Below are 115,010 nucleotides of genomic sequence, written 5' to 3'. Positions count from 1 at the left end.
ATCCACCTGTACCCATGCCGAACACAGAAGTTAAGCCTTGCATCGCCGAAGGTACTCGGAGGGCGACCTCCCGGGAGATTAGGACGAAGCCGCACTATAATAACTAAAGAGAAAATTCTATGTAATTTTCTCTTTAATTATTAAGTACTATATTTTATGTCTGCAATTAAGTGTGGCTTGAAAAACAGACAAGTATGCAAATAATGAGCAATGCTTGTGTAGCTCAATGGTAGAGCAATCGGCTGTTAACCGATAGGCTATAGGTTCGAGCCCTATCACAAGCGCCACTTTAATGCCGGGGTGGCGAAACTGGCAGACGCACAGGACTTAAAATCCTGCGGTGGTAACACACCGTACCGGTTCGATTCCGGTCCTCGGCACCATTTTCTCTTTATCGCGGGGTGGAGCAGTTGGCAGCTCGTCGGGCTCATAACCCGAAGGTCGGAGGTTCAAATCCTTCCCCCGCAACCATTTTGTAAATGGCCCTATGGTCAAGCGGTTAAGACATCGCCCTTTCACGGCGGTATCCCGAGTTCGAATCTCGGTAGGGTCACCATTTTCCTGGACGATTAGCTCAGCTGGGAGAGCATCTGCCTTACAAGCAGGGGGTCACAGGTTCGAGCCCTGTATCGTCCACCATTTATGAAGTGTTTTTAATCACTAGATGGCCCGGTAGTTCAGTTGGTTAGAATGCCAGCCTGTCACGCTGGAGGTCGACGGTTCGAATCCGTTCCGGGTCGCCATCATGGATGAGTACCCAAGTTGGCCAAAGGGGACGGACTGTAAATCCGTTAGCTTTGCTTTCAGTGGTTCAAATCCACTCTCATCCACCATATGCGGAAGTAGCTCAGTGGCTAGAGCACCGCCTTGCCAAGGCGGGGGTCGCGAGTTCGAATCTCGTTTTCCGCTCCATCTTTTTTTGCGGGTGTAGCTCAGTGGTAGAGCCCCAGCCTTCCAAGCTGGTTGCGAGGGTTCGACTCCCTTCACCCGCTCCATATTTTTTGCAGCTATAGCTCAGTTGGATAGAGCAACGGACTTCTAATCCGTGTGCCGGGGGTTCGAATCCTCCTAGCTGCGCCAATGCGGCACTAGCTCAGCTGGATAGAGTGTTTGGCTACGAACCAAAAGGTCGGGGGTTCGACTCCTCCGTGCCGCGCCAACATTTGTGAGCTGTCACCGCTAAGGTGACTTTTTTATTTTGAGCTAGTGCATTTTTTATTATTTATATTGAATAATTTTTAATTATGTGGTATAATTGTTTAAGTTGTTATGTTGGAGGTGATATTATGGCAAATATAAAATCAGCACAAAAGAAGATTCGCGTTATCAATAAAAAAACTTTGGTAAACAAGATGAGAAAAAATGAAATAAAGACATATATCAAAAAGTTCGAAAAAGCTATTGCTGAAGAAAATTTTGATTTAGCAAGAGATTTAATTAAGGTTATTGATAAGAAGTTATCTAAAGCTGCTCATAAGCATCTTTTGCATAAAAATAATGCAGCTAGAAAGATGAGTAGACTTCAAAAGATGCTCAATAAGACTGCTTAGTTAAATGATTAAGACACACTTTAAAGTGTGTTTTTCTTTTTATAGAGGAGATTTATATGGATACGACCGTTTGTTATATAAAAAGAAAAGACAGTTCGCCTGAAGAATTTCTTTTTATATATAGAAATAAAAAGAAGCATGATATAAATCATGGAAAGAATATAGGTATAGGAGGACATATTGAGAAATATGAGACTCCATATATGTGTAATAATCGAGAAGTTTTCGAAGAGACAGGATTAAAATTAAATTCAAGCACTTATTTAGGACTTGTTATTTTTTCTGATATTTCAATTAGCGAACAAAGGTTTCTTATGCATGTTTATTACTCAGATAGCTATGAGGGTTCGGAAATTCTTCCGGATTGCACAGAAGGAGAACTTAATTGGTTAACGGTTGATCAATTTTTAATGGGGCCTCATTTTGAAGGCGATGAATATTTTCTAGAATATGCTTTTCGTGGAGAATTTTTCGGTGTTGTCGAGTTAGTATACAATAGTAATTGTTTAACAAAGATTATTCATAATGGAAGGCTGGCAAAGTTATAAACTTTGCTTTTTTTATGTTTTTTTGTTATAATTTTCTTATGAATATAAAAGAAGGTGTGTTATGAAAGAATTAGATGCAAAATATAATCCTCATGATTTTGAGGACAATATATATCAAAAATGGGTTGATAATAATTTATTTTCTCCTGAAGTTAATAATGATGGAAAACCATATACTATTATGATGCCCCCACCAAATGTTACAGGCAATCTACACATTGGGCACTCCATGTATACTTTGCAAGATGTGTATATTAGATTAAAAAGAATGCAAGGATATAAGGCACTTTGGCTTCCAGGAACAGACCATGCAAGTATAGCAACAGAGTCACGTGTTGTAAATAAAATTCGTGCAAATGGAAAGTCTAAAGAGGAACTTGGAAGGGAAGGTTTTCTTAAGGAAGCTTGGGATTGGACTCATGAACATGGCGGAAATATTGTAAATCAACTTAAGAAGATGGGATTTAGCTGTGATTGGGATAGAATTAAATTCACATTGGATGATAAGCTTTCGCAAGCAGTCTATACAGCTTTTAAACGTATGTATGATGACGGTCTTATTTATAAGGGGAATAGGATAATAAATTGGTGCCCTGATTGTAAGACTGCTATTTCAGATGCTGAAGTTGATCACGTTGATACAGATAGTAAGATTTGGGAGATTAGGTATCCGTTCGCTGAAGGTGAAGGAAGCGTTGTTATTGCAACAACAAGACCAGAAACAATGCTTGGAGACTTGGCTGTTGCTGTAAATCCTGAAGATGAAAGATATAAAGATATTGTAGGCAAAAAAGTTGTTCTTCCATTGACAGATAGAGAGATTCCAGTCATTGAGGACAGTTATGTTGATATGGAATTTGGAACAGGTGTTGTTAAGATAACTCCGTCTCATGACCCTAATGATTTTGGGGTAGGAGAACGTCATAATCTTGGGCAATTTGTTGTTCTTGATGAAGATGCTAAGATGAATGAAAACGCCGGGAAATACTGCGGAATGGATAGATATGAGGCTAGAAAAGCAATTTTATCCGATTTAAAGGATTTAGGTCTTCTTGTTAGTGAAAAGAAACATGAAAATGCTGTTGGGCATTGTAGTAGATGCAAGACAGTTATTGAACCTCTTCTTAGCAAACAGTGGTTTGTTCGCATGAAAGAACTTGCTGACAAAACTTTAGAAGCTTTTGAAAAAGGCGAGCCAAAATTTTATCCTGACAGATACGGTAAAATTTATAGAAATTGGCTTTCTAATTTAAATGATTGGTGTATTTCACGTCAATTATGGTGGGGACATCAAATTCCGGCATATTATTGCGAAGAATGTGGCCATATTCATGTAAGCGATAAGGAAGTTACGAAATGCGAAAAGTGTGGTAGCACTCATTTGCATCGTGATCCGGATACTCTTGATACATGGTTTTCATCAGCATTATGGCCATTTGCAACTTTAGGATGGCCTGATGAAAATAGTGCTGACTTTAAGGAGTTTTTCCCAACAGATTTACTTGTAACAGGATTTGATATTATTTTGTTCTGGGTTATAAGAATGTGTTTTACTTCTGAATATTTCCTGGATACAATTCCTTTTAAAGATGTTTTGATTACAGGTCTTGTTCGTGACAATCAAGGACGTAAGATGAGTAAGTCACTTGATAATGGGATAGATCCGCTCGAAATTATTGATAAATATGGAGCTGATGCACTTAGGTTTAATATGGTTACAGGAAATAGTCCTGGGAACGATATGAGGTTTGACGAAAAAAGGGTTGAAGCCTCTAGGAATTTCGCAAATAAAGTTTGGAATGCATCGAGATATGTGTTGATGAATTTGGATGATAAAGATGACTGTAATTTTTCTTTAGAGGAATTAGAAGACAAGGACATTTGGATTCTTCAAAAGTTAAATTCAGCTATAGAAGATGTAAATAAGAATATGGACAAGTATGAAGTCGGCTTGGCATGTGATAGAATCAACAGTTTCATATGGGAAGATTTTTGTGACTATTATATTGAGTTTTCAAAACCTGCACTTTATGGCGATGATGAAAATCTTAAATTTAATACAAAGAAAGTTTTACTTTATGTTCTTATTAACTCTCTTAAGATTTTACATCCGATTATGCCTTTCATTACTGAAGAGATTTATTCGTCAATTCCAAATAAAGAGGACGAGTATCTCATTACAGCAAAATGGCCAGAAGTTTATGATTTGGGTGCAAATTTAGAAGCAGTTGATACGGTTGAAAGCATAAAAGATTTAATCAAAGTTATAAGGAATGCAAAGAGTATAAGAAATATTGAACCATCAAGAAAGAGTGAATTGATTTTAGTTGGATCTGATTCTCTTGCAACAAATATAAAGAACAATGAAGCTATTATAGGTTCTTTAATAAAGATTTCTGAAATTAAGATAGAAGGCAGAGAATTAGACGCTTCAAAATATTTGAAAGTATCTATTCCCGAGCTTGATGCTTATTTACCTTTAAGCGAACTTATAGATTATGAAAAAGAAGTAGTTTCACTTAAAGCAAAAATAAAAAATTATACAGAAGAGATTGAAAGACTTGATAAGAAGTTATCAAATGAAGGGTTTGTTAAAAACGCTCCAGAAACTGTTGTAAATAATGAAAGGGAAAAACTTTCAAATTACAAGAGCTTACTCGATTCAGCGAAAACAACCTTAAAGGACATTGAGAGTGCAAAATGAGAAAAACTGTATTATTTGATGAAAAGACAATATTAAATAGGGTAAGAGAAGTTGCAGATGAAATTAATGATGAATATGGAGATAAGCCTATAGTTGCAATTCCGTTATTAAGAGGTGGCATAATGTTTGCCACCGACTTAATACGAAATTTAAAATGTCCTGTTGAACTGGATTTTTTAACTACCAGCAGTTATGGTTTTAGTGAAACTTCATCCGGTAATGTTAATATTCTTTCGGATTTAAGGACTGATATTGAAGGTAAAGATGTCATAATTATTGATGACATTATTGATACTGGAAAGACTTTATATAAAGTTAGAGATTTTTTAAAAACAAAGAATCCAAATTCTATTAAAATTTGTACAATGCTTGATAAACCTTCAAGAAGGGATGCAGATATAAGTGTTGATTTTTGCGGATTTGAAGTAGATGATTTATTTATTGTCGGATATGGGTTAGACTATCAAAATTTCTATAGAAATATACCATATATATTTGTATTTGAAAAGGATGATGACAATGAGTGATGAAAATAAAATGGATAATGAATTGTATGATGAAAGAAAAGATGGATTTGAGTCTGAATATACAATAGGAACATCATACGAAAATAAAGAAGCTAATATTACGAGAAAGTTTATTAATTATGGCGTTCCTAGTGTTATTGAAGGAAGTTTAATTTATATTTGTTTGACATTTTTATTTTTGACGCTTGGTTATGTTACACAAAGTATTAATATATATTTCGGCATTATTTTTACTGAGGTTGTAATTCTTGGAGTTGTTTCATATTTTATTGCAAAATATAAAAAATATGATATGAATCTGACTTTTTCGTTAAATCGACCTAAACGTGGAACTATTTTGAGAAGCATTGGAACAATGATTCTTCTTTATCCAATAGCGGTTTTTATTAATGGATTGTTTTTATCGTTAATTACTAAGTTTATTCCATTACCTGATAATTTTAATGCAATCCCTGTTCCGAAAAGTTTTTTATCATTTTTAGTTTCAATATTGCTATTTGCTTGTTTGCCGGGGATTTTTGAAGAATTAATTTTTAGAGGTATATTGTTCAGGGCATTTGATAAAATGAAACCATGGAAAAGAATTGTCTTGACTGCTTTTCTATTTGGATTATTCCATTACAATCCTTTTAATTTTATCGGACCTTTTATTTTAGGAATTATTTTAGGTTTTATAAGATATAGATCAAATTCAATTGTGCCATCAATGTTTGCTCACGCAACAAATAACTCAATTGCAATGTTTTTATCATATACTCTTAGTGATAAGGCCGCAGAACTTGAAACGGCTAATGAAATAGATTTAGCTTCGAATTTATCTACTTTTACAATTATTTTTGTCGTTGTAATATATATTCTTATGATTTATGCAATATACAAACTCTTAAAGAATTATCCAGATTATAAAGAAAATGTTAGTGTAGTATCGAAAATGCATATAAAGGAATATGTAATGATAGCAGTTATTATATTTATTTCTTTAGTTATAATGTCATATATGGTGTATGTTTTAATGCATTCACCTCTATTAAAAAGCTGATTTTTTATTTGTTAATAATTCACTAATAGAATACACATATTAATTAAAAAAAATAAATTATTTGTTATTTATTAAATAAAACACTTGACATACAAGCATTTTTCTGATAAACTATTTAATTAGTGGGATGTGCTCCGATAGCTCAGTCGGTAGAGCAGTAGACTGAAAATCTACGTGTCGCTGGTTCGATTCCGGCTCGGAGCACCACTAAATGGCGGCATAGCCAAGCGGTAAGGCATGGGTCTGCAAAACCTTGATTCGCCAGTTCAAATCTGGCTGCCGCCTCCATTATCTGATAACTCAGATTTTAAATTAATATGAGTATTGAGACGATTTCAAATATATACAGAAAGATTTTGTTTGATGAGAAAAATCATTTTGAAAGCACCGGCGTCTTTTACAGGCAGGAGAAATCTTGTACCGTCACCATTACGTTAATGGTTTGAGAAGTAATTAGGGTGGAACCACGAATAAAGACCAATCGTCCCTTTGGGGGTTGGTCTATTTTTGTATATAAATTTAAGAAAGGAAAAAATAATATGAGAAAATTAATTTTACCTGACAAAAGTGAAAGAGAATTTGATGAAAAACTTACAGTATATGACATCATCGGAGAGATATCAAAAGGACTTCAAAGAGAAGCAGTAGGGGCATTGCTTAATGGCAAGACACTCGGAATGCAAGATGTTCCAGGGGAAGATGGAGAGTTCAAAATTTTAAAGTTTGAAGATAAAGAAGGAAAGCAAATTTTCTGGCACACATCTGCACACTTGATGGCACTTGCGATTGAAAGAATGTTCCCGGGTGTAAAATTTGCAATAGGTCCTTCAATAGATCAAGGTTTTTATTATGACTTTGATACACCGCATAGATTTACACCTGAAGATCTTTTGAATATCGAAGAGGAAATGAAAAAGATTGTAAAAGAAGGATATGAAATGGAACGTTACGAAATGGACCGTGACGAAGCTATTAAACACTTTAAGGAAATGGATGAAAAATATAAAGTTGATTTGATTGAACATTTCCCTGAAGGAGAAGTTATATCTTTCTACAAACTTGGTGAATTTGTCGATTTGTGCAGAGGACCACATCTTAAAGATGTTTCAAAAATAAAAGCTGTTAAACTTCTTTCTATCGCCGGAGCTTATTGGCGTGGAGATGAAAATAATGAAATGCTTCAAAGAATTTACGGAATTACATTCCCTAAGAAGAGTGAACTTGACAGTTATTTAAATATGATTGAAGAAGCAAAATTGAGAGACCACAGAAAGATTGGTAAGGAATTGGATTTGTTCTCATTCCATGAAGAAGGTCCTGGATTCCCGTTCTTCCATCCAAATGGAATGATTGTTAGAAATGAACTTCTTAATTGGTGGAGAGGTGTTCTACAAGAAAGAGGATACGGAGAAATTTTAACTCCAATGATTCTGAATGAAGAATTGTGGCATAAATCCGGACACTGGGATCACTATAAAGAAAATATGTACTTTACAAAAATTGATGATGCTGATTATGCAATTAAGCCAATGAATTGCCCGGGATCAACGATTGTTTATAGAACAAATTTACATTCATACAAAGAATTCCCGCTTAGACTCTCTGAATTCGGTCTAGTTCATAGACATGAACTTTCAGGTGCATTACACGGACTCTTTAGAGTTAGAAGTTTCACACAAGACGATGCTCACATTTTCTGTTTACCTGAACAAATTGAAGATGAAGTATTTAAAATGATTGACCTTGCTGATTATCTTTACAGCACGTTCGGATTTAAATATACACTTGAACTTTCAACAAGACCTGACGATTATATGGGAGACCTCGAAACTTGGGAAATGGCTGAAGGAGCATTAAAAGCAGCACTTGAAAAGAAAAATATGCCATATAAAATAAATCCGGGAGACGGTGCATTCTATGGACCAAAGATTGACTTCCACTTACAAGACGCTATCGGAAGAGATTGGCAATGTGGAACAATTCAACTTGATATGCAAATGCCGGTCAACTTTGATTTGACATATATTGATGCCAACAATGAAAGAAAGAGACCAGTTATGCTTCATAGGGCAATGTTTGGAAGCATTGAAAGATTCCTTGGTATTCTTATAGAACACTTTGCAGGAAAATTCCCTCTATGGATGGCTCCGGTGCAAGTAGAAGTAATTCCTGTTTCTGAAAAGACGAATGAGTATGCACAAAAAGTATATGAAGAATTGAAAAACAAGGGATTCAGAGTTGAAATTGATACTAGAAATTCACAAATGGGTGCAAAAATCAGAGACGCTCAAATGAGAAAGATTAACTATATGTTAATTTTGGGAGAAAAAGAAAGAGACAACGGTTCAATTTCAGTCAGAACAAGAAACAATGAAAACATAAATGATATTAAGTTGGATAAATTTATGGAAGATTTAAGTGAAGAAATTAAAGAAAAAAGGATGGATTTATAATGAAGGAAATTTTAAAATGGATAGATGATCATAAAGATCAAATGATTTCAGATTTAGAAGAATTGATTAATATAAATTCTGTAGAAGCTGAAGCTTTACCTGATGCACCTTTTGGTCAAGGACCGAAGGATGCACTGTTAAAGTTTTTAGACTTTGGAAAAAGAGATGGCTTTTCTACTGAAAACTTGCAAAATTATGCTGGGGATATAGAATTTGGAAAAGGCGAAGAATCAATCGGCATAATCGCACACGTTGATGTCGTTCCTGCGGGTTCAGGTTGGGACAGCGATCCATTTAAAATGGAAAATGATGGCGTTTATCTAACAGGACGCGGAACGCAAGACGATAAAGGCCCTGGAATTGCAGCTTATTATGCAATGCGCGCAATAAAAGAAACAGGCGTTCCGATAAAGAGAGTGATTCGTTTGATTCTAGGAACAAATGAGGAAACAAATTGGGGCGGTATCAATTATTATGTAAAAAATAAAAAAATGCCGACAATGGGCTTTACTCCGGATGCAGAATTTCCTGTAATTTTTGGAGAAAAAGGAATTGTTACAGGAACTTTGTCACTTTCGGTCGATCTTAAAAACTCTGCTGTTAAGACATTCAAAGCAGGTAATGCACCAAATATGGTTCCGGATTATGCGGAAATTGTTTTGGATAAATCAAAAATTAATTTAAACGCACTATCAAATTTGGTTGGTGCTATTTCATACAAAGAAAACGGCTCTGAAGTTGTTATTTCTGCAAACGGAAAGAGTGCCCATGGATCAACACCTGAAGCCGGAGAAAACGCTATATCTATACTCTTAAAGAGCATTGAAGGCGTTTTTATGGCAGGGGATGAATTTATTAAATTCTTGGAATTTTATAATACAAAACTTGGTTTCACATTCCATGGCGAAGGTCTTGGCGTTGATTTTGAGGATGAAAAATCTGGAAAATTAAACTTTAACATTGGTATGATTGAAAAGTTTGAAGATAAGATTAATCTTGTATTGAATATGAGATTCCCATTAACAGGAGTTACTAAGGAAGATATTAAAACTCAAATCGAAAAGAGTACAATCGATTTTAACGGTTCATTTAAACAAACCGGCGGAGAAAACCCTCTTTATATTGACCCTGAAAGCAAGCTCATAAAAATCTTGATGGATGCATATCAAAATCAATCCGGCGATATGGAATCCAAACCAATGGTTATTGGTGGCGGCACATATGCAAAGGCTATGGATAACTGTGTAGCTTTTGGTGCAATGTTTAAAGATGACGAAGATAGAATGCATCAAAAGAATGAAAGAATCAAGATTAACAGATTGATGGATTCAGCAAAAATTTATGCAGAAGCACTATACACTCTTGCAACTGAAGAAAAAGTATTATAAATAAAAATATTTATAAAAACACTTGACATAATCGAATAATGATGATATAATTCTATTGTTGAATATAGAAAGCAGAAGGTGCTCTTCTCACCCAATCACATTAAGTGCATTGGTGTTAATAATTCATTTGATTTGTTATTTGAGAGCCCTTTTGGGCTCTTTTATTATGTTGTATATTTATTTAAGGAGGTTTTAAGATTAAGGAATTAGAAATTAATGGCGAAATTAGAGATCAGCAAGTTAGATTAATAGATGCGGAAGGCAATCAGTTGGGTATTGTTGAAACTGAAAAAGCAATGGAAATTGCAGAAAATTCAAATTTGGATCTTGTTAAAGTAGCTCCACAGGCAAAACCACCTGTGTGTAAAATAATGGATTATGGTAAATACCGTTATGAACTTCAAAAGAAGGATAAAGAAGCAAAAAAGAATCAAAAAACAATTAGAGTAAAAGAAATCAAGATGTCACCGACGATTGAAGAACACGATTTAAAAGTTAAGACAAGCCAAGCTGTCAAATTTTTAGAAGGCGGAGATAAGGTTAAAGTTTCTGTGAGATTTAGAGGTCGCCAAATGGGACATGTTGAACAAGGTAAGGAAGTGCTTAATTGGTTTTTCGATGAAATAAAGGATTATGCACAAATTGACAAACCAGCTAAATTAGAGGGTAGAAATATGGTAATGTATGTTCTGCCAAAATCAGAGTAAGGAGGATACTATGCCTAAAATTAAAACACATAGAGCTAGTGCTAAGAGATTTAAAAGAACCGCTAGCGGTCAATTAAAGAGATTCAAAGCATATAAGAGTCATATTACTGGTAAGAAATCACAAAAGAGAATCAGACGCTTAAGAAAGTCAACTTTGGTAAGTGCATCTGATATGAAGAGAATCGGTCAAATGATTCCATAGAGGGGGATAAGAAATGGCTAGAGTTAAAAGAAGTGTCTCAGGACGTAAAAAAACAAAGAAAATTTTAAAACAAGCTAAAGGATATTATGGTTCAAAATCAACGCTTTACAGAACAGCTATGGAAGCTGTTATGAAGAGCTTGAACTATGCATATATCGGACGTAAACAAAGAAAAAGAGATTTCAGAAGTTTATGGATTGCACGTATAAATGCAGCAGTTCGTCCATACGGATTTAGCTATTCAAGATTTATTAATGCTCTTAAAAAGAACAATATAGAAATCAATAGAAAAGTTCTTTCAGAAATGGCAATAAACGATCCTAACGGTTTCAAACAATTGGTTGAATCAGTTAAATAAGCTATTACGCACTCGTAAGAGTGCTTTTTTCTTGCACAAAAATGTATTTTATAGTATAATATAATGAGTTAAAGGAGCGATTTTATGGAAAATAATAAGGATTTAAAAGAAATTTTTAAAACAATTTCAGATTCTGCACTTTTAAATTTTTCTAGTTATATTAAAGAGGATAAATTAAATATAGTACGTGAAATTCTCAAATTTGATATAGATTCTTATTTAGAGTCAATGTCTATGCTTTTGTATGATGTTAAAAATGGATATTATAAAAATGTTGACAATAAGACAGTTTGGTCGATTGCTTTATTTTTTATTTATATTATTTGTCCGGAAGATTTACTAGAACCTTTCATAGGTAAAAAGAATTTTATAAAATCGTTTATTTTATTTTCATTCTCATTTATTAACATAAAAAAAGAACTAGATAAATATAGAGAGTTTTTGGATAAGCACAAAGTTGAAACTTCAAATGAGTTTGGAAAGATTATATACTATAACCACAGAGAAGAATATTGATTTATGGAGGAACTATGAAGATTAAATTTTCAGTAGCTTTACTTTCACTGTTGCTTCTTTTTTCAGTTCTAATAAATGCGTCGGTTGATTACAAACCAATAAATGTAAAAGGAGAGATTAATATAAATGATCCGAATTTTATTTTAGTTGAGTGGGAAAACCCGGAGAACGTTTTAAATGATGAAAAAAGCGGCATTATTTCTAAAGTACAATTGAATATTGACTATAAAATCGATGATAATAAATTTGTTTCAGAAAATAATGGAAAAATATTTAGCTTTGATTATAATCAAAAAAAAGCTACTATAAATCCTTTTGCTGAAAACGAATTAATAAATGCATTTAACAGTAGGATCACTTTAAAACTATACTATAGTTATTTAAAAGACGGAAAGGAAATAAAAAGCGTTTCGTTCGATACGATTGAACTAGGGCACAATTCATTTATAAAAGGTGGAAGGTCATGGAGCAAGAAAGATGTAAATACGGCTTCAGATCTTGGTCTTATTGTTGATAGTATGAAAGAGGATATAAGCAAAGAAATTTCTAGATATGAATTTATAAAAATGCTTATGAGGCTTGATGAGCATATTGGAAAACATGAGTTTAGTTCAACTTATAAATTTAGTGATACTGATGATGTTGATGTAAATAATGCTCTAAATTTAGGAGTTGTAAAAGGTGGTTGGAACAATAGATTCAATGGTCAAAGTTTTCTTACCAAAGAAGCGATGTCTACAATTATCTATCGATATCTTAAAATAAATGATAAACTCAGTGGAAATGAAACTTTAAATTCTAATTTTGTCGATTTATCAGATGTTTCATCTTGGGCCAAGGAAGCAGTTACATCTCTAGCATCTAGAGGGATAATTAAAGGTGATGACAAAGGGCTTATTCTTCCGAAATTTAACGTTACGAGAGAACAAGCAATTGTAATGGTTGTGAGATTATTGACTATAAATTAAAAAAGATATGAATATGTAAAACATATTCATATCTTTTTTAGTTCGGACCATTAGGATTTTTATATTTTATTATTCTTTTTTGCTTTCTAAGTCTAATTACTCTTGCTACTGACGTTGAAACTAAAATCGAAACACCGATTGCAATTGCGATAAATGCTGCCTCAAGCAATAGGCTAACTCCTGGGAAAATGTTACCTTCAATGAGTTTTAGCATTCCTTGATAAACTTTTAAACCTGGAACAAGTGGAATTATTCCTATGATTATGTAGTTTATAGCGGGGCATTTTTTTATTTTTGCAAAAATTTCTGTCATAAATCCAATTACAAGGCCGCTTATTAAAGTACTGAAAACCGAATTTATCCCAATACTCATTAAAAATTGAAACAATGTCCAACTTGTTGACGAACAAACAGCGGCTAGAAAAAGATGTCTTTTTTCAACTTGAAAAATAAAACTGAATCCTAAACCGGCAATGAAACTTAGTGAAATTATTAGAATCCAATTATTCATTATAGACCTCCAATTGCATTAAAAATCGTCATACATACACCAACACCAAAAGCAATGGCAATACCAATCATTATAGCTTCTATGCAACGTGCAGTGCCTGATAATAAATCTCCTGTAATAAAATCTCTGACACCGCCGGTGAACGCAACACCTGGAACAAGTGGAAGAACAGAGCCGACGATTGTACTTTCAAGGCTACTGCCGAGCCCGATTTTACTAAAAAGTATTGCGACAACAGAAACTATAAGGCTTGCTACAAAATTTCCTAAGAAGACCGTGTTGCTTGCGGCGTTAATTATTTCGTTTAAATGAAGCGCAAGAATACTTGTTATTAAAGTTGCTATAAAGTCGGTATAGTTTCCGCCGATAAGAATCGCAAAAGCTGCACAGCTTACTCCACATCCAAGACACATAAGCCAATAGGGGTATGGACTTTCATTTTCTATAATTTTTAATTTTTCCATAGCTTCGTCTGTGGAAAGTTTTCCTTCTACAAATGATCTTGAAACTTCATTTACATTTTCTATTCTAGCTAGATTTGAACTTCTTTTTGGAATATTTTTAATATAACAATAGCCGTCTTTTATATTGTCTCCAAGTATAATAACAGTAGGGGAGACAAATGTAGATATATTTAAAAAACCTTTAGAGGCAAGCATTCTTTTAATAGTATCTTCCGCACGATAGGTTTCAGAACCACTTTTGACCATAATTTCCCCTGCATAAAGAGCGGTTCTGAATAATTTTACTTCTTCATTAACATCCATAGACTGACCTCCTTAAATATTATTATAAATGGATTAATCTTTTTTTTCAAGATTATACTTTTAATTTATTCTATTTTGAGTTATTATAGTATTAAAGAAGTTTTAAGGAGAGTAAAATTGGGTCTTTTATTATCGAGTGCAATTGCAATTTTAATGACTAGATATTTGTATTTAGCATTCTTAATTCCATTTTTATTGATATATCTTTTAAGAAATTATAAATCTAATAAGTCTAAATATTTAATTATGATTTTTCTATTTTTATTCTTTTTTATATATTCAGGTGCTAGATATGATTTTTTAAATAGCTCTAATACTGGTTCGGGCATTGTCTATAACAAAACAACAACTGAATTTGGCGCAAGATATTATATTAGAAATTCATTATTAAATAAGACTTTGTTATACAGTGAAGATGATTCAATTGAAGAAGGTGATATAGTAAGATATAAAGGCGAAGTTTCTGATTTTTCCGAAAATACTATGCCGCTTCTTTTTAATGAAAAAATTTATTATAATTCAATTGGCATAAATAATAAAATTAAAAAATGTGAATTAAATTATGTGAGAGATTCATTTTTTAAACCGCTCTTTAATTTAAAAAAACGATTTAGGAATGAATATGAAAAGTCTTTAAACGAAAATGCGTATTATTTGTCGAGCGGCGCTATTCTTAGAAAAACTGAGGATAATATTATTTATGATAAGATGGAATTTGCCGGACTTTCTCATATTTTGAGTACGTCAGGCTTACACGTCGCAATAATTTATGGATTTTTATTTTTTCTGATAGGCTTAATCATACCAAATCTTAAACCTAGAGTATTTATTTCACTACTAATTATATGGATCTACGGTTTTATGCTTGTGTTTCCACCGTCATTATTAAGGGCGCTTATAATGATTACTATTCTTGAAATCTCAAGGATATATTTTCCGAATATCACAAATAAGAAAGCACTTTTAATTGCGTTTGAAATCAGTTTGTTTATAAATCCGTACTATTTATTCAATATAAGTTTCATATTGAGCTATCTTTGTATGTTTGGCATTATTTTTATAAGACCTCATATTAGAAATAGTTTTAAAAATCGCGGAAATTATATTGTCGAATATTTTGCTTTAAACATTTCAATAATATTAGCGACATTTCCGGTTGTAATATATTTTTTCAACAGATACAATATATTTTCAATTATATGGAATTTTATTTTTATACCGATTTTCTCGATCTATATAAATCTTTCATTTTTATTTTTGTTCATTTCTAAAATTTTTATTTTAAATAATATAGTATCTGCGATTTTAAATATTATGGCAAACGGAATAGATTATTTGCTTACTATTACGTCGTTTAACTTTTCGAGAATTGTTCTTCCAAGCCCGAATATATTTACGATTCTAATTTATTATTTTGCGATTTATATATATTTAAACAGAACATTTTTGGCTAATCGTTTCTATTGTGAAGTGAAAAGACTTATGCCGATTTTAATTGGGTTTACAATTATGTTTATTGTATTTAATCGCGACTATGATTTCGTGCAGTTTTTAGATGTTGGGCAAGGAGATTCTGCACTGATTCATGTGGACCATAAAAACTATTTGATTGATTCAGGTGGAGATTTAACAAGAAAAGGTTTTGTCGGAAAAAACATACTCGAGCCTTATTTAATAAAAAATGGGTTCAGAAATATAGAAGCAGGATTTATAACTCATTTTGACTATGATCATTATGGTGGATATACTGAACTTTCGAGGGATGTAAATATAAAATTTTTGGTATCAGATCATTTGCCGATAAAAAATTATGAAGATATTGAAATTGATGAATTTGTAAATAGATTAATTAAAATGAATAAAAGAAATATTGAACTTGGTCAACGATTCAAATTTGTAGATATGATATACGACAAATCTACAGATTTTGAAAATAATGCATCGCTTGTATTAAAATTGATGAAGGATGATATAAATATTGCTTTATTTACAGGAGATATCGAAAAAGAAGCAGAAGAGAAATTGCTGGACTCCGATTTACATTCATTTATTTTAAAAGTTCCACACCACGGAAGTAAAACTTCTACCACTACGGAATTTTTAAAACGTGTTAGTCCAAAATATGCTATAATAAGCGTAGGAAGAAATAATAAATACGGACATCCGAACGGAGATGTTGTAAAAAGATTAAATGAAATTTGTGAAGTTTACAGAACTGATATGGACGGTCTTGTAACTTTTGATCTAGAAAACTATAGAATATACACATTCTTAAATAATGAAAATTATTATGAATATATATATTATTTAATTTTACTTGTTGCATCATTTTACACTATTGAGAAAGTGGGGAAGAGGGATGAATTATACAAACTTTTTAAAAAAGACCAAATCTAATGAAGTATCCGGCATATACTGCTTCCAAGGAACAGAAGATTATCTAGCAAAAAATACTTTGAACTTTTTAAAAAGAGAGTTAATTGATGAATCGGTTTTAGAATTTAATTCATTTGAAAAAGATGCGGCCGATATGACTTATAATAATCTATATGAAGAAATTGTTAGGCTTCCATTTATGGCAAAAAAAAGAGTTATAGTTCTATATAATTGGACAGATTTATCAAAGGATTTGGCGAAGAATTATGAGGAAATAGAAAAAATAAAAGATTCTTATGTATTAATTTTAATGTCGAGTCCTGAAAGCCCAAAGAAAAATTTATCGATTGTTAAAACATTGATGAAGTATGACAGACTTGTTGATTTTGATATGGTAAATCCCATAGCTTTAAAAAATTGGATTTTGAAAAAATTTGAAGAAGAAAATAAAAAAATTAACGATGCTGCTTTAGCAAAATTCATGGAGTATTTGAACTATTCTAAAGATTCTGAATTTAATTCACTTTATAAAATTGAAAATGAAATAAAAAAACTTTCTTCAATAAGTTCGGAATTAATAGATGTAAAAACAGTTGATTTAATGGTTAACAAAAGTATAAGTTCAAATATATTCAACTTAACTGATGCAATCTCACAAAAAAACAGAAAAAAAGCAATTCAAGAATTAAATAAACTTTTGAATAATGGGGAAGAGCCTGTAAAAATATTATATATGCTATCGAGACATATGATAAACGTTTTAAAAATTATAAATTATAAAAATCAGGGCTACAAGGATTATGACATAATGAGACTTGTCGCAATTTCAAAGTTTGAATTTAATAAGATTTACTCTTCTTTAAAAAATTTTAGTGAAGATAAAGCTAGATTTAGTTTAGAAAAATGCATGGATGCAGACTACATTTTAAAGACCAAAAAAAATGAGCCCAATGTATTATTGTTTGAGCTCGTTGTCAGTCTTAACTGATTTTAATTCGGCAATTGATTTGCCGGATTTTTTTATGTCTATTATATTTATTATTTGAATTGCAAAAGATAAAAGAAGGAGTCCGATTGAAGCACTGAAAAAATTTAGAGAAGGACTTTTGTGTGCAACAGCAAGGGTGATTCCATATATAATAAATCTTTTTATATAATTAGCTGTTGCCAAAACTTTTGCAGTGGTTTTTGTTTTTGTTATGATATTGTCCAGTTCAATTGCGGAGAGCTTGAAAAGCAAGACTCTTATTGTATTTGAAAACAAAATTCCTAATATTAAACTTTTCCAATCTTTAAAAAATAAAAAGACAATTATAAATGGTATGGTTAAAATATAACTTGCGATTATATAGCGCCTAATAAAACTATTCATGACTCTTATCCTCTTTATTTTTCTTTTTTTCAATCATTCTTGAAAGACGTCTGTAAGCAATATTTAAACCGCTGAAAATTCCAATAATCAAAAGAATCAAAGTAAAAATTGAATTTGTTTTAAATAGTTTATCAAGTAGCATTCCGATAACCAGGCCGGCTGCTATACCGCTTATAATATCAATGCCGACTTGTGTTATTAATACTAAATATTTAATATTTTTCATCATCATTCTCCTTAATATAGTCGATTTCAATTGTATTTTTAAATTCACGTGGGGTTATATTTTTTATTTTTATAAAATTTCTGTAAAAAGTTTTTACTGTGTTGTATCCAACTTCAAAAGCAATATTGGTTATACTTTCATCAGTTGATAGAATTAATTTTGATGCCTTATTAATTCTAACATAATTTAGAAACTCATTAAAGGTTTTTCCGATTAGAATTTTCAAATTTTTATTTATTTGAATAGGGCTTGTGTTAAACATATCTGAAATTTCGTTTAAAGTGATATTTGAGCCACTATTTTTATAAATATAATTTATAATTGAGGAATAGATATTATTGCTGAAATTATTATTTTCTTTGTAACGCTTTCTATATTCGTTAGGATTTTCGTTGATAATATTTTTAAAATTCTTTATAAAGTGACTCTTGTCAAAATATCCTAAAAATGAAGCTATCTCTGACGTGGTAATATCTGTGTGAATTAAAAGTTCGACTGCTTTTTTTACTCGAATTTCATTTAAAAGCTCAAAAAAAGTGAGATTAGTTTCAGAGTTTATATATCTCGAAATGTTACTATTTGACATAAAAAATATTTTGGATAGCTCGTCTAGAGTAATTTTTTTATCTGAGTGATTGTAAATATAAGATAAAATATTTTTCTTATCAGTAGTTTCGTATACAGTATTAGATTCAAAATATAGTGCATGAGATGCTCCAATCTCAAGAATATATGAAAAAAACAGTGAATTTATAATATTTTTTGGAATAGTTTCTTGTGATCTTGTAAGTTCAAAGGCTTTTTTAAAAGTATTTATAAGGGAAACTTGTTCATAGCTTATAGATTGATTTAAAACTGTTTTTGAAATTAAAACTGTACGAGATTCATTATTATTTATATTAAAAAGATTTCTGTTAAATAAATCAAAAGAGTATTTTAATACATAAATTTTAAGTGGTTTTATAACTTCTGTAATTTCTGTAATTTCCCATGGAACAATAGAGATAAGACAATTTTTCTTTATTTCAAATACATTGTTGTCAATTTTTATCTTGCCAATTCCATCAATTACATAAATAAATCTGGAACTTTGATGAAGAATTGGCGAAGTCGTTAAAGAAATTTTTTCATAATCTATATCTGCTATAATGGTTGGATCAATAGGGTTTTGTTCATTTGATTGAAGGCTAGCTTTATTCTCTTTTATCATTTTGGTTTTAAATACACTCCTTTTAGTTCAATATGTCCTATATTTAATTATACCATTTATTAGAATAAATATAAACAGGGCTTAGGCTTTAGTTAATAAATTAAAAGGAGATTTATTATGGGTGTTAACTTAAGAGGCAGATCATTTTTGAAGCTTTTGGATTATACTCCACAAGAAATAAGATATTTACTTGATTTAAGTAAAGATTTTAAACACATGAAGAGGGCTGGAATTCCTCACAAATTCCTAGAAGGAAAGAATATGGTTCTTTTATTTGAAAAAACTTCAACAAGAACACGTTGTTCATTCGAAGTTGCAGGATATGATTTAGGAATGGGAGTTACTTATCTTGATCCAGGTTCATCGCAAATGGGCAAAAAAGAATCAATCGAAGACACAGCAAGAGTTCTTGGAAGACTTTATGATTGTATCGAATATAGAGGATTCTCTCAAGAATTAGTAACAACATTGTCTGATTACAGTGGAGTTCCTGTTTATAACGGACTAACAGACCTTTTCCACCCAACACAAATGTTGGCCGACCTTTTAACAATTGAAGAAAACTTCGGAACATTAAAAGGATTAAACTTCACATACATGGGAGATGCTAGAAACAACGTTGCAAACTCATTAATGATTGCATGTGCAAAAATGGGTGTAAACTTTACCGCTTGTGCACCAAGCCACTTATTCCCAACTGAAGAACTAGTTGAAGAAGCAAAGAAAATTGCAAAAGAAAGTGGTTCAACGATTACTTTAACTGAAAATGTTAAAGAAGGCACAAAGGGAGCACACGTTCTCTATACAGACATTTGGGTATCAATGGGTGAACCTGATGAAGTTTGGGAAGAAAGAATTAATCTTCTTAAGAAATATCAAGTTAATAAAGAAGCATTGGCAAATTGTGATGAAAATGCTATTTTCATGCACTGTCTACCAAGTTTCCACGATCTAAAGACAACAATCGGTAAAGATATCAATGAAAAGTTCGGTCTTCCGGAAATGGAAGTTACAAATGAAGTATTTGAAGGACCGAGAAGTAAGGTATTCGACGAAGCTGAAAACAGAATGCACACAATTAAAGCTGTTATTTATGCAACAATGAAATAAATTTTAAGCCTCGATTTTATCGGGGCTTTTTTGTTATAAAGAATTTTAATAATTTTGTTAGATATATTTAATAAATGCTTGTATTTACAAAATGGTTATTGTATAATATATGCATGACAATGAGTTTTTGTCGAATATTAAGAAAGGGGGCTCTAAGTGGAAAAAGGTATATATTTTACTTTGGCAGGCAAAGATTATTTTTTGCATGATTCGGTATTCCAAGGAATGGTAATTGCTTTTATTTTATCAATATGTGCAATTGTTATAAATTCTAAGATAAAAAAAGCCGATTACAGAAAAAAATCTACAGGAATTATTAATTTGCTTGAAATTTATGTTGAAGCTTTCCAAAGTCTAGTTGACCAAACAATGGGAAAGGGTCATAGAAAATTTGTATCGTATGTGTGCACGTTGATGTTATATCTAGTTTTTGCTAACTTATGGGGATTATTAGGATTTACAACACCAACAAGTGATTATAACGTTACAGTTTCACTAGCTATTATGACTTTTGTTCTTGTACAGGCAACTTCGATTGTATCAAATGGAATTGGCGGTTATTTAAAGGGATTCCTGGAACCATTTCCTTTATTTTTGCCGATGAATATCATTGGTGAAATCGCAAACCCTATATCGCTTTCTTTCCGTCTTTTCGGAAACATTTTAAGCGGTGTAATTATTATGGAATTAGTACACTCGGCACTTCAATCTATAAGCGTTTTCTTGGTGCCCGCAAGTGCAGTTTTGCACATTTATTTTGACGTATTTTCGGGATTATTACAGGCGTTCATATTTACGATGCTTACTATGGCATTTATTGGACAAACATTCCCGGAAGAGTAAGACATTTGAAAGGAGATTTTTATGAACATTTCTAATGAAGCATTTGTATTGGGTTGCTCAGCAATCGGAATTGGAATTGCAATGACTGCAGGTATTGGACCTGCTATTGGACAAGGTTTCGCTGCAGGTAAAGCAACTGAAGCAGTTGGAAGACAACCTGAAGCTAAATCAGATATCATGCAAGTTATGCTTTTGGGTCAAGCTGTTTCAGAAACTACAGGTATTTACTCACTTGTTGTATCATTAATTATGCTATTCCTTAGACCACTATTAGCAGGTCTATAGACTATATAGGAGAAGTAAATGAACATTACAGTTAATGTTTTGCCTGATCTTCTCAACTTTACGGTTTCTGTTGTTACAACAATTGTTTTATATTTTATTTTAAGACATTTTCTTTTTAAACCGATACAAGAACTTCTCCAAAAGAGAAAAGATTATATAGATGGAAATTTACGTGAAGCAGAAAATAATTTAGCAGAATCTAACAAAATCAAAGATGAATACCAAAAGAAATTACTTTCATCTAAAGAAGAAGCAAGAGACATTTTAAAAGATGCACGTAAAAACTATGAAAGTATTGTATCTGAGGCTAAACAAGATGCATTAAGCGAAAAAGAAAAAATCCTACAATCGGCTGAAAATGAAGCGAAATCAATGAAGCAAAAGGCTCTTTCCAGTTTAAAGGATGAAATCATTGAGATTGCGGTGAACGCTGCAAAGGATTTATCCGGTGAAAATGTTAATTCAAAGAAAGCTGCAGAATTTACAGAAAAAAGATTGAACTCTTTAAAGGATTCAAAATGGCAAGAATAGGATTAACATACGCAGAAAGTCTTTTTTTATTGTCTGAAGAGAAAAAAGAGACTGAAAAAGTTTTTGAAAACTTCAAAAGTTTTATTAAAACAATGAAAGAAACTGAAGATATCAGAAAGTTTCTATACAGTCCAATCTTTTCAAAAGATGATAAAAAAGATTTGATTGAAAAGATTTTAAAAGATGAGTCTGTAACTTTCAAAAATTTTATTAAAGTTATTATAGACAAAGGAAGAGAGAGATATCTAGACGAATCTTTTGGAGAATTTAAAAAACTTTATCTTGAAAAGTCAAAAAAAGTCACTGCAAGTGTTGAAACAGCATTTGATTTGACTGATGATCAGGTTGTAAAAATAAAGCAATTTATCTTTAATAAGACAGGGAAAGAAGCAATTGTTGAACAAAAGATAAACAAGGATCTCATAATGGGGGTTAGAATTTTTGTTTTAGGACAAGAAATCGACCTTTCACTAAAGGGTTCTTTTGATAGATTAGAGCAAAATTTAAAAAATAGAATTGAGGTGAGTGGATAGTGAATCTTAGACCGGAAGAAATTACTTCCGTTATTAAACAAATGATTGACAAATACGACGATGATATTTCCACCTCTGAAGTTGGTACTATAATTGAAGTAGGGGACGGAATCGCAAGATTATATGGTTTAGATAACTGTATGGCGGGCGAACTCCTTGAATTTGAAAATGGAGTTTATGCTATGGCTCAAAACCTAGAAGAAGACAATGTAGGTTGCGTTCTTCTCGGAAGCGATGCTGAGCTTAAAGAAGGTACTAAAGTAAGAAGAACCGGTAGAATTGTTGAAGTGCCGGTTGGAGATGAATTAATCGGTCGTGTTGTGAATGCCTTAGGACAACCTATTGACGGTAAGGGTGAAATAAAAACTAAGAAATTCAGACCAATTGAACAAAAAGCACCGGGTGTAATAGAAAGAAAGAGCGTCAGTGTTCCTCTTCAAACAGGAATAAAGGCAATAGATTCAATTATTCCTATAGGCCGCGGTCAACGTGAACTTATAATCGGTGATAGACAAACCGGTAAAACAGCAATTGCCGTTGATACTATTATCAATCAAAAGGGCAAAGATGTCATTTGTATTTATGTTGCAATTGGACAAAAAATGTCTACAGTTGCAGGTATTGTAGATACTTTAAATAAATATGGTGCGATGGATTACTCGATTGTCGTTAATGCGAGTGCAAGTGAACTTGCTCCTTTACAATATATTGCACCTTATTCAGGAGTTGCAATGGCAGAAGAATTTATGCACCAAGGAAAAGATGTTTTGATTGTTTATGATGACTTATCAAAACACGCTGTTGCATACAGATCCATGTCGTTGCTTTTGAGACGTCCGCCGGGAAGAGAAGCATACCCTGGAGATATTTTCTATCAACACTCAAAACTTCTTGAAAGAGCTGCCAGACTTGATGACAAATACGGTGGAGGTTCCATTACCGCACTTCCTATTATTGAAACACAAGCAGGAGATATTTCAGCATATATTCCTACAAACGTTATTTCTATTACGGATGGACAAATTTTCCTTGAAACAGAATTATTCTTCTCAGGTCAACGTCCTGCTGTAAACTCCGGACTTTCAGTATCTCGTGTCGGTGGTAGTGCACAAATTAAAGCTATGAAGAAAGTTTCAGGTGGTATTAAGCTTGAACTTGCCCAATACAGAGAGTTAAAGTCATTTGCACAATTTGGTTCAGAACTTGATCAAGATACACAAAATAGACTTAACCATGGTCAAAAAATATTGGCAGTTTTAAATCAACCGCAATATTCACCAATGGATGTAAGTGATCAAATATTGATTCTTTTTGCCGTTACAAAAGGTTATCTAGCTGATGTGCCGGTAGAAAGTGTAAATGAATTTGAAAAAGAATTTATAAACTATATCCATGAAAAACACAGAGCTCTTCTTGAAAAAATAGATGACAAGAAAGAGTTAACCGATGACATTTTAGATGAACTTGTAGAAGCTATTAATACATTTAAAAGTAATTATAAATTTTAGAGGTGTATAATGGCTGAACAGATGAAAGATATAAAAAGAAGGATAAATTCAGTTTCAAGTATTAGGCAAATAACAAACGCTATGGAACTTGTCAGTACTTCTAAGATGAGAAGAGCTCGTCTTAGGCTTGAATCTACCAGGCCTTATTATACCACTGTTATTGAGAATATAAGAGAATTATTATCGGTGACCAAGGGTACAAAAACTCCTTTAACAGTTACAAGGGAGGTTAAAAATCGTTTGTATGTTATAATTACAGGTGATAGAGGACTTGCCGGGGGTTACAATAGTAATTTATTGAGATATGCGGAAAATAATATAGTTTCTAAAGAAGATAGAATTATAACTGTTGGTGTTAAAACCTACGATTATTTTAATAAAAGAGGCTATAATATTTATGACAAATTTTTTGGAGTTAGTGAGGATTTTACTTTTAGAGACGCAAAACATGTTGCAGACATTGTTCTAGAATTATATAAAAAGAAAGAAATTGATGAAGTTTATTTAATTTATACAATTTTCAACAGTGCACTTAGTCAAAATCCAACATCTCTAAGAATTTTACCGGCAGAGTTCACCGAAATTGAAAAACAAGAAAAGCTTTCATATGACGGGTACAATGATTTAATTGTTTTTGAGCCGTCTCCTGAAGCTATGCTTGATTATTTAGTTGAGGAATTTGCTGCAATATCTATCTACGGGGCACTCATAGAAAGTTCGTCAAGTGAACAGGCTGCGAGAATGCAAGCAATGAAGAGCGCCACGGATAATGCTAATGAGATGATAGATGATTTAAGTCTCAGATATAACAGAGCAAGACAAGCTAATATCACTCAAGAGTTAACTGAAATTGTCAGTGGTGCAGAGGCTTTAAAGTAAGGAGGGCATATGACAGAGAATATCGGGCATTTAAGTCAGGTTATTGGACCTGTTATCGACATAAAATTTGCAGATAAGATGCCAAATCTTTTAAATGCTATAAAGATAAAAAATAATGATGAAACCATAATTGCTGAAGTCACACAACACATTGGAGATGATGTAGCAAGATGTATTGCAATGAGCTCTACAGATGGTTTAATTAGAGGAATGGAAGCTATTGACACTGGGGCCCCTATAACTGTTCCTGTTGGAGATAAAACTCTAGGGAGACTTTTTAATGTTTTGGGTGAAACAATCGATAACGAAGCTCCGATTAAAAAGACACCGATGCTTCCAATTCACAGAGAACCGCCGGCTTTTGAGGACCAAATACCTGCAAAAGAAATTTTTGAAACAGGTATAAAGGTTATAGACCTTATAGCACCTTATTCAAAGGGTGGAAAGATTGGTCTGTTCGGTGGTGCCGGTGTTGGTAAAACAGTTCTTATTCAAGAGCTTATAAATAATATTGCAACCGAACACGGTGGATTATCAGTATTTGCCGGAGTTGGTGAAAGAACGAGAGAAGGTAACGACCTTTATTATGAAATGAAGGAATCGGGTGTTATTGATAAAACAGCTCTAATTTTCGGCCAAATGAACGAACCGCCGGGAGCACGTATGAGAGTTGCTCTATCTGGTCTAACAATGGCTGAATATTTCAGAGATGAAAAGAAACAAGATGTTTTGTTATTTATCGATAATATATTTAGATTTACACAAGCGGGTTCTGAAGTTTCAGCTCTACTTGGACGTATTCCTTCAGCAGTTGGTTATCAACCTACACTTGCAACGGAAATGGGGCAATTACAAGAAAGAATTACATCTACAAAGCAAGGATCTATAACATCTGTACAAGCTGTTTACGTTCCTGCGGATGACTTGACTGACCCTGCTCCAGCAACTACGTTCGCTCACCTTGATGCTACAACAGTTTTGTCAAGATCTATTTCAGAACTTGGAATCTATCCTGCAGTTGATCCGCTTGATTCGACATCAAGAATTCTTGATCCTAATATTGTTGGTGAAAGACACTATAATGTTGCAAGAAGAGTTCAAGAAATACTACAAAGATATAAAGAATTGCAAGATATTATTGCTATCTTAGGTATGGACGAGCTTTCTGATGAAGATAAGATTACAGTTGCAAGAGCTCGTAGAATTCAAAGATTCTTATCTCAACCGTTCAGCGTTGCAGAACAATTTACGGGTATAAATGGTAAATATGTTCCACTTCAAGAAACAATTAAGGGATTTGAAGAAATTTTGGACGGTAAACACGATGATTTACCTGAAAGTGCATTTTTATTTGTTGGTACTATAGAAGAAGCCGTAGAAAAAGCTGAAAGTATGAAAGGTTAGAGTATAGCTATGCAATTTTATTTAAAGATTGTATCTCCTGACAGACTATTTTTCGATGGTTATGTTGATAGTATTGTTGTGAAAGGAACTGAAGGGGACTTTGCAGTTTTACCTAACATGGCTCCTTTTGTAACTAAAGTCGCTATTGGAAAATTAAAAATAACAGTGGACAAGAATGATAAATATGCAGCTATAAGCGGTGGTTATATAGACATTAGAAACAATAAAGTCACAATGGTAGCTAATGCTTGTGAATGGCCTGAAGAAATTGATACTGAAAGGGCGGAAAAAGCAAAAGCTAGGGCATTAAAGAGACTTCAAAATAAAGAAGGCGATGTTTTCAGAGCAGAAATCGCATTGAAGAAAGCAATAAATCGTCTAAGTATTTCAAAATAGACTCGTGAATCGAGTCTTTTTTGATTTATTTTTATAATTACATCTTTAAATACAAAGAAAATATAAAGTATATATAAGCTAAAATAAAAATAAAAAATTTCATAATTATTAAATTTAAGTCTAAAACGAAATAATAAAATTAAATATTCTTAACAAATGCTCAATCATACTTTAGGCAATGCTTACAGAAATTATTAATTCTTTTTAACATTCTTACGGTCATTTTATCCATATTTTTCATTTATAATTTGGTATAATAGTACTAGTCGATAAATTGGAGGGCATTATGAACATCGGAGAATATGGACTACAAATTAATAATATTATTCATAATAAACCTATTCTTAAGGCGTCCGGAAGGAAAGTTGAAGCCTGTGTTGATTTATTTGATGTAGGAACGACCGTCATGTGCTGCACGGTTGAATATAACATTTATAGACACTTTATTAAGGATTTTGCTAATGTTTTGAAAAATTATGGTATTGGTGAAATGAGCGCTACTAATATTTCGCATTATCTACATGAAGACATTAACCGGTTTGATTTTTTAATAAATTTTTATGGATTTAAAAAGGGATCGTTTGACATAGATGCCATAAACGATCTTGAGCAAATTGCATTAGATGAAGACAAATTAAGTGATTTACATTATAAAAAATACTTATATGAGTTTGATATTAGTGATATAAGAGTAAAAGAATTAAAAAAACATTTATTTTTAAAAATAATGCAAAATGACATTATATCAAAAGATAAAAAGCAAATGTTAGAGGATTTTTTTAGAAAGACATTTAAACCTGCTATCATGGATATTAACAATAAGTTAGCAACACAATTTGTAATTGTAGGCGATAAAATTATTCCTGAAGAAGACTATCTAACAAATAACCAAATGTTTAATATATATTTGGATATGAAGAAGTTGTTTCTAAAATATGTTGATAATCAGTATTTTGATTCGTATTTTAAAGCTATCAATAAGATGGTTTTAAATAGATACAAATAATTTTAGGAGGTTTTTCTATGAATAAGAAAAATTCAGAAAACAGGATAAAAGCGTTTACTCTTTTAGAAGTCTTAATTGTGCTTGTAGTAATTTCTATCTTACTACTGGTTGGTCTTCCAAGTTTGACAAAATTTACAAAGTCAGCAAAGAAAAGAGCAGATGAACTCAATATGCTTACTATTAAAGAAGCAGCGGCACTTTATTTAGTAGAAAATACTGCAGATAAAGTTGATACGAAAACATTAATAGAGAAGGGATATCTTGATGTTAAAAAATTAAGCAAGGGTTCTACTACTAACCCTGGACAAGAATTAATTAGTCCTCTCACAAATAAGGCATATACAATAACTGTAAATCCGCCTACTAATAACAGTGATGATAAAGCATATATTGTTGTATCTAACGGTGAAGAAACTACAAGTACAGGAGCACAAGGTAATTAGTAAAACTATGTATTTGGTTTCAAAAGTTATAATAGCAATTTTGTTATTAGTTTCTTCATTTGAAGATTTTAAAAACAGTTCTATAAGATTGAAATTACTTGTCGGAATTTTATTTTGGCAAGTCGTTTCTTTTTTTATAAATTTTATTAATGGTTACAAAATTTTAATATTTGAAAGATTAATATTAGCTTCTGCTGTCATTTTTGTTTATTTTTTATTTATAAGAAAAAGAGAATTATTAGGAGAAGCGGACGTAATATTTGTTTCGATGCAACTTATATCTTTAAGAGTCCAAGATTTTTTAGTATTTTGGTTCTCACACTTAATTTTGGCACTTGTATTCAGTTTGTTATTTTATAAAAGATTTAAAGGCAGAACACCAATGTATCCCATATACTTCGTATCAGAAGTAATTCTGATTATAAGGAGACTAATATGAATAAAGAGGAAATAATTTTATTAACCAATAACTTTATATCTTATTATGAAGATGGAATGAAGATTTATAACCCGCCATTTTCTTTTGTTGACTCAAAGGGAAGTTTTATATATGATAAACTAAGTATATTGATAAATAAGGTTATAAAAAAATTAAATAAGAAAAAGGTGTTTTTATATTACATAGACCCTAGTATGAAAGTGTTATTTCCGACAAGTTATGATGAAGTTAAAGAAATTTCAGGCATAAATAATAAAACAGATTTAGATAATTACTTATATAAAAAGGTAGACACTGAGGAATATGAGGGTAGGATTCTAAGCCAAAATGATTACAAAGCTATAGTCTGCCGCAAAAAAAGAAACAACAGTATACTGTCTAAAGTTTCAAAAGAAATGTCGGCAGATGTTTTATTGTGTGAATTGTTAGAGGTTTGTGCATCTTCTGCACAGAAAAATAATGCAACAGATGTCTACATGTTTTTTGGAGATCAAGTTTATTTTTATTATCTTTTCAGAGCAGGTGAGTTTTCGAATTTCTCCTATAAAAATCGCATTTTAAATAATAACGAAGACTCATATGATTATGAGGAACAAAAGTCGGTTGAAATGGGCGATTTGGGAACACTTCTTTCGACGGTGGGCCATATAAAATCGGAGCTTAAATCTACGGAAAATGCAAATTTTAATTTTTTGACTTTTGAGAAAAGAGCAGAAAATATCGAAGAGTATTTGCAAACTCTGGTATTTAAAAAAATTAATATTTCGAATGATATTTTTGAATTTATTTCAAGGGAATCATCAAAGACTCCTTTAATAATTTTTAATGAAGAGAATGAAAGAATTGGGAAAAAACTTGATTATTTTCTTGTTTTGTACTATTTAATTCCGCTTGTAATACTGATTTTTACAGCATTTAAAGCAGTTACTATCAGTGAAAGATGCGAGGATATTAAAAACGAATATATTACGCTTTCAAATAAATACGAAGAAGATTTTTCTAAGATTAATGCTATAAAAAGCGAAAATGAAGAAGTTCAGAAATTGAATGATTCATACAATGGATTTGTAGCACAATATGATTTTGCTGATATAAACAATATTAAATCTACTTTAAATCAACTTGTTTCAAAATACTCTATCAAAGATTTAAGTGTCGAAGGGAAGATAATACAATTTACTATTATTGCAGATGATGGACTAAAAATAGATAATTTTGAAATTGTTAAGAAAACGCCATATAAAGATGGATTTTTGTATAAAATGAGGTCGAAAAATGATTAATTTTAATGAAGATTTAAGTTTAAAGCAAATCATAAAAATTATCATACCGATATTATTTCTGTTATCTGCAATTGTTATTTATTCACTTGTTATTAAACCCAGTTTAAATGAGATTGAAGCTATGGAAGAAGGCATAAAAGAAAAAAATGAAGCAATATCTGAGCTAGCTGAAGATAGCACAGAAAGTGATGAATTGGAATACAATACAGCAACGGAAATAAAAGAATATGATAATTATATAGATTTCTTTACTGAAAAGCTTATCAATAAAAAGTTTAAATATGGGAATATTATGCCTAAACAACTTGATAACGATGAAGTTATTTATCCGTACGAAGTTGAAACAAAGTTAATCTTTGAGGATATAAAAGCTTTTTATGATATATTGGATAATGCTTCACATAATCTCACAAGTTTAAATATTTCTAAAAAGGATTACGGTTGGGAAGCTGATATCAAAAACATATTTCTTATGGATCAGTATTATGGATTAAGAAATATTGTTATAGACAATATTGGAATAGAGTCTTCTGATGACGTTTCAGATGATGAAGAAGAAAAAGACGGAGAAGGCAAAGAAAAAGACGAGGAGAAGAACGACGAGCAAAAAAAAGAAAGTTTTAGCTCTTCTCACAACGGTGCTGTAGAAATTAATGAAAAAAAGACGCAGTTAGTCGATTTTGAATTCGTTGATTTTAAAAATGAAAATTTTTTATTCTCTCCTATAAATCAAGGGGTAACATACGACTTTATCAAAAGGGAAGATAATTCAAATGAAACTGTGATTTTAAATGCATACAATTCAGCAGAAGAAGTAGGAGAGCTGGAGATGGAATTTAATAAATTTAACAGAATTGTTTGGGTGACAGATTCAGTTATTTCATTTGATTTTGACTCACTTGCCGGAAGCTTGCCGAATTTAAAGTTGGAAGTTATTGATTCGCACTCAAAAATTCAAAAGATAAATCCGAGTTTTAAAGATGGCAAAGTATTTTACGATTTAATTAATTTAGAATTTCCTGTTTTTATAAAAGGATTTTCTTTAAAGCTTGAGAGCGATTCCAGAAAGCATTTCTCTATTTCAAATGGTATTATATCAATCAAAGATGATATTTTAAATAATAAACCATGGGTGAATCAAATATACTCTGTTTCAACGTTCGACGCAAAAACAATTGATTCTTTGATGAAAATTTATAACAATAAAAATAAGGAAGAATTTATGAGATTAAATAAGATTAATACAGATTTTTATATATATAATCCATCATATTTTATGAAAACGGATAATCCATATGAAATTTTCAAAAAAGATTAAAGCATTTTCTCTTATAGAGGTTTTGATTTTTCTGTTTATTATTTCAATTATAGTCGGGATATTCTCTTTTGGATTCAATTCCTACAGGAATTATCGTGAAAAAGCAGCTCTTAGAAATGTAGTGAATAAGTTAAACTTTGCTAGAAAGACAGCAATAGCTGAATTTACAACTGTAAGAGTATATATTTCAAAGGACGAGACAGAATTTTTTATGTCATATAAAAATAAAAATGGGAGAGTAAAAAAATGTATTGCAACTTTGCCGCATCCTTTAATTGCAAGGTGTAAAGACAGCATTCAATTTACAAAAACGGGAGCCACCTCTATAGCAGGGACTATATATTTATATGGAATGAATAAAAACGAATATTATATTACTGTTGAGCCGGTAACAGGAAAGGTAAATTTGTATGATAGAAAATGAAAAAGAAAAAGAAAAATAAAAATAAAATTAAAGTTAAAGTTAAAGGTTTTGCAATAATTGAAATAATAATAAGTATTGCTATAATATCAATTTTTATAGCATATTTTGGGGTCTATTCAAATTTTTCAAACAATAATATACGTGAAACAAAACATAGAAGTGAGCTAATGGCTGTTGCAAGAGAAATTATTGAGAAATCGTCTTCGAATGGGCAACTTATTGATTTTGAGAAGATTAAAAATGATAATAACATTGAGATAAGTGTTGATAAAATAGAGGAAAAAAGCAGATATATAAAGTATGAAATGACTTTGAAAGATGTCAAAGGAAAAGAGTATAAGTATGTGTTTTCAATCGATAAAAGGACAAAAAAAGAAAGTAAAGGCATTTAGTGTTTTGGAAATTATAATTGCACTTATTGTAATTTCAATTTTAATATATACTTTTTATTCATCTGGAAACAATATTTTCAGAAATTTATTTAGAATGGATGAAAATGTGTCGAGAGGTGTAAGGCTGTCTTCAGTTGGAATGTATATCAAAAAATTTTCAGAGAATGCCGATTTAATTTTTAAAAATAAAGAGCTCGGAGATGTTATTATGTTTTGTAATATAAAAAGAAATAACAAATACGACTATTTTTATTTTAGATTTGATAATAATTCTGTTTATTACAAAGCTAAAAATGACTATGGCTTAAGACCTGACGAACTTAAAAACTTCTTCATAAAAATACTCAATAAAGACACAAACAAAATTGATTCAGATATTTCTGATTTTAAACTCACTATTGAAGATAATACTCTTAAAATCTACCTAAAAAATGAGACCGATGAATATATTGACTATATGAGGATTTTTAACTATGAAGAATTTTAGAGGTTTTATTTTGTATGGAGTTATACTATTTTTGTTAATAATATCAACTCTTATAGTGTATATAATTGAAAATACAAGCTTAAATAGATTAATTACAGAAAATTATGATAGGGAATATCAAAACTATCTAGATTGTTATTCCATTCTTTTAGAAAATCTTGAATCTAAGGATAAAGCAGCAGAACGGTTTTATTATTACAAACACAAGAATAAAACTTCAATTATCTTTTCAAATGATAATTTAAGATTCATTGCATCGAAAAGATTTAATAATTCGATATCTCTAAGTGTATATGATGGCAATAGAAATACATACACATCAGTAATATATCTTATACCAGAAATCTTTTATACATCTAGATCATATTTACTTTTAGATGAATTTGATAAATATAATATTCCAAATGAATTTAAAGAAGAACTCTTCGGAGGTGAGAAATTAAAGCTCATATATACAGATTTTATGTCTTTCTATTCTTTTATAGATAAAAATCTTACAATCAAATATGACAGTGATTATCTTTATATTTTAGATGACGATACAAATAAACAGGTATTGAAACCTGTTAATACAGATTTAGTATATATCCATTTTAAGGGATGTAAAATAAAAATTATACCGAGTAACAATACATCTTTAAAGCCTCTAATAGTTTCAGATGGAGATGTTGAAATTGAAAAAAATGGTGACGCTGTTACGTTACAGTGCCTTTTATTAACTACAGGAAATATTGAAAATAATGGTGTTAATTTAAATGGTAAGATTATTGCAAATTCAATTACAAACTTGGATGTCATAGAAGAAAATCAAAACTCAAATCTTTATTTTAGAATGCTCGAAAACATTAGAAGTCTTTATTCGTTTGATATTAAATCATTTCACTAAAAAATTTAATGAAATATTGAAAATTTTTAAAATTTAGTGTATAATATATTTAGAATTGACTGCTTAATAGGTGAATGACATCTGTTGAGCATTATCGTATATAGGCTCAAATTCTAAATTTACTATTGAGTCTTAATTTGAGGAGGTAAATATGATATCAGCAGGTGAATTTCGTAAAGGCGTAACTTTTGTAATGGATGGAGATGTTTATCAAATTTTAGATTTCCAACATGTTAAACCGGGAAAAGGAGCAGCTTTTGTAAGCACTAAGATTAGAAATGTTGTCAAGGGTGGAACTCGTGAAATGAATTTTAACCCTACAGAAAGATTTGAAAAAGCAAGTATTGAAACAAAAGAAATGCAATACCTATATCAAGATGGAGATTTATATTTCTTCATGGATACTGAAAGTTATGAACAACTTCCACTTGGACACGAAGAAGTTGAAGAAGCTTTACAATTCATTCGTGAAAATGACAATGTTCTTGTAAGATTCTTCGAAGGTAAACCATTTGAAGTTGAAGCACCTAACTTTGTTGAGCTCGAAGTTACACACACTGAACCGGGATTAAAGGGTGACACATCAGGAAGTGCCTCAAAGCCGGCAACTGTTGAAACAGGATATACATTGCAAGTTCCATTATTCGTTGATAATGGTGACATAATAAAAATTGATACACGTTCAGGAGAATATTTATCAAGAGTATAGGAGGTTAATTAAATGCAAGATTTAGTTAAGAAAGTTTCATATTTAAAAGGCTTGGCCGAAGGATTCAAACTAGATGAATCCAAAGATGAAAACAAGCTTATAAGTGGAATTCTCGATTGTCTTGAGATGGTTTCTGACGAATTAAATATTCTTCAAACTGATTTCAATCAGTTAGAGGAATATGTTAATATGGTAGATGATGATTTGTCGGATCTTGAAATGATTTTTGAAAATGACGATCTTTGGGATGATGACGATTTTGATGATGATGAAGATGATTCTTATACCGATTACAGTGATGATTGGTTGGATGATTGGGATGAAGATCAAGATGATGACGATGAGGACGATGAATTTTAAGGAGAGATTGATATGGATAACAGTATTCGCATAGGTGAAGGCAAAGTTACAATTACTGAAAATGTAATTGGTAATATTGCAATCATTGCTGCAGAAGAGATAGAAGGTGTTTCTAAAATCACTAAAAATGTCACTGCAACGATTACAGATATTTTTTCTAAGACTAAACAAGCCCAAGGAGTCAAAGTTGAATCGACTGAAGGTGATGTAGTTATTGAAATATCATTAGAATTGGTTTATGGTTCTATGATTGAAGAAGTGTCCAGAAAGGTACAATCTAACATTAAATTGAATGTTGAAAGTATGACAGGTCTTAATGTTAGGGAGGTAAATGTAATAGTTACAGGCCTCGCCGTTAACAAGAATGCTTTAGATAAGAAAAATTAATTCTTAGAATACTATAGACTGACTCAAATTAGATATTATCTTTTGAGTTGGTCTATTTTTTATAGAGGTAAAAATGGATAGAATTATACAACGTGAACTTGCAGTAAAAGTTTTATACGCAATGGATTTGCAAAATAATTTTAGTGAAAAGATATTTAATAATATAATAGAAAACGAAGGTTTTGAAATTGATAAGATGCCGTTTACATGTGAGCTTGTAAATGGCTTTAAAGATAATTATTTTAAAATAAATTTTATAGTAGAAGAAAACAGTGAAAATTATCCGATGTCAAAACTTCCGAAAATAGATATTTCTATAATTCGAACTGCTCTGACTGAAATTTATATTTTAAATCAGCCATATCAGGTTGCTATAAATGAAGCAGTGGAAGTATCAAAGAAGTATTCTGACGAACTAAATTATAAATTTATTAATTCGTTTTTAGGAAATATTGTAAGGGCAGATAATGCGTAGTTTTTCAGTAAGCGAGATAAATAAATATATAAAAACAATTGTATTTAGTGACATTTTCCTTCAAAATGTAAAAGTCGAGGGGGAAGTTTGTGCTTTTAAAGAGCCTTCAAAAAGCGGTAATTTATATTTTGAGATAAAAGATTTTGATTCTCGAATAAAATGTCTATTTTTTGATATGTATGAACAATTTTCAGAAGTGCCTTTTAAAGAAGGAGATTTGGTAACTCTCGTCGGAAAGATTGATGTTTATGAAAAAAACGGCACATATCAGTTAATTGTAAATAGCATATCAATTGATGGAGAAGGCTCTCTATATAAAAAGTTCTTGGCTTTAAAAGAAAAGCTTTCGGATGAAGGCGTTTTCGAATTAACAAAAAGACCGATTCCTACTTATCCTAAAAAGATTGGAATTATTACCTCTGACAGAGGAGCGGCTATTAACGATGTATTAAATACCATCAAAAGAAGATATCCTTTTGTGAAACTACTATTGTACTCAGTTCAGGTTCAAGGTTTTAATGCAGTTCGTGATATTATAGAAGCTTTTGACTATTTTGACGGTACAGATGTAGATATTGTTCTTTTAACTAGAGGTGGTGGAAGCTATGAAGAGCTGTCTGTTTTTAACGATGAAACCCTTGCAAGAAGGATTGTCAAAAGCAAACATCCTACTGTTTCGGCTATTGGGCACGCAGAGGATTTCTTTATTAGTGATTTTTGCGCTGACAAGAGATGCGATACACCTACGGCTTCTGCTGAAGAACTGACTCCTGATATAAGAGAAGTTAGACGCCATAATAAAGAACTTAACGATAAGCTGAACGCTCAAATGGAAAGGGCTCTGAAAAATGAATCCAGGCTTTCGAATTTGATTGAGAAAAATATTGTGCAGCTAAGCCCTAAAAACAAATTTTTCAAACTTCAAGATTTGATGCATGCAACAAACAAGAGGCTTGATATAATAATAAAAGGTGTAATTAACAATGAAAAGAATAAATTGTCTTTGTATGCGGATTCATTTAAAGGAGAAATATCAAATGAAATTGACGAAGGCATTAATCTGCTTGAAGGATATGAATATAGGAGCGAATCTTCGATAAAATTTAGAATTGAAAAGGATAAGCTTAGACTAGATTTGCTTCAAAAAAGGTTGTCATCAAGCGATTTGAATAAATTGTTTGCAAGAGGTTTTTCTGTTACTTATAATGACAAAGATATCCTGTTAAAAGATGTAAAGAAAATTAATGTTGGAGATATAATTTACACAAGAGTTGGGGACAGGACCATAGTTTCCAAGATTACGGAGGTTATAGACTAATGGCGAAGGAACAAAATAAAGATTTTTCATATGAGAAATCCATCGCAAGGATTAACGAATTGCTTGAAAAAATGGAAAATGATGATATTTCACTAAGTGAGAATATGGAGTATTTTAAAGAGGCCAAGTCACTAATAAGGTTATGCAATGAATATTTATCAAATATGGAAAAAGAATTTGAAGTGATTGTTGCAAACGACTACAAGGACAATGAGCTTCATGATGAAGATTTTGAACTTAATTAGGACGAATATTAAAATGAATAAAGTGATTTTAAAATATAGCTCAAATATAGAGTCTTTTGAAAGTTATCTACAAAAATATATTGATTCAAAAGAATATCTTTCAAGAGAATTGAAGGATTCAGTATCTTATTCAATTTTTAGAGGAGGAAAAAGAATAAGACCTATTTTTACTTTTTTGACTGCACAGTCTTTAAAAGTTGAGCCTGTTAAAATTTACCATTTTGCCTCTGTGATTGAACTTATACACAATTATAGCCTTGTTCATGATGATCTACCTGAAATGGATAATGATGATTATAGAAGAGGCAAGGAGAGCACACATAAGAAATATGGGAATATGATTGGTTTATTGGCAGGAGATGCATTACTTAGTCTTGCTAGTGAAATGGCATTTGATGATGATTTCAATTCGGGTAAGAATGAAAAAATTGATGCATATAAATTTGTTTTTAATATGGCGGGAGCGTCCGGAATGATTGACGGACAGGCTTTTGAAAGCAGAGCCGAAAATGTAAATGATTATAAAAATGTTATTATTAAAAAGACAGCAAATTTGTTCAGAGCTTCTATTACAGGAACGGCAAAATATCTTGGCACAGTAAGAGAGACTATAGATAAACTTGATGAACTTGCTCTTTTAATTGGTGAATCATTTCAAATATTAGATGACTTTATGGACCATGAAAATGATGAGTTTTATAAAAAACACAATATAAATATTATAAATCTTATAAATGAGAAAAAAACACATATAGAGGCTCTACTTAAGGATTTATCGAACGAAATTGATACTTCTTATTTTGATGAGCTTGTCAATTATTTGTTTTCTGAAGAATATATAAAAAATGAGGCTTGATCTTTATTTAAGTACCGAAAATGAAATTACTCGCTCGAAAGCAAAAGACCTTATAAAGCGAGGCAGAGTTTCGGTTGATGATACTATAATAGAAAAGCCTTCATTTGATGTTACAGATAAAAACATTATAAAAATCATTGACGAGGAAAATATATACGTGAGTCGAGCCGGCAACAAACTGGAAGCTGCAATTTTAAATTTTGATGTAGATTTGCACGAAAAATGTTGCCTTGACATTGGCTCGAGCACAGGCGGTTTTACGGAATGTCTTATAAGATATGGAGCTAGAGAGGTCTATAGTGTAGACGTCGGTAAGGATCAATTCCATGAAAGTCTTAAAGACATTGATAAAATTCATCTTTTCGAAGAAACTGATATAAGAGATTTTTCAAAAAAAGGTTTAGTTTTTGATATAATTGTATGCGATGTGAGTTTTATTTCAATTGAAGCGATTATTGATGATATTGCCAAAATGAGCAAAGAAAATACTGAAGTCATAGTTTTAATAAAGCCTCAATTTGAGGTCGGAAGAAAAGGTGTAAGTAAAAGAGGTATTGTTTTAGATCCGGCAAAACATTTAAAGGTTATAGAGAATGTAAAAAATGCGTTTGATATGCATGGATTTAAGTTTTGTGGTATAATAGAATCACCAATAAAAGGGAAAGCCGGCAATAAGGAATTTCTTGCAAGGTTTCAAATATAGTTCATTGGAGGGTGCGGATGCTTTTAAATTTAAAAATTAATAATTTTGCACTTATTAAAGAATCGGATATTATGTTTACGAAAGGACTCAATATTCTTTCGGGTGAAACAGGAGCCGGTAAAAGTATAATCTTTGAAGCTTTGTCAGTTGCTTTGGGCGAAAGAGCAAGTAAGTCTATGATTAAGACGGGGACTGACCATTCTGTTATTGAAGCGGTATTCAGCTTAACTGATGAACTCAAGACACTTCTTGATGAAAAGGGGCTTATCAGTGACATTGATGAAGAAACGGTGATAATAAGAAGAGATATCTATCTTGATTATCCGACTGTTTCGAGGATAAACGGTTTTTCTGCAACGCTTGCCGACTTGAAGGAGATTAGTGCATATTTATGTGACATTTACGGTCAATATGAGCATCAATTATTGCTCGACAAGGACAACTATTTATCAATAATAAATAAAGCTACAAGAATAGATTTTTCTGATGAATATGATAAGCTCGAGAATGAGTTGAGACAGGTCTTTAACGAGATCAGAGAATTAAATAAATCTCTTAAAAATTTTCTTGAAAAAAGCAGTAATTTAGATTCGGAAATCGATTATATTGAATTTCAAATAAATGAGATAAATGATATAAATCCAGTTTCAGGTGAGATGGATGAGATAAAAGATGAACTTAAAAAACTTCAAAACCAAGAATTGATACAGGAAACTCTCTCTAATGTTGATAATAATTTAAGAGGCAGTGACGAGCAGTTTGAGAATAACGATGTGCTTGCAAAGCTGGGCGAGTCAATAAATAGTCTTGAGAAGATTTCGAGTTATATTTCGGATGTTGATGGGCTGATTGAAAGAATGAAAACATCTATGTATGAATTAGAAGATATTTCAAGTGTTATTGCAGGTTATATAGGAACGGATTATGACGAGTCAAGAATTGAAGAATTAAGCTTGAGACTTTCGAGACTTCAAATGCTTGAAAAGAAGTATTCTACAGACATAGATGGGGTTTTGAAAAAGAAAGCTGAGCTTGAAGAAGATTTAAATGATCTAAAATATTTAGATGAAAGAATTCAAGAGATAAAAGATAGCATAAAAGTTAAGGAGCAACAATACAACGATTTAGCTCTAAAGATTACGAGTTTGCGAAAAAGTGCGGCTGAAAAACTTGAAAGCAATCTATCGGATGAACTTCATGAACTCGATATGCAAAACAGTGTGTTCAAGGTTCAATTCAGTGTGTCGAAACCAACAGAAAAAGGAATTGACGAGGTTGAATTTTTAGCAAAAACAAATAAAGGTTCATCATTTAAGCCTATAAGAGAAATTATTTCTGGTGGAGAAATGTCAAGATTTATGCTTGCTTTTAAAAATGTATTGTCAGATGCAAATAATTACAAAACATTTGTTTTCGATGAAATTGATGCGGGTTTGTCAGGTAAAGTTGCAAACACAGTTGGTAAGAGACTCGAAAAATTGGCTGAAAAGCGTCAGGTTTTAATTATCAGTCATTTGCCACAAATTATAAGTAAGGCTGATAGCCACTATAAAATAACCAAAAAAGATATTGATGATGAAACAGTTTCTTATATAAAGAAATTGAACGAAAATGAAAGAGTTGAAGAGATTGCAAGACTTTTGAGTGGAGACTCTATAACTTCTGAAACTCTTAAGAATGCAAAGCTATTGTTGGATGAAAAGAGGTAATGTAATGGATTATACTGAAACGACTATTAAGTCTGAAAACATTTATGAAGGCAAAGTTATTAATTTAAGGGTTGATTCTGTTGAACTTCCAAATAGAAGATATTCAAAAAGGGAAGTTGTAGTTCACGGTGACGTTGCAGCCATTATAGCTATCAGAAACAATAAAATTGTTTTGCTTAAACATTTCAGAAAACCGGTCGAAGAAATTCTTATAGAAATTCCGGCGGGCGGTGTTATGAAAGGAGAAACTCCTATTGATGCTGCTGCTCGCGAACTTGAAGAAGAGACAGGTCTAGTTGCAAAGAATTTAAATTATTTAATTATGTCTTATTCAAGTCCGGGATATACAACTGAAAAAATACATTTTTTTATTAGCGATGAAATCGAGATATCAGAACACGAAAGAGATGATGAGGCAATTGAGGTTCTTGAAATGTCTTTAGATGAGATCAAAGAAAAAATAGATAATCTGGAAATTAAGGATGCAAAAACAATAATGGCGTATTTCTTGGCGAAAGAGTATATTGATGAGAATAACTGATATTATTTCGAAGAAAAGAGATTCATATGAGTTAACAAAAGAAGAACTTGATTTCTTTGTAGGGAAAGTTGTCAAAAACGAAGTCCCGGATTATCAAGTTGCCGCTTTTTTAATGGCAACATATTTAAATGGAATGACTGCAGATGAGGCTTCAAATCTTACAAATGCAATGGTTGAAACGGGAGATGTTTTGGATATTGAAGGAATCTCAGAATTTTCTTTTGATAAACACTCAACAGGTGGTGTAGGAGATAAAATTACATTGATTTTAGTTCCTATAATTGCATCTCTCGGAATTCCGGTTGTGAAGATGAGCGGGAGAGGGCTTGGTATGACAGGTGGGACTCTTGATAAACTTGAAAGTATTCCGGGATTTAATATACATCTTTCAAATAGCGAAATACTAAAACAGGCAAAAGATATAGGTGCGGTTATTTGTGCACAAACATCATGTTTAGCACCGTCGGATAAAATATTTTATGAACTTAGAGATGTTACCGCAACAATTGACAGTATTCCGCTTATAGCATCTTCAATAATGTCGAAAAAACTAGCTATAAAGAATAAAGCACTTATCATTGATTTAAAAGTTGGTAAGGGTGCATTTATGAAAGACATAAATGAGGCCCGTAAACTTGCAAATCTTATGAAAGATATTGCTGTTAAACATGGACGTATGTGTAAAATTATTTTGAGCGACATGGACTGCCCAATTGGATATACCGTTGGCAATAGTCTAGAAGTTATTGAGGCGGTTGAAGTTTTAGCGGGCAAGAGAAAGTCGTCTTCTTATGAAATAACAAAGTCTATAGCAGTTGAAGTTTTGGGATTACTTAAAAATATATCCAAAACCGAGGCAGAAAAGATGGTTGATGATTCGATATTAAGTGGAAAAGCTTTTTCGAAATTTAAAGAACTCGTAAGTTTACAACATGGAAATGTTTCATTTATAGAAGACACGTCAAAATTCAAACTTTCTAAAATTGCTGTTCAAGTAAAAGCAGAGTCTAGCGGATATGTTTATTATGATGCATTAAAATTCGGAGAGATTTCTTTGATTTCCGGTGCGGGTAGAGAGAGAAAAGAAGATTCTATAGACTATGGAGCAGGAATATATTTTAACAAAACTAACGGTGAAAACGTTAAAAAAGGAGATATTTTATTTACCGTATATTCAAATAATAATACAGACACATTAACTGAATGTATAGAAGGATCTTTTGAAATAAAGGAATCAATTTTAGAACAAAAGATAATTTATGAGGTGATTTAATGTTTAATAAAACATTTTTTATAAGTATGGCGGCATTGTTAATAGCTATCGTTTTACACGAGTTAGCACACGGACTTGTAGCATATATTTTCGGCGATGATACAGCAAAAAGGTCAGGTAGGCTCACATTAAATCCACTTAAACACCTCGATATTTTTGGAATTATAAGTCTCTTGGTGTTTAAATTTGGATGGGCTAATCCTGTTCCTGTAAATTCTTCAAAACTTAAGAATTACAATGTAGGAATGTTTTTTGTAAGTATTGCCGGAATTACGATAAATTTTTTGTTGGCATTTATAACTGCAAGAGTCGCAAAAGATATTTCGTTTAGTAGTGAAGTTGTAAGGGATTTTGTATTTTATTTTATAATTTACAATCTAAATCTAGCATTTTTTAATTTAATTCCATTACCGCCGCTTGACGGATCAAATATCATTTTGTCGTTTTTCCCTGAAACTACAGCATATGAAGTTCACAAATACAACAGATATACACAGCTTATACTTCTTGCTTTAATTATTTCAGGGGCAGTATCAAAATTTTTAGGAATGGTTATTCAACCGGTATTTTTGTGGATGGTATCATGAGCACCATTGATATAAATATTGAAACATATAGTGGCCCATTTGATTTATTACTGGATCTTATAAGAAAAAATAAAATAGATATATATGATGTTAATATAAATGATATAACATCACAATATCTGGATTATTTAAGTAAAGCTTCCGCTTTAAATATTGAAATAAGAGTTGAATTTTTATATTTAGCGGCAACTCTTATTAATATAAAAACAAAAATGCTTTTGCCAAAAGATTTAGATGATAGTGAAAATCTGCAATCAGACCTTGTTGAGCAATTGATTTTGTATAGCAAATTTAAATTTCAATCCGAAGTTTTAAGAAAGCTTTACGATAAAAATAAGCTTAGTTTTACAAGATATACAGATTTAAATTCGTTTGATATAGGGACGGATTTTAAAGTTGTCGGAAGCACTTATAGACTAAATAGTTCTATTAACAGACTCTTAAACGGGGCATTTGAGGACGAGGGTACAGACTCGCAGACTGTAATTTTTAAAGACAAGTACAAAGTTGAATATTTAGCTCAGTCAATTATAGAAGACATAAATAAATTAAACAAACTTGATTTTAGTAAAGTAGTCAATAAAAAAGAAAAGAATTTTATTATTACTGCATTTTTGGCAGTGCTTGAACTTTTGAACCAAGGAAAAATTAACTTTTATCAGGAAGAAAATTTTTCAGACATATATTTGGAGAAGAAATAATGGACAATTTATATTTAAAAAACTCTATAGAAGCTTTGATTTTTGCTTGGGGGGATTCGATTGAAGTAAAGGAAATCGCCAATTTTTTTGAAGTTGAGATTTCAAAGGTTAAAAAAATAATAGAAGAACTAAAAACGGATTACAGCGAGAGAGGAATAAGACTTCAAGTGGCGGGAGGCTTGGTTACATTCAGCACAAATCCGGAATATGGAGAGTCTATAAAGTCATTCGGGATTCAAGTATTGAAGAAAAATATAACAGAGGCAAATATGGAGACACTTTCTGTTATTGCTTACTTGGGACCGACGACTAAAGCTGTTGTCGATAATGTGAGAGGAGTAAATTCCGACGGCTCTATTCAAAATCTTTTAAAAAATGAACTTATATATGAAGTTGGACGATTAAAAGCACCTGGAAAACCGTTTGTATATAAAGTGACCGATAAATTTTTAATGACTTTTAATATTGATAGTCTAGATGATTTGCCGCCTTTGATGGACAGAGACGAGATAAAAGAAAAACTCAAATTTACTGAAATAAAAGATGAAGATATAGATTTTATAATGGATACGGAAGAGGATGAATAGATTTTAAGGGGAGATTTATATGGGTGAAATGAGAATAAATAAATACATTGCTGCATGTGGATTCGCATCGAGAAGAAAAGCTGATGAACTCGTGCTTAATGGACTTGTCGCTGTTAATGGCGAGGTGATTAATGAGCCGGGTTATATGGTTGATATTGAAAATGATGCTGTAAAAGTTAAAAATAAACTATTAAAAATTCAAAACGCAGACTTATATTATGTTTTAAACAAGCCATTAAATTATTTATCTTCTAATAAAGATCCTCATTCTAAAAATTTAGCTAGGAATTTGATTCATTATAAAGGACATTTATTTAATGTTGGTCGTTTGGACAGTGATACTTCCGGGCTTTTAATTTATACAAATGATGGAGATTTTGCAAATATTATGACACATCCATCGTACAATATTAAAAAAAGATATGAGGTAAGTTTAAACGGATATTTAAAAGATGATACAAAAGATTCAATCGAACAAGGTGTATTATTGGACGATGGAAAAACTAAAAAATGTAAAATAGAAATAAAGAAAAGGACATCAAACTCAACAAGACTTCATATAATTATTTCGGAAGGTAAAAATAGACAGATAAGAAGGATGTTTGAAAAATTTGGTTTTGCTGTTACAGAATTAAAAAGGCTTACTCATGGTAGAATATCTTTGGATGGTGTGAGAGAAGGCCAATATAGAGTGTTTACAAAAGATGAGATTTTATATGTAAATGAATTAAAACAAAAACATTTATAGGTGGTTTATGCAAAATAATAATTTAGAAAAAATAATAGATATTCATTATTCGAAATTAAGTAGAATGCAAAGAAGAATAGCTGATTTTCTTCTAAATTCTTCAGATATTCCTCTTGATATGACAGGAAAGCATCTTTCAAAAACACTGAATATAAGTGAGTCCACAGTTGTTAGATTTGCTCAAACTATCGGACTTACAGGTTATCCTGAATTGGTTCTTTTAATAAATGAATATATAAAAAGCACAAGAACATCTATCGAAAGGCTTTCTTTAAATAATGAAGAAAGAAAGCTTGATGGGAATTTGATTTCAATTGATGAGGAAATTGCGGCACTTAGAAAAGTTAGGGAGCATGTAACAAATGAAGAAATCAATCGAGTATCAACAGAGCTAAACAATGCTAATAGGATATTTATATTGGGATGTCGTACGTCACATTATCTTGCTTCTTATTTCAATTTTTATTTAAGTTTGATAAAAAACAATGTTTATATTTTAGGAGAGAAAGAAACAACAATTATCGAAGAATTGGTTGATATAAATGAAAATGATATAGTTTTTACAATAAGTTTCCCAAGATATACGCGTGCACTAAATGATATTTTTAAATTTGTTAGCTCTAAAGGAGCAAAACTTATTTTGCTTACGGATAGCGAGAATAATCCGTTGGTGAAGTTTTCGGATATAAATTTAATAGTGCAAAATAATATTTTATTCTTTGTGGACTCGCTTGTTGTGCCGATGGCTATTATTAATTCAATAATTATTGATTTAAGTCTGAAAAATAAACAAAAGACTATAAATTCTCTTACAAATATGGAATTTATATGGAAGACCTATAATATATTTGAAAGCAGTAAAGAAAATGAATGAGTATAAAAATATTATAATTGGAGCAGGAGCGGCAGGACTATTTTTATCTGCACTATTAAATAATGCGGACACTCTTGTTCTTGAAAAGAATCAATATCCAGGTAAAAAACTTAATATAACGGGTAAAGGCAGATGCAATATTACAAACGCATGTTCTAAAGAAGATTTGTTCGGAGAAATTTTCACGAATCAAAAATTTCTTTATTCTGCTATTAATGATTTTGATAATAACAGAACCGTTGATTTTTTTAATAATAGAAATTTAAAAACAAAGGTTGAAAGGGGAGGCAGAATTTTCCCTTTAAGCGATAGGGCAAGAGACGTTACAGATTGTCTTTACAAAAACAATGCTTGTACTTTTAAATTTAATGAACGTGTAAAAAATATAGAAAAATCAGAAGAAAAGTTTATAATATTAACAGATGAAAACAAATATGTTTGCAATAATCTCGTAGTTGCAACAGGAGGATTAAGCTATCCGACAACAGGCTCAACCGGTGATGGATATAAGTTTTTAGAATCATTTGGTCACACAATTATAGAACCTAGACCTGCACTTGTCGGAATTGAAACGGACTCAAAATATAAAGAAGTGTTTATGGGGATATCTCTAAAAAATATTGAATTTAAATTAATTCGAAACAAAAAAGAGATTAAATCCGAATTTGGAGAAGCCTTATTTACCCACTATGGTTTAAGCGGACCTACTATACTTAGACTAAGCCCTTTTATTAAAAAAGGGGATATTTTAAGTCTTGATTTAAAACCTGCACTTACTGATGAAAAGTTAAATATGCGAATTCAAAGAGATTTGGATGAAGCCGGCAACAAAATGATAAAAAACTCTTTGAATCATCTTTTACTTTCTAATATGATTGCTCCTATTCTTGAACTTTCTGATATAGATATGGAGAAAAATTCAAATATTATAAATAAAGAGGAAAGACAAAGACTTTCTAATATTATAAAAAATATGCATTTTAAGGTTGTTGCAAGAAGACCACTTGATGAAGCGATAATAACTGATGGTGGTGTAAAAGTTTCCGAGATAAATCCTAAGACTATGGAATCAAAAATGGTAGACAGATTATTTGTTATTGGTGAAGTTTTGGACGTTGCTGCAAATACAGGCGGCTACAACTTGCAAATTGCATTTAGCACAGCATACAAGGCATACTTATATTTGGAGGATTAGTATGATTGCGATAAGAGGCGCTATAACGATTGAAAACGATACAAAAGAAGAGGTTTTTAAAGCATCCAAAGAATTAATCCAAGAGATAGTTAAAAGAAATTCAATTGATGAAAAAAACATTATTTCAATTATAACTACATGCACAAAAGATATAAGATCGGCATACCCTGGTCCCGGAATACGGGATGCAAACATTGATGTTCCGATTTTATCGATGCAGGAAATGGATGTAGAGGGTGCGCTTAATCTTTGCATAAGATTTATATTGCATGTTGATAAAGATATTGTTCCTAAACATGTATACCTAAAAAAAGCAGTCGGCCTTAGGCCGGACTATAAGGAGGATAATTAATATGATTATAACACTTGATGGACCATCCGGTTCAGGCAAAAGCACATTGGCAAAAAGACTTGCAAAAGTTATGAATTTCACACATATTGACTCCGGCTCTATTTACAGAGCAATAGCTTATTATTTTTTTACAAGTAATATTTCAGCTGAAGACTATGAAAATAGTTTAGAAAATATAAAAATCAGTTATGCAAAAAATGGAGTTATGCTAAATGGAAAGAGATTAAAAAGCGAAATCAGAACTATTGAAGTTACTGAGCTCAGTAGTAAAATCGCAACTTATCCTTTTATTAGAAAATATGTTGATGAAATAATTAAAAAAATTGCAAAAAGGACATCGGTTGTTGTTGATGGAAGAGATATCGGTAGCAGCGTTTTACCAAATGCTGATTATAAATTTTATATTGAGGCAGATATTAAAAAAAGAGCAGCCAGAAGAATTCTTCAAATAAAAAGAAAAAATCCTGAGTCTGATATTGCTGTCTCAGAAGTGAGAGATGATTTAAAAGTTAGGGATGACAGAGATAAGAATAGAGAGTATAGCCCTTTATGTGTTCCTGAAAATGCTATAATAATTGATACTACAAACGACTCTGTGAAAGAATCACTTCAAAAAATCACAAGAATTATTAGGGGACTTGAATAAATGAAAGCAATAGTTTGGCTTGTTAAAACTTTTGTTAATATTTTTTTTAGAGTTAAACTTCATGACATTGATAAAATTCCGACAGATGGTAGAGTTATAATTTGCCCAAATCACAAATCAAATTGGGACTCGGTTTTTTTATATTTGAATTTTCCGAGACACATACATTTTTTGGCAAAAAAGGAATTGTTTAAAAACAAATTACTTGCAAAGATTTTATATTCGCAAGATGTAATACCTGTGGATAGAAAAAAGCCAAGTATTAAAACTATAAAACAATGTATAGAAGTTTTGGAAAATGATGAAGTCCTTGGTATTTTCCCACAAGGAACAAGGCTTGCCGAGCTGAAGGAAAGCGATGTCAAAAGTGGGGTGGCTCTAATTGCTTTTAAAGCGAACTCAAATGTAATTCCGGTTAAAATTGTTTCAACTTATAAAGCATTTTCTAAAGTTGATATTTATTTTGGTGACGAAATTGAACCACGAGTCGACGAAAATCTTTCTCAAAAAGAAAACCATGAATTGTGGAGTAAAGAAATTATAAAACAGATCAAGGAGCTTGGCTAATGAAAGTTGTTGTAGCTAATGAACTTGGTTTTTGTTTTGGTGTAAAAAGAGCATACGATTTGGCAATTTCAAATGCATCTTCTACAACAGCAATAATAGGTCAACTTGTTCATAATCAGGATGTACAAAACAATCTGTACGAGCACGGAATAAAAGAGTTTGATGTTAAAGGTAATTTTGACAAAATCATTTTAAGAAGTCACGGCACGATTAAAGAAGAAAAAGAAGAATTATCGAAAAGTTATGAACTTATTGATACAACTTGCCCGATTTTATTAAATATTTATAATAAAATGATTGAAAAAGAGAATGAAGGATATACAAATATAATTTTTGGTGATCCATTTCATCCTGAAGTTATTGCTACAAAATCTCAAGTAAAAAGTTGTATTGTTGTAAATTCGCCTGAAGAGATTCAGAATTTAAAGGATAAGTTATATTTTGTTACAATGCAAACAACTCTTAATTACCAAAAAGCAGATTTATTAACTGAGACTATTTGTGACAAATTCGGCAACAATGTTAAAGTTTTTAATTCTATTTGCGGTGCATCTTCTAAGCGAAGAAAGAGTTTAATAGATCTAACAAAAGAAGTTGAAGCTATTATTATATTTGGTTCAAAGAATTCAAACAACACTAAGGAATTATGCAATATATTAAAAGAAAAAAATTTTCCATATTATTTTGCAAATGATGTTTTTTCCCTTGATTTATCTTCAATTTCAATGTATAATAGTATTGGAATCTCAGCTGGAGCATCTACTCCGGACTGGATTATTAAGGAGGCTGTTAGAGTGTTAAACGACATTAATAACAAAGATAGTATTGATCTCGGTGAGAACAATGTAGCTTCGGATAAGATAGTTGCAAACAATGACCCAATAGAGAATCATGAATCTAATAAAACAGATGCAAGTATTCCATCTAAAGACACAGTAACAGATTCTTTTAACCACAATGATAAAGGAGAGTCAACTATGATTAACGAAAACGAAAAAGTTTCAACCGAAACAACAGAAAATGCGTCTAACAATGCAGTCAACGAACAAGACCATGCCGAAATGATGGCAAAGATTGATGATACATTCACACGTATCAAAAGAGGACAAATTGTCCAAGGCACTGTACTTTACGTAACCGAAAGTCAAATTATGGTTAATATTAACTATAGATCTGACGGAATTATTGACAGAGATGAACTACCAACAGATCTAACCGATCCAAGAACAGAATACAAGGCTGGAGACCAAATCGATGTTTATATTGTTAAGGTCGATGATGGAGAAGGCAATGTAGTATTGAGCCTTAGAAGGATCAAAGATGTTCAAGCTTGGAATGAGTTAGAGGAAAAGTTTGAAGCAAAAGAGCCAATTGAAGTTTTTGTAAAAGAACAAACAAAAGGCGGATTAATCGTTGAGTATAAGGGTGCGCGTGCATTTATGCCTGCAAGCCATTCTTTTGATAGATTTAGAAGAGATTTATCAAGTCTTGTTGGTGAGACTGTAAAAGTTGAAATTATAGATTTTGATAAATCTAAGAGACGTTGTGTTGTTTCAAGAAGAGAATTAGAAAAAGCTAGAATTCAAAAAGAACAAGATGAATTTTGGTCAGGTGTAGAAGAAGGACAACTTAGAAAAGGTAAAGTTATGCGTTTGACTAACTTTGGTGCTTTTGTAGACCTTGGAGGAGTTGACGGATTAATTCACATAACTGATTTAGCTTGGAACAGAGTAAGAGATCCAAAAGAAGTTTTGAGCGTTGGTGATGAAGTTGAAGTTTTAGTATTAGGCTTTGATAGAGAAAAGAATCGTATTTCTTTAGGACTAAAACAAACAACTGAAGATCCATGGGAAGTATTCAAGAACAATAACAAAGTCGGCGATGTTGTAAAAGGAACTGTTGTTTCTATGCCGGAATTTGGTGCTTTCGTAAGATTAGGTGAAGGAATTGATGGACTTATTCACATTTCACAAATCTGCAGAGAACATATTGAAAAACCTTCTGATATTTTAAATATTGGTCAAGAAGTTGAAGCAAAGATTACAGATATCAAAGACAATCAAAAGATTTCATTGAGTATTCGTGCTTTAACAGAACCTGAAGAAGAAAAACGTGAAAGAAAGCCAAGAAGAGAAAGAGCTCCTAGAAAGACAGCAAATGAAAACAAAAAAGAAGAAAAAGCTGATTCAAATCCTATCGACAATCCATTGATTGATAGTGAAATTCTTGGAGAATTAAAGAAAATGGCTTTAAATTTAGATGATAATACATCAGAAGGCGAAGCTGCTCAAAATAGCGAAGAATAATTTTAAACGAAGTTAATAAAATAAATAGCTGCCTTTTTGGCAGCTTTATTATTATTTAAGGGTGATATTATATTGAAAGAGAAGTATATTATAAAAACATACGGCTGTCAGATGAATGAACATGATTCTGAAATTTTAAAATATGATTTGGAAGAAATGGGTTATGAGCCTACTGAAGAAGTTGATGAAGCTAAAATTATTATTTTTAATACTTGTGCAATAAGAAAAAATGCAGAAAATAAAGTTTATGGTAATTTGGGATGGCTCAAAGGCAATGAAAAATATGATGAAAAAATTATTTGCATTTGTGGCTGTATGATGCAGTCTGAAGAAATTAGAAATGAGATTATATCTAAATTTAAAAACGTAAAGATTATATTTGGAACAAATAATATAGATAATTTTAGAAGTTTACTTGAGAGGCATCTTGCAACCGGAGAACGAATTGTCGAAGTTCTTGAAAAAAATGAATATACAGATAAAACTTTTGATGCAATAAGGCCTTTTAAATACAAGTCATTTGTAAATATTACTTATGGATGCAATAATTTCTGCACATATTGCATCGTGCCTTATACAAGAGGAAGAGAGACTTCTAGGACTGTAGAAGATATAGTTGATGAGGTCAAGTTTTTGGTTCAAGACGGAGTTAAGGAAATAATGCTTCTTGGGCAAAATGTAAATTCTTTTGGTAAGACTTTGACGCCCAGAAGAAGTTTTGCCGAGCTTCTTGTCGAACTTAATAAGATTAGAGATTTAAAGAGAATAAGGTTTATGACTCCGCATCCGAGAGATATAACTGATGATTTTTTGGAGCTTTATGGAAAACTTGACAAGCTCATGCCTCAGCTTCATCTTCCGATTCAATCAGGCTCGGATAAGGTTTTAAAGGATATGAACAGGCATTATGATATTGAAAAGTATATGTATATTGTCGACAAGGTAAAACAGATTCGACCAGACATTTCGCTTTCAACAGATATTATTGTCGGATACCCGACAGAGACGGAAGAAGATTTCGAAAAGACTTTGGATATCGTCAAAAAAGTTAGGTATGACAGTGCATTTACATTTATTTTCAGCCCAAGACCAAATACACCAGCGGCGAAGCTTAAAGAAATAGATGATAGTATTCTGAAAGATAGATTCAATCGATTGACCGATTTAATGAATAGCATTCAGCTGGAAAATCACGAAGGTACAATTGGAAATCGATATGAGGTTTTGGTTGAATCATATAATGAAACTGAGCACACACTCGAGGGAAGAAATCCTTATGGACGTCTTGTCGTTTTTGAAGGAGATAGGGAAGATATCGGAAAAATTGTTGAGGTTGAAATAGAGAAGATTAATACTTTTACAAGTTTTGGACGGATGGTTTAATGAGTTTATTTGAAAGCATAGACAAAGAAAAGTTAACGCCAATGATGAGGCAATACGCATCCATAAAAGATCAGGCATTGGATTCTATTTTGATGTATAGAATCGGTGATTTTTATGAGATGTTTTTTGACGATGCAATAGAAGCCTCGAGAGTTTTGGGGCTTGCTCTCACCGGAAGGGACTGCGGTCTTGAGGAGAGAGCACCGATGTGTGGAGTGCCGCATCACGCATCGCTTACTTATGTAAAAAAATTAATAGAAAATAATTACAAGGTCGCAATTTGCGAGCAATTGGAAGAGCCGGGGCAAGGGAAGGCACTTGTCGAAAGAGGAATAATAAAAATTTATACTCCTGGCACCATAATAGATACGGAGTATTTATCTGATGATGACAACAATTTTTTGGCGTCAATTTATGTAGACGAAAATATTTCAATTGCATATGCTGATATTTCGACAGGGGAACTTTATGTTTCAAATGATTTTGTGTTTGATTCTTTTAAGAGCATTTATGATGAGGTTATGAGGATACATCCGAAAGAAATAATTGTAAATGACGTTAAACTATATTCCAAATTTAAAGAGCTCGGTTATTATACAGTTCTTAAAAATGAAGTGCCGAATTTTGAAGAAATAAAAGAAAAGATTTCAGAATTTACTGGAATAGATATTAATGCACAAAAAAATATTGTAAATTTAAGATTTTCTATTTTAAATTTGTTTAAATATTTATTTGAAAATAAAAATATAAATTTAAAACATATAGATAGTATTATTTCATATGATATTTCAAAATATCTTGAGCTCGACGAGAGTGCTATAAGAAATCTTGAGCTTTCAAAAAACATTACCGATAACACTAAGAAGGGAAGTCTACTTTCGATTTTGGACAAGACTATAACATCGAAAGGTGCAAGAAGACTCAAGGCTATTATCGAAAGACCGTTAAAAGATATTCGCGAGATATCTTATAGACAAAATGTTGTGGAAGTTTTTTACAACAATCCTATTGAAGCGGAAACTATTAAAAATTTATTATCTAAGACTTTTGACATAGAAAGAATTGCGTCAAAGATTTCTGAAAAATCCGCTTCTCCGCAGGATTTATTGAATCTAAAAGAAACACTTCGAATCATTCCGCTCATTAAAGATGAAATCTCTGCACTTGGTTCAGATGCCATGAAAAGACTTTCAGACCTGGATGAGCACAAAGAGATTTATAAGAAACTTCAAGATGCAATAGCTGATGAACCGTCGATGTCAATAAATGACGGTTATGTTATTAGACACGGATACAACAGTGAGCTCGACGAAATAAGAGACGACAAGACCGAAATTACCGATAAACTTATTAATTATGAAAATGAGCTAAGAGCAAAGACGGATATAAAAACTTTAAGGATTAAATACAATAAACTTGCCGGCTATTATATTGAGGTCTCAAAGGGACAAGCGGACAAGGTTTCTGATGAGTTTGAAAGAACTCAAACTTTAAAGAATGCAGAAAGATATAAGACGAAAAAGCTTAGAGAGATTGAGTACAATGTATTAAATTCTTCAAGTATTGCACTTGCACTAGAAAAAAATATATATTTTGAGATGTTGGATTCATTTATGGAGTTCATTCCATCTTTAAAGAAGCTTGCATTTGATCTCGCTGAAATTGACGTCTATATTGCTCTTAGTACGGTTGCAAGAGAGAATAGGTATATCAGACCGAAGTTTAACACAGAGTCTAGAATAGAGCTTGTAAACGCCAGACACCCGGTTATAGAAATGATGAATGGGTTGGAAGAGTTTATACCAAACGACGTGAACTTAAATTCGCTCGACAGAGTTGCGATAATAACAGGTCCTAACATGAGTGGTAAGTCCACATATATGAGAATGGTTGCCATAATACAAATAATGGCACAAATCGGATCGTTTATTCCTGCGGATTCAGGCGATTTGAGTGTTGTGGATAAAATATTTACAAGAATAGGAGCAAGTGATTCGCTATATTCCGGAAAGTCTACATTTATGGTTGAAATGAGCGAAGTAAGCTATATTTTGAAGAATGCCACAAAAAATTCACTTATAATTTTAGATGAAGTCGGCAGAGGCACAAGCACATTTGACGGAATGGCGATTGCAAAAGCGGTTGTTTTATATATAACTGATAGAGTTAAAGCTTTTACTTTGTTTTCAACTCACTATCAAGAATTGTCCAATTTGGAATCGCTTTCAAACATAATTTTCAATCTTACTCTTACAATTAAAGAAGAAGGAAACGATATAATGTTTTTGAGGAAAGTTAAACCGGGCATTACATCAAAGAGTTATGGTATCCATGTTGCAAAACTTGCAGGACTGCCGGATGAAGTTATTTCAAAAGCACGAAAATTCCAGAAAGATGCGGAAATTAATTATAGAAATGGAAGACAAGTTGATTTCTTAAACAACAGTTACGAGGAAGAACCGGTTGGAGTAGACAATCAATTGAGGGATTATATTTTGAGTCTTGATATAAATTCGATGACACCGATTGATGCTATGATGGAAATAAACAATATTATTAAAAAAGCGAAGGAATAATATGAAAAAAATTATAAAACTCGACAATAAGACAATTGAAAATATTGCGGCGGGTGAAATTATAAACAGACCTGTTTCAATCATTAAAGAATTGGTTGAGAACTCCATTGACGCCGGTGCAACGGATATTGTGGTTGAAATAAAAAGAGGTGGGAAGGACTATATCAGAGTTACAGACAACGGTTCTGGGATTTTTGATGAGGATTTGCCTAATGTTTTTAAGAAGCATTTCACTTCAAAAATTACAAACTTCGAAGATTTGTTCTCGCTCGATACAAGAGGATTCAGGGGTGAGGCATTAAATTCTATTCAAAATGTTTCGGAAGTTTCGCTTTCCACAAAGACGCATGAAGAAAATGTTGGTCTTAATATAAAATATTCTTTCGGGGAATTTGTTTCAAAAGGGGAGGCTGTAACGAACTATGGAACTACTATTGAGTCTTCGAATCTTTTTAAAAATATGCCAGTGAGACGCGACTTTCTTGCGTCGGACAGAACTGAAGAAAATCAAATAATATCTCTTATTGAAACCATGGCAGTCGCTTATTACAGCACATCCTTCAGACTTATATCAAATGGTAGAACGGTGATTAATACAAGTGGTTCAGGTAATCTTAAAACGACGATTTTGGAAGTTTATGATTTAAACACTGCTACAAAGACAATTGAGATCGATAAAACATTTGACGATTATAAAGTCTATGGTCTAATTGGAAACAGTGACAATTCAACTGTAGGACAAAACAAGTCTCTTTTGTTTGTAAATGGCAGAATTACAGAGAATAAAGAGCTCGAGAAATTAATAGACGGTATTTATTATGGAATAATTCCCAAAAACAGAAGACCGGTTTATTTTATTTTTCTAACAGTGCCAAAAAATTCAGTTGATGTCAATATTCATCCTTCGAAAAAATTTGTTAAGTTTAATGATTTTGACAAGGTTAAATATTTAGTTGAAAGTTCAATTTATGAAGTTTTAAAATCAAATAAAGACGTTGTGAGTGCTTCAAGTGAAGAAAGCATTTCTTTTACTGTGGAAGACGAAGAAGTTAATGATGAAGAAATATCTTTGGAGAATCAGCAAATGGATGATGCTGAAGATTCAGTTAAAAATTCGCCTCAAAATATAAAGAGCAGCTTAAATATGGATTATTATAATATTGAGACTGCTGCTGATGATGGAAATGATTATAAATTTGAAACAGATAATGATTCGGATGAAATTATAGATTCTGATTTTCAGTTTGAAATCCCTAATATGGTTGTTAAAAAAGAAGAAGTTATCAAAAATACAGAGACGAGTATTGAAACTTTGCTTCCAATTGATGGAATGTGGAATTTTAATATTCCACTTGGAATAGTTTTTAATAATTACTTTTTGATTGAAAATAAACCTAAAAACTGTATGATTGTGGTTAATATAAAAAATGCAATTGAGAGATCTTTGTATGATAAAATAAATTCTGATTATGCAAATAAATCTGTTGGAACGCAAACTGTTTTAGAGCCATTTGTTTATAACTATGATCGCGGAACATTGGAAAAAATTGAAGAAAATATTGAGATTTTGAGTGAATTGGGTTTCGATATTTCAATTATGGGCGAGAATACAGTTGTATTGCATGGAGTGCCTTCTCTCATAAGTGATAAATTTATAAAAAGCAATTTTGATGATTTGGTGTACACGATAGAAGGTGGAAATAATCATAAAAATATTACAGAAAAGTCGCTTATTTCTAGTCTAAGTAAAATTGCATCTAACAGTTCTAGACTTGCGAATGTTAATGAAATCAAACAGATTTTATATGATGTTTTAAATTCGAAGAACTCTTTAACATCTCCGCAAGGGAAAAATATTTTCACAATCGTCGATGAAGTGAGATTTATTGAGAGGCTATTACATGAATAAGCCACATATAATTATTATTGCAGGACCTACAGCTGTCGGAAAAACAAAGACATCTATTGAACTTGCAAAAGCGCTTAATACTGAAATTATTTCGGCAGATTCGATTCAAATTTATAGAGGTTGTGATATTGGAAGTGCGAAAGTTACCACTGAAGAGATGCAAGGAATCAAGCATCATTTGATTGACATTAAAGAGCCTTACGAGAATTATAGCGTTAAAGAATATAGAGAAGATGCATTTAATATAATAAATGAATTACATGCGAAAAATAAAATTCCGATTGTCTGTGGCGGAACCGGTTTTTATATAAACTCATTGATTTATGATATGAATCTAGACGACAACAGTCAAGACGATTTTGTGCGTGAAAAAATTTATGAAATGTATGAAGAAAAAGGCATAGATCATATTAGAGATGCACTTTTTTATATCGATAAAAAATCTTTTGATAGAATAAACGTGAATGATACTAAAAGAAATATAAGGGCTATTGAGTATTTTATTTGTACCGGAAATAAATTTTCAGATACTTTCAATTCAATAAGAGAAATTAATAATAATATAACTTTCAGCTATTACGCCCTTGAAATGCAAAGAGATTTATTATACGATAGAATAAATAAAAGAGTAGATATAATGCTTGAGGAAGGATTGATTGACGAAGTTAAGAACCTTATGAGTAATGGCATTACAAAAGAAAATCAATCCATGCAGGCGATTGGATATAAAGAAATCATAAAATATCTTGAAGGTGAGTGGGATTATGATTTTGCAATTGATAAACTCAAGCAATTTTCAAGAAACTATGCAAAAAGACAACTGACATGGTTTAGAAACGATTCAAATGTAAAAATGATAGATGTAAATGAATTTAACAATGTTTCAGAAGTAGTAAAATTCATTGAAAGCGAGGAGAAAAATGAGGGATTTTTATAATTATTATAATATAAATAAAGATATTGTTGACGAAATTGAGCTTGCGGAGACTAAAATAACAACTCAATTTACAGAAGTTGATAAAATAGTTTTTCACAATCAAAAGAAAGTTTTGATGGCAATGCAAGCCGCCAATCTTGGTTCTGGAGACTTTTTTTGGCCTACAGGTTATGGATATGCAGACCCTGGTAGAGATAAAACCGAATCGATATATAGTAAAGTATTTAACACTGAAGATGCGCTCGTAAGACCGTCTATTGCGTCAGGGACACATGCGATTTATCTTGGACTTGATTCTGTTTTAAATGCGGGAGATGAGCTATTATATATTTCCGGCATTCCGTATGATACAATGCAAAAATCATTAGGATATGTAGGAAATGAAAAAAACAATCTAAAATCAAAAGGTATCAGTGTAAAATATGTACCGCTTGATGAGAATAATCAATTTGATAAAAAAGCGATTTCAGATGCTATAAACGATAAAACAAAAGTTGTTGCCATACAAAGATCCACCGGTTATTCACTAAGAAGAGCTTTTAATATTAATGAAATAGGAGAAATTATTAAGTTTGTTAAGGATTATAAAAAAGACGTTATTATTTTTGTGGACAATTGCTATGGCGAGTTTACCGAATATGATGAGCCTACAGACGTCGGTGCTGATCTAATGGCAGGAAGCTTAATTAAAAATCCGGGGGCAGGAATTGCCTTTTCAGGCGGATATTTGGTTGGTAAAAAAGACCTCATCGAGTGTGCTGCGAACAATTTGACAGCACCGGGAATAGGGAAGGAAGTAGGTCTTACTTTCGGCACAACTAGATTTACCCTTCAAGGACTTTTTCTTGCACCGCACGTGGTCGGACAAGCAATGAAGGGTGCATATCTCATTGCACACGTAATGAAGGACAGAGGATATAAAATTATTCCAGAGGAAACATTTCCAAAGAGCGACATTGTACAAACGATTATATTTGAAGATAAAGAAGCACTTAAACAATTTACAATCGGCGTTCAACAAGCCGGAGCTGTGGATTCGTATGCAATTCCTACCGCTTGGGACATGCCGGGCTATGAAGACCAAGTTATTATGGCGGCACCTGGATTTGTCGAAGGCTCAAGCATTGAAATAAGTTGTGATGCGCCTATGAGAGAGCCATACGCTGCATATTATCAAGGTGGAATAACATATGAGCATGCAAAGATTGCATTGATGTTTGGGCTTAGAAATTTAGATAAAAAATAATTGCAATTATTTTAACAATTATAAATAAAAAAAGATGAAGAAAAATCAAAATGACTTTTCTATTTTTCTTCATCTTTTAGATTGAAGTTACTGAGAGGATTGCTTTCAGTAGCTTTTTTTATGATTTCATTGTCAAGGTGTGTATAGATTTGAGTTGTTGCGACATTTGAATGACCTAAAACTTCTTTTAACGTTAAAATATCAACATCGCCATATTTATACATCAAAGTTGCTGCGGTATGTCTTAGTTTATGAACGGTATAATCGCTCGATAAACCGGCTTCTTTGACGCGTTTTTCAATCATATGTTGCACTGCACGATTTGAAATTCGATTGTTTTGTTGACTTAAAAAAAGTGCTTTTTTATCTTTTTCATTAATAAGACTCTCAGCAGGCCTTACAGTTAGATAATCGTTTATAGAGTCTATAGTGGCTTCATTTAAAAAGATAATACGCTCTTTATTTCCTTTACCAACAACGGATGCGCTGTTGTCATCGTGAATGGAATCAACATTAAGGCTAACAAGCTCCGACAAACGAAGCCCACAGTTTAAAAAGACCATCATGATAGCAAAATCTCTTTTTTTGAGGAAAACATTTTTTTCCGTCTCAACGGTCTCTAAAAGCTTTGTAGCATCGTTTAGAGTAAGATATATAGGTAGACGCTTATCAAGCTTAGGGTATTCGAGCTCATACGAAGGATTATTCGAAACAACTTTAATTTTCTCATATAGATACTTATAGAAAGCTCTAATGCTTGCAACTTTTCTAAATTTTGCCGCAGAGCCGTTTGAATCGACTCTGTCTTTAAAAGCGATATAGGCATACATATCCTGAAGTGTAATGCTGTCGAGATATTTGGCATCTATTGATTCGATATTTATATCATGAAAAGAGATGTCTTTTAAATTTTCTTTTCTAAGTCTAATGAATTTTAAAAAGCTTACTAAGTCATAAGAATATTCTTTAACGGTATTTTTGCTATGGCTTTTTACACTGGATAAATAGTCTAAAAAGTCCGATAAAACAAGTGGTAGACCTGTTTCCACAATAACTCCCCCTCTTTGTCGCAAAATAACTATTTTGTGACATATTTTATATTTCTATTATACCCCTACTCCAAATAAATGTCAAGCATAAATTTAAAATAGTTACTATAAAATATAATTAAAATTTTTAGCGTTTAGACAAAATATCTAAAACGTTAATCTAAAATTATAATCAAAGCCAAAATAAATTCTATTATAATTAAATTTTATCGCATACTATTCATAAACAAAATTTTAATATACATATTTTTTGATCATTATATTTATATAACAATTTTGATACCGATTTCATTTATAAATTTTGTATGTATTTACACTAAGATATTAATAGTTATATATAAAATCATTAAATAGGACCTACCCTATTAAAAATTATCATTACAAAGCTAGTTTGTTTTTATAACATATGCATGAAAACAATATAGATATATATAGTTTAGATAATAAATATAACACTTCATATAAAATAAATAATCTTGAATTTTTATTTATTGTTGAAATTATAAATTTAAAGATTTTGAGAAAAAATTTCTTATTATACATATATCAAATATTATATATGTAAGTATTTAATGCTTCTATTTAATATTATAAGAATTATGATTAATTATAAATGATTTTATGATAAATTCCTATAATTTTAAAATTATATTCATATAATAAATATTAAACTCAAATTAATATTACTTTTAATCTATCTTAATTTAATTTTATGTATAAAAATAGTGCCTATAATGGGCACTATTTTGCTAAATGAGATTTTCTAACCTCTTTAATTACATTTACTTTTATTTGACCAGGATATTGCATTTCTTCTTCAATTCTCTTAGCAATATCGTGTGCCATAACTGTCATTTCATCATCAGAAACTTTATCAGGTTTAACCAAAATTCTTACTTCACGTCCTGCTTGAACTGCATAAGTTTTTTCGATACCGTCAAATGAGTTTGCAATCTCTTCAAGTTTTTCTAGACGTTTGATATAACTTTCTAGAGTTTCGCGTCTTGCACCAGGTCTTGCCGCACTTATAGCGTCAGCAGCTTGCACAAGGAATGCTTCAACTGATTGAGGTTCAACATCATTGTGGTGAGCCTCTATACAGTGTATAACCTCTTTACTTATCTTGTAACGTTTAGCAAGATTAACTCCAAGTTCTACGTGAGTTCCTTCGAATTCTCTATCGATACCCTTTCCGATATCATGAAGCAACCCGCCCATTTTTGCAACTCTTACATTGGCTCCAATTTCTTCTGCCATCATACCGGCAAGGTGTGAAACCTCTATTGAGTGGTCGAGTACATTTTGGCCATAACTTGTTCTATATTTGAGTCGTCCCAAATACTTTTGAAGTTCCGGATTAATACCATGTAATCCAGTTTCAATAACAGCATTATTACCGGCTTCAGTAATAATCTTGTTAACATCTTCTTTTGCCTTTTCAACAGTTTCTTCAATTCGTGCAGGTTGAATCCTTCCATCTTGAATAAGTCTGGTTAGAGAAAGTCTTGCAACTTCTCTCCTTATTGGGTCAAAACTTGAAAGTACAACAGCTTCCGGTGTATCATCAATAATTAAATCAACACCTGTAAGGCTTTCTAGAACTTTTATATTTCTTCCTTCCCTACCTATAATTCTACCTTTCATATCATCATTCGGCAAATCGACAACTGTGACTGTTGTTTCATTAACATAGTCAGATGCGACTCTTTGAATGACAGAAGATATAATTTCTCTTGCTGTTTCATCACTGGAATCCTTGATTTTGTCTTCCATTTGTCTTATACGAATAGCCGTTTCTTGTGTCATTTCATGATCAAGATCGGCGATAAGAATATTCTTTGCTTCCTCACGAGTAAGACCTGAGATTTCTTCAAGTTTTTGTTCTTGTGATTTAACCAATTCGTCTGCACGCAAATTTTTATCTTCGATATCTTTAATCTTTTGATTTAGCTTATCTTCCTTTTTTTGTAAATTGTCAATTTTTCTGTCCAGGGTTTCTTCGCGACTTATAAGTCTTTTCTCTGTACTTTGGAATTCTCTTCGTCTATCTTTAGATTCTAGTTCAAGTTCATCTTTAGATTTTTGAATTTCTTCTTTAGCATTTAAGATTAATTCTTTCTTTTCCGCTTCTCCATCTTTTCTTGCATCTTCAAGAATTCTACGTGCTTCTTCTTCAGCAGAACCGATGGCTTTTTCGGAAACTTTTTTTCGCAATAAATAACCTACAAAAATACCGCAACCTAAGGAAAATATGAAAATCAGAAAATAATAAACAATTGGCATTTATTTTCTCCTTTCTATTTAGTTGTTTAGGTCCTATATCTATTGTAACGCTTTTTTAATTAAAAGTCAATTTAAAAATGGGCTTTTTAAATAAATTTTATACAAAATTTTTATAACTATTATTGGATTTCAAATTCAATATTTTCATCTTCATCCAAATCAACTAATTCTTCTATTGAAGATTCTTCAATTACTCCATTTTTGGTTTTTACAATCTTTGTAACGCCGTCAGTTTGCTCAAGTTCAAAACAGCTGTCTCCTATTGCAGACAGATAGTCATCGTGAGTAACCATAATAATCTGTCTGTCGTATTCATCTGAAAAACCTTTAAGATATAGACCTACATTAGGTATATATTCTTTAGAAACATATTTTGCAGGCTCATCGAGAATAATTGGTCCTAGGATACCATTTCGTGTAAGAATTTCAGAAATTGACAGACGTAGCCCAAGACTAACAACGTCAACAATTCCCCCACCTCTTGAGTCTTCAGGCTTTGTAAGATTGTCAATATTTCCATTTTCATCTGTTACATAGAATTCCATACCGGTTGATTTCTGAGACATCTCATCTTTAATAATAAAACGTATATTTGTTTTAAAAACATATCTTAGACAAAGAGTGACTATATTTTCTATTATATTCTTAGATTGCTGTCTCGCATATTGAATTGCATGATTCAAAAGAAGAATTGTTTGTGTATAGAGTTCAATCGAGTTGTTCGCATCTGAGATTGTATTTTTAAGTTCGTCAATCTTTTTCTCAAGCATCTCCTTTTTTACTTCATCGCTTATAATCTTCTTATTTGTATCATCTATGAATTCTTTAATTTCATTAATTTGCATTGTTTTCTTCTATAAGTTTTTCACAGATTTGAAGCTTTTCTTCGATTTCTTTTGCAATATTATCGAGGTCAGCTTTTATTGTTTCAGGAGTTGAGCCTGCATTTATAATCTCTTTAATGATTTCTTCTTTTTGAGCTTTTAAACTGTCAAGAGTTCCCTGTGCCCTATCTCTTTTTTGAGACGCCTGATCAAGCTCTTTTTTTATTTGATTTGCTCGTTCTTCATAGTTCATTTGTGTATTCCTTTCTAATTTTTTCTATATGTTCTTCGGTTATCTTTGAACCGCACATTGGACAAATATTGCTTTTTTGTAACACTTCTAGATAAGAATTAAGCTTTTCATTTATTTCATTATCTAAATTATTTATAATATTTTGTGAATATTCAATATCTGAATTTTTTGAAAAAAGTGAGTTATATAGAGTATTGTAGTCATTAAACTTTTCGTCGAGATTTATTACGTAATTTAAATATTTTGACAAGTTTTCAATAAATAGAGGTTCTATATCCTTTTCTACTTCAGCTATAGTTCTTTCTATAGTAACTAGTCTATTATGAAGGTTTTGTAACAATTGAAATTTATTTAAAATATTTTGTGTATATTTTACAGTATCATATATTTTGTCTAAATTCTTAGATCCGGATATAATTTCTTCATTTCTCTTTTGCGACTCTTCTACCCTTTCAAGATCCTTATTAATATTTGTAAGCGTATTAAATCTTCTAATCAAAGAAACAACATTTTCGAACTTCGGATTTGCATCTTCTAAGAAGTTCGTATTATTAATAATTTTCATATTTGTTTCATATAATGCTTCGTTATTTCTTAGATTCATAAACTTGTTATAGTAGTCTGCCCCTTTAATTAAAAGAGAGTTTAATTTATAGTATGTTTTATATGTTTCGTCAACAAAACTCAAGCTTTTAATTGTATTTTCTTCAGTTTTAATTCGTTCTATATTATTATCCAACCTCTGATTTAAAACTGAAAGATTTTCATTCATTTTATTTTTTTGAATAAGTTCAGAATACAAATCTTTAACTTTTTCAAGATTTTGTTTTCTTTCGTCAAGATTATCATACTCTTTTATTTGCTCTTCAGAATTTTTCAAGGCTTCTTCGGAAGTATTTATATTTTTTCTAAAGTCTTTAATATTGGAATTTGCAATCTGAATTGCTCTGTCTATAATATTTACATTTGAAATTGCACCGATTGCCTTGGCTTTTTTAATGCTCGATTCAGAAAGAAGAAACGCACCTTCGAGCTGTGTTTGATATGTTATAGGTGATTCAATTTTATCTGCGATTTCAAACTTTCTAACTCCCGTAATCTCTTGAATTTCTTCAGGAACGGAGCTTCCGAAACCGGATAGTTTTTTCGGCTCATCAAAATCGGGATGATTTATATGATAGCCGTTGAACTTTTTATTTCGGATTCTCTTAACACTATAGCCGTCACTATATATCAGTTCAACTGAAGTGGAGGTTTCACCTGCTCTTATAAACGCTGTCCCTTGTGGTTCATTAAAAAACACCCATCCAAGTGCACGCAAAATTGCAGTTTTACCAACGTCTGAAGAGCCCAGAATCACATTAACGTGCTCATCTAAATTTAAAACAGTATGTCTGTGTGATTGGAAGTTTTTAATGATAATTGTGGATATTTTTCTATTATCAGTCGATTTGTTCATTTTGTGCCTCCGTGACGAGTTCGATTGCCTTGTTTCTTACTTCTTCATTCAGGCTTTCTGTTATATCAATTTTATTTAAAAGTTCCCTTATATCCATAATTCTATCAAAATCAATCTTTTCAATCTCATACTTTTGGAGTTCAAGTCTTTGATTTTCTTCCTTATCTCTTAAAATCGCTTCCCTATCGAGCACTTCTTCCCCAGGCTTAGCTGATTTTAAATAAAAATCTTCAATCGCAATATCTTTATTTTTTTCGAGCGTTATAATTGATACTTTCGGCTTTCTTTTAAGTTCAATTTCAGTAGCTGAAACCCTTGCCACAGAGCCGGGATTATAAAAATATTTATCATCGACTTTTTGTATTGAAAATCCGGTATGATAATGTCCGCAAATAGTTAGATCAGCTTTTGTGTGTTTTATATCGTCGATTAATGTGTAAGAAATATTTTTAAATGGTTTAGTGAGAAGCATGCCATGTGCAAAAAGAATATCAAAATCGGCAAGCTTTTCCTTAACTATATATTTTTCTCTTCCAATATCCGTGTCTAAATCTCCGTTGTAAGATGCGGAATGCAGAGCAACTGAAACATCGTCTATAGTGAATAATACAGGAGACGTGTCGCTCATAATAGATAGAAGTCCAAAGTCATCAAGAAGTGGCAAAGCGGTTCTATTTAAGCTTTCAACATTGTAAGCATATATGTCGTGATTACCGGGTACAAAAAATATAGGTCTTTTAAATGATTGCATTACTCTTACAAACCGTCTTATAGTTTGAATCGGAACGTCAGGCCTGTCAAGGAGATCCCCTCCATGAACGTAAAAATCAACATCATTATCAGAACCTATATTTTTAATTTCTTGAAATTTTTCTAATAAAGACTCTACATAATTATCTTTTCGTTTACTCGGAGAGTTAGCTCTGATATGAGTATCTGTAAAGTACAAAAATTTCATATTTAATTAGACCTATTTATCTTCACTTTCTGTTACTTCAACATCATCTGGTTGTTCTATAACCTCGTCTTCTCTGTTAAGATGACTCATATAGTTTTCCTTTGGAATAGGTCTTAAGTTATACATTTCTCTTATTTTTGAGTCTATCTCATACATACTTTCAGGGTTATCTCTGAGCCATGCCTTCGAATTTTCGGCTCCTTGTCCAATGTTTTCACCATTATATGAGAACCAGCTTCCGGCTTTCTTAATGATATCGTTTTTAACGGCAACATTAAGAATATCCCCTTCTTTTGAAATACCTGTCCCGTACATAATATCAAACTCAGCAGTTTTAAAAGGTGGAGCAACTTTATTTTTTACAACCTTTGCAACCGTTTTTGAGCCGATCATTTCATCGCCTTGTTTTATAATTTCTTTTCTTCTGATTTCAAGTCTTACAGTTGAATAGAATTTAAGTGCTCTACCGCCTGTTGTTACTTCAGGATTTCCATAGCCACCAACTTTTTCTCTGACTTGGTTAATAAACACACAGGTACTTTTTGAAATATTAATTGCACCTGTCAATTTTCTCATAGCTTTACTCATAAGTCTTGCGTGTGCTCCAACTTGAAGGTCGCTCATTTCTCCATCTATTTCAACTTTAGGCACAAGAGCTGCAACAGAGTCTATTACAATAATATCAACAGCACCACTTCTTACCAATGATTCTGTAATTTCAAGAGCTTGTTCACCATAGTCCGGTTGAGAAATAATTAGTTCGTCTACATTAACTCCTAAATTCTTAGCATAAGCGGGATCCAAAGCGTGTTCAGCGTCGATAAATGCGGCAGTTCCGCCAAGCTTTTGAACTTCTGCAATCATGTGTAAACTTACAGTTGTTTTACCGCTGCTTTCAGGACCGTATACTTCAATAATTCTCCCCTTTGGAATTCCACCAATTCCAAGAGCTATGTCAAGATCAATACTTCCTGTAGGAATAGAAGCAACTTGCATTGAAGTCTTGTCGCCAAGCTTCATAATTGAACCTTTACCGAATTGTTTAGTTATTTGCTCCATTACTTTTTCTAAAGCTTTTTCTTTTTCACTCATTATTTTAATCCTCCATTTATTATTTTATATACTTTTTCTAATGCTATTTTTGTGGCGGTTTCTCGAATAAATTCCCTTGTGTTGTCAATATAAAACTCTTTATAAATAGTTCTAATAGCTCCGCCTTCTCTGAATGCGATTCCAATAAAAAATTTTCCTGTTTCGGGGTCGTCACCCGGTCCCGCATATCCTGTAGTTGCGATTGCGATGTCTGAGCCTGTAGTATTTAGGGCGCCAAGCGCCATCTCACATACAACTTCTTTTGAAACGACAGTGTACGTGTTTATGGTTTCATCCTTAACTCCCAAAAATTTTTCTTTTGCTTTTATCATATAAGTAACAAGCCCTGCAACAAGAACGTTTGAACAACCGGGAATATCTGTAAGAGACTTTGCTATATACCCGCCTGTGAAGCTTTCTGCAGTTGAAATCGTTAAATTTTTTCTTTTTGCTAAGTCTACAACGCGTTTTGAAAGATTATATAAGTTTTTCTTCACTATTTCCTCCAAAAACTACTGCAATATTATCATAAACATAAACACATAATGATATTACCGCCAAAACAACACTTGCATAAATAGTATATATACCGATATTTAGGAAATGGTTTAAATAAGGAATATTGTTAGAAAATAAAACTATTAAAACTCCAATCAATTGAACAACAGTTTTTAACTTTCCCCAGAAGTTTGCGGCAATTGTAACGCCTTTTTGTGCTGCTAATAACCTAAATCCACTTATAATAAATTCTCTAAAAATAATAATAATTACCGATACAGCAGATATGATTGATTGTTCAACAAATATTGTAAGTGCACTCAAAACTAAAATTTTATCGGCAAGTGGGTCCATAAATTTTCCAAAAACTGTTATTTCATTATATTTTCTTGCTAAGTAACCATCGAGTGTATCTGTTAGAGCAGCTATAGCAAAAACTATACCTGAAATATATGTTTCTCTATAAATATAAAATAGTGCAATAAATACAGGAACTAAAAAAATTCTTAAAACTGTTAATTTATTAGGCGTATTCATATTAATTTACCTCCTCGGCATAAATGTCGTATTCATTATTATCTTTTACTATTATATCATAAAAGTCGCCTATATTTAACATATTATGTGAATTTATATAAACTAATCCATCTATTCCAGGCGCGTCCATGTAAGTCCTTCCGACGTAAGAATCATCAGTCTTTTTTTCGATAAGAGCCTTGTAGTTCTTACCAATTTTCGAATGTAATTTATTAAATGAAATTTCGGATTGAAGTTTCATAATTTCATTCCATCGTCTTTCTTTATCGTCTTCGGAGACTTTATCTCCGAGTTTATATGCAGGCGTGCCTTCTTCCAAACTATATTGAAATACACCTACTTTGTCGAGTTTAACATCTTTAATAAAAGTTTTAAGTTCTAAAAAAGCTTCTTCAGTTTCGTTTACAAATCCGACAATCAACGTTGTTCTTATGACTATATCCGGAATTTCACGTCTAAGTTTTTCAATCAAGTTGTAAGTCTCGGCTTTTGTAATACGCCTACCCATAAGTTTTAAAACTTGATCATTTATGTGTTGAAGTGGCATGTCGACATATTTGCACACCTTGTCGCATGTTTTTATTGCATCAATCAGTTCGTCATTAAACCCTTCCGGATACATATAAAGCACTCTTATCCATGTGATTCCTTCAACATCGTTTAGCACTTTTAGAAGTTTTGCAAGCGATTTTTTTCCATATATATCCATGCCGTAGTCGGTTGTGTTTTGTGCAATCAAAATGATTTCCTTTGTGCCGTGTTCAGCTAAATAACGGACTTCATCCAATATATTTTCAATAGGACGCGAACGCATCCTTCCTCTAAGTTCCGGAATTATACAATATGTGCAATGATTGTTGCATCCTTCCGATATTTTAACAAATTGTGTAGTTTTAAAATCTACCCTTTTTGAGTGTTCAACATAAGGTGAATTTATATTGCCAACATACGCTTCTCTTTTTCCATTTTTAATATCATCAAAGACAGAATTAATTTTTTCAATTTCACCAGTTCCAATAATTGCATCAAGCTCAGGAATTTCATCTAGCAAATCATTCGGATATCTTTGACCCAGGCATCCGGCAACAACCAAATATTTAAGGTTTTGCTTTTTTAGTTCGGCAAGTTCAAAAAGGGTTTCAATTGATTGAGTCTTTGCGTCAAGAATAAAACTACATGTGTTCACAACAATTATGTCGGCAATCTCAGGGGTTTCGACCACATTGTATAAGTTCTTATCCAAAATAGAAATCATTACCTCTGTGTCTATATCATTTTTCGAACATCCGAGAGTTAAAAAATATACATTGTCTTTATTCTTCATCTTTGTGTAACACCTCATCCAACTCATTTAGAGAAACAAGCACACTTCTAGGCTTGCTGCCTTCACTTGGTCCAACTATTCCCATGGCTTCCATTTGGTCGATAATTCTTGCGGCCCTGGAATAACCTATTCTTAATTTTCTTTGTAAATATGAAATGCTTCCTTGATTGTCTTTAACCACAAGAAGTGCGGCATCTTCAAAAAGCTCATCTTCAAATTCTCCGTCTACGCTCGACTGCGTGCCCCCGGATTTTATCTCATCTTGAATATTTGTATTATATTGATTTTCGTAATTGTTTTCTTTAATATATTTAACTACTTGTTCGATTTCATGGTCTGAAACAAATGGTCCTTGTAACCTTACAGGGCTCGATTGGGACCTGTGTAAGAAAAGCATATCCCCTTTTCCAAGTAGCTTTTCAGCACCCGCCATATCGAGAATTGTTCTAGAGTCAATTTGTGAACTTACAGCGAAAGAAATTCTAGATGGAATATTTGCCTTAATAGTTCCGGTAATAACGTCAACAGACGGTCTTTGTGTTGCAACTATGATATACATTCCCGCAGCTCTTGCCATTTGTGCAAGTCTTGAAATGCTTTCTTCAACTTCTTTTCCGCTAACAAGCATCAAATCCGCAAGCTCGTCGATGATAATAACTATTTGTTTCAATTTTTCCATAGAATCATCGAGTTCTGCTTTTTCATTGTATCCTCTTATATCACGTGCATTGTTTTGAGCGAAAAGAGCATATCTTTTTTCCATTTCGGTGACTGCCCACTGAAGTGCAGCACTTGCTTTTTTTGCATCTGTAACGACCGGGATTAAAAGATGTGGAATACCGTTATATACCGAGAGCTCAACAACTTTCGGGTCAATCAAAAGAAGCTTTACGTCTTTTGGTTCAGCTTTATATAAAATGCTTAAAATAATAGAGTTTATACAAACACTTTTACCTGAACCTGTCGCTCCTGCAATCAAAAGGTGAGGCATATCTGAAATTGTCGTAATTATATTTTTACCTTCAATATCTTTTCCGAGAGCAACAGATGTCTTATCCTCAGAATTTTTATATTCGTCTGAAACAAGCATTTCTTTTAATGATAATACGTCTTTTTCATCATTAGGTGTTTCAATCCCTACCCTGCTCTTTCCTGGAATTGGAGCGACAATTCTTATATCGCGACTTTCAAGTGCAAGGCATAAATCATCCTGTAAATTTACAATTCTTGATATCTTAACCCCAACTGCCGGTTTAAGTTCATATACTGTTACAGTAGGACCTCTATTAATGTTTTCAACTGTAACGTCAATACCAAAACTTGCCAATGTCTTTTCAATGATTTTAGCTTTTTCATTCAATAAAGATGTATTAATGTTCTTAATCTTTTTAGAATTTTTTAAAATAGAAATCGGTGGAAATTCATATTTTTGAATTTCTTCATCGTTTGCATTGGTGTCGATCATTGTGATTTGAGCAGCCTCGGTATCTTCATTTGTTTTAATTTTTTCTTCAAAAAGCGGAACCTCAACTTTTTCTTGAGGTTCTTCTTTTTCAATCACAACTTCCTTTTCATCTTCAGGAAATTCGTTGTAAGTATTTATAAGTGGAGTTCTATTTTCGGTTTCTTTAAATGAATCATTTTCATCTTCAAAAATTATATCTTTCTCAAAGTCGTCTTTTATTTTAGAAACATCTTTGGTTTTGTCTCTTAGAGCTTTGTCAGGATTAACAATCGGACGTCTTTCTTTGATTTTGGAATATCCACTTGAAATTTTTTCTTCAATTTTGTTTACACAGACTTCTGTGCCTTCAACAAGTTGTTCTTTTTTTAGATTAAACATCGAGAAAAGTTCAATTAAAAGCACTACGGCTAGGAATATAAATAGTCCGGTATCTCCCAAAAATGCTCTTATAGGATGCGAAACAATCCCTCCTATATATCCTCCACCTTTAAACTCTGAAGCTGCTTCAAGAGTATTACTCATGTGTCCTTTAAAATTATCAAAAGGCACGTTCACCCCATCCATAAATACCATAAATAGAATCGATAATATTAAAATATGAACTATATATGTTTTTTTCTTTTCTCGAAGTTTTCTAAACAAAAGTACGAATGATATAAGCATAATTATAAAAGGAATAAGTTTTCCATACCAACCGAAAAGTCCTTTTAAAAATGAGCTAACAAATCTTCCAACAATTCCGGTGTTTTCAAATGTCATAAATAGAATTAGAAAGAAACTCAGCAAAAAAAGGCAAATACCTAAATAAATAAGATTTTGCTCTTTGGATAAAGCATTTTTATTATTCTTTTGTTTCGGTCGTTTTCCTCTATTTGACATAAAATCACCATCACTTTATAAAAAATGTTATTATTGCTATAACTAGCAAATATACTGAAAAATATTTTAGTTTGTTTTTATTGATTAAATTAAGTAAAAACTTTAAAGATATAACACCAACAACAAACGAAACGATAACTCCTATAAGAAGAGGGAGCGAAAAGCTTGCACTTTCACCAACTTTAATCATGTCTCTTATTCCAAAAATAAAAGCACCAAATGTTGCAGGAAGGCTAAGTAAAAATGAGAACTTCGCAGCTTCAGATTTCTTTATATCTATGCTTGTTGCGGCAAAAATGGTTGATCCACTTCTCGAAATGCCCGGCAATATTGCAAGACCTTGAACCATTCCAATTCCGATAGGTCCAAAAATATTAACATCATATATATTTTTATTGCCTAAAAAATAATCTGTGAAATAAAGTAGAACAGCAGTTATAAGGAACATCACACTTATAAATCTCATATTGCTGTAAAAACTTTCAAAAGTATCCTTAAAAACTATGCCTATTATCGCGGTTGGAATGCTTGCAAGAATAATATATAAAGCGGTTTTTTGTTCACCGTTAATTTTTGTATTATCTCTTTTAACAATATTTATAATTAAATTTATAAACTCTTTTATAAGATTTAAAACATCTTTTCTAAATACAAATAAAACGGATAAAAATGTGCCAAAATGGAGCATTTGAGCTATAAAAAGTCCAGGTTCCTCGAATCCCAAAACTCTTTCTAAAACAGCTAGATGACCGGAGCTTGAAATTGGGAGAAACTCGGAAGTTCCTTGTATAATTCCCATAAGTATCATTTTTAAAATTTCAATCATACGCCGGAGGAACCGAATCCCCCTTCACCCCTTTCAGTGGAAGATAATTCTTCATCTACAACAAACTCGATAGGTTCATATTTATTAAGCACCATTTGAGCGATTCTATCCCCGTTTTTTACAACGAATTCATTTTGACCGAAATTGACCAAAATTACACACAATTCACCTCTGTAATCAGAATCGATAGTTCCGATACCGTTTGCTACGCCGATACTGTTTTTAAGAGCGAGGCCCGACCTTGCTCTCACCTGAATTTCATAACCTTTCGGAATTTCAAGATAAAGCCCGGTAGGAACTAACTTTACTTCTCCGGGCTTTATTTTGATGTCGCTTGGAACGAATGCACGAATATCCATTCCAGCAGCTCCACTTGTTTGATATTCAGGAAGTGCATTATTGCTTTTGTTAATAATTTTGACTTCCATTTAATCACCTTTAATTATTTGAATTTTTCTCTCTGTCTTCATGACGTTTTGAACGTCTCGGACCTTGATTGTTTCTGTGTTTGTCGGAGTGTCTATTTTGATTCTTATTGTCGTCTTCTTCAATACCTTCCGGCTTTGGAAGAAGTGCTTTTCTTGATAAATCAATTCTGCCTTCATCGTCGATTCCGATAACCTTTACTTCTACTACATCGCCAACTTTGTATACGTCTTCAACTTTGTCAACTCTCTTGTAATCAATATTTGAAATGTGAAGAAGACCTTCTTTACCATTTAGAACGTCGATAAATGCACCGAATTTCATAAGTTTAGTAACTTTACCGGTGTAAATTTCTCCAACTTCAACTTCTTTTGTAATATCGAGCACAATTTGTTTTGCTGCGTTGCCCATTTCGGAATCGGCACTTGCAATAAGAACTGTTCCGTCATCTTCAATGTCAATTTTAACACCTGTTTTTGCAATAATTTGGTTTATTACCTTTCCGCCAGGTCCGATGACATCTCTAATCTTGTCAGGATCGATATAGAGCTTAATTATGCGTGGTGCATATTTTGAAATTTCTGCTCTAGGCTCACTTATAGCGTCATGTATAACATCAAGTATTTGCATGCGTGCTTTGTGTGCTGCTGCAAGAGCTTCTGAAAGGATTTCACGGCTTACACCTTTAATCTTTATATCCATTTGTAGAGCAGTAATACCATCTCTCGTTCCGGCAACTTTAAAGTCCATGTCTCCCAAGTGATCTTCAAGACCTTGGATATCAGTAAGAATGGCCATCTTTTCACCGGATTCATCGGTAATAAGACCCATAGCAATACCTGCAACAGGTTTTGTAATTGGAACACCTGCATCCATAAGAGCAAGTGTTGAACCACATATACTTGCTTGTGATGAACTTCCGTTTGAGCTTAAAACTTCAGAAACAACTCTGATAGTATACGGAAAATCTTCTTGGCTTGGAATTACCGGAACAAGTGCTCTTTCAGCAAGTGCACCGTGTCCGATTTCACGTCTTCCAGGTCCTCTTAATGGTCTAGTATCACCGACTGAATATGGCGGGAAGTTATAGTGGTGAATATATTTCTTTTCGTATTCATCATCCATTCCATCAATGATTTGAGCGTCTGATCCGACACCAAGAGTTGCAATACTTAATACTTGCGTTTGACCTCTCTTGAAGAGACCGGAACCGTGTGTTCTAGGTAAGATACCGGCTTCAGCTGATAGCGGTCTGATTTCATCAAACTTTCTCATGTCAGGTCTGATGTGATCTTCCAAAATTTCGCGTCTTACTTCGTTATAAAGAAGTTTATCGATTGAAGCATTGATACTTAAACCTTCTTCAGGGAAAATTTCAGACATATCAGATTTGATTCTGTCTGTAACTTCATCAGTTAATTTTACACGAACGTTTTTGTCAGCATTATTCATTGCGTCATATAAATCTTGTCCGTATTTTTCTTTAATTGTACTTAAAACTTCAGGTTTTATAACAAACGGTGTAAATTCTTGTTTTTCTTTTCCGACTTCTTCTTTTATTTCATCAATAAATTTACATATTTTCTTTATTTCTTCATGTGCTGTCATGATTGCATCAAGCATTTCATCTTCAGACACTTCAAAAGAGCCTGACTCAACCATCATGATAGCTTCTTCGGTTCCTGCAACCGTAAGATTTATATCTGTTTTTTCAAGCTCATCTTTTGTAGGATTAATAATATATTTTCCATCAATATATCCTACTTGAACAGCACCTGTCGGTCCGTCAAAAGGAATATCTGAAATGGATAGTGCAATTGAAGAGCCAATCATTGCTGTGATTTCAGATGAGGCATCCGGATCACTTGAAAGTAGACTTGCTATAATTTGCACATCATTTCTATATCCTTCAGGGAAAAGCGGTCTTAGCGGTCTGTCAATCAGTCTTGATGTTAAAACAGCGTGCTCGCTCGGTCTTCCCTCTCTCTTAATAAAACCTCCCGGAATTTTTCCGGCAGCATAATATTTCTCTTCGTAATCAACACTCAAAGGGAAAAAGTCTATACCTTCTCTCGGTGTTTTAGAACTTGTTGCTGTAACAAGTACAACGCTATCTCCATATCTTACCATACAAGCTCCGTTGGCTTGTTCTGCGTATTTACCGATGGTAACGGATAGCTCTCGACCTGCCAGGTCGAATTTAAATATCTTCTCCATATTTCCTCCTTAATTCTCATATTTATTATAACACAAATTAGTCAAAATACCTAATTTTTCATAAAAAAAAGATTATGAATAAATATCTTTTTTCATAATCTTTGAATTAATATCTGGCATTAATATAGTCATCAATAAGACTTTTTCTCTTACCTTCTATAAAACAATTATTATCTTTTAAAACATTGAGCAGCCAATCTGCAGTTGAATGAAAAATAGCCTTGTCATAATCGCGAAAAACAATTTCATAAAGCTTATCTTTTAAAAATTTGCTTTTTGATTTTACATAATAGGCTTCAACATTTTCAAACTCAACTAAATTTAGCATATATGAAATATCCAAATTCTTTTTGTGATACTGATCATCAGATTTATGTCTATAGCTCAGTGCTACACGAGGATGTTTTCCTCTTTTTTCCAAATCGATGGCAACACTTCTATAATATTTCGCCATTATATTGTAGTATTGGTAGTTAAAAATGCCTTTTTCCATTGAATTAACTCTTGCAAATGGAGTTGCACCGATTCTTAATAGAAAATCATAATTTTCTCTTATGAATGTGGGTTTATCCATATCTCCATTTTCAAGTTGCATTATTAAAAAGGATCTATTTTCAAAAAAACTTTCAAACAGACCCTTTTTTCTGTAGTACATATTTTAGTCCTTTCTAATAGACTATTTTACCTCAATTGCATTTTCCTTCATTTCTTCAGGAACTTCGTCTAAACTAAAATCAACGTTTATATAAATGTCACATTCTGATCTTTTTGAGATAATTTCGAGTTCATTGTAAACAGATGAAAGATTTTCCGACTTGATTGGAATAATTTTGTAGACACTGTCAATATAAATTTTTTCCAAATCGAAATCCATTGCAAGCATTCCGCTCAAAAATCCGTAGAGTTCCGGAAGTGTTTCAACGCCATAGTCCTTTGCGTTTATAAGTCTTACTTCGTGTTTCAATGTGAAGATATGTTCATCATCAACGTCCACAAAAGCAATATTTCCGTTGCCTGATTCGATTTCCTTGTTTGCTCCTTCAATAAGCCATCTTGTCTTTCCTGCTCCCTTAGCACCCAAAATAAATTTTACCATAATGACCTCCTCTAAATTCGAGTTATTTCTCTTTTATATTAAAGTAATACCCAATTGGAATAAGAATTAAACACCTATTCTTCGTTTAATTCAGCTCTTTCTTCAAATTTATCACAAACTTCATCAAGTTCATCTTCGTCTTCGATTACATCGAGTGTGAAAGAACCGTTTTCATCATCTGTATATCTGTAAATATAAACCAATTCTTCTTCATTGTCTTCTAGTGGTAAAAGTACCATATATTCTTTTTCCCCTATTTTGAATTGGTCAAGTACAGCACATTCCGATTCTTTATCATCTTCAAATGTGATGTTTACAGTATCATATTCAACCATTTCATCTTCGTCATGGCATCCGCATCCACATCCACAAGTGCATTCGTGTTCATCATCATTATGATGTTTTTTATGTTCGTCCATTTTAAACCTCCGAGATTTTATTTGTATGTGATATATACCACTGCAAATATATTTTTATGCAAATTTTTACAGTTTTAATTAAAGCTTATTAAAATAATTTAAGCTAAACTGTAAAAATTTAAATACATATCCTATTTGATTATATCATTCAAGTTAATTTTATTCAAACAAACTTGATATAATTGATTGTTAAATTTAGATTTATATATTTTAAATGTCGCTATTATGCATTGAAATTTTCAATCAGTGATTTTTTTATTTCTTCTAAATCCCATAAGTCGATAACTTCGCCCATTGCTTTTATAATTTTGTTATGCACATCTGAGATATTTTGCTCTGAAACAAAGTTAATTGAGCTGTTTTCAACAAAATCATTCGAAATATAATCCATTATGAAATTTATTATATCTGATTTTATTTTTTCTCCAATTTCTTGATTTGCAAGTGCAACAAGAATGACTTCATAGTATTTATTTCTTATAAATGTCAATAATTCGCTGATAATTTCAGATGAATCCCCTTCTTCGATGTCAAAAAGAATTCTAAAGAACAGACTCCAATTAAAATCCTTTCGGATTATTTCTTTTAATCGTTCACCTATTTTTCTTGTAAATGGATCTGTGTACAAGACTTTTTCTGGGAATTTTACATGTTTTTGAAAATCTATAGTTTGGCTTTCAAGAAATTTCATTCTCTTTAAAAGGCGTAAGAATTCCGACATGTAAACTTCTTCTACACCTTCGGTTTTCATAAAGAGATAATCAATAATCGAATCACAGGAGCTTCTGAAGTCTACTGTAAAACCGAGATCGTGACGAAGCTTTTTATAATATATATCGTGTAGATTCTTGGAGAGTATAACTTTCACTTCGCTTTTTATAGCATCTTGGGAATTGTTTGCATTGTCATTTATATGATTGTACAAGAGCATCAGCTCTCTATCAATCATTTCAAGATTTTCTTTGATAGAGCCCATAACGTCAACAATAAAACGTTCTGTTAAACTATAGTTGAAGTTTTTATAAAGAATTTTATGGTCAATGTCTCCCCAAAAAACATTTACAAGACTCTTTATTTGAAGTTCGAAACAATAATTTATATTGCCGTTAATATATTTTCCGTCAATTTTATAAATTCCAAATCCGTTCTTCTGGAGAGTCGGTTGTTTTTCATCCATATCAAGGAAAATATGATCATTCAAAAAAGAATGATAGTAACCGTTTTCTGATTTTACTCTAAAAAGGTTTGCGATTTCGTTGAATATTTTCCTTTCGTCGTCAATAAATCTACATTCAATTCGAACGCCTATGATATCCGAGAGATGTCTTAAAAGCATCTCCGGATTACCATAGCTTAGATACAAGTTGTTTCGTAAAATCTTTTCTTTGAGACTGTCTTCAGCTTTTACACGTGTTTTAACGTCAATAAAGTGGTCTTTTGTAAAGAAAGTTTTTGAAAAAAAGGTATCAAGTTCCTCTTCAATTTTTTTAAGTTCAGCTGACTTTTCACTTAGCAAATTTGCCGTACTTTCGACAAATTCAAAAATATCGAGTTGCATTTTAGACTAAAATTTCAACCTTTGTATTCTTCTTTAACTCTTCGACAACTTCTTTGTAGTGTTCAAGTTGTTTTTGTCTCATGAGCTCTTTCTTTGCTTCTTCTCTTACAGTGTCATCGTCAGGCTTTTGAACTGAATTGATTTTGTTAAGCTTAATGACATGATAGCCGAATTGAGTCTTTACAGGTTTTGAAATTTCGCCTTCTTTCATATTAAACACAGCGTCTTCAAATTCCTTTACCATTTGACCCTTTGTGAAATCGCCTAAGTTTCCGCCATTGTCCTTTGAAGGACATGTTGACATTTCCTTTGCAACTTCTTCAAATGATTTTTCTTCAAGCTTTTTGATTGCTTCATTAGCTTCTTCTTCAGTTTTAACCAAAATATGTGAAGCATTTACAAAAGGTCTGTCAAAATCACTCTTATGTTCACTTAAGAACTTCTCAATTTCTTCATTGGAAGGTTCAGCAGCTTCGTTTATAACCTTTTGATAAGCATAACTCTTTAACAAGTTATTCTTTGTCATTTCAAGAGTTTTTGTGAAATCATCATCATTTTCATAATTCTTTTCTTTTGCAAGAATAAGCATTAATTCTTGATTTACAAGTTCATCGAGAATTGTCTTAAATCCATCAGGTTGGTTCATAAAATGCCTTACAACACCTTGATCAATTGATTGTAAAAATAACGCAAAATCGCTATTTTTGATTTCTTTGTCTCCAACTTTTGCTATTACAATATCTTTTGTTTCTTGTTTTTCTGTCATTACTTATCTCCTTTTTTTATTTCAAACTTAATTTCTTTGTCATTAAGTTTTGTTGATTCTACCCCATTCAAATTTTCAAATAAAACATCTATTGCAAGCGTTTCATATTTGATTGTGTCAATATATTTTTCAAGTGCATATTTGACTTCATCGTCAGCTTCTACCTTAATCTCAATTCTGTCGGAAACATCCAAGTCCAAATTCTTTCTTTCTTGTTGAATCTTTGAAACGAATTCACGCATATATCCTTCATCAAGAAGTTCTTTTGTGAGATGCGTATTTAAAAGTACATATAAATCGTTTTCAAGTTGAACGTCATACCCTTCTTTTGCATCAACTTTGATTTCGACGAATTCTTTGTCAATTTTATAATCTGTCCCATCAAGTGAAATGTCCATGGAATTTGATTCGATTTCTTTAACAAAGTCGTGTTTATTGACTTCTTTCAAATATTTGGCAAACTTTGAGATGTCTTTACTCATTAAAGGGCCGGCAACTTTAAAGTTCGGCTTCAAGTCAAAAATCATAAATTCGCTTACATCGGATTCATAGTCGATTTCTTTAATGTTAAGTTCTTCTTTAATCAGTGAATCCAAATCCGCAATTATTGACTTATATTTATTATCGACGACTATCGATTCAAGCGGTTGTCTAACTTTGATGTTAACCTTTTCTCTCGCAGATCTTCCGAGTGAAACGATGTTTCTTACCAAGTCAATTTTTTCTTCTAGTTCCTTGTCGATAAGCTTTTCGTCGTATTCCGGATAATCTTCCAAGTGTACGCTCTTTTTGTCGGTCAATTTTTGGAAAAGTTCTTCTGCAATAAATGGAGTTATAGGGGCAACGAGCTTTGTAAGACCAAGTAAAATTTCGTATGTGGTTCTGAAAGCTGAGTCCTTTGAATCCCCTTCTTCACCCCAGAATCTTCTTCTGCTGCGTCTGATATACCAGTTCGAAAGATCTTCAACTATAAAGTCGATGATTGCTTTTGAAATCTTTGTGAGCTCGAATTCTTTTATATTTTCTTCTACAAGTTTAATCAAACTGTTGTATCTTGAGATGATCCACTTGTCGAGTTCGTCGCGTTTTTCAATCGGAATATTAATTTCTTCCGGATTTTTCTTTTCACTTTCAACATAAAGTGAGAAGAATGTATAAATATTTCTTAGAGTTCTGATATATTTTGATTCAACTTCTTTTAGTCCGTCTTCGTCAAATTTTGTAGGAAGCCAAGGTACACTTACATAGATAACATAGAATCTTGCAACGTCAGCGCCGTATTTTTCAAAGATTTCAAATGGGTCAACAGTATTTCCCTTTGACTTACTCATCTTTTTGCCGTTTTTATCAAGCACCAAATCGTTAACAAGAACATTCTTATAAGGTGCTTTTCCGGTCATATATGTTGAAATTGCAAGGAGACTGTAGAACCATCCTCTAGTTTGGTCAATTCCTTCGCAAATAAAATCTGCCGGGAAATATTCATCCAAATCGTCTTTATGTTCAAACGGATAGTGAAGTTGTGCAAACGGCATTGCACCCGAGTCAAACCAAACGTCAATAACGTCTTTATATCGTGTCATTTTGCCGCCGCATTTTTCACATTTTATGTGACAGTCGTCAACATATGGTCTGTGAAGGTCGATACTTTCGTCGATATCCTCAATGGACCTTTCGACGAGTTCTTTTCTACTGCCGACACTTGTGATTTCGCCGCATTCTTCACATTTCCAAATTGGAAGCGGAGTGCCCCAATATCTGTTTCTGGATAGTGCCCAGTCGTTTAAATTTTCAAGCCAGTTTCCAAAACGTTTTTGTCCAACAAAATCAGGGAACCATTTTACGCCGTTGTTATTTTCGATAAGCTTGTCTTTAAACGAAGTTACATTTATATACCATGACGGCTTTGCATAGTAAATTAAAGGTGTGTGGCATCTCCAGCAGTGCGGATAATTATGCTCAACCTTTTGCTTTTTAACAATTTTATGTTCTTCTTTCAAATAGTCAAGAACCTTTGGATCTGCATCAAAAACAAACATTCCGTCCCAGAATCCTGTGCTATATTTTCCTTCGTCATTTACAGGATTTAAAACAGGTAGATCATATTTTTTTCCAACTTGATAGTCGTCTTCACCGAATGCAGGAGCGATATGAACAATACCGGTACCATCGGTAGTTGTAACATAATCGGCAAGAACTACATAGAAAGCTTTTTTGTCCGGCTTTATCATCGGAATCAATTGTTCATATTCGATTTTTTCAAGGCTTGTGCCGTTGACGGTTTCAACGATTTTATAATCATCTGTAACATCTTTCATAACTGAAGATACAAGAGATTCTGCCATCCACCAATCTTCGCCTGTTTCGTTCAAATGAAGTTTAACATACGAAACTTCCGGATGAACAGCGAGTGCAACGTTTGAAGGAAGTGTCCAAGGAGTTGTGGTCCATGCAATGAAATATTCATTGTCCTTGTCTGCTCTTTTGAATTTAACATAGCAAGTTACTGTTTTTATGTTTTCATAGCCTTGTGCAACTTCATGCGATGCAAGTCCCGTTCCACATCTTGGGCAATATGGAAGAATTTTGTGTCCTTCATACAAAAGTCCATCTTTAAACATTTTATTCAAAATATTCCATACAGATTCAACATAATCATTGTGGAAAGTTACATACGGATTGTCGAGGTCAATTTCATAACCCATTCTTTCCGTCATCTTTCTCCAAAGTGATTCATATTGGAAAACGGAATCTCTACATTCTTCGTTAAACTTTTTAACGCCGTATGCTTCAATGTCCTTCTTGTTGTGAAGTCCCAATTTTTTTTCGACTTCAATTTCAACAGGAAGTCCGTGTGTGTCCCAACCTGCTTTCCTTTGAACGTGCTTTCCTTTCATAATGTTGTATCTGCATGTCAAATCTTTCAATGTTCTACTTACAACATGGTGAATGCCCGGCTTGCCGTTTGCAGTCGGCGGGCCTTCAAAAAACACAAACTTTTCATTACCTTCTCTTATCTTTTCAGACTCATGCAATAAATCAATTTTATTCCAATAATCTATTATTTTGAGTTCTCGCTCATTGACCGATGAATTATCTAATGGTCCAAATTTGGTCATTTTTACCTCCTAACAAAAAATCCCTCAATTATTATAAAAATAATCGAGGGACGAATTTACATATCCGCGGTACCACCTTCGCTTGCGATTGCCACTTTAAGTAATTAACGCTTAACTGACGCCCTTTTCGGGAAAAACGAAGCTGATACCGACAAATTGAATTTTGCAACCTCTCACCGTACGTTGCTCGCTAAAAAATTCATTATCTGTCGCGGTCTTCTTTCTTTATTTTATACTATTTTAAACTTTTTGTCAACAACTCAAGCTCTTTTCTGAGCTCGAATAATTTTGAATTTTCTATTTCTACATCGTCGTATTTTATCGGTTCACCTTTTTTTATTTCGCGAACAACTTTAACATTTTCAGATGCCAATCCGTATGGCATATAATTCATCTCTCTTGATGAAGAATAAGTCATGATTTTTCCATAAATTGTCTTGCCCCCCGGACCGTCCAATAAATCGCCAGGTTTCAAATCCCTTTTTGCGATTGCAACAGTGTCTGCAACAGGTTTTAAAGAAATCGGACAAATTGTCGGAAGATTAAAGAAATAAGCTTGAAGAATTGTAACCGGCACTTCGATACTTGTCAAATGAAACGGTCTATATAATACATAATTCGGACCGTCACCCACTTTTAAAAATCGCATTTCGTGGTCTATAAAATCGTTCGGCGCTTTAACAAGCACAAAAACACCCGGCGCAATTCCCATGACATATTCACAAACATTATATGAATCAAGGACGCCGCCTTCGGATTTCAGTTTTAAATTTTTGTCGAGATTTTTTATATCGGAAACAATTCCGTGGCAACCCGGCACATCCGGTTTAAAACCTGTGGCGTTGCACATGAGAGTGAGTTCTTCCATTGTCTTTGATCCGTCGACAAATGATGCAAGCATATAAGGCCTTATTCCTTTTTTGTTTGCTTCCTTCTCAACTGTTTCATAGTTTGCTTCATAATCAAGCGGGTTATTTTTACCTTTTCCGATTGCAAGCACTTCAAAACCCAAAAGTTTTGCAAAGTCATAGAGCTCTTTTACAGTTCCGGGTTCGTCACCTGCAATTCCGGTGTAGGTGACGTTTTTCTCTCTTGCTTTTTCGGCGAGTAACGAGCCGACCACGACGTCGCATTCCACATTTAGACTAACTATATGCTTCCCGTGCTTAATTGCCTCAAAAGCGATTTTAGCGCCTTCGTACGGGTCGCCGGTCGCATCGACAAAAACATCTATATCTTCTAACCCGAAAAAATTGTAAAGATCGTTCATTATATAGAAATTATCGGAGCTATTGTCGTATTCCGTAGGCGAATCAATATATTTTATATTTGAGTCCGAAACGCCCATTTTAAGATAGACATCTTTGGTTTTTTCGTTATTTCTAGAATAGCAGATATTGCACTTAAATCCGTTTATTAAATTCAGCTGACTTATAAGCGAAGAGCCCATAAAACCGGCACCTACTACTGCCACATTTATAAACTTTCCGTCTTTATAAAGTTCGTTTAATTTATGATATAGTACCTGCATATTTTCTCCTTAAAAATTCGCACACTCTTATTGCAGAAATAAGTGCAAATGTGATATTGTAGCCGCCGCAATCGCCATATATGTCCAAATATTCACCGACCATAAATAGATTTTTTATAAATTTTGATTGAAAATTTATATCCAAATCCGAAGAATCGATTCCTCCGACGGTCACTTGACTTTGTTTCCACGAACCACCCGACAAAACATTTACATTGAAATTCTTTATGAGTTTCGAAATGTTTTTAAAATCAGATTCGGTGAGTTCATTTAAATCTTTATTTATGTAGAGATTTAAAATCTTTAAAATAACATTTGCAAGCTTCTTGTGAATTATTCCGTTTAAAATCCATGAGACTTTTCTCTTTGGAAAATTGGTCTTACGTTCATTTAACATATCCATCAAATCGTCTTCGGAAATGTTTGGAATAAAATCGAGCACAACGGAATTTATCTTTTTATCTAAAATGATTGATGACGATTCAAAAACAGTATTTCCGCTGATTCCATTTTCCGTAAAAAGAATATCACCCGTGTATGAATATATTTTGCCGTCAAAATTAAACGACAACTCGCCGTCAATTTTAACGCCCTTTAACTCTTTTAAAAAAGGAATGTTCGAAATCAAACTCGTGATGCCCGGAACAATCCTTGTTTTCCTGTGGTTTAAATTGGTTGCAAGCTTGTAGCTTGTGCCGTCGGTTCCAAATTGCGGATAACTCATAGAGCCGGGCGCCAAAATACAAATGTCAAACGGAGATGCATAGTCGTAATTTATAATAAATTTATTATTTTTTACCGCAATATCCTCGACTGCTGTGTCCAATCTAATAGAAATATTTTTCTCGGAAACTGCCGAAAGATACGCATCCACAACACTGTTTGCTTGAAGACTCATAGGGTATTTTCTTCCCCTCTCGTCTGTTGTGGACACAATTCCGATAGAATTTAAAAAATTCTCTCCCGCTCTTAAATCTGCGGACTTTATAAACTCGTCCAAAAATTTCTCATTTCCATGAAAGTTTTCACGAGTCATAATCTCATTTGAAAAATTGCACCTGCCGTTTCCGGTAACCAAAAGCTTTTTTAATATGCGGTTATTTTTTTCAAACACTGTTACATCAAAAAAATCGGCAAGCAAAATAGAAAGAGTAATGCCACTTACTCCTCCTCCAACAATTGCAACTTTCATTATTCTTCAGTTGCTGTCATTTGCTCAACTTGTGCGGCGGTGTTTAGTGCGTCGATCATTTCGTCCAAATCGCCGTCGAGAAATTCTTGCAACTTGTAAATCGTCTTGTTGATTCTGTGGTCGGTAACTCTTCCTTGTGGGAAATTGTATGTTCTAATTCTTTCAGAACGGTCACCGCTTCCGACTTGACTTCTTTTTTCAGCAGCAAGCTTTTCTTGTTGTTCTCTTAACATCATTTCATAGAGCCTTGTCTTCAAAACTTTAATAGCCTTGTCTTTATTTTTAAGTTGGCTCTTTTCGTCTTGACATGCGACGACAAGTCCTGTCGGAATATGTGTAACTCTAACAGCGGAGTCGGTTGTGTTTACGGATTGTCCACCGTGTCCACTCGAGCGATAAACGTCAATTTTTAAATCTTTTTCTTCGATATTTACTTCGACGTCTTTTGCTTCCGGCATAACTGAAACAGTTGCAGCTGAAGTGTGAATTCTTCCGCCAGATTCAGTTTCCGGAACACGTTGAACTCTGTGAACGCCCGATTCATATTTAAGTCTTGAATAAGCACCTTTACCGTTAATCATGAAAATCGCTTCTTTGTATCCACCGATACCGATTTCATTTGTACTCATAATGTCAATCGACCATCTTTGTCTTTCGGCATATCTTGTGTACATTCTATATAAGTCTCCGGCAAAAAGTGCAGCTTCGTCTCCACCTGTGCCCGCTCTTAATTCAACGATAACGTTTCTATCATCGTTAGGGTCCTTTGGAATCAAAAGAGTTTTTATTTCGAGCTCAGTTTTTTCAAGCTCTTCTTCTAAAGTTTTATGTTCCTCTTTTGCCATCTCTTTAAGCTCATCGTCAAGATCGTCTTGTAACAACTCCTTGTTCGCCTCAAAATCAGAGAGCAAAGACTCATATTGAACAACCTTATTATAAATTTCACTTAAATTTGCATGCTCAATCATCGTTTCTTGATATTTTTCCATATCGTTTAAAAGATTTGGATCCATAATGAGATCATTTAATTCTTTATACTTTTTCTTAATGCTTTCAAGTTGTTTATTATCGATCATTTCTATCACTCCCTTCAATAACAAGAAATCTATCCATACTTTGAAAATCTTTCAAAAAACTGTAATTTAAATTTCTATTTTTTAAGTAATTAATAATTTTATCTTTGTGAGTTTCGTCTATCTCTATTATAACTAAAAAACGAGATTCTACAAAATTTATAAACTCATCTAAAAATCTTTTTATAATATATAAACCGTCATCGTCTGTAAAAATTGCTGTGTCCGGTTCAAAATCTCTGACCTCTTTCGAAAGAAATTGTTTTCTTTCACGTGGCACATACGGTGGATTAATAGTAATCAAATCGAACTTACCTTCGATACTATCAAATAAATCACTGTGTATAAAATGCACATTTGAATTAAGGTTTTTTGCGTTTATCTTTGTAACCTCAAGTGCTTCTAAAGAGATATCGGATGCGTAAGTATCACTTTCAAAAATTTTTTCAAGCGTAATTGCAATGACGCCGCTACCCGTGCATAAATCCAAAATCCTTTTTGGTCGTGGATTTTTGGCGTAATATTTTTCAATGAAATCTATCATAAGTTCGGTTTCCTGTCTTGGAACTAAAACTCTTTCATCGACAAAAAAATTTCTGTCGTAAAACTCTTTAAACCCTACAATATAGTTGTATGGAACGCCTTTTAACCTCGTTTCAATAGCTTTTTTATATTTTGCTACATCGTCGTCATTGATATTATATTCCGACATCAAAAAAATATCGGATTTTTTAAAGCCGAATAAATCTTCGATAAACATCATGGCTTCATTTTCGCCATTGTCCACACCGATTAAATTTTTTTGTCCGTATGCCAGCAAATCAGATAATTTCATATCGTAATATTAAAATAAAAAGGCTGCGTAAAGCTGCAGCCGTTCTATTTGTCTTTCTTTTCGTACTTCTTTTTAAACTTTTCAACTCTTCCGCCACGTTCAGCAAATTTTTGCTTACCTGTAAAGAACGGATGGCATTCAGAACAAACTTCAACCTTTAGTTCATCTCTTGTTGATGCAGATTGGAAAGTATTTCCGCATGCGCAAGTTACAGTTACTTCCTTAAATTCAGGATGAATTCCCTTTTTCATTGATTTCACCTCTCTTCACTCTTAACTTGATTATTTTATCATAATTATATACAACTTGTCAAGTATTATTTTGCATATTCCGGCTTTTTATCTAAATGATGAACAGCCTTTATAAATCTAACTGTGCCTGTTTCTTGACGAAGCACCAAAGTTTCAGTAGTTGCAACGTTTTTACTTATAAAGTTGACTCCATCAAGAAGTTCTCCATGGCTTACACCCGTTGCAGCAAATGCGGATTCATTTCCTTTAACAAGATCGTCGATAGTGTAAACTTTGTCACATTCAACACCCATTCTTTCGCATCTTGCTTTTTCTTCGTCATCTTTAGGTAAAAGAATTCCTTCGAATTGTCCACCTAAACATTTTAGAGCAACAGCTGCAAGAACACCTTCAGGAGCTCCGCCTGAGCCAATCAAAATATCGCCACTTACATGGTCGAAACAAGTTGCAATTGCTCCTAAAACGTCGCCGTCTTGAATAAATCTGATTCTTGCACCCATTTTTCTGATTCTTTGTGCATAGTCGTCGTGTCTCGGTCTGTCGAGCATAACGACTGTAATGTCAGACATATCCTTATTTAAGGCCTTTGAAAGTGCAATGAGATTGTCTTCAATTGGTTTTTCAATTGAAACAACACCCTTTCCCTTCGGACCGACAGCAAGCTTATTCATATACATGTCCGGTGCGTTTAAAAGATGTCCTTCAGGTGCAACAGCTAAAACTGCAATTGCATCTGTGCCGCCTTTTGCAACGGCATTTGTCCCGTCAAGAGGATCGACAGCAATGTCAATCTTTGGAGAATCCTCATGTCTTTGACCTATTTTTTCGCCAATATAAAGCATTGGAGCTTCGTCAATTTCACCTTCACCAATAACAACAGTTCCTGAAATGTCGATTGTGTCGAACATCTTTCTCATTGAATCAACCGCAGCTTGGTCAGCTGCATTCTTATCTCCGCGTCCGAGCCATTTTGCACCGTTAAGTGCAGCGGCTTCGGTAACGCGAGCTAAATTTAAAACTAAATTTCTATCCATTAATTGCCTGACTTTCTTTGATAACTTTCCCAATCTTTCTTAAATGCATCAATCCCCTTGTCTGTCAAAGGATGTTTGAGCATTTGATTATATACTTTATATGGAATTGTTGCGATGTCGCTTCCTGCAAGAGCTGCTTCTTTAACATGTCCAACAGTTCTTATAGAAGCTGCAATAACTTCAGGTTCAACTCCATAGTTGTAGAAAACTTTCATAATATCTTTTATGAGTGTCATTCCATCATAACCGATATCATCAATTCTTCCGATAAATGGGCTTACATAACTTGCACCGGCACTTGCGGCAAGAATTGCTTGATTTACAGAGAATATCAATGTACAGTTTGTCCTGATATTTTCCTTGTGAAGAATTGAAATTGCTTCCAAACCTTCTTTGGTCATAGGAATCTTGATTATAATATTTTCATGAATTTTTGCAAGTTCACGTGCTTCAGTTACCATTCCTTCTGTTTCGTATGATGTTACTTCAGCACTTATTGGTCCGTCTACAAGACCTGTAATTTCAGTAACGACATCTTTAAAATCGCGTCCTTCTTTTGCAATTAGTGACGGATTTGTCGTTACTCCTGATAAAACGCCCCACTTTGCAATTTCTTTTATTTCTTCGATATTTGCAGTATCAATAAATAACTTCATAATATCTCCTATATATTCATTGTGGCAATTTTTACATAGCCGTCGTGCATTACGAAATTGTCTTCGAGCTTCCATTCACCCTTGTGGAATGTCATATTATACATTTGTTCAAAGTAGTACATAATGATGCCCATATCTTCATAGTAAAGCTTTCCGTTTACTTCTTTTAAATATAAAACTACTTGATTTTGTCTGATAACAAATCTCCAGCTTTGTGAATTGAGTGTGCTAGGAGCGAATCTTGCATAATAAAACACATCGTCCAATCCGAGTTGTTCGAGTTCATCAATGCTTATTGGATTTCCAATTTCTTCACTGAAAACGATATCTTCAACCGGCAATCTTTCCGATTTTTCTTCTTGAACAAACGGGTTCTTCGGTTTAGGATACCCAACAGCTAAAATAAGATTTGCATCCTTATTTTGGAAAGCTTTTTCCTTTACAGATTCGGAAGTATTAAATAGTCCGATCCAACAACTGCCGAGACCTTCTTTTTCAAGAAGACTTATAACATCTTCGGCTTTATACATGCCTACAACTTTATCCTTGTTTGAATCACCTTTAAAAGTAACTGTAATATATGCAGGTGCTTCAATCATAACTCCGTTGTAGCCTGCATGACCGTCTAAAGCTTCGAAAACATCTTTTCCGTTTTCATAAAGTTTGAAACTTACACTTTCATTATCCATGAGATTGAACACTTGTTCAAGTCTTGATAATGAGTCCTTGTTGATTTTCTTGTTTTTAAAGTGTCTGTCACTTTTTCTGGATGTTAAAAAATTACTTATTAGCATAAAATCCCTCCCAAATATATTATAACAAATTGTTAAAGAAAAATCTATTCATTGGAGTCTAAAATAATAGTAACCGGTCCGTTATTATTAAATTCTATATCCATCATCGCTCCGAATGAGCCTGTCTTAACCTCGAGTCCCGTAGATTTGAGCTTATCGACAACCATTTCGTAGAATTCTTTTCCTTTCTCATATCCTGCACTTCTGTCGAAGCTTGGTCTGTTTCCTTTTCTGCATTTTGCATATAAGGTAAATTGGCTTACGACAAATAGGCTCGCTCCAACATCAAGTGCTGAAAGATTGAGTTTGTCCTCGTCGTCTTTAAAAATTCGAAGCTTTGGAATTTTCTTTACAATATAATCCACATCTTCTATTGTGTCGTCGTCTTTTACTCCGAGTAAAACGAGCAATGTCTTGTCGGTTGTTTCATTGTAAACCTTATCATCAATCGAAAGTTTAACTCCGTCAGTAACTTGTATAAGTGCAATCATCAGTTAATTCTCCTGTACGCATTTAGAACTGACGGTATTTGCCCCAAATCTTTTATGATTCGATTGAGCTCCTGTTTGTTTGGAACTTTTACGGTCATAGAAATTGTTGCTAAATTGTTGTCGTCAATCTTTGCGTTTAAGTTTATAAGAGAAGACTTCTGCTCTCTCATATAACCGGCAACTTCGCTTATGAGTCCAACTCTGTCAACCGCACGAATCTCTATATCAGAAACAAACGCATCACTGATGTTTGACGACCAACGAACATTTATCTGTCCAAGTCTTTCTTTTAAAGAAATTGTGTTAGGACAGTCTTTTCTGTGAATTGTGACACCATGACCTTTTGTCACAAATCCGACAATTTCATCGCCCGGAAGCGGATTGCAGCATCTGCTGAAACGCACTTTAAGTCCAGGTAAATCATCCACAATAACCGAACTCGGCGAGTCCGAAACAATGTTCGTATTAGGCTGTATAAAATTGCCATCATCATCTTTTATAGAAACATTCTCAACAAGTGATTTAATCTTATTTACCGCAACATTTAGCTTTAAAGAACCATATCCGATTTGTTGATATAAGTCATCAATTTCACTGAGTGAAAAATATGATGAAAGAGCTTCCATATTTTCTTTTGAGAACGCATCTTCAGGTTTTATATTAAGTCTTTTTAATTCTGAAGTAAGAAGTTCTCTTCCTACAGCAATATTTTCTTCTTTGTCGATACTTCTATACCAGGATTTTATTTTACTTTTTGCTCTCGAGCTCTTTACAAACTTTAGCCAATCTCTTGATGGACCACAAATATTTTTAGACGTTGTAATTTCAACAATATCGCCATTTTGAAGTTCATAATTAAGCGGTACAATCTTGCCGTTTACTTTTGCTCCGATGGTTCTGTTTCCAACATCGGTGTGAACTCTATACGCGAAATCGACAGGAGTTGAGCCCATCGGCAAATCGACAACGTCACCCCTTGGAGTCAAAATGAAAACCTCATCGTTAAAGAAGTCGACCTTTAGTGTGTCTATGAAATCTTTTGGATCTGCGAGATCGGCTTGCCATTCCATAAGTTGTTGTAGCCATTTGAGATTTTGTGAAAGATTTGTTTTTCCTTTTTTCTCTTTGTACATCCAGTGCGCAGCAATCCCGTATTCAGACGTTTTGTGCATTTCCCAAGTCCTTATTTGCACCTCGAAAATCTCGCCTTCGTTTGTTATAACGGTCGTGTGAAGCGATTGGTACATATTAGGCTTAGGCATCGCTATATAGTCCTTAAATCTTCCGGGAACCGGTTTCCATGATGCGTGAACAACACCAAGAGCGGCATAGCAGTCATTTACCGTGTCCACAATAATTCTTACAGCTGTAAGGTCATAAATAGAATCAAAACTTTTATTTTGGTCCTTCATTTTTTTATAAATCGAATAGAAACTCTTAGGTCTACCCTCTATTGAAAATTTCAAATTTGCTTCGGTCAGCTTTTGTTTTAGTTTTTCAATAATCTTATTTAAATCGGCTTCACGTTCTTTTCTCTTCTTATTGACCTTTTCAACCAAATCATAGTAAGCCTTCGGCTCCAAATGCCTCAAACAAAGGTCCTCAAGCTCCCATTTAATTTTCGAAATACCGAGTCTATGTGCAAGAGGTGCATAAATATCAAGTGTTTCTCTTGCAATTCTGTATCTCTTTTCGTCGGTCATATATTCAAGTGTTCTCAGATTGTGAAGACGGTCAGCGAGTTTAACAATAACAACTCGGATGTCCTTACTCATTGCAAGAACCATCTTTCTAATATTTTCCGCTTGTGCCTCGTCAGCTTTCTTATAATTTAAATTTTTAATTTTCGTGACACCTTCGACAATGTCAGCAATGTTTTCACCAAACATCTCCTTTATATCGTCATATGTGTACTTAGTATCTTCAATTACATCATGTAAAAGTCCGGCGCAAATCGTCTGCGAGTCCATATTGAGCTCAGACAGAATCTTTGCAACTGCGACCGGATGAATAATATAAGGTTCCCCGCTCTTTCTAAGCTGTCCTTCATGTGCTTCCTTAGCGAGATTAAACGCTTTTGTTATAAGCTCGACATCGGCATCGGGATTATATTTTAAAATATAAGCTAATAAATCTTCAAGCATACCATCACCTCTTGTACCTATAGTTTGTTATGATTATTTGTGCTTCTTTATTACCTCTGAACTCATTAAGTTGAGGGTAATAAACAATATCCATGTAAAGTCCCTTTTGTATTGAATCATAAATATCTAAATTAAATTCCTCTTTGAATCTTTTAAGGAATGCGTCCTCAGTCTCAAACAAAATTGCCGTAACAACTCTGTTTGAACTTGAAACAAGAGATAGTTTAATAACATTTTTATTTTTTCCTAATACATTAAAACCTATAAATTTTAAATTATTGTCCGCAAATTTCGGCTCCTCATTCGCCTTACCGAACGGCCTGAATGAATTTAGCATATCAAGAAATCTTAAATCCACCATTTCAAGCGGGAAAATTGCGTCTATATAAACCTTTTTAATAAAGTCAGTCTCATATTTATTTGCAGATTTTATGAGTTTATCTCTAAATTCATCCATCTTATCTTTTTCAATTGAGAGTCCGCAAGCCATTTTATGTCCGCCGAATTTTAAACATAAATCACTGAACTCTGAAATAGAACTATAAATATCAAACTCATCAACACTTCTTCCTGAACCTTTTAGATTTTCTTCTCCATCAGTAAGGATAATTGTCGGTCTGTAATATTTTTCTTTTATACGTCCTGCAATTATTCCTGCAACACTTTCATGAATATTTTCTAGATAAATGACAAGCGCACTAGGAAGATTATTTGAATCTATTTTTTCGAGAGCGGACTTGTATCCCGATTCGGTATATGTTTTTCTTTCTTCGTTTAAATCATTTAACTCAGTTGCAATTTCAAGGGCTCTGTCCTCATCTTCAGTGGTTAATAATTCTATACCCAAATCAGCTGTTTTCAATCGACCGCTTGAGTTGAATCGTGGACCTATAATAAATCCGATATGATAGCTATCCACTTTTGAAATATCAACGCTAGCGACCTTTGTAATTGCCCTCAAGCCCAAATTTGTTGTTGTTCTATAGTTCAGTAAGCCATGATATGAAATTATCCTATTTTCATCTACAAGATCTACGACATCGCAAATTGTTGCAATGCCGGCTAATGTTATGAGCTCCCTGTCAATTGCTTCGTCATATACACCGAATTTTTTTAAAAGTAAAATTGCAACTTTATAAGCAATACCAGCACCGCATAAAAGCTTGAACGGATAATTGCTGTCAGGTCGATGCGGATTTATTGCACCGATTGAATCCGGAATTTTAAACTCCCCGTCTTCAACCTTTAACTCGTGGTGATCTGTAATAAATACATCGAGTCCCAATTCCTTTGCGTATTCTAAAACGTCAAAAGCTTGAATGCCATTATCTACAGTTATAATAAGACTCACACCTTCAAGTTTAAGTTCGTCAACAATACGTCTATTAATTCCATATCCATCAGACATTCTGTTAGGAATTTTATATGTAACGTTAATTCCAAGGCGTTTAAATGTTTTAATAAGAATTGTGGTAGACATAATTCCGTCGACATCATAGTCACCGACGATAGCTACTGTTTCATTATTTTCTTTCAGAGAAATAAGTCGATCATAAAGAATATGGAAATCATTAAAAAGATTTGCGTCATACATTGCTTCGTATGGATTTAAAAAATATTTTCTCATATCGTCAATCTCAGTTATATCTCTGTTATAAAGAATGCGTAGCTTTGTGCGTTCCAACAGATTTAAATTCTTGTCAGGCGACTGAGCATTGTTCTTATTTCTTAAAAACCATTTCTCCAACATAATTCCTCCAATAAAAAAGTAGAATGAGTACTTATATACCATTCTACCATTTTATGGATAAAATTTCCAGTATTATATTAAATTATCTTTTGTTTTGTGCTACTTTTGCTTCGTCTCCGCCGCAGAAAATATACCAGAAGTTCGGAGCTAAGAATACTGATGACCAGAAACCTGAAACCATACCGATGATTAAAGGTAAAGCCAATACTTTAACAGCTTCAACTCCAACATAATATAGAGTAAATACTGCAAGAAGTGTTGTTACAGTTGTGAAGATAGATCTTCTTATAGTGTGGTTAACTGCTGAGTTAATAATATCTTCTTTTGTTGCTTTAGGTTGAAGCTTTCTTTCTTCTCTGATTCTATCGAAAATAATGATTGTAGCGTTGATTGAGTAACCCAAAATTGTGAGTACTGCAGCAATAAGACTTGAATTTACAGGGAAACTGAAAATTGCATAGAAGCCTACTGTGATCAAAACGTCGTGAATCAAAGCGCAAATAGCAGCGACACCGAATAAAAATTCAAATCTGATTGTAATATAAACAAGCATCAAAGCTGAAGCAATTAAAATTGAAATAATAGCTTTTCTTTGAATTTCTTTACCCATTGTCGGTTCTGCAGAGTCAGAAGAAATTGCAGTTCTGTCGATTGAAAGTTCTTGTTCAAGAGCGTATTTGATTTCCGTCATTTGTGTTGTGTCAAAGTCTTTTGTACTTTTTACAATGATGTCGGATTTGTTTTCTCCACTGTATTGAATACCGATTGTGTTGTCATATTTTTTAAAAATATTTCTAATCTTTTCTTCTTCGATAAACTTAGGTGCTTGAATTGTTATAACAGTACCACCTGAGAAATCAATACCAAGATTGAATCCCTTAACAGCTGCAAAGCAAATTCCGGCAATTATGAGAATGGCTGAAATAGCCATATAAATATATCTGTGTTTTACAAAATTCATAATTCTTCCCTCCTAAGCTCCAAATGATTTGTTAGATTTAAATGTAAAAATGTTTGCCATTAAATCCAATAACCATTTTGTAAGAAGTACTGCTGTGAACATTGATGCAACAATACCAAGGATGAGTGTAACACCGAATCCTCTGATTGCACCGATACCATATACATAAAGAACAATACCTGCAATTAATGTTGTGATATTTGAGTCAATAATTGATGATAATGCATTTTTGTATCCGGCTTTAATAGCAGCCTTGTGTGTTTTTCCGGCTTTAAGTTCTTCTCTAATTCTTTCGAAAATAATAACGTTTGCGTCAACGGCCATACCGATTGAAAGCATAAGTCCTGCAATTCCCGGAAGAGATAGCTTAACTTTTAGAAGTAGGAAGAATCCGATAATAATTTCAGTATAAACAAGCAAACTGATACATGCTGGAATTGCCATTACTCTGTATAATGCGAGTAATAATACCATAATTAATAATAATGAAATTCCAATTGCAAGTATTGATTTTTCATAAGCATCAAGACCAAGTGTAGGTCCGATAACCGAGCTTGTGAGTTCCTTCATAGGAATAGGAAGAGCACCTGCTTTAATAAGTGTAGCAGTTCTTGTTGCATCTTCGAGCTTCATTGCTTCGTTACCACCGTTGATGATTGCTTTTCCGCCTCTGATTTCTTCATGAACCATAGGTGCTGAAATAACTTCATCGTCTAATCTGATAAATAAAATCTTCTTTTGTGCATCTGTTTCTGCTGCAAGTCTCTTTGTTGCTTCAGCAAATTTTTCTGCACCTTCATCGTCAAATTCAAGACTGATTACAGGTTCGTTACCTTTAATCGGGTCATTAATATATTGAACGATACTTTCTTTAACGTTCTTTCCTGTTAAAACTACATTTCCATCAGGATCAACGAATTGAAGTTGAGCTGTTTTACCGATCAATTTCAATGCTTCTTCTGAGTCCTTTAGACCTGCGAGTTCAACACGGATACGATTATCTCCTTCAATAGCGATATTTGGTTCACTTACGCCAAGACCGTCAACACGTTGTTGAATGATTGCCTTTGCTTGTTCCATATATCTTCTTAACTCTTGACCACTTGCATCAGTGTCAGCTTGTAATAATACATAAACCCCACCTTGAAGGTCCAATCCTAATTGAATTGCATCTTTTGCCTTAGGGATTTTTTTGTCACCTAGTTGAAAGCCGAATACGCCAATTGCGAAAATTGCAAGTACTAAAGCTACAACCAAGGTAAAGTAAACTAATGATTTACTTTTCATCCTTCTCCTCCTTATCTGTTGGCCAATATCGAAATGGCACATTCAATTCTTTTTTTCTCCATTTCGCAGCCAAGTTTGTAAACCTTATTGATGTTTTTGTTGTTATACCATGCGTTTGCATGACATCCGCCGGAACAATAAAACCTTGCCCAGCAATATTTACATTCGTCTTTTGTAAAGACATTAGTAAACTTGAACTCATCTCTGAGTTCTGTATTCTTAACACCTTCAAAAACGTCGCCGAGCTTAAATTGTTCTTCGCCGACAAACTGATGACAAGGATATAAGTCTCCTTGAGGTGTTACAGCCATATATTCATTTCCTGCTCCGCATCCGGAACATTTTTTTATTATGCAAGGACCTTGAGATAAATCAATCATAAAGTGGAAAAATAAAAACTTATCATCCTTCTTTAAGATGTCGAGATAATCTTTGGAAAACTTTTCGTATTCCTTCAAAATCTTGTCAAGATGCTCTTCCCTTATTGCATAATATTCGTTAGGATTCGTTACAACAGGTTCGACAGAAACCTTTTCAAATCCTTCATTATAAAAATTTAAAATATCTTCGCTGAAGTCAAGATTTTGATTTGTAAAAGTGCCACGAATATAATAATCTTTATCGCCACGCTTTTCTACAAGTTTCTTAAACTTCGGAACGATGATATCATAACTGCCCTTGTCGGTTAAAGTCTTTCTCATTTTATCGTTAACGGATTTTCTTCCGTCAAGACTTAAAACGACATTGGATATATTTTCATTTATAAAATCAATTATTTCATCATTTAATAAAACGCCGTTTGTGGTGATTGTAAATCTGAAATTTTTGTTGTATTTCGGTTCTAAAACCTCTCTTCCGTACTTCACAAGTTCTTTAACAACTCTGAAGTTCATGAGTGGTTCTCCACCGAAGAAGTCAACTTCCAAATTTACACGTTTGCCCGAATTTTCGCACAAAAATTCCAATGCTCTCTTTCCTACAGAAAGTGGCATCAGACATTTTTCTCCATTAAAATTCCCTTGCGATGCAAAACAATATTCACACTTCAAATTGCAATCGTGAGCCATATGTAAACATAGAGCTTTTACAATATTTTGATTTGCGAATGGAATAGTGTCAACATCAATCGGCTCACTAAACAGTAAACCCTCCGATTTAAGAGAGTTTATTTCTGAAAGCGCTTCGGTTATATCGGATAATTCATAGTTGTACTTAGAAGCAAGTTCCTCGTCCGAAAGCTTGTCATATTCATCTACTATATCGTATATAATTTTTTCAACAACGTGAACGCTGCCTGAGTTAATATCAATTATACAATATACGCCATTAAGATGAAATTTATGGATTCTATTCTCCATTATTTTAACCCCAAAAAAAAGTAGTGGATATTACCACCACTTATTTATTTTGTGGATTTTCGCACTTTTGGTTTCCAACTGTGCAACTGGTCTTGCATGCTGATTGGCATGAAGTTTGGCATTCGCCGCATCCGCCGTGACATAATGTGTCTTTTATGTTTTTCTTTGTCAATGTTTTAATAAGTTTCATTTTTTACCTCCAAATTAAATAGTGTCTACTTTTGCGTCTTTAACGTCTTTTTTCTTTGAAATTGTTGCAACTGATGATTTTAGAATCTCAATTTGATTTTTGAGAGTTCCGACTTCAATAACAACAATGTCATCCTTAACTTGTAAAATCTTACCCATTGTTCCTGCAATGGTGATAACGCTGTCTCCCGGTTTAAGGGCAGCTCTCATTGCTTGGACCTCTTTATCCCTTTTTTGTTGTGGTCTAATCACGAATAAATAGAAAAAACCTAGAACAACGACCATAGGTAAAAGAGAAATCAGTGGGTTTGCTGTTGGGTTTGCTGTTGTAGCTCCGTACATTTCTTCACCTCACTTATGGTAATTATATAATAAAAAAACAAAAAAATCAATAGTTAATCCAAATAACCATAATTTTTATAAAATTCCTCTTTATATTCTAAGAAATTTCCATCAATTACACTCTTTCTTATATTTTCCATCAACTTTAAAAGGAATCTGACATTGTGGAGACTCAGAAGTCTTCCGCCAAGGATTTCACCGTTCATAACGAGATGTCTTATATAAGCTTTTGTGTGATTTCTGCATGCGTAACAGTCGCAATCTTCTTCAATAGGTGTGAAATCTTCAGTGAATTTTGCATTCTTTAAATTTATTCTGCCGTATTTTGTAAATGCTGCACCGTTTCTTGCAATTCTTGTCGGAAGAACGCAATCTGCCATATCGATTCCCCTTTCGACAGACTCGAAAAGATAGTCAGGCGATCCGACACCCATGTGATATCTCGGTTTATCCTCAGGCATATAATCTGTGCATGTATCAAGCATTTCCTTTAAAACTTCAATCGGTTCTCCAACGCTTAGTCCACCAACCGCATAACCTTTCAAATCAAATTTGCAAGTTTCAATTGCAGAAAGTTTTCTTAAATCTTTATACATTCCGCCTTGAACTATACCGAAAAGAGCCTGATCATCTCTAGTTTTTGCATTCACGCATCTTTCGAGCCATCTCAAAGTTCTATCCATGGAATGTTTAATATAGTCGTAATCGGCCGGATATGGGGCACATTCGTCAAATGCCATCATTATATCGGAGCCTAAATTCTCTTGAACGGAAATTGACTTTTCCGGAGATAGGAAAACTTTAGAACCGTCGATATGCGATCTAAAGTGTACACCTTCTTCGGTGATTTGTCTGTTTTCGGTTAAACTAAACACTTGAAATCCACCGGAATCTGTTAAAATTGGAAGTTTCCAATTCATAAATTTGTGAAGACCGCCGGCCTTTTTTATAAGTTCGTCCCCAGGACGTAAAAATAAATGGTATGTGTTCGAAAGAATAATCTTTGTATTTAAATCCAAAAGCTCATTATTCGAAAGAGTTTTAACCGTCGCTCTCGTTCCTACCGGCATAAAAATAGGTGTTGGTATATCTCCGTGAGGAGTTTTTAAAACACCTACCCTCGCCTTTGTTCTATCATCTTTTTTTAATACTTCAAACTCAAAACTCATAAATTCTCCATTATTCTATAAACATTGCATCGCCAAAACTGAAAAATCTGTATTTTCTATCGACTGCAATTTTGTATGCGTGAAGGGCATTTTCTCGTCCCATAATTGCAGAAATAAGCATAAGAAGTGTGCTCTTCGGCAAGTGGAAATTGGTGATCAGCTTGTCCACAACTTTAAACTTATAACCCGGATAAATAAAAATATTTGTCCATCTGCTGCCCGCTCTCACTTCACCGTTTTCATCTGCAGCACTTTCAAGCGTTCTTATTGTAGTTGTTCCTACTGCAACAACTTTTTTGCCAGCTTTCTTTGCTGCATTAATCTTCGCTGCAACTTCTTCACTAACAGTATATAATTCTTCATGCATCTTATGATCTTCAATAAACTCAGATGTAACCGGTCTAAATGTGCCGAGACCTACATTTAATGTTATAAAAAGTTCCTCGATGCCTTTGTTTTTTAATTTTTCCAAAAGCTCATCCGTGAAGTGGAGTCCTGCTGTCGGTGCAGCCGCACTACCCGGATCCTTTGCATAGACCGTTTGATACATCTCCTGATCTTCAAGTTTTTCATGAATATATGGAGGAAGCGGCATAGTGCCAAGCCTATCCAAAATTTCATATAAAATTCCGTCATATTTAAGCGTTACATAACGAAGACCTTCTTCATCAACTTCATCGACCACAAGGGATAGCTCATCTCCAAAGAAAAATTCTGTTCCTACTTTAGCTTTTTTGCCAGGCTTTGAAAGACATTGCCATCTATCATCGCCAAGTTCCTTTAAAAGTAAAAACTCAACTTTTTCTTCCTTGTCTTTTCTATGCCCAAAAAGTCTTGCAGGGATAACTCTTGAGTCATTAAAAACAAGAATATCCCCTTCATCTAACAGATCGACCAAATCTGAAAAAACATAATCTTTTGGTTCACTGCCTTTTTTATCAACTACCATCAGTCTTGATTTATCACGTTCTTTTAAAGGCGTTTGAGCGATTAATTCTTCAGGTAAATCAAAATCGTAGTCATCAACTCTAATCATTTAATACTTTTACCTCGATTCCCGGATAATAAAAATTTAATATCTCCAAATATTTGAACCCCTGCTTTGCCATTTCATTTGCTCCATACTGTGAAAGTCCAACGCTGTGGCCGAATCCTTTTCCATAGAATACATACTTATCTGTTAAATCTATTGAAGTTTCAATAATATTTTGACCTCCCGCCTCTGCCGAAGATCCAATATTTTGTACTTTTGAAACTTTATCAAGTTTATCGTCCGTTAGTTTTACTATGTCAAAAACAACCCCTTCATTAGGTCCCGGAGTGCTGGCAACTATAATAGTTTTTTCTTTCTTAGGCATCGGTTTTACATTTGTATTTTCAACTTTTTTATTCACATCAAAAAGTGTGCTTTTAAATTTCGAAGAGCCGAAAATTAATCTAAACTTATTTGCCGAAAGTTTAACATCTCCGTCATTATAGGATACGACAACATCTTTGACTCGTCCTAAAGCATTTTTTTGAAGCCTTAAACCTGTGAAATTGCGTTTGTTTGTCTTTTGTGCAAGAAGCTCGTCAAGATTATCTCTTGAAACTTCCACTTTCCAATCTACGTTCGGCGTATTTGTGCTGTATGGGTCATACTTCATAACAAGATATGGATATTTGTTTCCCCAAACCTCTTCGCTTGACGCAATAACACCACCGTTCGATGATGAGTATGTCGCGTTTATTATTTCACCATTAAAAGATGCAATAAGCCCCTTTGTTTCATCAACTGCTTTTCTAATTTTATCATTCACATTGTTCACACCAAGATAAACTTGACTGTAAATGTCATTTGTAAGATTGTATCCGTGTTTTATATATTTCTTCAAATTAGAAATTGCATAACTTCTTGCGGCAATCGCTTGTGCTTTAAGAGCATCCATTTCAAAGCTGGAACCCATTTCACCTGAAACAACAGAATAAATATATTCTTCAAGATTTACATTATTTATAAGTGCATTGTTTATTGAATCTACATAAAAACAGCCATTATATTTCCTTTTATCAACAGATGTTATATTGTTCTTTGAAGCAACCATGCTGTTTTCATAAGGACCGTAAAAACCTGAATCCGTCTTTATCATAAGTCCGTTCTCATATGATAAATGAATCGATTTTGCAGGGATTGGAAGAACAGCTTTTCCTTGTGTTATGAGTTCAAACCCTTGTTCAGAAGTCAAATCATATCCGTCACTCGACGATTTAATTTTTATATTTATTGTTAAATCATCACTTTTCGCACTTGTAGAAATAGTTAAAAGTGATATTATAATCGTTAAAAATAATAAGAATCTTTTCATTTAACCCTCCATAAATGGTACTCCAACGTGAATTGCCGCTTTTTCAGTCGCGATTCTTCCCCTAGGCGTTCTTACAATAAATCCTATTTGCATGAGATACGGCTCGTACACGTCTTCGATAGTTCCCTTTTCTTCACCGCTCGCAGCACTTAAAGTGTCAATGCCGACGGGTCTTCCTTTAAACGTAACAAGAAGTGTTCTTATAATCTTTCTGTCCGTTTTGTCAAGTCCTAAATCGTCAACTTCAAGGATATCTAGACCTTTTTTTGCCATTTTGTTGTCTATTTCGCCACTTCCCATAACCACTGCATAGTCGCGAACACGTTTAAGAAGTCGGTTTGCAATTCTCGGTGTGCCGCGTGATCGCCTTGCGATTTCTAGTGCCCCTTCATCGTCTATAAACACATCTAAAATCTTTGCACTTCTTTTTATAATTTCCGTAAGACTCTTTTCATCATACAGCTCGAGATTTAAATTCACTCCAAATCTATCACGAAATGGCGAGCTCAAAAGTCCTGCTCGCGTGGTTGCACCTATGAGCGTAAACTTTTCAAGATCGAGTCTAACACTTCTTGCCGTTGGACCTTTTCCAATCATTACATCAAGGCAGTAGTCTTCCATCGCCGGATACAATATTTCTTCAACATTTCTGGAAATTCTGTGTATTTCGTCGATAAAAAGTACATCGCCTCTTTCGAGATTAGTCATAATGCTTGCCAAATCCCCCGGCCTTTCAATTGCCGGACCGGAGGTAACCTTTATATTTACTCCGAGTTCATTTGCAATTATATTTGCTAGCGTGGTCTTTCCAAGTCCCGGAGGTCCATAAAGAAGTACGTGGTCGAGCGTGTCCTTTCGTATTTTAGCAGAATCGATAAAAATCTTTAGTTTATCTTTCGCCTTGTATTGTCCAATATATTCATTGAGCCATCTCGGACGTAAAGAATTGTCAAATAAATCCTCCCCATCTCTCAGATTGCTCGAGATTATTCTCTCGTTTTCCATTGAATCTCCCTTTAGTTCATATTCTTAAGTGCAAATTTTAAGGCTTCGTCAATCGTCATATCCGTAAAATCGATATGTGCAATCTTTTTCTCAATTTCAAATCTGTTATACCCGAATTGCGTTAGTGCTTCTATAAGCTCACTGTGAATTGAACTCTTCGGTTCTTCATCAATGTCTTCAATTGCAAATTCAAAGTCCTTTACCTTGTCCTTCATATCCACAATGAGTCTTTCGGCACTCTTTGCACCTATGCCCGGAAGTTTTGTTAAACTCGTCTTGTCTTCTGAAACAATTGAAGCAACAAGCTTTGACAAAGTCACACTTCCCAAAATACCGATTGCGGTTTTTGGCCCTACTTTCGGTACTGTTCTTAAAATATTAAACATCTCTCTATCTTCTTTAGTTGCAAAACCGTAGACCGAAATTTTGTTCTCACTCACGACCTGCTCCGCATAAATCACTTTTTCTTCACCAATTCTAACTTGCGATAAAATGTTTTTCGGTGCTTCCAAACGATATCCTATGCCTGCAATATCAATCACAAGATAGCTATCATAAAAATCTACAATTTTGCCTTCAAAATATTCATACATAATTACTTTAACCTAAATTCATCTTTAAATCTGCCGGTGAATGAATGGCATATTGCAAGTGCCAACGCATCTGCGGCATCATCAGGCTTCGGAATTTCCTTCATATTCAAAAAAGACTTCACACATTCCTGAATATCTCTTTTGTTTGCACGTCCGTAGCCTGTAATTCCTTGTTTTACTTGAAGAGGAGTGTATTCATATATCGGAATTTCATTGTTCAAACAACAAAGCACTTGAACTCCACGTGCCTGTGCAACTTTAATTGCAGTGGTAACATTTCTGTAGAAAAATAGTTCTTCAATAGAAACTTCGTCCGGTTGATATCTCTTTATAAGAAAATCCAAATCATCATATAAGAGCTTCAACCTTTCGGGAAATGTGAGGTCCGGCTCAGTGTTTATTATTCCATAGTCAACAAGTTTAAACTTGTTCCCGTTTGTATCTATTAAACCGAAACCTAAAATCGCAAGTCCCGGATCCAATCCTAAAATTCGCAAAAAATCTCCTCCATATTTATTATACCAAAGAATGCCAGAAATCGCAAGGAAAAGGACACAAAAAAACTCCCTGCAATCCGTGCAGAGAGTTTGAAATTTCTATAATTCTCCTGTTTTAAATCCTTCTTTTTCAACTTTTGATACAAGTTCATCAAATTCTTCATTTGATGCAACCTCGACTCTACATTGAACTTTAAGAATTCCCATAACCTTTGCATCCATAACGACCATTGAAGGAACATTAATGCTTTCTTTTCTAAAGACATTTAAGAGTCTTGAAAGTTGTCCCGGAATATTGAAGATGTAGACAATAAGTTGTCTTCCCTTTCCGAGATTGAAAAGATCTGAGAATGCTTTAAAGATTGAAGCGTGTGTCATGATTCCGAGGAAATTTCCATCAGCATCAACTACAGGCAAGAACGGAATATTTAATTTTTCAATAGCGATACTTGCTTCGTCAATACCGTCATTTGGATCAAGAGCCTTAATCCCGGTTTCAACAAATTTTTCAATTGATTGTTTTTCAAATTCCTCTCTGTTTGATGTGTTTTCATGGAAAAATCTTTCATAAATTGTAGCCTTCATTACGTATCCGACGAATTTTTCTCCTTCAACAACCGGTAAACTTAAAAATCCACCTTCTTCCATTTTTGCAAGTGCTGTCTTTACAGTATCTTCAACTGAAAGAAGTGTAAGGAAATTTTTTGATAGAATATGGTTTTTTACTAACATTCTAATACCCCCTAAATTATATTTTGCTAAGGACAACAGTTAGTTAATCCATTAACAATTTCTTAAATATCTCTACAGTTTTATTATACCCAATATTTGAACAATTTTCCAGTACAATCGTAATACATTTAGGATTTTCTTCATTTTCATAGAAACCTGTAAAAAAATAATTGTATTTTCCGTTTCCAAGTTCCGCAGTTCCGGTTTTTCCTCCGGCATTTTTTAGACCAAAACCACTTGCAGTTCCTGTCGCCACAACTTCTTTCATATAGTCTTTTACTTGATTTGCAATTTGTTCACTAAAAGGCATTATAATCTTTTTAGAAAAAAGTTTTTTATTTATTTTTACATCTTCCGTCTCAAAAGAGTTGACATATCGTGGTGTATAAAAATATCCGCCGTTATAGACACTTTCAGTGATAATATTTAAAATCATAGGAGAGAGTGTAACTTTCCCCTGTCCAATTCCTAAAAGTGCGTTTGAAAACTCGTCGTCAGAAAGACTTAACTCAATCGGTGCCATAGGAACAATCGAACTTTCCGAAATTGTTTTATTGACTGAATCAATTAAATTTTTAAAACTTTCAAGATATTTCAAATTTGCCCACACGAAATAAGTATTTAAAGAATGTGCAAATGCTTTTTTCATGTCGACAGTGCCATATCTCATAGTGTTGTAATTTGCAATTTTAGCATCCCCGATTTCAATTGAGCCTGTATCTTCGTAATTTTCATTGAAATTATTTTGCAAGAGATTTATACTTGTCAAAATTTTCATTACAGATCCCGGAGAATATCTCCCGAATTGAACACGATTTAACATCGAGCTCTCGTTTTCATTGTTTATAAACTCAGATAGCTTTCTTTCATCGTATGTCGGGTTTGAATAACTGGCAAGTATCTCGCCAGTCTTCGGGTTAGAAACCACTATTGCACCGTTAAAGTTTTTAAGAAGTGCCTGTGATTTTTGTTGAAGTTTTAAATCGAGAGCCAAAATGAGATTTTCGCCTGTTTTCTCGTTGAGAATTATATTTTTCGTTTTTGTCATAAACGATGCGTTGCCTCGACCCATAAGCTCCGGATTATATAGAGATTCAAGACCGGTAGTTCCGTATTTCTTATCGACATATCCAATCACATGTGAAAAAAGACCCGGATATTTTGAAATTCTTACATAACCATCCTCATTTTTTTCGCTGTATGTTAAAACTTCGTGGTTCCTGTCGAGAACACTTCCACGTTTAACAGTTGCTACAAGACGGTTCGACCTTGAGTCATATTTCGAGTCTACAAGATAGTTCGCACCGACAGAAGTAATCAAAAGAATTGCAATTGTTGAAATAAATGCCATAAAAACAACCGCATACATTAAATTATTCACTTTTTTATTCGGATTGTTTTCCATTTGAAACCTCAATTCTTTATCTAAACATTTTTTCTAAGAGCCGCTTGTAAAACGCCGAGCATCATAAACGACGAAATCATAGAGCTGCCGCCATAAGAAATAAACGGTGCGGTTACACCTGTTAAAGGTATCATATTCAAAGTGCCCATTAAAATTACAAAAAATTGTGAAACAATTGACACCGGAATTAAAACAGCAAGCTTTTTATAATATTTATTGCTTACATATTTAGCAAGTTTCAGGCTATATGAGAAAAAGATGACGTAAATGATTAATATATTTAAAATCATTATTGTACCCATTTCTTCGCCTATTGCCGCCAAAATCATATCTGAAATATTAACCGGAATTATATTTGGTATCCCAAGACCTATGCCTGTTCCAAAAAGTCCGCCATTAGCAATTGCGGTGAGTGCTGTAACGATTTGATATCCCTTTTTTGCAAAATATTTAAATGGATTTGTCCAAACCATAAATCTTATTCGTACATGCGGAAGTATCAAAAAGCCGATAACAGCAAATGCTGCAAACATTATAAGAGTGACGGCAAAATATTTTCTCTCGCTCTCAAATACATAGAGATAACTTATATAGATTATAAATAGTAAGAGTGCACTTCCAAGGTCTCTTTGAAGAAAAAGAAGTCCGAAATATGAAAATGCAATTGCTTTGTTTATGAGTTTATAATGTTTTATTTTTGTGAACGATGAGTTCTCCAGCGTTGCAAGCTGAAAAATAAATAAAAGTTTTATGAGTTCAACCGGTTGGAAAAGGTGTCCATAAATACTGACCCAGTTTCTTGCGCCATTTCTGTTGATTCCGAAAAGCAGCGTGTATAAAAATAAAATATAAATCGCTCCAACGAACATATAAAAGAAATACTCGTGAAAGTCCGTGTTTTTTATAATCATATAGGACACATACATAAATGCGACACCGATTAAAAACCAAATCATTTGCTTTACGCCATATTCGGAATTGAGTCTAAAAATTTCAAGTGTTCCTATGCTAAATAACATGGAAACCAAGACATAAAACAAATCGTATCCGATGAGTCTTTTGTTCAGCCAAACATTTACAAATCCCACTATGAGAACTGATGAAATTGCAATCAAAGACTTTGTAGTAACCTCGTCTTCAGCTTTAAATAAAAACATCAACACTCCACCTAATAGTTGGAAAAGAAGTATATAAAAATAGGATTTTTTCTTATTTGACATTTCGAATTCTCTCCTCAAACACGATTATTTCATCTCCGATTTTTATAATGTCTTTATTTTTCAAAATAACGCTCTTGACTAGTTCGCCATTTACAAATGTGCCGTTAGCACTCTTTAAATCAATCAAATTATAACCTTTGTTGGTCTTTTTTATATGAAATTGTCTCTTTGAAATAGCATCGTCTTTAATAGTTACATCGTTTTCAGCCGCACGTCCGACAGATATATTGTCTCTTATAACGGCAATTTTGTCACTTTCTTCTCCACCGAATCTTAAAATAGCAACCTTCTCTTTGCTTTCTTTTTTAATATAGTATAAAATATCCTTAAGGATGTTTGTGGTAAACAAAAAAACTATAACTACCAAAATATATTTTAAAATTGTGCTTATTGTTGCAAAATAATCCATAAAAACTCCTTTACGAGGTGATAAAATGAAATATACATGTACCAAATGCTGCCTGATGTTTCTTAAAAACACTAGAACAGAGGCGGAAACAATTAAATATTTAAAGGATAATGATTATAGCGAATCTGAAATAGATGAAGCTATAAAATATGCTAAAGAAGTCGGCTATATCAATGATATAGACTATATAAATGCATATGTATCAGACCATCTCCTTATAAACAAGTGGGGTCCACAAAAGATAATTTTTAAACTTAAAGAAAAAGGTATATCCGGCGAGGCTGTAAATTTTGCACTCATGGACAATGAAGAAATCATAAAAAAAAATCTCTACGCTCAAGTCGAAAAGAAAGCCAAAGGCCTTAATCTCGAAGATTTTAAAACCAAACAAAAAGTGATCAACCATCTTATTTCAAGAGGTTATGATTATAGTAGTGCAAAAAATGCACTTGAGGACTATATCGATGACAATAGATAACAACGATTCCAAAGATTTTAAAGTCTATATTTTAAAATGTGCCGACGACACCCTCTACTGCGGCATGACAAACGATTTAGAAAAACGTATCAAAACCCACAATGAGAAAAATGGTGCCAAATATACGCGTGGAAGAACGCCCGTCAAACTAGTTTATTTTGAAACAGGCTATACAATGAGTGAAGCTTTGAAGCGCGAGGCTGCGATAAAAAAATTAACAAAAGCAAAAAAGTTGAAACTTATAAATGATTTTGATATTGAAAAAGAGCGATAACAACTATCGCTCAGCTCTATCAAAAAATTTCAAAAAAGATTCTGCCAAGTTCTAATTTTCAGGTGTTTCCATGTTGGAAATTTCTTTTTTTAGGGCTTCACGCCTCACCTTTGCTTCTCTTCTTTTTCTTTTTTCCATCCTTATACGCTTTTCTTCTTCTGTGAGAGGTCGCCTTCTTCGATCTTTATTTTTGTACATAATTGCAAGAATGCGTGCGAAAAATATGCTAACAAGCCCGCATGCCCCTGTCAAAACTACGACTCTCAAATCCTCAGGTGAACTCTTTAAAAAGCCTCCGTTTTTATTTAAAAATAACCTTATGAGTGCATAAAATACTAATACAACTCCAGGTAAATATTTTACAAATCTTAATCTTGAGAACAACACGTGAAGTATTATAACCGCAATGGCGATTAAGACAAAATACAACAACGAATATTGTTCAAGTCTAAGATATGGTCCCAATTCATCAAGAACCTTATCTATCAATTCCATTTAAATCAACTCCAAATTAATTATACATAAAATTGTTGTTAAAATCAATACTTCTTAGTAAAAGCGTTTCCAAATCTTTGATTTTTTAACGTTTGACAAATGTGTTTCCGCCTCTGAGCCATATGACCACATATTCATAAACATCGCCGCATTTTCTGTGTCAATGTTTAAAACTTCCGAAACATCAAGCTGAACATTTTTGAAATTTACAATTTTAAACGAATTTGTTGTCCTTACAATAGCAAGATTTCTTATTGAACTTGTGGTGAAATCGCGAACATTCGAAAAAAGTTTATTGATATCTCTTATCGAAATAGACTGTTGATTTTCATTTAACAGTATTCTAGCGTTCACATCTCTAATTGAAATGTCCACATTTTTCACTCTGCCATCGCTTTTATCAAACAGCCTTACAATCAAAACCCAATATCCGTTTCGTCTGATGATACCCATATTCCTTTTATCAAAATAAAGTTCGTTGTAGAGTACATTGTTACTATCCTCTTTTATAACTTCAAGCGAATTCTTTTGATAAACTTGGTCAAGTGTTATCGGACTTTTAAAATTCGATGACTCGATAGGAAGTATTGAAATACTGTTTTTAAAAAGTTCCCTTCCATAGTTTAAAGTCTCGAATGTATATGACAAAAATTGCGGATTTACATAATTTATTTTAATTTTTTTCTTGCCATAAAACTTACTTTTATCATTATGTTTTATATTTAAGTTCTTGGACTCAAATTCATAAAAATGCTTTTTAAATGTTGCCGTTATAGGATTTGTAAGAATACCACCTATCGGCTCCGTCCTAACATCAATATTCAAATATCCATTATTTTTCGGAAGATAAATACCCTTCGTCTTATAAACTTGAAGCCCTTCTGTATCTCTGTATACAAATAATGTCTTGTATTCCGGGTCTTCGCCGTCATCTTCACGCAGTCCTAGAAAGAGTGCCGTCGGTTTAAAAGTTTCATTTGGTTCTGCATTTCTTTCAATTTTACGTTTATTCACAATAAAATTGTAATCATTTTCATCTATTTTGCCTTCGTATTGTGCTTCATAAAGATTGTAGTTCTCATTCACGAGAATCTTTGTATCTTCTAGAACTGCAATATCGCAAACATAATCTTCCGAGGAATATACACTTAAAACGATAATATCCTCAGCTTTGTCGTAATCACGTAAATTATTTAAATTGTAATTGTTAACTAAATAATCCTTAATGCTCACTTTTTTTGTCATATAGCGAACACTCTTGTAATCTTTTCCGCAAATAAAAGCACGATCTTTATAGAAAACCATATTCTTGTTTTGAAAGCTTATTTTTTCTCCATTTTGATTGAACTTATTTATAACCGTATATTTGCCTTTAATTGGGTAAGTTATATTTATTATATCACTGGATCCACTCTGTTTTATTTTGCAACCGATTGAGAAAATAGAGATGAGAATAATAAAAAATATAAATTTATTCTTCATCACATTTCTCCTCATCAAAAACTTTCGGAAGAGTGATTATAAAACTTGTGCCCTTTCCAACTTCACTCACGAGCTTGATGTCGCCGCCTGAAAGTTTGACAATTTGATGTACAATCGAAAGCCCGATTCCAGTGTGACTTTTCTTGGTGTCTCCCCTATAAAACTTTTCAAAAACATGCTCTCTGTCTTTTTCAGGAATTCCGTCACCGTCATCAATTACTGAAACAACAAAATTTTCACCCATATCCTTTAAATCAATCTTTATCGTACCATCTTCGGATGTGAATTTAAATGCATTGTCTAAAAGATTTATAAACACTTGTCTAAGCTTGTCCGGATCGTTTAAATATTTTAAACTCTTTACATTTGATTTTATATAGAAGTTTTTATTTTCAGCTATTGCACGTGGCTTAAATTGCATTTCAAGTGCTTGCAAAAACTGAACCATATCAATAGTTTTCTTTTCGAGTTTAACTTTTTTATTTAAAAGTCTACTGAAGTCCAAAAGATCATTTACCATTTGAGCAAGTCTATCACTTTCCTGCTCGATTATGTTAAGGCCGTCTTTTAATAGTTCCTCATCTGAAGAATCTTCTTTTAAAGTGTAAGCCCATCCCTTTATAGATGTCAATGGCGTCTTTAACTCGTGGCTAACGTTTGCGATAAATTCATTTTTAACCGCATCACGCTTCAAAACTTCATCCCTCATATAGTTCATACTTTCACCGAGTTTAACAGTTTCAAGCGGTCCTTGCGGATTGTATTTGTAGTTATAATTGCCCTTTGCAAGCTCGTCAGAGTATTTTTTGAGCCTATAAATCGGCTTAACAATCATATCACTTGCTATAACAGCCATAATTATAGCAATAATAGCGACTACAACTCCTATTGTGATAACAAGTTTCAAAACATTAAAAATAGACTCGTCCGCCTCTTTCAGACTTGATTGAAACACACTTATGCCAATCATTCTGTTCTGATAAGTTATGGGGAGAGCCACGCTAACGATTTTTGAATCACTAAATGAAAATTTATCAATAGACGTGTAATAACCGCTTTCTTTTATCCCGGTTAAAATTTCCGTTTTATTTAAGTAAGTATGCGTAAGGCCAATTGTGCTTAAAAGAAGATTTGCTTCTTCATCCATCAGCTCCAAATGGCCTGTATTATATTGAAAAAATGTAAAGGCATCGTCTAAAACAACATTCTTAATGCCTTTTGAAAAGTCGATATATCTGTATAAATAGCCCAAATTCAGTTCAGCTTGAGATTTTAATTTTGAAGTTGCATCCTTGTAAAAATAATTTTTTACACTAAAAATAACAGCAATCTCTAAAATAAAAATTGCAAAAATTATAATTATAGTTAAATTTAAAATAAGATAAAATCTAAAGCTTTTCTTCATTGCTTATACCTGTAACTATCTGTATCTGTAGCCTAGCCCCCATACAGTATTTATATATTCCGGCTCAGAAGCATCGTCCTCGATTTTCGAACGAATACGTCTTATATTTACGTCAATAATCTTTGAGTCGCCGACAAAATCTCGGCCCCAAATCAAATCAAGTAGTTCATCTCTTGAAAAAGCTTTGTGCGGATTTCTCATAAAGAGATCCATAATCGCAAATTCAGTCGGGGTAAGTTCAACATAAACTCCATTCTTGAAGAATTGTCTGGTGTTTTGATCGAGCTTAAATACATCGTCTTCCAATGTATCAGGGACATCCTTTGTTTCTACCCTTCTTGCAAGACTCTTTATTCTTAAAATGAGTTCGGTCGGATTGAACGGCTTTGTCATATAATCATCTGCACCGCTTTCGAGACCCAAAATCTTGTCCACATCTTGACTCTTTGCTGTGAGCATTATGATGCCGACATTATTGTCAAGTTCTCTAATTCTTTTTGCCACATCGAGACCTGAAATTCCCGGAAGCATAACATCAAGAAGTGCAATGTCAGGATGAAAATCAAGAAATGCATCGAGCCCCTCTTCTCCACTTTCCACGTCAACAACATCAAAACCTTGTCTTTCAAGATTTATTTTTATAAATCTTCTAATCGCTGTTTCGTCTTCTACCACTAAAATTTTTAACATAATTACACCTCAAAAATCTTTCTTAATACTAGTATACCCCAAAACTTGGATAAAAATCAATTTTAGTCATTAAATTTAGTCACAATATAAATTATTTAATCTCTGAAATAAGACCTATCTCAAGCTTTAGTTTTATAATTCTTTTATATGAGTCATCTATCCGACTGTCATCAACCTTCAATAGTTCAGATATAACTCCCGCCATCTCTTCATTTTTGTGGCAAACGAGTGGAATATCCCCGCCTGCTTCAACAAATTTTCTTGCCCTTGTCTTCAAGTCACCGTATGAATCAAGTGCGCCCATCGTAAGGTCATCTGAAAAAACAATGCCGTCAAATTTATATTCATCTCGAATTTTCCCCATCCATACCTTTGAAAGACTTGCAGGCAAATTGTCCACCTTAGGCACCAAAATATGTGCAACCATAACCCCACGAAGAATGTCGAAATTCTTTTTAAACGGAATTAAATCTGTATTTAAAAGTTCATCGTATGATTTATTTATAATCGGAAGTGCCTTGTGTGAATCAACATAAGTTGCACCGTGCCCCGGAAAATGTTTCCCCACACTCACGATATTATTTTTGTTCATATAATCAATCACATCTCTCGCGTATTTTGCAACCGACTCATAGTTATCCGAAAACGCCCTGTCGCCGATAATGCCGTTTCCCGGTTTTTGAGTGTCAAGCACCGGTGAAAAGCCTCCGTTAAAATCAAAATGTTTTAAAGCATCTGTTATTCTCTTTCCGTAATCTGTCGCCGGTTTGTTTTTAAAATACCAGCTTGGTGAATTTGTTTTGCCGTAAACCGACTTCAAACGATCAACCCTTCCGCCCTCTTCGTCGACAAATATAAACGGCTCATGTACATTCATATTTTTATAAAGTGCTCTTATGTCAAGCACGAGTGCTTTTAGTTGCTTGTCAGATGAAATATTTCTTTTAAAAAGAATTATTGACCCCGGCTTTGTCGCCTTTAAGAAATCCTCCATTTTTTTGTCGTACTTTGTTCCATAAATTCCGGAGCAAATCATCTCTTCGACTTTGGACTTCTTGTCCACAGTTTTTATATATCTATCAAGTTTTTCGTTCAAAGTTTTTTCCATTTCCTTTGTTTTTGTTTCCTCTTTTTTTGTAGAGTCCGATTTATTAGAGTCGGAATTCTTTGTGCTTACTTTTCTTCCGGAGTCAAGCACAATTTTTTTAACTTCGGTACCGCTATTCTTCTTGCAACCGAATGCAAACATTATAACCATATTCAAAACAAACAATTTATAAATTTTATTCATCCGTTAAACTCCTATAATCATCGATTAGCTCTTCTAAATACTTAGACTTGAAACTCTTATCGGAAAGCGACTCTAAATCGCCCTCAAGTTTTGGAAACACAAGCTCGCCCGCAACGAGTCTTTGATGATTCTTGTCCTTTATGTTTAATGAATTGTTAAATCCAATGTCTCCATACTTGTTGTCACCAATAATCGGATGTTTCAAAAGCTTCAGCTGCAATCTTATTTGGTGGGTGCGGCCGGTTATAAGTTCGATTTTAACAAGTGAAAAATCGCTCGCACTCTTTATAGTCGTGATGACCGACTCCATACTCTTTTCACCATCTTTTGTGACCTTAACCATATTCTTCTTTTCATTTTTTTCGAATGAATTCTTCAAGATTCCGTTAAAATCCATTTTCCCACGCACAATAGCATGATAAAGTTTTTGTATTTCACGATTTTTTATAAGTTCATTCATCGTTCTCAATGTGTTTGCATTTTTTGCGGCAATCACAAGTCCCGCAGTGTTTCTATCCAGTCTGTTTGAAATGGCCGGAACAAAAGAATGCTCATCGCGTGGATTATACTCGCCCTTTTCACGAAGATAATTTATAACACCGTCAACTACATTCGGTTCTTTCAAATTGTTTGAAACATGGCAAAGAAGACCCGCCGGTTTATCTACTATAATGACATTTTCATCTTCATAAACTATCTCGATCTTTGTTTTATTAAATACCTCACGTCTTCCCTTCGAAAACTTTTCGAAAGTTTCATCGCTGAAATAAATTGTAACATCATCACCCTCTAAAAGAAGATATGAAGGCTCGCATTTCTTTTTATTAACTTTTATCTTTTTCTCTCTGAGCATTCGCATAAGAAAATTTTTGCCCGCATTTGGCATAAGCTTTTGCAAAAATCTGTCCACTCTTTGATTAGCGTCATTTACTTTTATTTTAATATTTATCATATATCTCTTCCATTCTTTAGTGATTCGTGTTATAATAATATTATATTAGATTTATGGAATTTAATCAATGAGGTGAAGAAATGACTAGAAAAGACAAAACTAAAGACCTGTTTTACAATGCCATTGATTATCTTGTAATGCTTGTCATTATAATCGGCGTAGTAATAATATTAGGTTGGAAATTTGAAATGCTCTTCAACAAGAGCACTACAGACGACACAACAGTTGTCGAAAATAATACTGAGGAAGATGTTAAACCGACTAAAAGTGATACCGGTAAAAAAGATATCTCGGAAGTCGATAAAATAGATAAAAAACAATCAGAAAATAATGAAAATACGGATTCAAATCCGAATGAAACAGATGTTTCAACATCAGATGAAAACAACGACACAAATTCTGATACAAACGCTGATACAAATACAACTGATGAAAACAATACATCAGATACAAATAATGAAACCGATACAAATAAACCGGATGAAACCAAACAAATCGAAACAAAACCTGCTGAAAATGCAGGCGGTGAAGTTACTGTAAATATTCCGGCAGGCACACTTCCGGGAGCAACCGGACAAATCCTTGCAGATAACGGTATCGTTGAATCAAGTGAAGCATTTGTAAAAAAAGCTGTTGAACTCGGACTTGACAGAAAACTAAAGAGCGGCGAATTTAAACTGACAAAAGGCATGAGCCTCGACGCAGTAGTAAAAGCAATCGCAAAACAATAAATAGGCTCTATAATATCTATGGGGGAGTAAAACCCTCCATAGATATTTTTATGTAAAAAAATTGCACTTATACGCAAAACATCCTATACTAAAAATAGAAACCACAAGTAAGGAGGTGCATA

The 115,010-nt window shown here is 33.0% G+C and carries 118 protein-coding genes, 13 tRNA genes and 1 rRNA gene; 75 read left to right on the top strand and 57 right to left on the bottom strand.

Annotation, left to right across the window (positions count from 1 at the left end; all coding sequences use genetic code 11):
* From rrf to C7381_RS06055, 26 genes are all read left to right on the top strand, one after another.
* A 5S ribosomal RNA gene (gene rrf / locus C7381_RS06180) occupies positions 1-95 on the top strand; the annotation flags it as partial.
* A gap of 117 nt (positions 96-212) precedes the next feature.
* Positions 213-287 (top strand) — tRNA-Asn (locus C7381_RS06175).
* Between the two features lie 7 nt (positions 288-294).
* Positions 295-383, top strand: a tRNA-Leu gene (locus C7381_RS06170).
* 12 nt (positions 384-395) lie between these two features.
* Positions 396-471: transfer RNA gene (locus C7381_RS06165), tRNA-Met, on the top strand.
* A gap of 10 nt (positions 472-481) precedes the next feature.
* Positions 482-556 (top strand) — tRNA-Glu (locus C7381_RS06160).
* Between the two features lie 7 nt (positions 557-563).
* Positions 564-639: transfer RNA gene (locus C7381_RS06155), tRNA-Val, on the top strand.
* A 27-nt stretch (positions 640-666) separates the two neighbouring features.
* Positions 667-743, top strand: a tRNA-Asp gene (locus C7381_RS06150).
* Between the two features lie 4 nt (positions 744-747).
* Positions 748-833, top strand: a tRNA-Tyr gene (locus C7381_RS06145).
* Positions 834-836: 3 nt separating this feature from the next.
* Positions 837-912, top strand: a tRNA-Gly gene (locus C7381_RS06140).
* Positions 913-921: 9 nt separating this feature from the next.
* Positions 922-995, top strand: a tRNA-Gly gene (locus C7381_RS06135).
* 8 nt (positions 996-1,003) lie between these two features.
* A tRNA-Arg gene (locus C7381_RS06130) sits at positions 1,004-1,080 on the top strand.
* 2 nt (positions 1,081-1,082) lie between these two features.
* A tRNA-Arg gene (locus C7381_RS06125) sits at positions 1,083-1,159 on the top strand.
* Positions 1,160-1,286: 127 nt separating this feature from the next.
* Positions 1,287-1,550 (top strand): 30S ribosomal protein S20, encoded by a 264-nt coding sequence (gene rpsT, locus C7381_RS06120; RefSeq protein ID WP_034546880.1) that lies wholly within the window; start codon positions 1,287-1,289, stop codon positions 1,548-1,550.
* Positions 1,551-1,606: 56 nt separating this feature from the next.
* On the top strand, positions 1,607-2,098 hold the full coding sequence (locus C7381_RS06115) for an NUDIX hydrolase (protein ID WP_116480292.1): 492 nt from the start codon (positions 1,607-1,609) through the stop codon (positions 2,096-2,098).
* Positions 2,099-2,159: 61 nt separating this feature from the next.
* A complete protein-coding gene (locus C7381_RS06110; protein WP_116480291.1) occupies positions 2,160-4,802 on the top strand; it encodes a valine--tRNA ligase in 2,643 nt (880 codons plus the stop codon).
* On the top strand, positions 4,799-5,329 hold the full coding sequence (gene hpt / locus C7381_RS06105; RefSeq protein ID WP_116480290.1) for a hypoxanthine phosphoribosyltransferase: 531 nt from the start codon (positions 4,799-4,801) through the stop codon (positions 5,327-5,329). Before C7381_RS06110 ends, hpt begins: the two co-directional genes overlap by 4 nt.
* Positions 5,322-6,368 (top strand): CPBP family intramembrane glutamic endopeptidase, encoded by a 1,047-nt coding sequence (locus C7381_RS06100; RefSeq protein WP_165803615.1) that lies wholly within the window; start codon positions 5,322-5,324, stop codon positions 6,366-6,368. Before hpt ends, C7381_RS06100 begins: the two co-directional genes overlap by 8 nt.
* A 131-nt stretch (positions 6,369-6,499) precedes the next feature.
* A tRNA-Phe gene (locus C7381_RS06095) sits at positions 6,500-6,575 on the top strand.
* A 6-nt stretch (positions 6,576-6,581) separates the two neighbouring features.
* A tRNA-Cys gene (locus C7381_RS06090) sits at positions 6,582-6,656 on the top strand.
* Between the two features lie 251 nt (positions 6,657-6,907).
* Positions 6,908-8,821: a threonine--tRNA ligase gene (gene thrS / locus C7381_RS06085; protein WP_034546888.1), complete on the top strand. Its 1,914-nt coding sequence runs from the start codon at positions 6,908-6,910 to the stop codon at positions 8,819-8,821.
* On the top strand, positions 8,821-10,209 hold the full coding sequence (gene pepV, locus C7381_RS06080; protein WP_116480288.1) for a dipeptidase PepV: 1,389 nt from the start codon (positions 8,821-8,823) through the stop codon (positions 10,207-10,209). Before thrS ends, pepV begins: the two co-directional genes overlap by 1 nt.
* Before the next feature lie 197 nt (positions 10,210-10,406).
* Positions 10,407-10,916 (top strand): translation initiation factor IF-3, encoded by a 510-nt coding sequence (infC, locus tag C7381_RS06075; protein ID WP_034546892.1) that lies wholly within the window; start codon positions 10,407-10,409, stop codon positions 10,914-10,916.
* Between the two features lie 10 nt (positions 10,917-10,926).
* Positions 10,927-11,118, top strand: coding sequence for a 50S ribosomal protein L35 (rpmI, locus tag C7381_RS06070; protein ID WP_034546894.1), 192 nt, complete (start codon positions 10,927-10,929; stop codon positions 11,116-11,118).
* A gap of 13 nt (positions 11,119-11,131) precedes the next feature.
* The gene (rplT, locus tag C7381_RS06065) at positions 11,132-11,476 is read left to right on the top strand and encodes a 50S ribosomal protein L20 (protein ID WP_034546896.1); all 345 of its coding nucleotides are present in this window, start codon (positions 11,132-11,134) and stop codon (positions 11,474-11,476) included.
* Between the two features lie 84 nt (positions 11,477-11,560).
* A complete protein-coding gene (locus C7381_RS06060; protein WP_116480287.1) occupies positions 11,561-11,992 on the top strand; it encodes a hypothetical protein in 432 nt (143 codons plus the stop codon).
* Positions 11,989-12,960: an S-layer homology domain-containing protein gene (locus tag C7381_RS06055; protein ID WP_165803614.1), complete on the top strand. Its 972-nt coding sequence runs from the start codon at positions 11,989-11,991 to the stop codon at positions 12,958-12,960. Before C7381_RS06060 ends, C7381_RS06055 begins: the two co-directional genes overlap by 4 nt.
* Before the next feature lie 37 nt (positions 12,961-12,997).
* Here the strand turns inward: C7381_RS06055 and C7381_RS06050 are convergent, their stop codons facing one another.
* Positions 12,998-13,471, bottom strand: a complete 474-nt coding sequence (locus C7381_RS06050; protein ID WP_034546902.1) for a threonine/serine exporter family protein — start codon at positions 13,469-13,471, stop codon at positions 12,998-13,000.
* On the bottom strand, positions 13,471-14,238 hold the full coding sequence (locus tag C7381_RS06045) for a threonine/serine exporter family protein (protein ID WP_116480285.1): 768 nt from the start codon (positions 14,236-14,238) through the stop codon (positions 13,471-13,473). The genes C7381_RS06050 and C7381_RS06045 overlap by 1 nt, the downstream gene beginning before the upstream one ends.
* A gap of 117 nt (positions 14,239-14,355) precedes the next feature.
* Here C7381_RS06045 and C7381_RS06040 point away from each other — a divergent pair, with 117 nt between their 5' ends.
* Both C7381_RS06040 and holA read left to right on the top strand, forming a co-directional pair.
* The gene (locus C7381_RS06040; protein WP_116480284.1) at positions 14,356-16,635 is read left to right on the top strand and encodes a DNA internalization-related competence protein ComEC/Rec2; all 2,280 of its coding nucleotides are present in this window, start codon (positions 14,356-14,358) and stop codon (positions 16,633-16,635) included.
* Positions 16,598-17,602, top strand: a complete 1,005-nt coding sequence (holA, locus tag C7381_RS06035; RefSeq protein ID WP_116480283.1) for a DNA polymerase III subunit delta — start codon at positions 16,598-16,600, stop codon at positions 17,600-17,602. Before C7381_RS06040 ends, holA begins: the two co-directional genes overlap by 38 nt.
* Here holA and C7381_RS06030 read toward each other — a convergent pair.
* From C7381_RS06030 to C7381_RS06020, 3 genes are read right to left on the bottom strand one after another with little or no spacing between them, the layout of a single operon-like run.
* Positions 17,570-17,986: a hypothetical protein gene (locus C7381_RS06030; protein WP_116480282.1), complete on the bottom strand. Its 417-nt coding sequence runs from the start codon at positions 17,984-17,986 to the stop codon at positions 17,570-17,572. The genes holA and C7381_RS06030 overlap by 33 nt on opposite strands.
* Positions 17,979-18,212: an AtpZ/AtpI family protein gene (locus C7381_RS06025; protein ID WP_165803613.1), complete on the bottom strand. Its 234-nt coding sequence runs from the start codon at positions 18,210-18,212 to the stop codon at positions 17,979-17,981. The genes C7381_RS06030 and C7381_RS06025 overlap by 8 nt, the downstream gene beginning before the upstream one ends.
* The gene (locus C7381_RS06020; protein WP_116480280.1) at positions 18,199-19,422 is read right to left on the bottom strand and encodes a helix-turn-helix transcriptional regulator; all 1,224 of its coding nucleotides are present in this window, start codon (positions 19,420-19,422) and stop codon (positions 18,199-18,201) included. Before C7381_RS06020 ends, C7381_RS06025 begins: the two co-directional genes overlap by 14 nt.
* A gap of 117 nt (positions 19,423-19,539) precedes the next feature.
* On the opposite strand from C7381_RS06020, the gene argF reads away from it, so the two are divergent.
* The 44 genes from argF (at position 19,540) to C7381_RS05800 (ending at position 58,779) form a co-directional block, all read left to right on the top strand.
* Positions 19,540-20,532 (top strand): ornithine carbamoyltransferase, encoded by a 993-nt coding sequence (argF, locus tag C7381_RS06015; RefSeq protein ID WP_034546917.1) that lies wholly within the window; start codon positions 19,540-19,542, stop codon positions 20,530-20,532.
* Positions 20,533-20,688: 156 nt separating this feature from the next.
* On the top strand, positions 20,689-21,375 hold the full coding sequence (gene atpB / locus C7381_RS06010) for a F0F1 ATP synthase subunit A (protein WP_052085438.1): 687 nt from the start codon (positions 20,689-20,691) through the stop codon (positions 21,373-21,375).
* Between the two features lie 21 nt (positions 21,376-21,396).
* Positions 21,397-21,660, top strand: coding sequence for an ATP synthase F0 subunit C (gene atpE / locus C7381_RS06005; protein ID WP_034546919.1), 264 nt, complete (start codon positions 21,397-21,399; stop codon positions 21,658-21,660).
* 18 nt (positions 21,661-21,678) lie between these two features.
* Positions 21,679-22,191 (top strand): F0F1 ATP synthase subunit B, encoded by a 513-nt coding sequence (gene atpF, locus C7381_RS06000; protein ID WP_034546921.1) that lies wholly within the window; start codon positions 21,679-21,681, stop codon positions 22,189-22,191.
* Positions 22,179-22,724 (top strand): ATP synthase F1 subunit delta, encoded by a 546-nt coding sequence (gene atpH, locus C7381_RS05995; RefSeq protein WP_116480279.1) that lies wholly within the window; start codon positions 22,179-22,181, stop codon positions 22,722-22,724. Before atpF ends, atpH begins: the two co-directional genes overlap by 13 nt.
* A complete protein-coding gene (atpA, locus tag C7381_RS05990) occupies positions 22,724-24,232 on the top strand; it encodes a F0F1 ATP synthase subunit alpha (RefSeq protein WP_116480278.1) in 1,509 nt (502 codons plus the stop codon). Before atpH ends, atpA begins: the two co-directional genes overlap by 1 nt.
* A gap of 9 nt (positions 24,233-24,241) precedes the next feature.
* The gene (gene atpG / locus C7381_RS05985) at positions 24,242-25,111 is read left to right on the top strand and encodes an ATP synthase F1 subunit gamma (RefSeq protein WP_116480277.1); all 870 of its coding nucleotides are present in this window, start codon (positions 24,242-24,244) and stop codon (positions 25,109-25,111) included.
* A 9-nt stretch (positions 25,112-25,120) separates the two neighbouring features.
* Positions 25,121-26,515 carry a F0F1 ATP synthase subunit beta gene (atpD, locus tag C7381_RS05980; protein WP_034546932.1) on the top strand — a complete coding sequence of 465 codons (1,395 nt, stop codon included), beginning with the start codon at positions 25,121-25,123 and terminating at the stop codon, positions 26,513-26,515.
* A 9-nt stretch (positions 26,516-26,524) separates the two neighbouring features.
* The gene (gene atpC, locus C7381_RS05975; RefSeq protein WP_034546934.1) at positions 26,525-26,911 is read left to right on the top strand and encodes an ATP synthase F1 subunit epsilon; all 387 of its coding nucleotides are present in this window, start codon (positions 26,525-26,527) and stop codon (positions 26,909-26,911) included.
* Between the two features lie 286 nt (positions 26,912-27,197).
* A complete protein-coding gene (locus C7381_RS05970) occupies positions 27,198-27,917 on the top strand; it encodes a hypothetical protein (protein WP_034546938.1) in 720 nt (239 codons plus the stop codon).
* Positions 27,918-27,934: 17 nt separating this feature from the next.
* Entirely contained in the window at positions 27,935-28,360 is a 426-nt protein-coding gene (locus tag C7381_RS05965; RefSeq protein ID WP_116480276.1) for a prepilin-type N-terminal cleavage/methylation domain-containing protein, read from the top strand.
* Positions 28,323-28,799, top strand: a complete 477-nt coding sequence (locus C7381_RS05960) for a hypothetical protein (protein WP_133240931.1) — start codon at positions 28,323-28,325, stop codon at positions 28,797-28,799. Before C7381_RS05965 ends, C7381_RS05960 begins: the two co-directional genes overlap by 38 nt.
* Positions 28,796-30,082, top strand: a complete 1,287-nt coding sequence (locus C7381_RS05955; protein WP_116480274.1) for a hypothetical protein — start codon at positions 28,796-28,798, stop codon at positions 30,080-30,082. The genes C7381_RS05960 and C7381_RS05955 overlap by 4 nt, the downstream gene beginning before the upstream one ends.
* On the top strand, positions 30,075-31,400 hold the full coding sequence (locus C7381_RS05950; RefSeq protein WP_116480273.1) for a hypothetical protein: 1,326 nt from the start codon (positions 30,075-30,077) through the stop codon (positions 31,398-31,400). Before C7381_RS05955 ends, C7381_RS05950 begins: the two co-directional genes overlap by 8 nt.
* Positions 31,378-31,824 carry a prepilin-type N-terminal cleavage/methylation domain-containing protein gene (locus C7381_RS05945; protein ID WP_116480272.1) on the top strand — a complete coding sequence of 149 codons (447 nt, stop codon included), beginning with the start codon at positions 31,378-31,380 and terminating at the stop codon, positions 31,822-31,824. Before C7381_RS05950 ends, C7381_RS05945 begins: the two co-directional genes overlap by 23 nt.
* Positions 31,821-32,216: a prepilin-type N-terminal cleavage/methylation domain-containing protein gene (locus C7381_RS05940; RefSeq protein ID WP_116480271.1), complete on the top strand. Its 396-nt coding sequence runs from the start codon at positions 31,821-31,823 to the stop codon at positions 32,214-32,216. The genes C7381_RS05945 and C7381_RS05940 overlap by 4 nt, the downstream gene beginning before the upstream one ends.
* A 4-nt stretch (positions 32,217-32,220) precedes the next feature.
* Positions 32,221-32,703, top strand: coding sequence for a hypothetical protein (locus C7381_RS05935; protein WP_133240930.1), 483 nt, complete (start codon positions 32,221-32,223; stop codon positions 32,701-32,703).
* Positions 32,690-33,589 (top strand): hypothetical protein, encoded by a 900-nt coding sequence (locus tag C7381_RS05930; protein ID WP_116480269.1) that lies wholly within the window; start codon positions 32,690-32,692, stop codon positions 33,587-33,589. The genes C7381_RS05935 and C7381_RS05930 overlap by 14 nt, the downstream gene beginning before the upstream one ends.
* A 151-nt stretch (positions 33,590-33,740) precedes the next feature.
* Entirely contained in the window at positions 33,741-34,298 is a 558-nt protein-coding gene (efp, locus tag C7381_RS05925) for an elongation factor P (RefSeq protein WP_034546952.1), read from the top strand.
* A gap of 12 nt (positions 34,299-34,310) precedes the next feature.
* The gene (locus C7381_RS05920; RefSeq protein WP_034546955.1) at positions 34,311-34,658 is read left to right on the top strand and encodes a CD1247 N-terminal domain-containing protein; all 348 of its coding nucleotides are present in this window, start codon (positions 34,311-34,313) and stop codon (positions 34,656-34,658) included.
* 12 nt (positions 34,659-34,670) lie between these two features.
* On the top strand, positions 34,671-35,045 hold the full coding sequence (locus C7381_RS05915; RefSeq protein ID WP_052085440.1) for an Asp23/Gls24 family envelope stress response protein: 375 nt from the start codon (positions 34,671-34,673) through the stop codon (positions 35,043-35,045).
* A 73-nt stretch (positions 35,046-35,118) separates the two neighbouring features.
* Positions 35,119-35,520: a transcription antitermination factor NusB gene (gene nusB / locus C7381_RS05910; protein ID WP_116480268.1), complete on the top strand. Its 402-nt coding sequence runs from the start codon at positions 35,119-35,121 to the stop codon at positions 35,518-35,520.
* Entirely contained in the window at positions 35,513-36,838 is a 1,326-nt protein-coding gene (xseA, locus tag C7381_RS05905) for an exodeoxyribonuclease VII large subunit (protein ID WP_116480267.1), read from the top strand. The genes nusB and xseA overlap by 8 nt, the downstream gene beginning before the upstream one ends.
* A complete protein-coding gene (xseB, locus tag C7381_RS05900; RefSeq protein ID WP_034546961.1) occupies positions 36,838-37,083 on the top strand; it encodes an exodeoxyribonuclease VII small subunit in 246 nt (81 codons plus the stop codon). The genes xseA and xseB overlap by 1 nt, the downstream gene beginning before the upstream one ends.
* A gap of 13 nt (positions 37,084-37,096) precedes the next feature.
* Positions 37,097-37,939 (top strand): polyprenyl synthetase family protein, encoded by an 843-nt coding sequence (locus C7381_RS05895; protein WP_165803612.1) that lies wholly within the window; start codon positions 37,097-37,099, stop codon positions 37,937-37,939.
* Positions 37,929-38,642: a TlyA family RNA methyltransferase gene (locus C7381_RS05890; protein ID WP_116480265.1), complete on the top strand. Its 714-nt coding sequence runs from the start codon at positions 37,929-37,931 to the stop codon at positions 38,640-38,642. Before C7381_RS05895 ends, C7381_RS05890 begins: the two co-directional genes overlap by 11 nt.
* A gap of 17 nt (positions 38,643-38,659) precedes the next feature.
* A complete protein-coding gene (gene recN, locus C7381_RS05885) occupies positions 38,660-40,351 on the top strand; it encodes a DNA repair protein RecN (RefSeq protein WP_116480264.1) in 1,692 nt (563 codons plus the stop codon).
* A gap of 4 nt (positions 40,352-40,355) precedes the next feature.
* Entirely contained in the window at positions 40,356-40,892 is a 537-nt protein-coding gene (locus C7381_RS05880) for an NUDIX hydrolase (protein ID WP_116480263.1), read from the top strand.
* A complete protein-coding gene (locus C7381_RS05875; protein WP_116480262.1) occupies positions 40,879-42,165 on the top strand; it encodes a thymidine phosphorylase in 1,287 nt (428 codons plus the stop codon). Before C7381_RS05880 ends, C7381_RS05875 begins: the two co-directional genes overlap by 14 nt.
* Before the next feature lie 26 nt (positions 42,166-42,191).
* On the top strand, positions 42,192-42,752 hold the full coding sequence (locus C7381_RS05870; RefSeq protein WP_245893779.1) for a site-2 protease family protein: 561 nt from the start codon (positions 42,192-42,194) through the stop codon (positions 42,750-42,752).
* Entirely contained in the window at positions 42,749-43,453 is a 705-nt protein-coding gene (locus tag C7381_RS05865) for a segregation and condensation protein A (RefSeq protein ID WP_116480260.1), read from the top strand. The genes C7381_RS05870 and C7381_RS05865 overlap by 4 nt, the downstream gene beginning before the upstream one ends.
* Positions 43,453-44,040, top strand: a complete 588-nt coding sequence (gene scpB, locus C7381_RS05860; RefSeq protein WP_116480259.1) for an SMC-Scp complex subunit ScpB — start codon at positions 43,453-43,455, stop codon at positions 44,038-44,040. The genes C7381_RS05865 and scpB overlap by 1 nt, the downstream gene beginning before the upstream one ends.
* A 19-nt stretch (positions 44,041-44,059) precedes the next feature.
* Complete coding sequence (locus C7381_RS05855) at positions 44,060-44,788, top strand: pseudouridine synthase (protein ID WP_116480258.1); 729 nt, start codon at positions 44,060-44,062, stop codon at positions 44,786-44,788.
* A 7-nt stretch (positions 44,789-44,795) separates the two neighbouring features.
* Positions 44,796-45,662, top strand: coding sequence for a MurR/RpiR family transcriptional regulator (locus C7381_RS05850; protein WP_034546979.1), 867 nt, complete (start codon positions 44,796-44,798; stop codon positions 45,660-45,662).
* A complete protein-coding gene (locus C7381_RS05845; RefSeq protein WP_116480295.1) occupies positions 45,655-46,857 on the top strand; it encodes a BaiN/RdsA family NAD(P)/FAD-dependent oxidoreductase in 1,203 nt (400 codons plus the stop codon). The genes C7381_RS05850 and C7381_RS05845 overlap by 8 nt, the downstream gene beginning before the upstream one ends.
* Position 46,858: 1 nt before the next feature.
* Positions 46,859-47,209 carry a chorismate mutase gene (aroH, locus tag C7381_RS05840; protein ID WP_116480257.1) on the top strand — a complete coding sequence of 117 codons (351 nt, stop codon included), beginning with the start codon at positions 46,859-46,861 and terminating at the stop codon, positions 47,207-47,209.
* 1 nt (position 47,210) lies between these two features.
* Positions 47,211-47,855, top strand: a complete 645-nt coding sequence (gene cmk, locus C7381_RS05835; protein ID WP_116480256.1) for a (d)CMP kinase — start codon at positions 47,211-47,213, stop codon at positions 47,853-47,855.
* A complete protein-coding gene (locus C7381_RS05830) occupies positions 47,856-48,422 on the top strand; it encodes a lysophospholipid acyltransferase family protein (protein WP_116480255.1) in 567 nt (188 codons plus the stop codon). It abuts the gene before it with no gap.
* Positions 48,422-50,728: a 30S ribosomal protein S1 gene (gene rpsA / locus C7381_RS05825; RefSeq protein WP_116480254.1), complete on the top strand. Its 2,307-nt coding sequence runs from the start codon at positions 48,422-48,424 to the stop codon at positions 50,726-50,728. Before C7381_RS05830 ends, rpsA begins: the two co-directional genes overlap by 1 nt.
* Before the next feature lie 72 nt (positions 50,729-50,800).
* A complete protein-coding gene (miaB, locus tag C7381_RS05820) occupies positions 50,801-52,111 on the top strand; it encodes a tRNA (N6-isopentenyl adenosine(37)-C2)-methylthiotransferase MiaB (protein ID WP_245893776.1) in 1,311 nt (436 codons plus the stop codon).
* Positions 52,111-54,687 carry a DNA mismatch repair protein MutS gene (gene mutS / locus C7381_RS05815; RefSeq protein ID WP_116480253.1) on the top strand — a complete coding sequence of 859 codons (2,577 nt, stop codon included), beginning with the start codon at positions 52,111-52,113 and terminating at the stop codon, positions 54,685-54,687. Before miaB ends, mutS begins: the two co-directional genes overlap by 1 nt.
* A 1-nt stretch (position 54,688) precedes the next feature.
* Positions 54,689-56,596, top strand: coding sequence for a DNA mismatch repair endonuclease MutL (gene mutL / locus C7381_RS05810; protein WP_116480252.1), 1,908 nt, complete (start codon positions 54,689-54,691; stop codon positions 56,594-56,596).
* Positions 56,589-57,533, top strand: coding sequence for a tRNA (adenosine(37)-N6)-dimethylallyltransferase MiaA (gene miaA, locus C7381_RS05805; RefSeq protein WP_116480251.1), 945 nt, complete (start codon positions 56,589-56,591; stop codon positions 57,531-57,533). Before mutL ends, miaA begins: the two co-directional genes overlap by 8 nt.
* Positions 57,517-58,779, top strand: coding sequence for a methionine gamma-lyase family protein (locus C7381_RS05800; RefSeq protein WP_116480250.1), 1,263 nt, complete (start codon positions 57,517-57,519; stop codon positions 58,777-58,779). The genes miaA and C7381_RS05800 overlap by 17 nt, the downstream gene beginning before the upstream one ends.
* Before the next feature lie 59 nt (positions 58,780-58,838).
* On the opposite strand, the gene C7381_RS05795 is transcribed toward C7381_RS05800, so the two are convergent.
* From C7381_RS05795 to C7381_RS05570, 46 genes are all read right to left on the bottom strand, one after another.
* Positions 58,839-59,828, bottom strand: coding sequence for a tyrosine recombinase XerC (locus C7381_RS05795; protein WP_245893774.1), 990 nt, complete (start codon positions 59,826-59,828; stop codon positions 58,839-58,841).
* A gap of 741 nt (positions 59,829-60,569) precedes the next feature.
* Complete coding sequence (rny, locus tag C7381_RS05790; RefSeq protein ID WP_034546996.1) at positions 60,570-62,111, bottom strand: ribonuclease Y; 1,542 nt, start codon at positions 62,109-62,111, stop codon at positions 60,570-60,572.
* Positions 62,112-62,230: 119 nt separating this feature from the next.
* The gene (locus C7381_RS05785; RefSeq protein WP_116480248.1) at positions 62,231-62,956 is read right to left on the bottom strand and encodes an ATPase; all 726 of its coding nucleotides are present in this window, start codon (positions 62,954-62,956) and stop codon (positions 62,231-62,233) included.
* A complete protein-coding gene (locus tag C7381_RS05780; RefSeq protein ID WP_034546998.1) occupies positions 62,946-63,188 on the bottom strand; it encodes an ATP synthase subunit B family protein in 243 nt (80 codons plus the stop codon). Before C7381_RS05780 ends, C7381_RS05785 begins: the two co-directional genes overlap by 11 nt.
* Entirely contained in the window at positions 63,178-64,647 is a 1,470-nt protein-coding gene (locus C7381_RS05775) for an AAA family ATPase (protein ID WP_116480247.1), read from the bottom strand. Before C7381_RS05775 ends, C7381_RS05780 begins: the two co-directional genes overlap by 11 nt.
* Entirely contained in the window at positions 64,631-65,605 is a 975-nt protein-coding gene (locus tag C7381_RS05770) for a metallophosphoesterase family protein (RefSeq protein WP_034547002.1), read from the bottom strand. The genes C7381_RS05775 and C7381_RS05770 overlap by 17 nt, the downstream gene beginning before the upstream one ends.
* A 12-nt stretch (positions 65,606-65,617) precedes the next feature.
* Positions 65,618-66,697, bottom strand: coding sequence for a recombinase RecA (gene recA / locus C7381_RS05765; protein ID WP_116480246.1), 1,080 nt, complete (start codon positions 66,695-66,697; stop codon positions 65,618-65,620).
* Positions 66,697-67,194, bottom strand: coding sequence for a CinA family protein (locus C7381_RS05760; RefSeq protein ID WP_165803611.1), 498 nt, complete (start codon positions 67,192-67,194; stop codon positions 66,697-66,699). The genes recA and C7381_RS05760 overlap by 1 nt, the downstream gene beginning before the upstream one ends.
* Positions 67,175-67,732, bottom strand: coding sequence for a CDP-diacylglycerol--glycerol-3-phosphate 3-phosphatidyltransferase (pgsA, locus tag C7381_RS05755; protein ID WP_116480244.1), 558 nt, complete (start codon positions 67,730-67,732; stop codon positions 67,175-67,177). Before pgsA ends, C7381_RS05760 begins: the two co-directional genes overlap by 20 nt.
* A 1-nt stretch (position 67,733) precedes the next feature.
* Entirely contained in the window at positions 67,734-69,056 is a 1,323-nt protein-coding gene (gene rimO / locus C7381_RS05750; RefSeq protein ID WP_116480243.1) for a 30S ribosomal protein S12 methylthiotransferase RimO, read from the bottom strand.
* Positions 69,046-71,400: an FtsK/SpoIIIE family DNA translocase gene (locus tag C7381_RS05745; protein ID WP_116480242.1), complete on the bottom strand. Its 2,355-nt coding sequence runs from the start codon at positions 71,398-71,400 to the stop codon at positions 69,046-69,048. The genes rimO and C7381_RS05745 overlap by 11 nt, the downstream gene beginning before the upstream one ends.
* Positions 71,401-71,410: 10 nt before the next feature.
* Positions 71,411-72,226: an undecaprenyl-diphosphate phosphatase gene (locus C7381_RS05740; protein WP_116480241.1), complete on the bottom strand. Its 816-nt coding sequence runs from the start codon at positions 72,224-72,226 to the stop codon at positions 71,411-71,413.
* Complete coding sequence (gene dut / locus C7381_RS05735) at positions 72,223-72,654, bottom strand: dUTP diphosphatase (protein WP_034547016.1); 432 nt, start codon at positions 72,652-72,654, stop codon at positions 72,223-72,225. The genes C7381_RS05740 and dut overlap by 4 nt, the downstream gene beginning before the upstream one ends.
* Before the next feature lie 10 nt (positions 72,655-72,664).
* Positions 72,665-74,869, bottom strand: a complete 2,205-nt coding sequence (locus tag C7381_RS05730; protein ID WP_116480240.1) for a polyribonucleotide nucleotidyltransferase — start codon at positions 74,867-74,869, stop codon at positions 72,665-72,667.
* A gap of 106 nt (positions 74,870-74,975) precedes the next feature.
* Entirely contained in the window at positions 74,976-75,524 is a 549-nt protein-coding gene (locus C7381_RS05725; RefSeq protein ID WP_116480239.1) for a DUF6648 family protein, read from the bottom strand.
* Between the two features lie 21 nt (positions 75,525-75,545).
* On the bottom strand, positions 75,546-75,965 hold the full coding sequence (locus C7381_RS05720; protein ID WP_116480238.1) for a hypothetical protein: 420 nt from the start codon (positions 75,963-75,965) through the stop codon (positions 75,546-75,548).
* A gap of 74 nt (positions 75,966-76,039) precedes the next feature.
* Entirely contained in the window at positions 76,040-76,384 is a 345-nt protein-coding gene (locus tag C7381_RS05715) for a DUF1292 domain-containing protein (protein ID WP_116480237.1), read from the bottom strand.
* Positions 76,385-76,607: 223 nt separating this feature from the next.
* Positions 76,608-77,942 (bottom strand): GTP pyrophosphokinase, encoded by a 1,335-nt coding sequence (locus C7381_RS05710; RefSeq protein WP_116480236.1) that lies wholly within the window; start codon positions 77,940-77,942, stop codon positions 76,608-76,610.
* A 1-nt stretch (position 77,943) separates the two neighbouring features.
* Positions 77,944-78,708, bottom strand: coding sequence for a peptidylprolyl isomerase (locus tag C7381_RS05705; RefSeq protein WP_116480235.1), 765 nt, complete (start codon positions 78,706-78,708; stop codon positions 77,944-77,946).
* On the bottom strand, positions 78,708-81,827 hold the full coding sequence (gene ileS / locus C7381_RS05700) for an isoleucine--tRNA ligase (RefSeq protein ID WP_116480234.1): 3,120 nt from the start codon (positions 81,825-81,827) through the stop codon (positions 78,708-78,710). Before ileS ends, C7381_RS05705 begins: the two co-directional genes overlap by 1 nt.
* Positions 81,828-82,062: 235 nt before the next feature.
* Positions 82,063-83,358: an NAD(P)H-dependent oxidoreductase gene (locus tag C7381_RS05695; RefSeq protein ID WP_116480233.1), complete on the bottom strand. Its 1,296-nt coding sequence runs from the start codon at positions 83,356-83,358 to the stop codon at positions 82,063-82,065.
* Positions 83,339-84,550, bottom strand: a complete 1,212-nt coding sequence (locus C7381_RS05690; RefSeq protein WP_116480232.1) for an aminoacetone oxidase family FAD-binding enzyme — start codon at positions 84,548-84,550, stop codon at positions 83,339-83,341. The genes C7381_RS05695 and C7381_RS05690 overlap by 20 nt, the downstream gene beginning before the upstream one ends.
* Positions 84,550-85,626 (bottom strand): peptide chain release factor 1, encoded by a 1,077-nt coding sequence (prfA, locus tag C7381_RS05685; RefSeq protein WP_034547034.1) that lies wholly within the window; start codon positions 85,624-85,626, stop codon positions 84,550-84,552. Before prfA ends, C7381_RS05690 begins: the two co-directional genes overlap by 1 nt.
* Positions 85,616-86,458: a peptide chain release factor N(5)-glutamine methyltransferase gene (prmC, locus tag C7381_RS05680; protein ID WP_116480231.1), complete on the bottom strand. Its 843-nt coding sequence runs from the start codon at positions 86,456-86,458 to the stop codon at positions 85,616-85,618. The genes prfA and prmC overlap by 11 nt, the downstream gene beginning before the upstream one ends.
* A gap of 44 nt (positions 86,459-86,502) precedes the next feature.
* Positions 86,503-86,709 carry a 50S ribosomal protein L31 gene (rpmE, locus tag C7381_RS05675; RefSeq protein WP_034547036.1) on the bottom strand — a complete coding sequence of 69 codons (207 nt, stop codon included), beginning with the start codon at positions 86,707-86,709 and terminating at the stop codon, positions 86,503-86,505.
* 65 nt (positions 86,710-86,774) lie between these two features.
* On the bottom strand, positions 86,775-87,743 hold the full coding sequence (glpX, locus tag C7381_RS05670; protein ID WP_116480293.1) for a class II fructose-bisphosphatase: 969 nt from the start codon (positions 87,741-87,743) through the stop codon (positions 86,775-86,777).
* Positions 87,743-88,399, bottom strand: coding sequence for a fructose-6-phosphate aldolase (gene fsa / locus C7381_RS05665; protein ID WP_116480230.1), 657 nt, complete (start codon positions 88,397-88,399; stop codon positions 87,743-87,745). Before fsa ends, glpX begins: the two co-directional genes overlap by 1 nt.
* A gap of 8 nt (positions 88,400-88,407) precedes the next feature.
* Positions 88,408-89,193 carry a nitroreductase family protein gene (locus C7381_RS05660; protein WP_052085448.1) on the bottom strand — a complete coding sequence of 262 codons (786 nt, stop codon included), beginning with the start codon at positions 89,191-89,193 and terminating at the stop codon, positions 88,408-88,410.
* A 44-nt stretch (positions 89,194-89,237) separates the two neighbouring features.
* Complete coding sequence (gene dtd / locus C7381_RS05655; protein ID WP_116480229.1) at positions 89,238-89,684, bottom strand: D-aminoacyl-tRNA deacylase; 447 nt, start codon at positions 89,682-89,684, stop codon at positions 89,238-89,240.
* Positions 89,684-91,828, bottom strand: coding sequence for a RelA/SpoT family protein (locus C7381_RS05650; protein WP_116480228.1), 2,145 nt, complete (start codon positions 91,826-91,828; stop codon positions 89,684-89,686). The genes dtd and C7381_RS05650 overlap by 1 nt, the downstream gene beginning before the upstream one ends.
* Before the next feature lie 4 nt (positions 91,829-91,832).
* Positions 91,833-93,578, bottom strand: a complete 1,746-nt coding sequence (gene recJ / locus C7381_RS05645) for a single-stranded-DNA-specific exonuclease RecJ (RefSeq protein WP_165803610.1) — start codon at positions 93,576-93,578, stop codon at positions 91,833-91,835.
* An 82-nt stretch (positions 93,579-93,660) separates the two neighbouring features.
* Positions 93,661-94,539 carry a protein translocase subunit SecF gene (gene secF / locus C7381_RS05640; protein ID WP_052085449.1) on the bottom strand — a complete coding sequence of 293 codons (879 nt, stop codon included), beginning with the start codon at positions 94,537-94,539 and terminating at the stop codon, positions 93,661-93,663.
* Between the two features lie 12 nt (positions 94,540-94,551).
* The gene (secD, locus tag C7381_RS05635) at positions 94,552-95,826 is read right to left on the bottom strand and encodes a protein translocase subunit SecD (protein WP_034547046.1); all 1,275 of its coding nucleotides are present in this window, start codon (positions 95,824-95,826) and stop codon (positions 94,552-94,554) included.
* Between the two features lie 11 nt (positions 95,827-95,837).
* The gene (gene scfB / locus C7381_RS05630) at positions 95,838-97,184 is read right to left on the bottom strand and encodes a thioether cross-link-forming SCIFF peptide maturase (RefSeq protein WP_116480226.1); all 1,347 of its coding nucleotides are present in this window, start codon (positions 97,182-97,184) and stop codon (positions 95,838-95,840) included.
* Between the two features lie 40 nt (positions 97,185-97,224).
* Positions 97,225-97,374: a six-cysteine ranthipeptide SCIFF gene (scfA, locus tag C7381_RS05625; RefSeq protein ID WP_034547050.1), complete on the bottom strand. Its 150-nt coding sequence runs from the start codon at positions 97,372-97,374 to the stop codon at positions 97,225-97,227.
* 14 nt (positions 97,375-97,388) lie between these two features.
* Positions 97,389-97,715 carry a preprotein translocase subunit YajC gene (yajC, locus tag C7381_RS05620; RefSeq protein WP_116480225.1) on the bottom strand — a complete coding sequence of 109 codons (327 nt, stop codon included), beginning with the start codon at positions 97,713-97,715 and terminating at the stop codon, positions 97,389-97,391.
* Positions 97,716-97,768: 53 nt separating this feature from the next.
* A complete protein-coding gene (tgt, locus tag C7381_RS05615) occupies positions 97,769-98,884 on the bottom strand; it encodes a tRNA guanosine(34) transglycosylase Tgt (RefSeq protein WP_116480224.1) in 1,116 nt (371 codons plus the stop codon).
* 10 nt (positions 98,885-98,894) lie between these two features.
* Positions 98,895-99,917, bottom strand: coding sequence for a tRNA preQ1(34) S-adenosylmethionine ribosyltransferase-isomerase QueA (queA, locus tag C7381_RS05610; protein WP_034547125.1), 1,023 nt, complete (start codon positions 99,915-99,917; stop codon positions 98,895-98,897).
* Positions 99,913-101,229, bottom strand: a complete 1,317-nt coding sequence (locus C7381_RS05605; protein ID WP_116480223.1) for a SpoIID/LytB domain-containing protein — start codon at positions 101,227-101,229, stop codon at positions 99,913-99,915. Before C7381_RS05605 ends, queA begins: the two co-directional genes overlap by 5 nt.
* Positions 101,230-102,234, bottom strand: a complete 1,005-nt coding sequence (ruvB, locus tag C7381_RS05600; protein ID WP_116480222.1) for a Holliday junction branch migration DNA helicase RuvB — start codon at positions 102,232-102,234, stop codon at positions 101,230-101,232. It lies immediately after the preceding gene.
* 11 nt (positions 102,235-102,245) lie between these two features.
* Positions 102,246-102,827, bottom strand: a complete 582-nt coding sequence (gene ruvA / locus C7381_RS05595; RefSeq protein ID WP_116480221.1) for a Holliday junction branch migration protein RuvA — start codon at positions 102,825-102,827, stop codon at positions 102,246-102,248.
* A 2-nt stretch (positions 102,828-102,829) separates the two neighbouring features.
* Positions 102,830-103,324, bottom strand: a complete 495-nt coding sequence (gene ruvC, locus C7381_RS05590; RefSeq protein WP_034547058.1) for a crossover junction endodeoxyribonuclease RuvC — start codon at positions 103,322-103,324, stop codon at positions 102,830-102,832.
* A 99-nt stretch (positions 103,325-103,423) separates the two neighbouring features.
* Positions 103,424-104,056: a CBS domain-containing protein gene (locus tag C7381_RS05585; RefSeq protein WP_034547060.1), complete on the bottom strand. Its 633-nt coding sequence runs from the start codon at positions 104,054-104,056 to the stop codon at positions 103,424-103,426.
* A 43-nt stretch (positions 104,057-104,099) separates the two neighbouring features.
* Entirely contained in the window at positions 104,100-105,461 is a 1,362-nt protein-coding gene (locus C7381_RS05580; RefSeq protein WP_116480220.1) for a penicillin-binding transpeptidase domain-containing protein, read from the bottom strand.
* Between the two features lie 20 nt (positions 105,462-105,481).
* Positions 105,482-106,618, bottom strand: coding sequence for an FtsW/RodA/SpoVE family cell cycle protein (locus C7381_RS05575; protein WP_165803609.1), 1,137 nt, complete (start codon positions 106,616-106,618; stop codon positions 105,482-105,484).
* Between the two features lie 52 nt (positions 106,619-106,670).
* On the bottom strand, positions 106,671-107,090 hold the full coding sequence (locus C7381_RS05570; RefSeq protein ID WP_116480218.1) for an FHA domain-containing protein: 420 nt from the start codon (positions 107,088-107,090) through the stop codon (positions 106,671-106,673).
* A 55-nt stretch (positions 107,091-107,145) separates the two neighbouring features.
* Between C7381_RS05570 and C7381_RS05565 the strand changes: the two genes are divergently transcribed.
* Both C7381_RS05565 and C7381_RS05560 read left to right on the top strand, forming a co-directional pair.
* Positions 107,146-107,568: a regulatory protein RecX gene (locus C7381_RS05565; protein WP_165803608.1), complete on the top strand. Its 423-nt coding sequence runs from the start codon at positions 107,146-107,148 to the stop codon at positions 107,566-107,568.
* On the top strand, positions 107,555-107,842 hold the full coding sequence (locus C7381_RS05560) for a GIY-YIG nuclease family protein (protein ID WP_116480216.1): 288 nt from the start codon (positions 107,555-107,557) through the stop codon (positions 107,840-107,842). The genes C7381_RS05565 and C7381_RS05560 overlap by 14 nt, the downstream gene beginning before the upstream one ends.
* Positions 107,843-107,893: 51 nt before the next feature.
* Here the strand turns inward: C7381_RS05560 and C7381_RS05555 are convergent, their stop codons facing one another.
* From C7381_RS05555 to C7381_RS05530, 6 genes are all read right to left on the bottom strand, one after another.
* Positions 107,894-108,337 carry a hypothetical protein gene (locus C7381_RS05555; protein WP_116480215.1) on the bottom strand — a complete coding sequence of 148 codons (444 nt, stop codon included), beginning with the start codon at positions 108,335-108,337 and terminating at the stop codon, positions 107,894-107,896.
* Between the two features lie 54 nt (positions 108,338-108,391).
* Positions 108,392-109,819, bottom strand: a complete 1,428-nt coding sequence (locus C7381_RS05550; protein WP_116480214.1) for a hypothetical protein — start codon at positions 109,817-109,819, stop codon at positions 108,392-108,394.
* Complete coding sequence (locus C7381_RS05545; protein WP_116480213.1) at positions 109,809-111,224, bottom strand: sensor histidine kinase; 1,416 nt, start codon at positions 111,222-111,224, stop codon at positions 109,809-109,811. Before C7381_RS05545 ends, C7381_RS05550 begins: the two co-directional genes overlap by 11 nt.
* 15 nt (positions 111,225-111,239) lie before the next feature.
* Positions 111,240-111,914 carry a response regulator transcription factor gene (locus C7381_RS05540; protein WP_034547072.1) on the bottom strand — a complete coding sequence of 225 codons (675 nt, stop codon included), beginning with the start codon at positions 111,912-111,914 and terminating at the stop codon, positions 111,240-111,242.
* Positions 111,915-112,005: 91 nt separating this feature from the next.
* On the bottom strand, positions 112,006-113,205 hold the full coding sequence (gene nagZ / locus C7381_RS05535; protein ID WP_116480212.1) for a beta-N-acetylhexosaminidase: 1,200 nt from the start codon (positions 113,203-113,205) through the stop codon (positions 112,006-112,008).
* Positions 113,198-114,157 carry an RluA family pseudouridine synthase gene (locus tag C7381_RS05530; RefSeq protein ID WP_116480211.1) on the bottom strand — a complete coding sequence of 320 codons (960 nt, stop codon included), beginning with the start codon at positions 114,155-114,157 and terminating at the stop codon, positions 113,198-113,200. Before C7381_RS05530 ends, nagZ begins: the two co-directional genes overlap by 8 nt.
* 80 nt (positions 114,158-114,237) lie before the next feature.
* Here C7381_RS05530 and C7381_RS05525 point away from each other — a divergent pair, with 80 nt between their 5' ends.
* On the top strand, positions 114,238-114,888 hold the full coding sequence (locus tag C7381_RS05525; RefSeq protein ID WP_116480210.1) for a hypothetical protein: 651 nt from the start codon (positions 114,238-114,240) through the stop codon (positions 114,886-114,888).
* The last annotated feature ends 122 nt before the right edge of the window (positions 114,889-115,010 follow it).

It is taken from the genome of Ezakiella coagulans (assembly GCF_003096635.1).
GTDB lineage: Bacteria > Bacillota > Clostridia > Tissierellales > Peptoniphilaceae > Ezakiella > Ezakiella coagulans.
Note: the sequence above shows the minus strand (reverse complement) of the source record. Positions and strands in the feature narration are given on the sequence as shown.

Bases quoted from the DNA above. Each gene is read 5' to 3' on its own strand.
- pepV (WP_116480288.1), top strand. From the start codon at position 8,821: ATGAAGGAAATTTTAAAATGGATAGATGATCATAAAGATCAAATGATT.
- C7381_RS05705 (WP_116480235.1), bottom strand. From the start codon at position 78,708: ATGACAGAAAAACAAGAAACAAAAGATATTGTAATAGCAAAAGTTGGA.
- C7381_RS05970 (WP_034546938.1), top strand. From the start codon at position 27,198: ATGAACATCGGAGAATATGGACTACAAATTAATAATATTATTCATAAT.
- atpF (WP_034546921.1), top strand. From the start codon at position 21,679: ATGAACATTACAGTTAATGTTTTGCCTGATCTTCTCAACTTTACGGTT.
- mutS (WP_116480253.1), top strand. From the start codon at position 52,111: ATGAGTTTATTTGAAAGCATAGACAAAGAAAAGTTAACGCCAATGATG.
- C7381_RS05690 (WP_116480232.1), bottom strand. From the start codon at position 84,550: ATGAAAGTTGCAATTGTTGGAGGAGGAGTAAGTGGCATTACTCTTTCT.
- atpH (WP_116480279.1), top strand. From the start codon at position 22,179: ATGGCAAGAATAGGATTAACATACGCAGAAAGTCTTTTTTTATTGTCT.
- C7381_RS05890 (WP_116480265.1), top strand. From the start codon at position 37,929: ATGAGGCTTGATCTTTATTTAAGTACCGAAAATGAAATTACTCGCTCG.
- holA (WP_116480283.1), top strand. From the start codon at position 16,598: ATGAATTATACAAACTTTTTAAAAAAGACCAAATCTAATGAAGTATCC.
- C7381_RS05920 (WP_034546955.1), top strand. From the start codon at position 34,311: ATGCAAGATTTAGTTAAGAAAGTTTCATATTTAAAAGGCTTGGCCGAA.
- prmC (WP_116480231.1), bottom strand. From the start codon at position 86,458: ATGAAATTATCTGATTTGCTGGCATACGGACAAAAAAATTTAATCGGT.
- rpsT (WP_034546880.1), top strand. From the start codon at position 1,287: ATGGCAAATATAAAATCAGCACAAAAGAAGATTCGCGTTATCAATAAA.
- C7381_RS05715 (WP_116480237.1), bottom strand. From the start codon at position 76,384: ATGGACGAACATAAAAAACATCATAATGATGATGAACACGAATGCACT.
- C7381_RS05915 (WP_052085440.1), top strand. From the start codon at position 34,671: ATGGATAACAGTATTCGCATAGGTGAAGGCAAAGTTACAATTACTGAA.
- cmk (WP_116480256.1), top strand. From the start codon at position 47,211: ATGATTATAACACTTGATGGACCATCCGGTTCAGGCAAAAGCACATTG.
- C7381_RS05530 (WP_116480211.1), bottom strand. From the start codon at position 114,157: ATGATAAATATTAAAATAAAAGTAAATGACGCTAATCAAAGAGTGGAC.
- scfB (WP_116480226.1), bottom strand. From the start codon at position 97,184: ATGGAGAATAGAATCCATAAATTTCATCTTAATGGCGTATATTGTATA.
- nusB (WP_116480268.1), top strand. From the start codon at position 35,119: ATGGATAGAATTATACAACGTGAACTTGCAGTAAAAGTTTTATACGCA.
- C7381_RS05605 (WP_116480223.1), bottom strand. From the start codon at position 101,229: ATGAAAAGATTCTTATTATTTTTAACGATTATAATATCACTTTTAACT.
- C7381_RS06115 (WP_116480292.1), top strand. From the start codon at position 1,607: ATGGATACGACCGTTTGTTATATAAAAAGAAAAGACAGTTCGCCTGAA.
- prfA (WP_034547034.1), bottom strand. From the start codon at position 85,626: ATGATCGATAATAAACAACTTGAAAGCATTAAGAAAAAGTATAAAGAA.
- C7381_RS06100 (WP_165803615.1), top strand. From the start codon at position 5,322: ATGAGTGATGAAAATAAAATGGATAATGAATTGTATGATGAAAGAAAA.
- C7381_RS05650 (WP_116480228.1), bottom strand. From the start codon at position 91,828: ATGCTTGAAGATTTATTAGCTTATATTTTAAAATATAATCCCGATGCC.
- C7381_RS05740 (WP_116480241.1), bottom strand. From the start codon at position 72,226: ATGATTGAAATTTTAAAAATGATACTTATGGGAATTATACAAGGAACT.
- pgsA (WP_116480244.1), bottom strand. From the start codon at position 67,732: ATGAATACGCCTAATAAATTAACAGTTTTAAGAATTTTTTTAGTTCCT.
- C7381_RS05800 (WP_116480250.1), top strand. From the start codon at position 57,517: ATGAGGGATTTTTATAATTATTATAATATAAATAAAGATATTGTTGAC.
- secD (WP_034547046.1), bottom strand. From the start codon at position 95,826: ATGAAAAGTAAATCATTAGTTTACTTTACCTTGGTTGTAGCTTTAGTA.
- hpt (WP_116480290.1), top strand. From the start codon at position 4,799: ATGAGAAAAACTGTATTATTTGATGAAAAGACAATATTAAATAGGGTA.
- tgt (WP_116480224.1), bottom strand. From the start codon at position 98,884: ATGAGTTTTGAGTTTGAAGTATTAAAAAAAGATGATAGAACAAAGGCG.
- rimO (WP_116480243.1), bottom strand. From the start codon at position 69,056: ATGAAGAATAAAGACAATGTATATTTTTTAACTCTCGGATGTTCGAAA.
- C7381_RS05540 (WP_034547072.1), bottom strand. From the start codon at position 111,914: ATGTTAAAAATTTTAGTGGTAGAAGACGAAACAGCGATTAGAAGATTT.
- rny (WP_034546996.1), bottom strand. From the start codon at position 62,111: ATGCCAATTGTTTATTATTTTCTGATTTTCATATTTTCCTTAGGTTGC.
- C7381_RS06020 (WP_116480280.1), bottom strand. From the start codon at position 19,422: ATGATAAAAGAGAATAAAGCTAGCCTTCAATCAAATGAACAAAACCCT.
- C7381_RS05555 (WP_116480215.1), bottom strand. From the start codon at position 108,337: ATGGAATTGATAGATAAGGTTCTTGATGAATTGGGACCATATCTTAGA.
- miaA (WP_116480251.1), top strand. From the start codon at position 56,589: ATGAATAAGCCACATATAATTATTATTGCAGGACCTACAGCTGTCGGA.
- C7381_RS05875 (WP_116480262.1), top strand. From the start codon at position 40,879: ATGAGAATAACTGATATTATTTCGAAGAAAAGAGATTCATATGAGTTA.
- xseB (WP_034546961.1), top strand. From the start codon at position 36,838: ATGGCGAAGGAACAAAATAAAGATTTTTCATATGAGAAATCCATCGCA.
- C7381_RS05865 (WP_116480260.1), top strand. From the start codon at position 42,749: ATGAGCACCATTGATATAAATATTGAAACATATAGTGGCCCATTTGAT.
- scfA (WP_034547050.1), bottom strand. From the start codon at position 97,374: ATGAAACTTATTAAAACATTGACAAAGAAAAACATAAAAGACACATTA.
- C7381_RS06030 (WP_116480282.1), bottom strand. From the start codon at position 17,986: ATGAATAGTTTTATTAGGCGCTATATAATCGCAAGTTATATTTTAACC.
- argF (WP_034546917.1), top strand. From the start codon at position 19,540: ATGGGTGTTAACTTAAGAGGCAGATCATTTTTGAAGCTTTTGGATTAT.
- aroH (WP_116480257.1), top strand. From the start codon at position 46,859: ATGATTGCGATAAGAGGCGCTATAACGATTGAAAACGATACAAAAGAA.
- recA (WP_116480246.1), bottom strand. From the start codon at position 66,697: ATGAGTGAAAAAGAAAAAGCTTTAGAAAAAGTAATGGAGCAAATAACT.
- C7381_RS06050 (WP_034546902.1), bottom strand. From the start codon at position 13,471: ATGAATAATTGGATTCTAATAATTTCACTAAGTTTCATTGCCGGTTTA.
- C7381_RS05940 (WP_116480271.1), top strand. From the start codon at position 31,821: ATGAAAAAGAAAAAGAAAAATAAAAATAAAATTAAAGTTAAAGTTAAA.
- C7381_RS05830 (WP_116480255.1), top strand. From the start codon at position 47,856: ATGAAAGCAATAGTTTGGCTTGTTAAAACTTTTGTTAATATTTTTTTT.
- C7381_RS05585 (WP_034547060.1), bottom strand. From the start codon at position 104,056: ATGTTAGTAAAAAACCATATTCTATCAAAAAATTTCCTTACACTTCTT.
- C7381_RS06060 (WP_116480287.1), top strand. From the start codon at position 11,561: ATGGAAAATAATAAGGATTTAAAAGAAATTTTTAAAACAATTTCAGAT.
- C7381_RS05710 (WP_116480236.1), bottom strand. From the start codon at position 77,942: ATGCAACTCGATATTTTTGAATTTGTCGAAAGTACGGCAAATTTGCTA.
- C7381_RS05850 (WP_034546979.1), top strand. From the start codon at position 44,796: ATGCAAAATAATAATTTAGAAAAAATAATAGATATTCATTATTCGAAA.
- C7381_RS05780 (WP_034546998.1), bottom strand. From the start codon at position 63,188: ATGAACTATGAAGAACGAGCAAATCAAATAAAAAAAGAGCTTGATCAG.
- C7381_RS05570 (WP_116480218.1), bottom strand. From the start codon at position 107,090: ATGGATTATTTTGCAACAATAAGCACAATTTTAAAATATATTTTGGTA.
- C7381_RS05660 (WP_052085448.1), bottom strand. From the start codon at position 89,193: ATGCTAATAAGTAATTTTTTAACATCCAGAAAAAGTGACAGACACTTT.
- C7381_RS05560 (WP_116480216.1), top strand. From the start codon at position 107,555: ATGACAATAGATAACAACGATTCCAAAGATTTTAAAGTCTATATTTTA.
- C7381_RS05525 (WP_116480210.1), top strand. From the start codon at position 114,238: ATGACTAGAAAAGACAAAACTAAAGACCTGTTTTACAATGCCATTGAT.
- C7381_RS05770 (WP_034547002.1), bottom strand. From the start codon at position 65,605: ATGAAATTTTTGTACTTTACAGATACTCATATCAGAGCTAACTCTCCG.
- atpG (WP_116480277.1), top strand. From the start codon at position 24,242: ATGGCTGAACAGATGAAAGATATAAAAAGAAGGATAAATTCAGTTTCA.
- ruvA (WP_116480221.1), bottom strand. From the start codon at position 102,827: ATGTATGAATATTTTGAAGGCAAAATTGTAGATTTTTATGATAGCTAT.
- scpB (WP_116480259.1), top strand. From the start codon at position 43,453: ATGGACAATTTATATTTAAAAAACTCTATAGAAGCTTTGATTTTTGCT.
- C7381_RS06045 (WP_116480285.1), bottom strand. From the start codon at position 14,238: ATGGATGTTAATGAAGAAGTAAAATTATTCAGAACCGCTCTTTATGCA.
- C7381_RS05720 (WP_116480238.1), bottom strand. From the start codon at position 75,965: ATGGTAAAATTTATTTTGGGTGCTAAGGGAGCAGGAAAGACAAGATGG.
- C7381_RS05955 (WP_116480274.1), top strand. From the start codon at position 28,796: ATGAATAAAGAGGAAATAATTTTATTAACCAATAACTTTATATCTTAT.
- ruvB (WP_116480222.1), bottom strand. From the start codon at position 102,234: ATGGAAAACGAGAGAATAATCTCGAGCAATCTGAGAGATGGGGAGGAT.
- rpmE (WP_034547036.1), bottom strand. From the start codon at position 86,709: ATGAAAAAGGGAATTCATCCTGAATTTAAGGAAGTAACTGTAACTTGC.
- dut (WP_034547016.1), bottom strand. From the start codon at position 72,654: ATGGAAGTCAAAATTATTAACAAAAGCAATAATGCACTTCCTGAATAT.
- atpD (WP_034546932.1), top strand. From the start codon at position 25,121: ATGACAGAGAATATCGGGCATTTAAGTCAGGTTATTGGACCTGTTATC.
- ileS (WP_116480234.1), bottom strand. From the start codon at position 81,827: ATGACCAAATTTGGACCATTAGATAATTCATCGGTCAATGAGCGAGAA.
- C7381_RS05950 (WP_116480273.1), top strand. From the start codon at position 30,075: ATGATTAATTTTAATGAAGATTTAAGTTTAAAGCAAATCATAAAAATT.
- mutL (WP_116480252.1), top strand. From the start codon at position 54,689: ATGAAAAAAATTATAAAACTCGACAATAAGACAATTGAAAATATTGCG.
- secF (WP_052085449.1), bottom strand. From the start codon at position 94,539: ATGAATTTTGTAAAACACAGATATATTTATATGGCTATTTCAGCCATT.
- C7381_RS05775 (WP_116480247.1), bottom strand. From the start codon at position 64,647: ATGAACAAATCGACTGATAATAGAAAAATATCCACAATTATCATTAAA.
- atpE (WP_034546919.1), top strand. From the start codon at position 21,397: ATGAACATTTCTAATGAAGCATTTGTATTGGGTTGCTCAGCAATCGGA.
- C7381_RS05565 (WP_165803608.1), top strand. From the start codon at position 107,146: ATGTTTCTTAAAAACACTAGAACAGAGGCGGAAACAATTAAATATTTA.
- C7381_RS06025 (WP_165803613.1), bottom strand. From the start codon at position 18,212: ATGAAAAATATTAAATATTTAGTATTAATAACACAAGTCGGCATTGAT.
- efp (WP_034546952.1), top strand. From the start codon at position 33,741: ATGATATCAGCAGGTGAATTTCGTAAAGGCGTAACTTTTGTAATGGAT.
- C7381_RS05785 (WP_116480248.1), bottom strand. From the start codon at position 62,956: ATGCAAATTAATGAAATTAAAGAATTCATAGATGATACAAATAAGAAG.
- thrS (WP_034546888.1), top strand. From the start codon at position 6,908: ATGAGAAAATTAATTTTACCTGACAAAAGTGAAAGAGAATTTGATGAA.
- C7381_RS05575 (WP_165803609.1), bottom strand. From the start codon at position 106,618: ATGTTTTTATTTAAAGCTGAAGACGAGGTTACTACAAAGTCTTTGATT.
- C7381_RS05545 (WP_116480213.1), bottom strand. From the start codon at position 111,224: ATGAAGAAAAGCTTTAGATTTTATCTTATTTTAAATTTAACTATAATT.
- C7381_RS05855 (WP_116480258.1), top strand. From the start codon at position 44,060: ATGGGTGAAATGAGAATAAATAAATACATTGCTGCATGTGGATTCGCA.
- C7381_RS05745 (WP_116480242.1), bottom strand. From the start codon at position 71,400: ATGTCAAATAGAGGAAAACGACCGAAACAAAAGAATAATAAAAATGCT.
- C7381_RS05945 (WP_116480272.1), top strand. From the start codon at position 31,378: ATGAAATTTTCAAAAAAGATTAAAGCATTTTCTCTTATAGAGGTTTTG.
- nagZ (WP_116480212.1), bottom strand. From the start codon at position 113,205: ATGAATAAAATTTATAAATTGTTTGTTTTGAATATGGTTATAATGTTT.
- C7381_RS05695 (WP_116480233.1), bottom strand. From the start codon at position 83,358: ATGCAGGTACTATATCATAAATTAAACGAACTTTATAAAGACGGAAAG.
- recJ (WP_165803610.1), bottom strand. From the start codon at position 93,578: ATGTTGGAGAAATGGTTTTTAAGAAATAAGAACAATGCTCAGTCGCCT.
- C7381_RS05870 (WP_245893779.1), top strand. From the start codon at position 42,192: ATGGCGGCATTGTTAATAGCTATCGTTTTACACGAGTTAGCACACGGA.
- rpsA (WP_116480254.1), top strand. From the start codon at position 48,422: ATGAAAGTTGTTGTAGCTAATGAACTTGGTTTTTGTTTTGGTGTAAAA.
- glpX (WP_116480293.1), bottom strand. From the start codon at position 87,743: ATGGATAGAAATTTAGTTTTAAATTTAGCTCGCGTTACCGAAGCCGCT.
- C7381_RS05930 (WP_116480269.1), top strand. From the start codon at position 32,690: ATGAAGAATTTTAGAGGTTTTATTTTGTATGGAGTTATACTATTTTTG.
- atpC (WP_034546934.1), top strand. From the start codon at position 26,525: ATGCAATTTTATTTAAAGATTGTATCTCCTGACAGACTATTTTTCGAT.
- dtd (WP_116480229.1), bottom strand. From the start codon at position 89,684: ATGATTGCACTTATACAAGTTACTGACGGAGTTAAACTTTCGATTGAT.
- xseA (WP_116480267.1), top strand. From the start codon at position 35,513: ATGCGTAGTTTTTCAGTAAGCGAGATAAATAAATATATAAAAACAATT.
- C7381_RS06110 (WP_116480291.1), top strand. From the start codon at position 2,160: ATGAAAGAATTAGATGCAAAATATAATCCTCATGATTTTGAGGACAAT.
- C7381_RS05845 (WP_116480295.1), top strand. From the start codon at position 45,655: ATGAATGAGTATAAAAATATTATAATTGGAGCAGGAGCGGCAGGACTA.
- C7381_RS05965 (WP_116480276.1), top strand. From the start codon at position 27,935: ATGAATAAGAAAAATTCAGAAAACAGGATAAAAGCGTTTACTCTTTTA.
- recN (WP_116480264.1), top strand. From the start codon at position 38,660: ATGCTTTTAAATTTAAAAATTAATAATTTTGCACTTATTAAAGAATCG.
- C7381_RS05580 (WP_116480220.1), bottom strand. From the start codon at position 105,461: ATGGAAAACAATCCGAATAAAAAAGTGAATAATTTAATGTATGCGGTT.
- C7381_RS05880 (WP_116480263.1), top strand. From the start codon at position 40,356: ATGGATTATACTGAAACGACTATTAAGTCTGAAAACATTTATGAAGGC.
- rpmI (WP_034546894.1), top strand. From the start codon at position 10,927: ATGCCTAAAATTAAAACACATAGAGCTAGTGCTAAGAGATTTAAAAGA.
- rplT (WP_034546896.1), top strand. From the start codon at position 11,132: ATGGCTAGAGTTAAAAGAAGTGTCTCAGGACGTAAAAAAACAAAGAAA.
- C7381_RS05895 (WP_165803612.1), top strand. From the start codon at position 37,097: ATGAATAAAGTGATTTTAAAATATAGCTCAAATATAGAGTCTTTTGAA.
- fsa (WP_116480230.1), bottom strand. From the start codon at position 88,399: ATGAAGTTATTTATTGATACTGCAAATATCGAAGAAATAAAAGAAATT.
- C7381_RS05730 (WP_116480240.1), bottom strand. From the start codon at position 74,869: ATGGAGAAGATATTTAAATTCGACCTGGCAGGTCGAGAGCTATCCGTT.
- C7381_RS05725 (WP_116480239.1), bottom strand. From the start codon at position 75,524: ATGTACTACAGAAAAAAGGGTCTGTTTGAAAGTTTTTTTGAAAATAGA.
- yajC (WP_116480225.1), bottom strand. From the start codon at position 97,715: ATGTACGGAGCTACAACAGCAAACCCAACAGCAAACCCACTGATTTCT.
- C7381_RS05550 (WP_116480214.1), bottom strand. From the start codon at position 109,819: ATGAAGAATAAATTTATATTTTTTATTATTCTCATCTCTATTTTCTCA.